This is a genomic window from Butyrivibrio sp. INlla16 (assembly GCF_900104155.1).
In the GTDB taxonomy this organism is placed as follows: domain Bacteria; phylum Bacillota; class Clostridia; order Lachnospirales; family Lachnospiraceae; genus Butyrivibrio.
In genome coordinates, this window is record NZ_FMYB01000004.1 from 56708 (window position 1) to 166644 (window position 109937).

Genomic DNA, 109937 nt, shown 5'->3' on the forward strand with positions numbered 1-109937 from the left:
TAGTCCACACAAAATATATTTTTTGTCCCTCATTAAGCATATGAAATCTTCTTACCTTTCCTCTCTACTGAAACAGTCTTATTCCGTCCGAGCCAAAACGATTTCCATAAATCCTCGACTTGAGAAGACTCCTTCAATCCCGTTTTGCACCACAACGCAAAATGCTCGCAGTTATTTAAAGCAAGATTATACTTAGTTTCACCAATTCTTGATTTTGCTCTCTCAACCGTTTCCTTTGCTGAATAAAGATGATATCCCTTCAAATTCCTCATTGCAGCTTTCAGTCCCGGAATAAGATTCACTGTTTCATATGCATTCCTATTATCAATATCATTGAGATTTACACATTCATGTACAGGATCCGAACCGTCCTCAGGGAAATGTATAATTTCATAACACGTATCTGTCTTAAGAAACTCTGAAAAATCTGCCTTATGTATATTACAAGCTCCAGCTATTCCATCTTTTTCTTCTTGTGCAAAGTGTATAACTTTACCGTACCCTATATAAACAGCATAGTGTGAATAAATACCGCCATACCTCTGAACTGCTAATATATCGCCTTTTTTGCATCCCTTCCATGGTTTAATTAGTTTATCGAAAAAATCATTCATTTCATCGCAAGCCCCCCAAGCCATCCTGATTCCCTTTTCATTCAATATTCGTGCATGCCCAGTGATGCTGTGCTTCTGAAGTTTCCAACCTTTTTCACTTCTGGAAGTATCCCAAAAGATTTCTTTGTCCATAACTTTTAATGGTATATTTGCTAACATCTCCATACTGACTTCCTCAAAAATAAACTACCAACATCTATGTTTTTGATGATTCAAGTATAAAAAAATCAGTGGACACAAAGTGTCCACTGATTGCAAAAAAACATTACTCTTCAAACGCCTAATATAAAGCTGCTAAAAATTCATCTATACCATATTCAGAATGATAGGACTCACCAGTTTCATGATCCCAAAAGACAACCTTTTCCTTTGATAAATCATAACAGAAATAATTACCAAACGAATCTATTCCAAAAGGTAATAAATCCTTATCTGTAACCACCTCTAGAGCTGTAAATACTGTATCTACATCCTTATCATCTTTATTAAAAGATAGAATTGCCCCAACAACTCGCTCGTCACTTCCCATCATTACTTTATAATTATTTGGAGTTGCTGCATTGCCTTCAATTATTATTTTTTTCAAATCTTCCGGAATCTTTATTTTTCTCTCTTTTTCAATCTCTGAAAAGACTTTTTTATCTTTAAGATCAATTTTATATTTCCATTCTATGCTCATGTGTTTACTCCTTCTTATCGGCATTCTCCGCCGCCACCCCAAATGGATCTTCCGCCTGTATGTCTGCACCTTGCGTGAACATCAGCATCAACCAGTTGCATTTTACCTGGTACTTCATTATGATGCCATGTTAAGCCAGATATCCTAGGATTTCCATTTTTAATCTGTTCAAGCTGCCTTGGCGTAAACTTACTTGCCAATGATGGGTCTCTTTCTATTCTAGCTTGTAAACTTTTCGTACACAACTCAAATTGTGTGGTATCCGATGCCTTATAGAACATGGGAGGAATCCTCACTTCAGCAACCGGTTGAAATTTAGGAAATACCCCTTCTACCAATTCTCCGTTAGCTTTAAATGTATGGCTTTTATATTCAACATTTGTTCCTGGAACCGTCTGACCTTTCAGATTTTCATTAATTGTAGCTATATGCCGTGGCGGCTGTTTGACATCTTTATTGGCATTTTCAAAAGCCTTAGTTTTGCTAGATATTTCTTTAGCTGACACATTTTTAGAAATCTCGGAAACTTCTTTTATCATTAATACACCTCCCCTCTCAAATATTTATTCCACGTTTCTAAATACTCCTGAGGTCTGCCGTATCTCTCAATCTGTTCACGTAATACACATTCTAAGACTTGATTCTGTTCATTTTCATCCAACAGTTCAATCATCGAATCGTTTGCACTGACAAAAACCGCTTTCCATTCATCTATGCTGTCCACACCTTCAGCTTCCTTTTCCATCTGCTCTGTGCAAATAATGTCATATATTACGGAACTGATTTCAGACTTTTCAGCCTTTCCATTTCTACTTAATGCAGATATTGCTTCAATCTTAGTTTTGGACTTAAGCGGAGACATTATCACTTCATTTATAGCCTGACTTAGATTTAGATCCATCCTTTCTCCAGCAGTTTTTGCCAATAACCGCCTAATAAGTTTTATCCTTAAGGAATCCGAGTTATTAAAATTCTCCTGCTTATACACAAAATAATTATCATTCTCCGTATAATCCACCTTGCATAATACAGGCTCTAACCAATCATTTTGGTAAATAGCAGCAACACCTGTCGGCATTTTCGCCAACTCATTGATCTGATTCTCATTAAGATTAGCAGCTTTTCCAACAAGATTTCTGTCCTCTGCATCAGGTAGACGCATAATTATTTTCGTATTAGTATTTCTTATCACACTCATATCAAGAAGACCTGGAGATTGATCCGCGATAATAAATCCTTCACCATATGTTCTAACCTCAGCGATTGCATTGGCCAACATTTCGACAGATTTTCCCAATAAATTAGATGATTCGCTATTCTGCTCAGTTGAAGTACGTTTCAATAGGTTATGAGCTTCCTCTAAGACAGTAACATGTTTTAAATCAGAATTCATATCTCCACTAGATAAGCGATATTCCTGAAGTCGCATTATAATTATTCCCATGATCATCGACTTTGTCTCAATCGAACCAACTCTACTTAAATCTACTATGACATCGGAATCAAAAAGAACATCATCACCTATCTCGTCATTTGTAAATAATTCTCCATATATACCATTAGTTAATGATTTTATCCTGGTAGCTAAGGAACCAACATAATTATCCTTTACCTCTTGCGAGAATGCAGATTCCCCTATAACATTATTTAACTCTTCCAATACATCAATAAAACTTGGGAAAAGCTTATCTGAAACTGTGTTTTTTGAGCTTGACAGATTCCATCCAGCTTTAATATACGCCCGCTCTACAGAATCCTTTAATACAGCAGGCATAGCAGCGTACATAGGCCAGCATACATTGAATAACTCTACCAAACGATCAATGTGCTCTAAAACATGAATACCTTCTGGAAACCTGAAAGGGTTTATTCTCAAAAGATCAGACTTGTTGGGATTAGTTCCATATACATGCACTCCCAAATCTGCTAAAGCGTGTTTATATTCTCCCTTTGCAGGTTCAACAACTAAAAAGCTTACTTTTTTATTCCTAAGCTCTCTAAGCATCTGATATATGGTATTTGACTTACCTGCGCCAGTAGACCCCGTAATAAAAGTATGCATTGTAAGGCTCTTCAAGTTTAATCTCACCTCTGTACCTTGTTCTGAACCCATATGCATCAAGCTACCTATTTTCAAATCCTGCGATATTGATGCTGAAGGCAGATTTCTGCCAAAAGAAGCCATTTCAAAAACAGGTAGACCATTTATTGATTTCTTAGGGAACGCCAAGTTCACAGCTAGTTCATAAGAATTTTCTAATGATGCCGGACTTAATAAAACGCTGGAATTAATTGGATTAACAAAAAGAGGATGTGTAAGCTTTGATAAATACTTCTTAATCTCCAACCCATTTTTATCCTTACAACTCCAATTGTTAATATACGACGCCTGGAGTGCTGATGTATCTCCTTTCATCAACGCACTAAATCCACTAGCCACTAATGCATTTGTACTTGGATCCGATGAAACAACATATGTTGCGCAATTGAAAGCACCATATGCCTCACAGCGATGAAGCCTTTCTACATTTTTATCAATCCTATCCAACAATTCTTTTACGATTTTGTTCTCATTGGTAATCTGAATTGTCCGCCCATGAGATTGTGCTTCGGCTTCACTCGTAGTTGAACTAGCATTTGTTGTTGTGGATGTATTTTTTGTCTTTGCTTTAGATACCCCTTCTGCTGTGTTTCCCATTTCAGTAGAAGTTTCAGACTCATTCTTATTTGTAGTAACTAGCCCAGACCCAAGTTTTCCACCAGCCCATGCGCCTACAGCTATTAACGGTGCTGCAGCACCGCCTGTAGCCACTGTGGCCAATATGCCTATTCCAGTTCCTATGGCAGTACCAACAATTCTGCTCTTATCTACAGTTTTTCCAGATCCCTTAGTTGAACTTTCCGACCATCCACTTGTTTTCGTATAATTCTGAGTCAGAGCTGTACTCTCACCTATGGTTTCACTTATGCCATCTGTTTGCGCCTGAGTAACTGTTATGGTTTCATTTTCATTAAAGCTCAACGTAGTTTGAGCAAAAGGCGCAATCTGAGAATATAAGCTTTCATATCCCATTTTAGTCTGATCCAAATCTCTCTCATTTACAGGATCAGCAATTATTGTGATTCGGTATTCTTTGCCAGCAAGTGAATCAACCAAGTGCTCAATGCCTTGAACATATTTTTGATATGAGCTCTCTTTCTCTTTTCTAATAGATGCTATCCCAGAAATAGCAGTAATATAGTCAAACGAAGTCATAGAATTTAGGACTTTGTTTTTCTCTTTCCCTTTAATGTTTTGTATCGTTAGTCCAGGGAAATTACCTTCAAGCACGCCCTTAATAGTTTCTCCTTGAGACTCAATTGTATATTTTTCCTGAGAAATATCTTTGCTTACCACTCCGAGATAGTATTCTGTAATATTTTTCTTTCCGACAATCAGCGTAACAACAGTTGCACCGATGGAATATGCTGCATTCAACACAGTAACCATCTTATCAATATTGTTCTCATTTTTGTCAGACACCATCTTAGTGAATTTAAATATCCTAACCCAATCAGCTATATTAATCTCTGCTAATTCAGCTGGTATCTCAGCAACTTCATATTCGCCAAGTTTGTAAAGATAATCCTTAGTTATTACATCTTTCGCCAAATCCAGCGAAGACATCATTTTATTAGTATCCAATACCTCTTGAACATTAGAGTTCATCAAAAACCTCCTTTCGAAAGCTTATTCAGTAACTCCCGATTATCATTCATGAAAGCATTAACAAATCTCTGTTTGTTTTGCTTAGCTACGCGGTTGCATTTTTTAAAATCTGTGCACATTTCTAATGTACATATCCTTTTGTGCAATTCACAAAAGCAATGCTCTTTTAGCGCCGCATTCCTTTTCTTCTTGTACTGCTTATATCGCAAGGCAGAACCTTCTTTGCAATGCTCCTTCAAAGTACAATTAGAACAGTGTTTCTTCTTCCAATCACGAACAGTAGGATCAGTGCATTTATACTGACTCTTTATATCCTTATTACTAAACTTTAGAACATCCAAATAACCAACAGCACTATCATAACCACTGCCACCGCGCATATTATTATCAATGCTGTATTGCTCCTTTGCGGGTGGCTTGACAAGTTTGGGTCATCACCGAGTCGTACATCCGAACTTGAATCCTGCGGAACAAATTTCTTTATTTCATCTTTTTTCGCGTTCAATGCCTTTCCAATAGCTTTTACATCCTCAATACGTTCATCACAAAAATTCTTCTTAAGTTCATATACTGAATCCGCTAAATCATCATCAGTAAACTCAGTCTTTATTTTTGAAATAAGATCGGGTCCAGTCAGATGATTATCTTTTATTGCTATCCCTTTACTCTCTATATAGCGTAAAGACTCCTCAAATTCTCCACTTGAAAAATCACTACTTGTATAAACCAGATTTCCTAATGCATCCCTTAATGAATCAACATCATTATTTTGTATTCCTTCCTCTATAACTTTGAGCATCTTTTTCCCCCTTTCTTAAAATGACAAAAGCGTCCTGATCTCTTCTTCTTTATGAGATACCCATTCCGATAATTGTTCATTATTTTCCACTCGTTTCTCGATGGCCTTAGACTCTGCAGTTGAATCTTCTAATTCTTGAAGTATCCGCTCAATCTCAGCATCCAAATTGTCAACGTTTTCAATAAATGTTTTCTTATAGTCGGCCATCTGTTTATCAGCTTGATTAAACATTTCTTTTATATTACCCTTTATGCTCTTAGAAAAAGTGCCCATAATCTGTGCAACAACCTCAGAAACATTTACATCCACTCCATCTTTAACTCGTGCGGTATATTCTTCCTTTTTGGGAACCCAAAACTTAAACTTACCCCAAAATCCACTTCTTTCCGGGTTGTCTCTATACCTTACTTCATTCCTATATCTGTTGGTCTCATTGTCAATGATGATCTGGTCAACATTGTCCATTTTTATTTGCTTAAAAGACTGGATTTTACTAAACTCAAAACCATCGATTTTAACATCTTCCAATATAGATCTGACATGAGCAGAATAATCCTCCAACATTTCACTGCCCTTTTTGAAAAGATTAACATCTATCTCTCGATTAAGTTTTCCTTCGCATTCTTTTTGATAAGAATTAAGTGTTTCCTCCCATGCTTGAATCTTACCGGTTGCCTCTGTCTTATCTACCTTCTCCTGATTATCATATTCTTTAGACATTTTCCTCAGTTCTCTCTCAACACGTTTTTGTTCATTATCAGAAGCATTAGAATCCAACTCAAAAGCACCTATACGATTTTTAAATTGCTCAGAAATTTTCTTTCCTTCCTCATGTTTCTTCTTTGCATTGCTTATCTGTTTTCTAACCACCTCCAATTGGTCTTTATCTTTAGCAATACTCTTTTCAAACCCAGATTTCATGTCTAATTCATCTAGCACACCTACAATATCCTTTATCGCATCATTAATCTTCATCGGATACGCATACTTATCAATATATTCACATATCGTTTCCTCTACTGCTGGAACACCAGTATGTATCAACGCTTCCAGATCCCAGTCATCTTCACTTTTATGATAATCAGAAACTTTCAGGCGCAGCTTTTCTTTTACTGTAGGCGTTAACGATGCATACTCCTCAAAATGTAGTAAATCGCTCTCAACGAAATCGTCTATTTGTTGTAATTCCTGCAATTCTTTTCTAGATAGTTTTTCGCCTTTTCTAGATTTTCTGATTAAAAGAGCAAGCCGTGCGGATGTTGGAATTATAGTTGGATCAACAATATCAAATTCCCTAAGATAATCCCTAACATCGTTTATCAAACGGTCTAAAGTTTCCCCTTTTTCCTCATCCAATGCGTCACACTTATTGATGACAAAAATAAAGCGGTCTCTAGACTGTTTTCCCGCCAACTTCATTTCACTAGAAATATCATTAAGTAGTTGCTTATCATCCTTTATACCAATCTGTGTAGCATTCATAACATAAAGCACAACAGCATTTGTTCTCTTGATTATGGAGCGCGTTAATCGTTCATGATTAGTATCTCTTGAATTATTAGGGCCAGGAGTATCCCTTAAACAGAGCTTTATTTTATCGCTGGGTATTCCCGGAACGCTGCCTTCTATATCAATAAAAGTCACCTTAGGATCAGAATTGTATTCCTTCAATATGTCCAAATCCACTTGCGCTTTTGGATATACAACAGTTTGGTTATCCGATGCATAACATTCGGCTTCAAAACTATCCATTTCATCATTATCAATAATTCTGGCTATTGTAGCTGTGCAAGCCTTATTCTCAGATGGCAAAAGCTCCGTATGTAAAAGTGAATTAATAAGAGTGGACTTTCCACTGCTCATTGTTGCTATAACACTCACCTCAAATAGCCCATTTTTCACTTCTTCATAAGCATCAAATACATCTTTGCCCTGGGCAGTCTTAACTTCGAATTCAGGAAGCTTCTTTGCCTTAATCTCATCAAATATTGAATCCAGATGTGCTATAACATCAGAATCATTCTGCGTTTCCTCGAATGACATTTTGAATTCCGCTTTGCCTTTAAATAAATCAACAGCATAACGAAGGTCATCATAATCTATCTTTCTTCCTCTAAAAGAGAGGTCTATCTGATCATCATCGCAACAATCAACGATTTCCTCAATAAGCCCCTTCCAATTTGGCGATTCACCAAGAAGGATTTGAAGACGATTATCAGACTTAGAACCAATCTTGCTATTATCACCTAATACTTTTCCATTCTTTTTAAAAATGCACTCAACTGTATATGGGTTATACTCAATATAAAACTCTGTCATGATGTACCTCCTCATCCTTTTATTCTGATTGTATTCTTTAGTCTCTTACCACCCATTATTTGTGCTTTTTGTATACAATCCTCCAAAATACTTATTCCTGTATTCTCGAGTGCTTGATTTAAATCTCCTATTCTATAGGTTTTCCCCTTTACTTCTATGGTTTCGAACTGCATTTTTAAATCAGGGGTAATAGCATATTTCTTCATACTATAGTCATTTGGAACATATAAACTATAAAATGCTTCAAATAAATTGCATTCACTGCGAGTCATTTTTGTGCCTGCCAAGGCTTTCTTAAATACCATAGCAGCCATGGCAGATACTGGAATGATTGTTGAACCTTCAAACCCATTTTCTGTCAAATACCTGTTTGCAGTTTTAACATAATCTTCAACACTCTCGTATTCCTCATCTATTTCGTCCATTTTGTTTAAGGCAAAAATTACAGACAAGTTAGGTTTAGCAGTTTTTAGTTTTTTTATCTCCCCGATAAGGTACTTATCATCATTGATCCCCAGCTGAGTTGCATTTAGTACGTACAGTATTAGTCCTCCGTTAATTTTATCCATTAAGCCCCATAACGCTTGCTCATGTTCAGAGTTCTGGGAGTTGTTTGGTCCAGGAGTATCTATAACGAGTAATGCTCTATCAGTATTTAGTACCCCTTTGATATGAGATCTTATAAAAATGCTTTTTACATTTGTGTCCTCATTAGCCTTTTCCAAAACCTGGTCAATATCCTTACTTGTAACACTTGTTTGGCCTGCCTTATTAGTAATAAAAACACTTTCTTTAGTAGGTCTATCATCATCCAATATTGATACTGGTAAAGAAGTACACGCAGCATTTCTATTTGGAAGAATGTCTTTACCTAGAAGAGCATTAATTAAGGTGCTTTTACCGCTGGACATAGTTGCAACTACAACCATTGGAAATATCCTATTCACATCAAATTCTAAGTTTTCAGGAAAAAAATCTTTGGAAACTAATGAACCACTGCCTTGCATAAATCACCTCCAAGAATCAATTAATCATTTCAATAGCATCCCCTTGACTTCTTAACCACATTTCAATGCCATCGCCAAACACTTCTGCCTGAACCTCATATTCTCCATTTTTTTCACTTAGTACAGTTGCTGTTGGCAATCTATCTAAAACCGCATCTATATCAAGTCCACAATACTTAAACCTAACTCTTTTTAGTCTTCCTCCAAACATAAATTGGATTCTCTTTCTAAATTCTCCTTCTTCAAATCTGCTACTATACGGAAGGTGAAATCTCTCATCCAAAACTTTCAAATTTGTGATTCTATCAATTCTGTAGATAGTTGGATATGAATCATTAATAACGTCAAAATCCAACCTAGTCTCATCCTCATCAATAAAAGCAGTTAAATAAAAATAGTACTCTGAAAATAGTATCCCTAAAGGCTGAATTCTCCTTTTCACAGTCTTTTTTTCTTTTAACCTTTTATACGTTATCTCCATAACCATGCAATTTTTTATTGCTTGGCCAATTTCCCACATATTGTTGATAATATGTTTATTGTGTCTGGGCGGAACATAGTGATATTTCTCATTACCAATCAAATCATTAACCATCTTTTGATTCTTTTTGGGCACACAACAATCCAAAAGCTTATCCAAGATAATATTCATGTCATCTTTCCGAAAAGCACGACTATCTAAAAGGATCTTGCATATAGCCAGAACCTCATCATTTGTAAATTTCATCTTATTAGTCTGCTCAAGCCTAAAGCCTTTTTGCTTTGCATCATAAACAAGATCATTCTCCACGCCTGTTTCAATTGTACTTTCCTCGATGAAGCTGCGGATATCCGCAAGATCACGCTGGATAGACCGAGCATCAACTCCATATTTTTCTGCCATTTCAGCCTTATTAATGACTTTGCCATTAACAAGTTCAGTATAGATGCTCAAAATTCGTCTCTCTTTACCAGTATCAGCTTTACTCATTGGTTACCTCTCTGTTTCAACCAGGTTAACTGTACCAAAATCAATAGACGTAATATGTCTGTATCAACGTGTTTATGAAATATTTAGAATTCAGCTTTTTCAGGCTATATCTGAAAAAGCGCCTATGTCTATTCTATCATTTACTAATTATCCGCTTGTAAAATATCTGTAAACTTCTAATAAACATTTTGTCTATCAAGACAAAATCCGTCTATAAAAAAGAGACGCTATGATTTCAAATAGCGTCCCTCAAAAATTACATATAAAAAACATCTCCTCTGGCTTTGAACGGCAACCTACATCCCTGAGGAAGAATAAACGCATGGTCTCTCTTAATATCAAGATGTTCCTCGATCTCTCCATCAGTGATTATAAGTATTGGTCCATCCTTTGGAAAATCCTTAGCATTCTGAAGAAGTGAAACACCTGGCTGAAGCCTTGTACCACCCCTCCCGACAACCTTTACTCTTCCAGCAATCTCATCTGGTGTCATAAATCCCGCATCATAGGCATTAGCATCACAGAACACAACTCTTGCAGCCATTACATCTCTGGAAGAAGCATAGCTAGCTATTGCTCCAAGTGCTTTCCCAATTTCAGAAGGGCTCATGGATCCTGAAGTATCTATCACAACTCCAAATGTACGAGACTTGAGATCTGACTCAAGAACAGTATATCTAGGCCTGGGAATGTCTGGTGTGCTGCTCTGCCTCCTACTTGGATGAGCATAGCTTCTATGCTTCTCAAGTGGTCTGATATGTGCATTGAACCACTCAGCCAGTTTTACATCCCACGGAATGGGCGGCACAGCCAGCGCTCGTATTTCTTCAGCAAGCCCCGCAGGAATAAAGCCTCTTCCTCTCCTCATTTCCTCATATTCAAGCCCTTGAGAAAGAGCATTCCTATAAAACTCATCCAAAGATACTCCTCTTGATGCAGATGCTCTCATTCTACCAAGAATATCGCCTTTACCATTTCCTCTAAAAGTATTCTGCTTCAGATATGTCCTCATATCTCCAACAATAAGATCATAAACTTCCTCTGCAGACTTATTCTTAAGACTAACGTCATACAGAACATCTGCAGGCATAACTCCCACTTTCATCTCATATAACCAGCCGTTAATTACATAGTCTGTTGCAATATTCCATAAATAGTGGTCACGACCCTCACACCTCTGGTGATGCATAAGTGCCGCATGAAGGAATTCATGTGCGAGAACAAACTTCCACTCTTCCTCTGACAAATGAGCAGATGGGTTAATATATATTTCTCCTTCCCACGCATCCACTGCAGCAACTCTTATATCATTTTCATGACAGATACTTATATCCTCAACGATTTTAAATGATGCTGCCAAGGCTCCCAGCAGAGGGAAACAATTAACAAACCATTCTGCAGCTCTTTTGCCTACACTGTAACCTGTATTATCATCTTCAAGCCCTGATGCTCTAAACACTGCTCCTCTCACAGCACATGCAATAGTCACCGCAAAATCTGCCGTATATTCATTTCTGGTCTGACGGCCCCATCTATCAATTTTGTATTCAATTGGCTTTTCAAGCCCTACCATATCCATTGAATCAGATGACGCCACTCCGTACAAATGGTTATCTTCATCCCATCCTTCTCTAATCAGATAATCATATATTTTTAATTCATCAGTCATAATGCTCTGTGGAATCATTCCAACCGGTGATGGCCCTATAGGATCTCCAAACTTCACATCATGTAGAAACTTATCTACATAGATGTCGCAGGCAATATTCCAAAGCTTAGGATTGAATGATGCTTTCTTTACTTTATTTCCCTCAAAGTCTTCTTCATAATAGCCAGGCACCTTTTCAAGGTCATAATGCCCGAAGCAATTATGGAGCAGACAGTGAGCTATAGCATAAGCCCACTGTCTAGGACTCAGAGCACACTCTTTATTTATCAAAACTTCACCATTTGAATATGAGCATGCTGCTGTCTTTTTTCCTAACTTCTCTCTCCCACAAATCCCAACCTGACGATAAGCAAACAAACCAAAAATCTTACTGCTTGTTACGATATCGTATCCAGCTCGGAGTTGCTTTTCATTTTGACTTATCTTTTTCTCAAGCTGTTTTGCCATTATCCTTTTTCTCCTGTGCTACAAGCCTTGGGAGATCTCTTACTATTTCAATCATGAACCAGTCAGGAAGCACCTTGCCGTCTTCATCAGAAACAACCATCTGTGCAAGTTCATAGTTTATCTTTGCAAGATCCTTTATAAGAGCCTTTGCTCTGTGTGCAAGATACTGTGTTTCCTTGTCAAGCGCGGTCTTCTGATCAGGAAAATCATGGAGGAGCTGTGCCCTGAAAGACTGAGCAAGAAAATAAAGTACATCCCTGTCCTCAGGCTTTTCAGGCCATCTTGCTTCACCCTTGATAATATCTGAAAGAAGGTATCTATTGCTCATCTGCTTAATGAAAGCAGCAAACATTCCGGCATGTGATGCTGAAATGCTGCCATATGCAAGCATTCTGACTGTTGAGTCTGAAATCTCCTTTTCGCCTGCACCAAATTCTTTAAGTGCATCGCTCAGCATATGCCATGATCTTGGTGTTGAAAATGGTTCCTCTGTCTTTGGAGGCTCTGAGAAAAGATGATCCGGTCTCTGATTAATATAGTCAGTAACCCAAGGATGGATTCCATTCTCATAAGCCCACGAAAGCCAGTTCTTTACATCAGGCTTAAGCTGAACATGAAACATTCTGTTAATAAGCGCACTGGACATTGTCTTAACTATTGCAGAGTCCTGTGTTCGGTTTCCAGCTCCGATAACAATGCTGCCCTCAGGAAGGTGATATTCTCCAATCCTTCTCTCGTAGATAAGGCTGTAAAATGCTTTCTGTACTTCCTGTGAGCATGCATTGAGCTCATCAAGAAAGAGTACATATGGCTCCTTCCTTGCAATCATTTTAGGTGGAAGGAATTCAGATGTGTCGCCTTTTATCTGAGGAATGCCGATTATGTCCTCAGGCGCTAGTTGGCTACCAAGAAGTGATATACATTCAAGTCCCACTTCCACGGCAAACTCTTCTACAAGAGCAGACTTTCCGATTCCAGGTGCGCCCCATATAAAAACTGGGCGGCTTGGTGCTATGTTAAGCAATATGTCCAGTAATTCTGATTGATTAACTGTTACTGGTAAATTCATAAAGTATCTTTCTCCTCTTTTTCTTTTGCGAAGGTTAGGTTAAACTCTTCACCTTCATAAATACGTATAGGATTTCCACGCACTATCTGTGCATGTTTGCTCCAGGCATCGTTTTTCTGCCTGTCCTTACTTGTTACATTCATTTCTTTAAGCACTGTAGAGAGCTTTTTCAGAGCATCCTGTTTATTTGCGAACTGAGAACGTTCTCTTGTAGACGAAACAGTGATTCCTGTAGGCAGATGTATGATTCTTACGCCTGTCTCTACTTTATTTACATTCTGTCCACCAGGACCACCACTATGGAACTTCTCTATTCTTATCACATCAGTAGTGAGTTTTTCGCTGATTTCTTCTACTTCAGGGATTATACTCACGTCAACAAACCAGTTTTTTCGTTTATGTCCCGGCCTGTACTTGCTCTTACATGTCCACTGCATTGTCCCTTCAAACTCTGAAAGATCCCGCTCTGATGAAAATATTATTGATGAAAACGCTCCTTCTACCTCTCCTTTCACTGACGTTATCATCTCGATATCAGAAAATTCTCTTTCCAATGCCTTATATATTCCTCCGACTGCGGCCCTGCATTCAACGGGTCCCATTCCGGAGCTTATCTGTAGTATCATTCTTCTTTTTCCTCTTCTTTTTAGCTATACTCTCGTTAATCTTTTTGATTTGTCCTCTTGTCTTTGTAGTATCATGCTCGTTTAGTTCAAGCTTTTTCTTTTTAGGAAATACCTTGGGCGCCTCAGGCTTTCTGGCTGCCTCATACAGTTCCTTCTGTCTGTGAAGTGACGGATCATAAAACATAAATCCATAGCAGTATGCAGCTTTATAGCTGTGAAATAAGCGTGTTGAAAGCTCATATGTCAGAAAGATATCATAAGGTGGATATTCTCCACATTTTATGAATTCCAACTCCAGATTTCTATCTGCAAGCTTTCTGAGATTCTCATAACCAGAAAGAAAAGCAAATTTATCCATTGCCACAATCCATGTGTCAAACTGGTCTTTTTCGTATCCTACGCAAGTCTTTTCGCGCTTATCCATTACTTTGTAATAATTATCCTTGTATTCCTGTGCAAATAAATCGATTCTATCCCTGTCATAATAAAACTCGTATGATTCCGGTGGCATCTTGCTGATCATCTGTCTGTATTTTTTCCAATCCGCAGTATGCAAACCTGACTTATTGCAGGTAAATACCACATCATGTCTATAATCCCAGAACTTCTCATAGAGCTTCTCGTTCTTTTTGATTGGAAAATAAACTATTTTCATCTCATCAAAAGTCAGTATGGCACAGGTATACATGAGTGCATATAAAGCTCTCCTGTCTCCAATAAGCTCATTACCCCAATCAAGTCCAATAGTGTTCCATTGCAAAACATCTATATCCCGTGGGACAAGTATGGTATGCTCTGCTTTTCCCAAGCGGCAATGATACTTATCAAACTTTATTTTCAAGCATTGCCTCCTTTGTAGTTATAAACAGGCTTAAGGATTCTACTAATCTCTACGGTATCCTTTACTGCTTCCTTGATGTAGTCCACTCCCCTGTAGGCAAAAGGTGCCTCATCCAATGTATCCTTACTAATGCAACTAGAGTAAATTCCCTTCATTGAAGCCTTAAACTCAGATACTGTATGAGTATTAACAGTCTCATCTCTTGATGTAATTCTTCCGGATCCATGAGGTGCTGAATTGTTCCATTCTGCATTTCCTTTACCTCTTCCAAGAATTACACCATCTCTCATGTTGATAGGGATGATCACATCTTCGTTTTCCTTGGCAGAGATAGCTCCTTTTCTTAGAATTGGAACAATCTCGCTAAAATCAACATAGTTATGAATGCAAGTGATTACTTCCTTCTCCTTCCATTTCATACTCTTTATGATTTCTGAAGCAATAACCTTGCGGTTTAGCTCAGCGTACTCCTGAACTACAGAAAGATCATTGAGATAATCCTCCATAAGCTGATCTGAAAGATATGTCATTTCGTATGGCACATCTGTAATCCCTTGTTCTTTAAGCACCTTCTGACCAGCAGCCATGTAGTATTCAGCAACTTCTTTTCCAAGATGTCTGCTACCGGTGTGGATAATCATGTATGTTTCCTTGCTATCATCCTGATCAAGCTCGATAAAGTGGTTACCACCGCCAAGTGTACCAATGCTTAAAAGAGCCTTATCACTGCGGATGTGCTTATAGCAACAGAGCCTACTAAGATCAATATCCGCATCCCTATGCACTGTGTTTCTCACCTTGAAGCCAACAGGAACGTTATCTCTTATAACTGTGTCGAGCTTCTGGTAATCGTTGCGGATCTTGCCAACTTTCACTGCCAGCATCCCACATCCAATGTCGATGCCCACAAGTGAAGGAAGGATTCTCTCTCCGATAGTCATGGTAAGTCCAATAGGTCCTACCTTTCCGGGATGTACATCAGGCATTACTCGGATCACAGAGCCCTCGGATGCCTTGTTATCGCAAATCATCTGCACCTGAGCAAGGGCATACTGGTCTACATCTGAACCTTCCAGTTCTTGGTCGCACATAATATGTGCTTCTGTAAATATTCCTTTTATTGGTATCAAAATAAAACCTCCGTAGAAGTGCCATGTGCATTTTGAGCGCACAAAAAACACCTCTTGAATCTTCAGAGGCTTACATCTGTCCTACCATTCCTTTAATCAATGAAAATCTGATTGAATAATCAGTAAAATAGACGGCGGACAATCATGCCTCTGTCATATGTAAAGTTAATAGTTGCAAAAGTCGTCATGTGTTTCATGATCGTCCTCCTTTCTGCTCCTCATGAGCAAGTTGAATTTCTTTGTTACATTTAGCAGTATATCACATTGATTGGACAAATCTAGTCTAGCCTATAAATCTTTTTTATTTTTTTGCAAAATCCTCATAGAATGTCCTTCAAATCCTGTACAAAAACGTCTTTCTTTCGGATTTCCACATACAAAGCAGTTACAGCCTCTTTGTCCAAAAGCTCAGAATACTCATTCAAATTTATAGCCTCTGCAATGCGCCTAAAATCTTGATTCGAATAAGTCTTATCCTTATTTAGTGGCCTTTTTCCAACTACATCATATACATTAGTTACCATCCTGCCGAAATGCTTACTTGCAACCACTTCACGCGGCAGCATCAGTATTTCACCAGCAACTACCCTTCTTATAATCCTAGCAGCACATTCTCGCTTTATCACCGAAACATTGTTATTTCTTTCATAAATCTTTTCTATGAATGATCTTAGGTATATTTCTTTGGCATCATCTTCATCTTTAGCAAAAACATCAAAAACACTGTCCACTTCTGAACCAAGATTATCCCCATCAAAATAAATCTCATCATCATTAATACGGTGTTCGATAACATCAGTAAAGCATACGACATAATTCCTCAGCATTTCACCTGCCCTCTACATAACTAGGAATATATTACGTCATGTCTTGTCCCCAAAATGGATAAGTTCTACAACTGCTACATCATATAGATGAGCTTCAATATAAACATCCACAAATAATTCTGGCGTCAAAACATCCCACACAGCATCGCAATCTACATTTTTGATAATTGCCTCTGTCCTAGACGCTTCTGTATCCACCATATCCGTTTCATCAACGCTATAATACTCACCATCAACAACCGTCTCTATGTCATAAGAAAAGTCTTTAAGAACAGAATTATTATCTAGGCATTTCATTTTTCCATTTTTATATATGCTAGATACAATCTCTCTAATGCATGCCTTTTTCAAGTCTGACGGTGAAGAAAAATAGAATTGTTTTGCTTTCGCAGATAGAAACGCTTCAACAGCCTCTTTTCTGCTCTCGGCCCTTATCTTATACATATTTGAATCGCGATCTCCGGCATACTCGTATGATTCTTCACCTGCAAAGCCGTTAAGATATGCATACCAGCATACAGCATATACTTTTCTTGAGTCATTATTATCATGATAATTCCTCATAGCCTCTTTAAATATATGCTCCACAGAATTGGTCTTGTGACTATCCATTAAATAACCTCTCATGCTGACAGGGACATTATTTCATCAATAATCTTCAATTCTTCAGCTTCTTTTGCAGAAAAATATGTATCTCTCTTTTTCTCTCGTATGTTTAAAAGGTCATCCTTAGTCAAACCAGTACGTTCAACTACAAAGCTCTCTATCATTTCATTAAGATGGTCAGTCTGCTCCCTGTCATCAACCAAATCCTGATACTTTCCTGAGCGCCAGCAGTAGATCTGATGATACATTAAAGTCGCATGCGGACTCATATATCGCTTATGCCCAGATAAAAATATGATAAATGCAGCACTCATAGCATATCCTGTACAATATGTATGGACCGGTGTCTTTGAGCCCATGATGGTGTCTACCAAAAGCCACATATCATAGACGCTGCCGCCAAAGGAATTGAAATATACCTTTATAGGTTTTCTCTTAAAATCCTTTTCCTTATCATCTTTTTCATCATCTTCATGGTTTATCATGGAGATATCATAGGCAATATCAGCGCAATTTCTTGCATTTATCTCACCAAATAGATAGAAGATTCTATCATCCCTTGATGAAAAAATAGCTCTTTTAGCCACCTTATCATCTGTGTTATCACCATCCCAATCACAATAGTCTAACCCTTTATTTGTCTGCATTCTTTTCCCTTTCTGAATCAAGTTCACTAATATTCATCACTGTTACCTTTTTTATTATGTACTTGGGCAACCAAAACTTAAGCACTCCAGGAAATCCCTTTCTTGCCGGATTTATTGTTTTCAATTCCATTTTTTCAATTATCTTATCCATAACATTGCCTCCATTAATTACAGTTTTTCAGCAACCCTGCGCATTTCCTCACGCCATTCCTCAACTTTTCTACCGCCTGTAAACCATTCACAATCATATTCTGGATCTAATATTCTGAGCCATTCAGTATTTACGGCCTTGATTAGCTCCTTTGAACCATGTTCCTTTATGTACATCATGCATTCCCTTACCCAAATTATTGCTGCTTCCTTGATCAAAAATGGGGTTCGTACTATTATTTCTTCTTTTTCCTTTTCAATAACCTCAACCTCCATTAAAGATTTCTTTTTCCAATTTCTCACTTCAGTACATATATAGGCGTCATCTATCTGGCTAATCAAATGGCACTCCAAATCTTCTTCACATTTATCTACGGTGCATTTCACGGTCAAAACATACAGAATAGTATGATCAGTATTGTAAAAAATATCAGTTCCTTCCATATTTGATTTCTCCTTGTGAATACATAGTACAGAACAAGCAAGACACAATCCGTCCAGTCAATAAAAAAGACGTGACATTTTCATCACGCCCTTTAGCATCATTTTTTTTATATGTATTCTGGAATGTGATAAAGCCACTCCGACGCTGTATCTTCTATATAATCATCTTCTTCCATATAGTCTTTACCATCAAACAAATAAGTATTATCCAGCTTTCCTAATGAATCCAATAATGATGTACAAAGCGCTGTAGCGTCATCTTCCGGATAACGCCACAATATATGCCCCGCATGTCTTAAAAAATACTTTGCTAATACTGGATCTTTTCCTATCCCATCGCCATAATAAAAGCATTTTCCAAGCCTCAATGCATTATCCGCCTCGTAATATCTTTCCATTCCGCCGGTAGTAAATGCTCTACGATAGAAATATATCGCCCATTTTTTATTCTGTTCTACAAATATTCCATCATAATACATATTTCCTAACCTGTACCATGCAAGAGTTTTTTGACTACCATAGATTACGGTATTTACATAAGCCGAATACATGTCTTCACAAGATATGTTCTTTCCCTCATCGCTTGGGCGAGCGTTTTCTACTACATCTATAGCATCCATAATCTCATCATCGATCATTCTAAGCACCTCATACGAAGAAGGACCTGGATCCGCTTTATAACACCCAAGTGCTATTGATAACAAGTAATAATCTCTGGCTTTGTCATTTTTCCTCTCACATCCAATTCCTTCAAAATAGCACTTTCCCAAGTATTTTATACTGCCCACATGACCAACCTTTTCAAGTTCTTTAAACATTTCAAAAGCTTTTGTTCTCTGCCCTGAGACATCAGAATCAAAACGTTTAACTGCTCGTAGAAAGTAGTCATCATACGTACTCTTTAGCTTCACAAGCCTCACCTCATTACTTTTTATTTACTGCAAAATCATAGTATTTATCCATTATCTCTATAAGATCAGGCTTAAGTCTTTTCTTCCCTTCAAGAAGCACTTCCTCTGGTATACCATAGAACGCCTCTGCCATTCCTCCAGCAATACATGCTAAGGTATCTGTATCTCCACCTAGAGACACAGCGTTTCTTATACAATCCTCGTAATCAGCTGATTCCAAAAATGAGATTATCGCTTCAGGTACGCTTCCTTGGCAGGTTGCATTGAATTCATAATCCGGTCTAATATCATTACAGCTTCGTGATAGGTCATATCGGAATTCTTTTTCAATATAATCTCTGATTTCCTGCTTGGTAGCATTATTGCGAGCCATCCATATTACAGAAACCGTAGCCTCTGCTCCTTTAATACCCTCTGGATGATTATGTGTAACCAATGCAGACCACTTTGCTACATCTCTAGTCCTTTCCATAGAGTCAAACATCCATCCTACTGGAGAAACACGCATAGCTGAGCCATTACCGAAACTACCATATGGTTGTGGATTCTTACTTAAAAGCCATCTGTAGAATAATCCTCCATAGCCGGCATCAATGTACTCAAGGCCCCATTTCTGCATTGATTCAACAAATGCTTTTTCATAAATGGTCTCATCTGATTCTTTTCCGCATTTCAATAATGCTTCAGCAATTGCTACGGTCATAACAGTATCATCTGTAAAACTAGCGTACTTGCTAAATAGTTCAAAGTTCTTATTTCGTTCCCAATGTGCAAATTCATATGGAGATCCAATGATATCTCCTAATATTGCTCCGTACATAATTGCCTCCCAAATTATCACTCTCCGTCATGCCTACAAATATCGTAGTATTCGCAAGTAAGACAGCACTGCTTACAGCCTCTTTTATTTGATAATAGACAGTTGTTAATCCAAAACAGTAATCGTTTCATATCTCTTTCCTTTTCCTTTCAATCCACGCTTACAGTATCAGCCCCCCAACTGTTTATACACATATAATAAAAAACGAGGTGGACATAACTAGTCCGCCCCGCAAAAGAATCAAAAACTTATAATAAATCTGCCATATTATCAAGCATTTCAATTATATCTTCCTCTTCCTCAGTTATCTCCGGAGCATCCCACTCCATAACAAAAGCAGCATAAGAAGCAAATGCATGGAACATCTTTGGATCCTGGACAATAACATCCAAAAACGCTTTTGCTCGGTTGGCAGCTTTCTTGTTCATTTCTTTCATATCTTCCTGTGAAATCCCATACTTAACATGGGCATCTTCGATTATTTCTCTAAAAAGATAATTTGCCAGAGCCTTAGGCCATACCTTTGTAATATCGGGCTCTTTAGCTGCCACCATTTTCAATAACACGAGATCAGAATTATCGTTATTTTTCATCTCTAAACCTCCAGGTATTATGATAATTCCATGCTATCATTTTAAAGTTGCGTTTAGTGCAACTTTTGAAAAATTATTGTATTTTTTATGCGACCATTGTCTCCTGCCTTCTATGGCTAAGTTCAAAGAGTTCAAATGCCAGTTCTTCTGCAGCTTTGAAGTCTTTTATCTTCTGGCCTCTAACCTGCCATAATCTGTATTTATCACAGTATATCCCCCAGCTATCATATCTTCCCTTCACAAGAGTAATGTATGTTCCCTTATATTTCTTGCTGTATGAGTCCTTTAACGGATTATACTTCCAGGGCTTTTTAAGAAAATTCTTCTTCCGAAGAAGTTTGTTTTTCAATGCATTCTCCGCTTTTCTTGGGTTCTCATAATCCCCAGACATCCTCTCTGCGCATACACAACCTACTCTCAGTTCCCTGAAATAATTATCATGCTTCATGATATGAACATATCGGATTCTCTCATTTCCGCACATTTCACACTGCTCATATTCAATTTCATCGCTGGATGAAGTTTCATCCCCAACATCTATTACTCCCTCACATTTCCAGCCTTTGTGCGGTACTCCCTTTACATCCCATAAGTTCATCACCATCTCCCCCTCTCTATCATGATGCAAGTATGTTGCTGAGCTTGTCTGTAATATCCTCAATCGCAACCCCCACTGCAACCGCGCCAAAAGTCACAAGGAATGCCGCAAAAGAGAATGCAACTCCCATAAACACTGCATCCCACATTTTCATACTAATGTACATCACGATTATTCCCAGCATCAGCAAGTAAAACAGACCAAGAATCAAACAGCCGATTTTGGACAGAACACCTACCCAACTCTTGATAAAGCACATGATCAAAAATACCGGAAACAATGCAATTTTCACTAAAAGCTTTAAGATAAACATAATCAACCCTCCATCAATTCTTGATTTTCAGTTACACCGAAGCCATATTTCATGCCATGATTGACCTCCGCTGTTATCTGAGCAACGTGTGTTGTGGACACGTTATACAGCATTGTCAGCATATATGCCCTTGGATTCTTTGGCACTTCGGTAAGGCTTTTCCAGCTTGCCACAACGTCCTCGAGAAGCATATTATCAAGCTTCATAAGCCTCCCCTTTACCGAGTTGGTTTCCCTTTCTTCACTTCCAACCCATATCTTTGGGCGGTTTGAAGTGAGAACGTCAACCAAAAGGTCCTCTATGCCCCTTATTATCCCTTCATCGTCAGGGAATCTCTCACACAGTACATCAGTCCCAATATCCTCTCTGACATAAGCTCTTGTTGCCTTTTCTTCATCCTCTGATTCCATCCCATCCATCTGCGAAGCCATACTGTTACTGGGATAGATACGGATAAGATTATTATTATAATTATTTTTATTAATATTATTTTTATTACGTCCCAATTCCTGGTACTCTGGAGAACCAAGACCAGTGACTTCCAAGTCCCGATTCTGACCTCGGCGGTTCAATTCCTGGTATTCAGAAACATCCTCTTTTTTGCTTGAATCACAAATTGTGAACTTCTGGGCTTTTTCCAATTTTTGGTTTTCAGACTCATTTGCATCCACGTTATGTTCTGCTTCAACTATTCTCATGACATAAATACGTGATGGCTTTCCCTGTCCCATCTTCACACGCTCTATCAAACCAATCCCTTTTTCAGAATCCAGTTCGTCAAAAAGCTTATATACTGTATTCTTACTTAAGCCCGTTGCCTCATGAACATCTTCCCAATCGTAGAAAACATAGGTTTTTCCTTCCTTATCAACCATATTGTTGATCGCAGAAAGCTTCATTCTGTCCAATAGCAGCGCATACAAATATCTTGCATTGACCGATACCTTGTTAAGCACAGGATCACTGTGAAAACATTTGGGAAGTGCCATGTAGCTATTTGATATCGGTTCCCTCCCGTTAAAATACTCGAATTTCATTTTATTCTTTCTCCCCCTTCCCTATTCCAGAGATGCAATTTTTGCACCTCTGGAACAACTTTCATCATCCTTGTAAATAAAGTTCTTCACGTAGTACAGATTTGGTTTTCCCTGACCTCTTATACAGATATCAATAATTCCGATATCTTCCAATTGCTTCAGTGCTGTGCTGATTGTTCTTGTTGAAAGTCCTATATCTTTATGCATCTGTTCAAGCGGATATACCACGTAAAGCCTACCTTCTTCATCCCGCCAGCCATTTCTATTTGCCAGCCTTATCCTTTGTAGCAGGATTCCATATACAACCTTTGCTTCTATAGACAGTGGTTCAAACGCATCGTCAATAAACATAAGCAGTGGAATTTCTACCATTGCATACTGGAATGCCTGTCGTCCGTAATGATAATCAAGTTTCATCTGCCATTTCCTCCTGTTCTTCCTTCCACTTTGCAAGAAGCTCAAGGATAACCTTTTCACGCTCCCTTGAAGGCATATGGGAAGGGAAATACTTATTTAATTTTCTTTCTGACAATGAGACCTTTCCGTTTGTTTTAGGCTCAGGCAACGCACTGTTCAAAACCTGTATAACTGGGTACTGTTGCATATTTTCAAGATTCTTCTGCGCCTTAAGTGCTTCTATCTGTTCTGGTCTGAGAATGCCATTTTCTTTTCGGTATTCATAAATCCATTGCTGGACTTCCTTATCAAAGAAAGAAATATCATAGCCCATTCCTATTGAAATAACTTTTTCATCAACCATCTGCATAAGTTCAGGAATCAGATCTGTGAGCTTTACATATTTTCTGACCTGCCTATCTCTAAGACCAAATTCTTCACCAACAGCATCACCAGTCAACTTTCGGCACTCAGTACCAGAAGTATCTTCGAGGTCAGTTCTTCTTCCCTGTCGCTTAACAACATCCATCTTCATTTTCAGTGAGTATGCTCTCTCACTAGGCAAAATCTCTTCTCTTTGTACATTGGAATCAACCATAACTATTACCGATTCATCATCTGTCATTTCCTTTACAATTGCCGGCACAACCTCAAGCCCCGCTAATTTAGCGGCATGCATCCTTCTGTGACCTGAAACCATTTCATAACCGCCCTGGTTGTCTGGTCTTACAAGAACCGGAGACAAAATACCATTAGTCTTGATGCTCTCTACAAGTTCCGCCATCTTATCATCATCAACCACCTTAAAAGGGTGATCTTTAAATGGATGTATCTTATCAATCCTTATTTCTTCTGTACCATCTTTAATTGAAGGAGCTCCAAGAAGCTCATCTACTGATTCAAAATGTATCTTTTCTCTTTTAGCAGCCATATCTGATTACCCCCTTCATGAATTATCTGCGACAAAATCTGTAAGTTCACTGTAGGCACTTGCCACCTTGCCTTTTGGATCATATTCATATATGCTTTTACTCATAGCAGATGTTTCACTTGCTCTGATTGATAGCGGAATCTCTGTAGGAAGGACTCGAAGGCTTTTGCCATATACTTCATTAACCTCTGCAATAATTTCCTTAGCATAGTTGGTTCTCTTATCAACCATAGTTAATAGAATTCCTTCAATCTCAAGCTTTGAATTAAGTCTGCGCTTTACTGTATAGATGGTCTTAAGCAGTGCCTGAAGACCCTTTACAGGAAGAAATGCTGCGGCACAGGGTATGAGGCAAGTGTCAGCGCAAGCAAGTGCATTTACGGTCATAACACCCAGAGATGGCATGCAATCAATGATGATGTATGAATACTGGTCCTTTATCTTTTCCACATAATCCCTAAGTACCAGTTCTCTACTCATTACGTTTACAAGTGATACCTCTGCAGCGGATAATCCGATATTTGAAGGAAGAAGATCTACGTTCTCGCTGTGGTGCATGATAGCGAAACATTCCGGAATATCTTCCTCATTAACAATCTTCTCGATAACATCAACGATAGTGAGTTCAAGGCTGTCCGGATCCTTATATCCCATGCAGATAGAAAGACTCCCTTGTGGATCGTTATCAATTAAAAGTACCTTATGCCCCTTGTTAGCAAGTCCTATTCCAAGATTCATTGCAGTTGTGGTTTTAGCTACCCCACCTTTCTGATTAGCGATTGCGATTACTTTGCACATACTTTTTTCCTCCCATCTTTTCCATTTTTTCTTAAGTAGTCCTCAAAGATTGCCCTGTTTATGAGAACCTTTTTATGAAGTTTGTAAAAGGCACCGGACCTGTCTGCCACACGAGTAACTGCCCTGTAGCTCATCTTGTAGTAATCAATGGCCATGTTGTAAGTGATAAAACTTCTCTGGGCAAACAGAATATCTTCATCATCAATCTGATCAGAGAACATCCATATTGTTCCGAACATATTCAGCCCTCTCTTTCTTCCAAAACTTTTTTCTCCCGATTACCATTTGTTTGATACATTCCTGCAGGCTGGTGGAATCTCTCAAGATACTCATCAAAGATGTCTCTGTTGATCAGAACGGTTCCTTCTCTCCTGTAAATCGCTCCTGCCTGGTCTGCCATCTCAAGGATTTTCTTATGCTCAAGGCTGTAAACAATTTCTGCATCCCTATATCTGAGCCACTTTTTCCTCAAGGTACGCATCACTACTTTTTCCTGGACTATAACTTCCCGGTTAAATGGACTGTTTTTCTCATTCTCATTTTCAAGTTCGCCAACGTAATCACGGTTATCATCAAAATACGGTCTGTCTTCTTTTTTCTTTTCATGTATGATGTCCTCCTTATTTTTATGTGCTGAAGAACCATCCATGAATTAGCCAACAAAAAAGAGCTACTTCTTAGAATTTTGTTTTCTAAAAAGTAACTCTTATAACCTTTTGTAAAGTTATCGAAAAAAAGTTTTCTGTTTTTAACGGTGCGCCTCTGAGCGCATCTACAAACCTCTAAATTCATCTCCCGTTTGTCAGGAGTTTGTCAAAACATATCTTTGCGTCTCTAAAACCCGCATAAATACTGGTTTTACTGCTTCATGGACTTAAGTGTCGGGAAGAGCAAAACTTCTCTTATGTTAGCACTGTTCGTGAGAAGCATACACAATCTGTCGATACCATAACCGATACCACCGGTGGGCGGCATACCGATCTCAAGTGCGTTAAGGAAGTCCTCATCTGTGTGCTCTGCTTCTTCGTCGCCTGCTGCCGCATTGGCATCCTGAGCTGCGAAGCGCTCTCTCTGGTCGATAGGATCGTTAAGCTCTGAGTATGCGTTGCACATCTCCCATGTGTTGATGAAGAGCTCGAAACGCTCAACCTTCTCAGGATCACTAGGCTTCTTCTTTGTAAGAGGTGAAATTGCGATAGGATGATCCATGATAAATGTAGGCTGGATCAGCTTCTCCTCGCAGAACTCCTCGAAGAAGAGGTTGATGATGTCGCCCTTGGTGTGGCGATCCTCAAACTCAACGTGGTGCTCCTTAGCGATAGCCTTAGCTTCCTCATCTGTCTTAACAGCATCGAAGTCAACGCCTGCATACTTCTTGATGGCGTCGTTCATTGTAAGACGCTCGAAAGGCTTGCCAAGATCGATGATGTTGTCACCGTAAGGAATCTGAGTTGTGCCGCAAACCTTCTCAGCGAGGTAGCGGAACATGCTCTCTGTGAGCTCCATCATTCCTTCATAATCTGTATATGCCTGGTACAGCTCCATAAGTGTGAACTCAGGATTGTGTCTTGTATCTGTACCTTCGTTTCTGAAAACTCGTCCAATCTCGAATACTCTCTCAAGACCACCAACGATAAGTCTCTTTAAGTAGAGCTCAAGTGAGATACGAAGCTTTCTCTCCTCATCAAGTGCATTGTAATGTGTGAGGAAAGGTCTTGCTGCAGCACCTCCTGCGTTCTCAACAAGCATGGGTGTCTCAACTTCCATGAAGTCTCTTGCTGCAAGGAAGTTACGGATCTCCTGGATGATCTGAGATCTCTTGATGAAAGTATCCCTAACCTCTTCGTTCATGATGAGGTCAACATAACGCTGTCTGTAACGAATCTCTGTATCCGTAAGTCCGTGGAACTTCTCCGGAAGAGGCTGAAGTGACTTGGATAAAAGTGTCAGTTCCTTTACATGAACAGAAATCTCACCTGTCTTTGTTCTGAACGCAAATCCCTTAACGCCGATGATATCACCGATATCCATCTTCTTGAATGCAGCGTAGCTCTCTTCTCCAAGATCATTTCTTGAAACATAAAGCTGCATGCGTCCTGACTTATCCTGAAGGTTAGCAAAAGATGCCTTACCCATTACACGCTTGCTCATCATACGACCTGCAAGAGATACAACCTTCTCTGCAGGAATCTCTGAAAGCTCAGGAGTGATCTGCTTGCCCTCTGCGTCTGTCTCGGGAACAACCTCTAATGTCTCAAAGTTATCTCTGATCTCCTGTGCGTGATGTGTCTGATCATACTTTACAATCTGAAAAGGATCCTTGCCCTCTGCCTGAAGGTTTGCAAGCTTCTCACGTCGAACCTTCTTGAGCTGGTTAATGTCTTCTGTCTTCTGCTGATTCTTTTGCTGATTCTGATTCTCTGCCACTTTTTCTCCTCTTTCCTATAAAAAAGTAATGGGGGTAAAAAAATCACCCCCGCTCTTAAGTATCTGTTATTTCTTATTTACGAACGATCTCAAGAACCTTGTACTTGAAGTCACCCATCTGTGTCTCAACGGTAACTTCCTCGCCAACCTTAGCTCCGATAAGAGCCTTACCTACAGGTGATTCGTTACTGATCTTGCCCTTAAGGCTGTTAGCCTCTGATGAACCAACGATGCTGTACTGCACCTCTTCACCTGCCTCGATGTCAAGAAGCTTTACCTTGGCACCAACGCTGACCTTACCGAGATCAACATCCTCATCAACTACAACTTCTGCATTCTTGAGGATCTTCTCAAGCTCCTCGATACGAGCCTCGATGTCACGCTGCTCATCCTTGGCTGCATCGTACTCAGCGTTCTCTGAAAGATCTCCCTGCTCACGAGCTTCCTTGATTCTCTCAGCAACCTCTGCTCTCTTTACAACCTTGAGATCATGGAGCTCATCCTCGTAAGCCTTGAGTCCTTCATAGGTTAATAAGTTCTTCTTTTCTTCCATTTTATATATCCTTTCTATAAAAATAGAATTTTGCACGCATGTCCTGCACTGCAAATAAATTGTGTCAATGTTATATGTGTTTACAATCCATAGAATTATATATGAATAATGGTATAAAGTCAAAATTTTATTATTTTCTTATTGCTCTATGTATTATAACTCAATCCTTTATTCCGAAAACCACGGCGCAAGCGGCTTTGAGAGAATCCATGTCCTCCATGGTATTTATGAGTGCCCTGAATTTTGCAGAACCCGGAAGTCCGGTGGTATACCAGGATACATGCTTTCTCATCTCTCTTATTCCGATGTACTCACCTTTGTACTTGAGCTGAAGATCCGCATGCCTTATTACCATCTCATACATCTGCTGCATTGTTGGGCGTTCCGATATCTCTCCTTTTTCCAGATAAGCTATCACCTCTCTGAAAATCCAGGGATTCCCCTCGGCAGCTCTTGCTATCATAACGCCGTCGCAGCCGGTTTCCTGCATAAGGGCCTTCGCACTGGCGCCGTCTTTGACATCTCCGTTTCCTATTACAGGAATTCTGACTGCCTCCTTGACCTTTCTGATTATGGACCAGTCGGCTTCCCCGCTGTAATACTGCTCCCTGGTTCTGCCGTGAACTGCTATCGCCGCGGCGCCACCCTGTTCTGCTGCCTGTGCGCACTCCACAGCATTTACACTTGATTCATTGAAGCCCTTCCTTATTTTCACAGTGACCGGTCTGTCTGTCTCAGCTACCATCGCTCTCACGATTTTTTCTATAAGCTCAGGATTTTTCATAAGGGCTGAACCCTCTCCGTTTCCCACGACCTTGGGCACCGGACAACCCATGTTCACATCCAGGATGTCATAGGGCTTATCTGCTATCATCCTGGTAGCCTCAGCCATAACCTCCGGTTCACTTCCGAAAAGCTGCAGCGATACAGGCCTCTCCTCCGGATGAATCTCCATCATGTTATTGGTGTTGCGGTTGCGGTAGGTAATCGCCTTGGCGCTCACCATCTCCATACACACAAGTCCCGCTCCGTTTTCATGGCAGAGCAGACGAAATGGCAGGTCGGATACACCTGCCATAGGTCCGAGTATTATATTATTTTTCAGCTCCACATCTCCTATTCTCAAGGGATGCAGATAATCGTTATATCTTATTCCTTCACTATTAAAACCACTCGAAGGCCTGTACATTTCTTATTTCCTTCCAATCACTGCGGAATTTCTACTATTAACAATTGACCACAGTTTACTCTTCTTCACTTAATATATCACTCATGTCTTCATGCAGAATCATCGCTCTGTAGTACATCTGCAGTGCCTCGAAAAGATCCTGCCTCTGTCTTCTGACCTCGCCGATAAGGAGTCCCGCACTTACCTCATCATAAGTGATATCCTCCTCACTTCTCGTGGTCTCCATGGTGATCATTCCGTCATCCTCGAATTCTATTGTGAAAATTCCACCGGCTTCCTGTGTAAACAAGACGCTTATGATGTGGAGTTCCTTCTGGATGCTCTCGGGGATCTTTTTGAAAAGCGGATTAAAATAATACTTCATCTCGTAAGCATTTGCACCGCAAAGGATGATCCTTCCTCCCGCGGATACGCTTCCAAGTGATCCGTCCTCGGTCACAACCTGGATGTCGGAAACCTCTTCACCTGTTTCGGCATTTGTAATTTTTCCTGTTTCCTTATTTATGATAAGGCGTCTGCCCTTTGCTTTATCGGCATTTAAAGTATCGGAATGAAGTTTCTCCTCATCACCGGGGCGTGCCTCGTCGTTGTATATGTTTCTTGTTTCTTTTTTGTTATCCATATTTCCCTCATCCGTCTGCTTTGCAGACACCTTCCACCTGTGGGGAGAAGGCTATTCTTATTCTCCGCCCTCAAACTCCTCGAGTTTCGGCTTTACTCTCTTATTCTTTTCATAGATGATGCGAAGTCCCTGGATCAGAAGGTTCGGATCATAAATGTCGATCTCGTCACATTCCTCGGAAATAAGTCGTCCAAGTCCACCTGTTGCGACAACCTTGACGTTTTCCAGTTTTGACTCGCGCTTCATCTCATTAATAATATACTTGGCCTGTCCTATCTGTCCGTAAACAAGTCCTGCCTGCATGGAACTGATAGTCTCCTGCGCAAGGATGCTGTCAGGCTTCTTGATCTCAATCTCGGGAAGCTTAGCTGTATCCTGCCAAAGCGCCTTGGCCGAAATTCTTATTCCGGGACTGACTACACCTGCTATAAAATCGCCATTTTCCGTTATCAGCACGTAAGTGGTGGCTGTTCCGAAATCCACAACAATTGCAGGTCCGCCATACATCTCATACGCAGCAACCGCGCCTACCACCAGATCGGGTCCTATCTCTGCCGGATTTTTTGTAAGTATTTTAATGCCTGTCTTGATTCCGGGACCTACGATGTAAGGCTGTTTTCCCAGATATTTGATCATGGCATTCACCAGCGCATGCATCACATTAGGAACTACGCTGGAAACAATTACTCCGCTGATCTCTTCTTTATTAATTCCGTTGTTTCGAAGCATCGCTATGATGTTGTTACCGTACTCATCCGAAGTATGCGCCGTCTGGGACATCATTCGAAAAGATCCAACGATTTTCTTTCCTTTTAAAACACCGAATGCAATATTTGTATTTCCTACATCAACCGCTAAAAGCATCTGCACCTCCTCAGCACCAGCTGCCAATACTTTATACTTCTATAGTTTCTTGCACAGTGGAATTTATACATATCCATAAAGGCCACGAACACTGACTTCGCCGGCATTTATTGTTTCTCTTCTTCCATCTGCCAGACTTATCAAAAGAGAGCCGTCATCGGTAATTCCTTCTGCCACAGCTTCATACTCACCCTTTGGATCAAGTATCTTTACTTCCTTGCCAATATTTATAAGCCGTTTTTCGTAGTTATCCTTAAGCGCCGAGAGATTCTGACTTTCCACATACTTCTCATAGTTGCTCTCAAAGCACTTCATGCAGCAGGCAACAAGCTCCGCTCTGTCCGTCTCTTTTCCTGTCTCTGAAAAAATCGAGCCGGCGGTATCCCTTATCTCCTCCGGGAAAAGCTCTATTGGCTGATTAACATTTATACCCACACCTATTACAACAAAGTAGTCCTTCTGGTCCGGCATCTGATGAAGCTCCGTAAGGATACCGCAGATCTTCCTCTTATTAAGTACGATATCATTGGGCCACTTTATAAAGGAGCGTTTCGCATCCTCGCTAATTCCGCCATCTCGGATAAGCTTATCAACCGCTTCCGAAATTGAAAGCGCCATCACCAGTGTAAGTCCTGCCGCCTTATCCATCGGAATCCCAGGTCTTATCATAAGGCTCATGAAAATGTTGTAGCCCTCGGGACTGACCCAGCTTCTGCCGCGGCTCCCTCGCCCGGCATCCTGTCTGTCTGCCACCGCAAGGAATCCAGACTCTCGTCCTTCCATCCCTGCAGCCTTGGCCACATTATTTGTGGAATCAATCACAGGGAAAAATTCGACATCCCTTGCTATCCACTCTGTATTTAAGGAACCACAAATTCGTTCCAAATTCATATATTAACTCTCGATTCTGCCTGTTATATTGTAGCGTACATTACCGCCTTGATTGTGTGCATGCGGTTCTCGGCTTCCTCAAAAACTATGGACTGTGAGGATTCGAAAACTTCATCCGTTACTTCCATCTCATCAAGGCCGAAGCGCTCCTTAATCTTTTTGCCGATGCCTGTACCAAGATCATGGAAAGCAGGAAGACAATGCATGAATACTGCCTGCTCGCCCGCATTTTTCATAATGGCACTTGTAACAGCATAGTCCTTAAGATCGTTTATTCTCTCTTCCCAGATTTCATCAGGCTCACCCATTGATACCCAGACATCTGTGGCGATGACGCCAGCACCCTTGGTTGCCTCCATAGGATCCTCAATCTGCTCTATAACCGCGCCGGTCTTAGCTGCAATCTCTTTACAGGTCTTAACAAGTTCTTCATTCTGCCAGTATTTCTTAGGCGCACAGGTTGTAAAGCGCATACCCATCTTTGCACATGCAACCATGAGAGAATTGCCTGTGTTATATCTCGCATCTCCGAGGTATACCATGTGAATTCCTTTGAGTTTTCCGAAATGTTCGCGGATCGTCAAAAGATCTGCCAGCATCTGAGTCGGATGGAATTCATTTGTAAGTCCGTTCCAAACCGGTACCTTGGAATACTTTGCAAGTTCTTCTACGATTGTCTGCTCGAAGCCGCGATACTCTATTCCATCATACATACTCGCAAGAACACGCGCTGTATCAGCGATGCTTTCCTTCTTGCCGATCTGTGAGCCTGTGGGATCAAGGTAGGTCGTTCCCATACCAAGGTCATGAGCTGCAACCTCAAAAGAACATCTGGTACGTGTGCTGGTCTTCTCAAAGATAAGAGCAACGTTTTTTCCACGATATTCATCATGGAGCTCGCCGTTTTTCTTCTTGCGCTTAAGGTCAGCTGCAAGATCGAGAAGATACTCTATCTCTTCGGGTTCAAAGTCAAGTAACTTTAGAAAATCTCTTCCGTGTAAATTCACTGCCATGGTATGTACTCCTCCTGCTATATATTTTCTTTTCCTTTTTCATAGGAAAAGCCCAACTGCAGAATCAATCTACAATCAGGCTTTATTTTATCATAAAAACATATTATTGAGTACTGATTACCAGAATACGTGAGCTCCGATAATCTGTCCGTCGTGTCCGCCCGCACGTCTGAAGTGAAGTGCAGTACCACAGGTAGTCTCACCTGCAAGTGCCGCCTGCGCAGCCTGTACACAGCTGTCAGGAATATTTCCTGCGTAAACTCTGTCTACAGTTCCGTTAAGAGCCGGTGTAAACTGACCGGAAGCATATATAACTCCGGAAATTGTGCTAGCATATGCGTTGCTCTTTACACGGTTCATAACAACTGCGCCTACAGCAACCTTACCCTCATAAGATTGGTTCCCCGCTTCACAGTATATAAGCGCTGCCAGAAGTCTTGCTTCATCTGCCCCCGCAGAAACAGCACCGGTATTCTGTGTAAGCTTCGCCTTCGCTTTCTTGGCCTCCTCTTCGGCCTTCCGCTTGGCTTCCTCTTCTTCCCTCTTCTGAATAGCGGCCATGGTCTCACCTTCGTCGATTCTGAAATCAGTATCAACATATTCGGCCTGCACATAGCCTGTCTCATCGTTGTAGTCAACGGCAATCCAACCATTGCCAAGATCTTCTACCATATCCACAAAACTGTTATTTGTAATAACACCAAGTACTTCGGCATTTTCATCTGCCTCTGCGCGGATACGAAGTGCATCGCAGTTACTTGTTACAAGCTGTACCCCAACTTCCTCTGCAAGTTCCTCTGCTTCTTCGTCAAATAGAAGATATTCGTCATTAGCCCAGCCAACAAGATCTCCTGACTGAAGCTTAGTCCATCCATCCTTTTGCTCGATAATCTTACCGCCGCAATCCTTATAAAGAACTCCGACCTTCTCAGAACCATCATCAGGTGAAATGCGAATGTTCATTACCTGATTAACATTTGCCATAACAAGTTTAGAGGAATCCTCTTCTTCCTGTTCCTCTTCCTCTTCGTCCTCAGCATCTTCTGCCGCTTTATCATTTATATCCTCAGCGACATCATGAGCTTTAGCTCTCTCCTCATCGGAAACCTCAGCTACTTCAGTAGGATTGAGTAAGTTACCAACACCCACATCGTTGCTGTTCAGTATATTTGTAGTCCTTGCCTGTACGGTCTTGCAGTTGGAAGTTCCCAGCATGATGATCATCATTGTGACAGCCAGGATTCCACGCATTAACGCGCCTGCTTTTTTCATGTTATTTTTGCTTCCTTTTTAAAATTATTACAAATTGTTAAAACAAAATACTCCACGATTGTAACAAATGAGTGTTATTTTGTCAAATTTTTACACAAATTGTCTAAAAAAAGACTCCCCTAATAATCGGGGAGTCTATGCGGATTCTTCATGTTAATAAATATTTCATATTTTATCGAGCACTTAATTATCCGAATTTCGTATTCAATTTACAATTCTTTGCTGCGCTCAGTAGCTGCCTGGACTGCGTTCATGACAATTCCGCGAAAGCCCATTTCTTCCATAACTTTCACTGCCTCTATGGTTGTACCGGCAGGTGAACACACCATGTCCTTGAGCTCACCCGGATGCTTTCCAGTCTCCAGTACCATCTTCGCACTTCCAAGTACAGCCTGTGCAGCAAATTCATAGGCTTGCTTCCTCGGCATACCTCCAAGTACAGCTGCATCGGCCATTGCCTCAATGAAGAGGAAAACATATGCAGGAGATGAGCCGCTTACACCGGTCACAACATCCATAAGGTTCTCTGTTACTACGTTTGCGGTACCGCAGCTTCTCAAAAGGTCCAAAGCAAGGTTTAAATCGCTCTCGCTGCACAAATTGTTGGGACATACTGCGGCGCATCCCTCGCCTACAAGCGCGGGAGTGTTGGGCATAACTCTTATTGTCTTAACGGGCTTTTCGAATTCCTTTGCAATCCATTCAAGACTTTTGCCCGCAGCTATACTGATAATAAGCTTGTTTTCATCGATCTCATCCATGATGTCCGCAATGGCAACCTTTAAAAACTGCGGCTTAACGGCAAGGAGGATTACATCCGCTTCTCTTGCGACATCAGCATTGTTGTCCTTAGTCTGTATTCCGAATTTTCTGGCAGCACTGTCCCTTGCAGCCTCCATGGGATCTGATCCGATTATATCCTGAGGATCGAATATTCCCTTAGAGATTATTCCACCCATGAGTGCCTTTGCCATGTTTCCAAGTCCGATAAAACCTAATACCATAACTGCTCCTCCTAGTTCTTTTCTGTAAAATAGTTCTTATATTATTTTGTAAAAATCCTACTGTCTTCTCTGCCTTGCCGCTTCGAAAGTCAGAATCGCTGCGGAGGTTGCCGCATTCATCGATTCCACCTTACCCAGCATGGGGATCAGAACATACTCCGATGCCGCATCTGCAGCTTCCTTTGTCAGTCCGTTACCTTCATTTCCTATCAAAAAAGCGGACGCTTCCTTGTAGCTTATCTCATCATAGTTCTTTGTACCCTTTAAATGAGCCGCATAACTTGTAACGTTGTACTTTTCCCTAAGTTCCTTCACTATCTCGGGAACAGAATCCACATATATAAAGGGTACTCTCAGGATGGCACCCATCGTGGATCTGACAACCTTCGGATTATAGACATCCGCCATATCACTGCTCATTATTATTCCGGTAACTCCTGCTCCCTCACCGGTCCTGAACATGTTGCCAAGGTTCCCGGGATCCTGTATGTTCTCCAGAATAAGAAGTAGCGGTGTCTCTCCCATGAGATCCTTAATCTCCCATCTTTTTTCCTTAACAACCGCGAGCACACCCTGAGGAGTCTGCGTGTCAGCCATCTTCCTCATGACATCATCCGAAACCTCTTCAAAGCTCACTCCGTCATCCTGCTGAATATTCCTGATGAGCGTCTTATCGTCAGGCGAAAGATTTTCCAGAAAATGCTTAGTTACGTATACCTCTCTCATAGCTTCAAGCGGAACTTCCCTGAGCATTCGGATTCCTTCTATTAAGAATACGCCGTCTTTGCGACGCGCTTTTGATTTTTTGCTGTATTCTGCTATCTGTTTAACGCGGGTGTTGTTTGTACTTGTAAACATGGGACCTCATCCGGCGCTTCGCGCCACCTTCTCCAGAGGAGAAGGCACTAATATTTTTGCCACCTTCCATTCAGGGGAAGGCACTGGTTTTTAATAAAAAGCCTTCCCGGGTTGGGAAGGCTTTTATTTCTTCAAAGCCTGTATGGCTTTAAGTTTCTATTATAATATCTTACTGATCTCGAACTGATACTCAGGAATGGACTTCTTCATTGCAAGAGCCTCGTCGATATCGTAATCAACGAACTGTCCGTTTCTGTACGCAACTACGCGGTTTGTCTTACCTGCTGTAAGAATGTCTGCTGCGTAGCATCCCATCATGGAAGCATATACACGGTCTTTACAGGTCGGGCTACCACCACGCTGCATGTAACCGAGGATAGAAGCTCTGGTCTCAAGACCTGTAGCAGCCTCGATACGACGTGCCATTGATGCTGAGTGTCCGATACCCTCTGCATTGATGATGATGTGGTGTGTCTTACCCTTCTTACGGTTATCAATGATGTTATCAATGATTCTCTGCTCATTGTAATCGTATTTCTCAGGAAGTAGGATGTCATCAGCGCCGTTAGCGATTGCGCACCAAAGTGCGATATAACCTGCATGACGTCCCATAACCTCAACGATACTTACTCGCTCGTGAGATGAGGATGTATCTCTGATCTTGTCGATAGCATCCATTGCTGTGTTAATAGCTGTATCAAAACCGATAGTATAATCGGTACATGCAATATCAAGGTCGATTGTGCCGGGAAGTCCGATTGTGTTGATTCCCTGAGCTGAAAGCTTCTGTGCACCTCTGTAGGATCCGTCACCACCGATTACAACCATTCCGTCGATGCCATGCTTTCTGCAGATCTCAGCACCTTTCTTCTGGCCTTCCTCAGTTGTGAACTCCATACATCTTGCAGTTCCAAGGATTGTACCGCCTCGCTGAATGATATCAGCTACGCTTCTACGATCCATATCAAAAATTTCTTCATTAAGAAGTCCCATGTAGCCCTTCTTAACACCCTTAACCTTAAGTCCGTTTGCAAGAGCCTTACGAACAACCGCACGAATAGCGGCATTCATTCCGGGCGCATCACCACCGCTTGTAAGAACTCCGATAGTTTTAATTTCTTTTGCCATATCAGGTTGTACCTCGTTATTGATAAATCTTTGTCACTTTTACGATTTATATATTAGCGCAATTTTCGGCAATCTGCAATTGCGTTCCCCCATAAATTTAGCAATTTTTCATAATTTTTTGTTAGGGGGTCTGCCGCCGGGGTGTGGTTGAGAAATGGATGTTTACGGCTACGGACCTTCCCTTAAAAATATTATGATATCCTTACACAACTCTTATGTTATCGGATCCGAACTGTGAGGTGAGGATGGCGAGGGTGTCCTCGTCTGCCTTTACTTTGAGCGAAGCAGATAGTTTCTTTATCTGTTTGGTGTCTTTCAGGTAGACTGCTACCTGGTCTTTGGCGCCGGGACCTTTGACAGTGGAAAGGAGGGTGTCTTCGAGGAGTTTCGCTTTGGTCTCGTAATCCTCCTTATTGGCAAACTGAATCCAGAGGGTGCGGGGCACTTCGTCGAAGAGCTGGATTTTGGATGCTATGAGTTTTGCATTCTTTTCTTCTTCAGCGCTGACGCGTCCCTGGATGAATACCTTGGCGTCTTCATTTAGCCTTCCCTGGTTGCCCTCGTAGGTCTTGGGGAAAACGATTACTTCTATACTTCCCACGAGATCCTCTATTGTAAGAAAGGCCATAAGCTGATCTGTCTTGGTGTACTTCGTGGTCTTTGCTGAAATGATTCCTCCGATGGTTACGGTGGAGTTGTCTCTTACAACGTTTTCGCCTGTCTCCTCATCAAAATAGAAATCCGTCGTCTTTGCAGTGATATGCTTTTTCCAAAATCCCTCGTATTCCTCAAGCGGGTGTCCGGAGACATAGACATCAAGGACTTCCTTCTCAAATTCGAGAAGCATATCTTTGGGGTATTCACCTATATCCGGCAGTTTTATCTCAAACTGTTCCTTCACCTCCTGAGGTGCGAGGTCGAAGAGCGACATCTGTCCTGCGAAGGTGTTCTTGCTCTTGTTGTGAAGCTGATCAAGAAGCGGTCCGAAGACACACATCATCTGTTTTCTTGTTCCGCCAAGGCTATCAAGTGCACCGGCCTTGATGAAGTTTTCGACAGCTCTCTTGTTTATATCTCCGTAAGGCTCCATCCTTGTAAGGAAGTCGTTAATGCTTTTGAATTTTCCTCCGGCTTCTCTCTCCCTGACAACAGACTCGATAACAGGACGGCCCACTCCCTTTATGGAGGTAAGCGCATATCTTATTGCCTTTCCGCGAAGTCTGGGATCCTTATTCTCATCATCATCCGATGTTTTGGCAACCGAGAATCCCGAATAGCCTTCGTTTATATCAGGCGGCAGAACCTCAATCCCCATACTTCTGCAGGCCATAATATAATAGGAAACCTTAGCCTGAACATCTATAACAGAAGTCATAAGCGCAGCCATAAACTCTACCGGATAGTAGTATTTCAGCCATGCTGTCTCAAGCGCAACCACTGCGTAGCAGGCGGCATGGGATTTATTGAACGCATACTTTGCAAAATCCATCATTGAATCATAGATTTCATTTGCAACATCCTCTCCGATTCCCTTGGATACACAGCCGGGAACATTTTCTTCCGCATTGCCGTGGACAAAGTTTTCCCTTTCAACCTCCATGACGTGCTGCTTCTTTTTACTCATGGCACGGCGTACAAGATCAGCTCGTCCGAGCGTATAACCACCAAGCTGCTGAACTATCTGCATAACCTGCTCCTGATACACAATACATCCGTAGGTCGGAGACAAAATAGGCTCAAGGAGCGGTGTCGAATACGTGATATTCTGGACGTCCGTTTTTCCGGCTATATACTTAGGTATAAAGTCCATCGGTCCCGGACGGTAAAGAGAAATACCCGCAATAATATCCTCGAAGGAATGTGGTTTAAGTTCCTTCATGAACGATGTCATTCCTGCACTTTCAAGCTGGAAAACGCCTTCGGTTTTTCCAAGTCCGAGTGCTCCGAGTGCATTCTGATCATCATAATCGATTTTCTCTATATCAATAAAATCAGGATCGCCCTCTTTTGCTCCTATCGATTCATTAGCAAAAGCGACCGCATCCTTTATTACGGTGAGGGTCCTAAGACCCAAAAAGTCCATCTTCAGAAGTCCCAGTTCCTCACTCGTAGGCGCATCAAACTGGGTTGTTATATTTCCTTCCGCAGATCTTGAAAGAGGAATGAGATCCTCTGCGGGGCTCTGACAGATTACAACTCCGGCGGCGTGAATGGAAGTATGCCTCGGCAATCCCTCCAGTTTCATACACATATCAATCAGGTGATGTACCTGTGAATCCGTTTCATACATATTTTTAAGCTCGGGATTTATTGAAAGAGCCTTCTTCAAATCCATCGCTTCATTTGGAATGGTCGGGATCATCTTAGCAAGGTTATCGCCAAAGCTGTAGGGAAGATCCAGCACTCTGGCAACATCCCTTATTACACCCTTGGCCTGAAGCGTTCCGAAAGTAATTATCTGTATGACTCTGTCTGCGCCATATTTTCTTGTGACGTAGTCAATAACCTCCTGCCTGCGCTCATACTCGAAATCCACGTCTATATCGGGCATGGATACACGTTCCGGATTAAGGAAACGCTCAAACAGCAGATCATACTTAATAGGATCAATGTTTGTAATATGGATACAGTAAGAAACTACAGATCCCGCCGCCGAACCTCTTCCGGGGCCTACCGCTATCCCACTCTCTCTGCAAAAGTTGATGTAATCCCATACTATAAGGAAGTAATCGACATATCCCATCTTCTGGATTACAGAAAGCTCATAGTCAAGCTGTTTCTTGATGGTTCCGTCATCGTCCGGATATCTCTCTTTTAATCCGTCATCGCAGAGCTTATTTAAATATGTCCAGGAATTATATCCTTCAGGCACATCAAAATGCGGGAGTTTTGTCACGCCGAACTCAATCTCCACGTTACATCTGTCCGCAATCTTCTGGGTATTCTCAATTGCTTCCTGTGCATATGGGAAAAGAAAACGCATTTCGTCTTCGCTTTTCACATAGTACTGTCCGCCCTCGTAGCGCATACGGTCCTCATCCGTGACCTTCTTACCGGTCTGGATGCACAGCAGAAGATCATGAGCCTCAGCGTCCTCCGCGTTGGTATAGTGGCAGTCGTTTGTCACAACCATGGGAATATCAAGTTCTTTGGACAGGGTTAAAATAGCGGAATTCACTGTGTGCTGCTCCGGAATTCCGTGATCCTGCATCTCCAGGAAGAAATTGCCATGCCCGAATATCTCGTCGTACCTAAGAGCTGCTGCCCTTGCTTCCTCGAGGTCACCTCTTGTTATAGCCTTCGGCACCTCACCTGCCAGACATGCGGAAAGGCAGATTATTCCCTCGTGAAACTCTCTTAAAAGTTCAAGATCAACTCTCGGCTTATAGTAATATCCTTCAGTAAAGCCTCGGCTTACGATGTGGGAAAGATTCTCATATCCCTTATTATTCTCTGCAAGAAGAACCAGATGATAGTATCTGTTCTCATTAACTCCCATCTCTTTCTCAAAACGGGAGCCGGGTGCAACATATACCTCGCATCCGATTATTGGCTTGATTCCCTCTTGCTTAGCCAGCTTATAAAATTCTATAACGCCATACATGACTCCGTGATCCGTTATGGCTCCCGCAGTCATTCCGAGCTCTTTTATTCTTTTTACATAATCGGCAACCTTGTTGGATCCATCCAACAGAGAATAGCCTGTATGTACGTGTAAGTGTGCAAATGACATGTATATTACCTCATCCGGCACTTCGTGCCACCTTCTCCTTAGGAGAAGGCTTATTTACGCAATCCCTACCTGCATATAAAAATACTTTGCGTAGATTCCATCCTTTTCAAGGAGCTGTCTGTGGTTGCCCCTCTCCTGAATACCTTCGGAATCCAGAACGATAATCTCGTCTGCATTTCTAATAGTAGAAAGTCTGTGGGCAATTGTGATTGTGGTTCTGCCCGCTGCGAGTCTGTCGAGACTCTCCTGTATATAGCGCTCGGATTCATTGTCCAGAGCACTGGTAGCTTCATCAAGGATCAGTATCGGAGGATTCTTAAGAAATACTCTTGCAATAGCAATTCGCTGTTTCTGTCCTCCGGAAAGTCTTGCTCCGCGCTCGCCAACCATAGTGTCATATCCGTTGGGAAGAGCGGATATGAACTCATCAAGGTCAGCCTTTTTCGCTGCATCCATTATATCATCAAGGCTGGCTCCCTCCCGCCCGTAGGCGATGTTCTCACGAATGGTTCCGTTAAAAAGATACACCTCTTGCTGTACGATACCAATGACACCTCTTAAAGATTTTTGCGTAAGACTTCTTACATCCTTGCCATCAATTTTCACAGCACCCTTGGTAACATCGTAGAATCTCGGAAGCAGGCTGCAAAGCGTGGATTTTCCTCCGCCGGAGGGACCGACTATGGCAACCTTTTTTCCCGCATCAATATGAAGATTTATGTGGTCAAGAACTCTCTCCTCGTCATCATCGTAAGCAAAGGATACATCCTCATAATCCACATCTCCCTTGCAGTCTGTCAGCACTTCCGCATCGGGAGCATCCTCTATCTCCGGAATCACATCCATTACATCGCGGAATCTCTGGAATCCCGCAGCGCCCTTCTGAAGCTGCTCAGTGAACTCGATAAGTATCATGACCGGTCCTATGAACACATTTATGTACAGCGCATAAACTGCCAGATCCTCTACAGATAAAGTACCCTTTGCAATGAAGAGTCCGCCGAAAACAATTACCGCGATATACATAAGTCCTTCAAAGAAATTGTTTCCTGCAAAGAACATTGCCATCGTCTTATAATTTGCCTTTTTTGATTCAAGAAAGGCCTCATTACTCTTTTCAAACTTCGCTTTCTCTATATCTTCTCCGGTGAAGGATTTCACCACGCGAATTCCGCCGAGAGTGTCCTGGAGAGAAGAATTTATGCCGGCAATCTTTTTCCTGTTATCAAAAAAAGTCCTTCGCATAATTCCGTTCTGCACATATGAAAAAATCGCCATACACGCTACGATTGCAACCAGGATCAGCGTCATCGGAACGTTCATTGTCATAAGAATAATAAACGATCCCAAGAGCTTCACTGTAGAAATGAAGATATTTTCAGGCCCATGGTGGGCAAGCTCCGATATATCAAAAAGGTCGGACACAAGCTTACTCATCATCTCGCCGGTGTTGTTCTTATCATAGTAGGAAAAGGAGAATCTCTCGAACTGCTCGAAGAGATCACTTCTCATCCCCGATTCCATACGGGCTCCCATCATGTGTCCCTGATAAGTTACATAGTGCTTACACAGAAATCTCACGATGTACATGATAAGCAGTACTACAGCCAGCTTTATCACTCCTGCAACTATCTTTTCAGGAGCCTCAAGAAAAAGCGTCTGCCGAAGAACCCTCAGTAGCTGCGGAAAGACAAGATCAATCAGCGACAGAATCGATGCCGCCACTAAATCCAGCAAAAATACTCCGATATATGGTTTGTAATATGGGATAAATTTTTTCAGTATGTCCATATATGTCTCCTATCGAAAAACATCACCTATTCAATATACCATATAAAACACCCTCTATGCTGATTATCTCAGAATAGAGGGTGCCGTAAATATACTTATGTAATTAAAACAAATTTAGCAGGATTGGCTTATGCGTTAACTGCCTTCTTAAGCTCCTCAGCCTTGTCTGTCTTCTCCCAAGGAAGGTTAAGATCGTTGCGGCCAAAGTGTCCGTAAGCAGCTGTCTGCTTGTAGATAGGACGACGAAGGTCGAGCATCTTGATGATTCCTGCGGGACGAAGGTCGAATACCTTACGAACAGCCTCTGTAAGCTTCTCATCGGAAACCTTACCTGTGCCGAATGTATCAACAAGAATTGATGTGGGCTGTGCAACACCGATAGCATATGAAAGCTGGATCTCCGCCTTGTCAGCAAGACCTGCAGCTACGATGTTCTTTGCAACATAACGAGCTGCGTAAGCACCTGAACGGTCAACCTTTGTGCAGTCCTTACCGGAGAAAGCGCCGCCGCCGTGACGAGCAGCTCCGCCGTAAGTATCAACGATGATCTTACGTCCTGTAAGACCTGCATCACCCTGAGGTCCGCCGATTACGAAACGACCTGTGGGATTGATGTAAATCTTAGTGTTCTCATCAACCATAGCTGAATCTACAACTGCATCAATAACGTACTTTCTGATGTCAGCGTGGATCTGCTCCTGTGTAACCTTCTCGTCATGCTGAGTTGAAACAACGATAGCCTCAAGTCTTACAGGTTTGCCGTTCTCATCGTACTCAACAGAAACCTGGCTCTTACCGTCTGCTCTAAGATAAGCAAGAGTTCCGTTCTTACGAACCTCTGTAAGCTTCTTTGTAAGCTTGTGAGCAAGTGAGATAGCGTAGGGCATAAGCTCCTCAGTCTCGTTTGTAGCATAACCGAACATCATACCCTGATCGCCGGCACCGATTGCCTCGATCTCCTCGTCAGTCATCTTGTTTTCTCTGGCCTCGATAGCCTTGTCAACACCCATAGCGATATCAGCTGACTGCTGGTCAAGAGCTACCATAACAGCACATGTGTTACCATCAAAGCCCTTCTCTGAGCTGTCATAACCGATCTCAACGATTGTCTCTCTTGCGATCTTAGCGTAATCAACAACAGCCTTTGTTGTGATCTCACCTGTGATAAGTGCGAAACCTGTGCAGGCTGCTGTCTCACAAGCAACACGGCTCATGGGATCCTGTGCAAGGCAAGCATCAAGGATAGCATCGGAGATGTTATCACAAATTTTGTCGGGATGTCCCTCAGTAACTGACTCAGAAGTAAAAATAAACTTTTCTGCCATTTAAAATTCCTTTCTGCGCTCACAGCGCTCAAACAAAACAATGGACTTTTGCTTAAAAAGCAAAATTAAATCCGCTTAGCGAAGCCAAGCGGACCTGATATCAGATAATCAAATCCTCTTATTGCTCGCAGATCCTGCCGGTATAACTAACTGTAAATCCGGCACTCGATCACTTACTCACTACGCTCAGGTTGGCACCTTCCGGATGTCCGGGGTTGCCGTGGCTTCACAGATCCTATGTATCTCCACCACTCTGAATAAGAGAAATGTCACAATATGGAATTGTCATATCTTTAAGATACACTACTATATTAATTTGTTTCTTGCAAGATATTTTTATAAATTACTGAAAAATCGGCTCATAAATATATGAAAAAACAGTATTGAGGAAGTTATAAATGCGAACAAATAAGACACTTGACGTATATTATCACGGACATCATGTGGGAACACTTGCGGAAACTCCCGACAAGAGAATTGCCTTTCAATATAGTAGCGAGTGGCAAAGAAATGGCTTTGCCATTAGCCCCTTTTCATTACCTCTACGGAATGATGTCTTTGTGCCTAACGGAAGGGCTATGGACCGTTTTGGTGGTTTGTTCGGCGTTTTTGCTGACAGCCTGCCGGATAGCTGGGGTGAGCTGTTATTAGACCGACATCTTGAGACACTTGGAATAAAGCGTGGAGAAATATCAACTCTTGAACGTTTAGCATATGTAGGCCAAAGCGGAATGGGCGCTCTTGAATATTTACCATCTAAGGAATCCGACTTTGATTTGAAAAATATTGGCCTTGACTATGATATGATTGCGAAAGAATGCGCAAATATCCTATCATCAAAGCATACTGAGCAATTGGATATACTCTATAAAATGGGTGGATCAAGTGGTGGAACACGTCCCAAAATACTTCTTTCCGAAGGTAATCGGGAATGGATTGTGAAATTCCCAGCCAAAACCGATCCCGAAGTTAGTGGAAAACGCGAATATGACTATTCCATATGCGCTAAAAACTGCGGCATTTCCATGACTGAAGCAGAACTTATTCCATCTTCTATCTGTGACGGTTACTTTAAAACCGAACGATTTGACAGAAAAAGCGGAGAAAAAATATTCACCATAACCTTCGCAGCACTTTTAGAGGCAGATTTTCGATCTCCCTCATATGATTATGAGGCTTTTTTCAAATTAGTAAGAGTGCTTACAAAAGATGCCACCTATGACAAAGAACAGTTGTATAAAATAATGTGTTTCAACGTATTGGCTCATAACAGAGATGATCATACTAAGAACTTTTCATTTCTTTATACAGATATGAATGGTTGGAAACTGGCACCGGCATACGATCTCACCTATAGTGATACCTACTGGGGCGAACATACAACTTCTGTGAATGGTAAAGGAAAAAACATATCCGACAACGACTTAATTACACTCGGAATTGGCGCAGGATTATCTGAAAAAATGTGTAGCCAACATCTGAAAGATATAAGAAATCATGTCAAAAAACGGACATAAAAAGACAAATTTCGGTAAGACAATCTCCTATCCCTTTGTGCTAAACTTTATATGTAACAGTATGTAATCAGATTAATCTTTTAGATTCACAATATATTGAATTTAGCATTAAGGATATAGAAATGGCACAAAAAACTACAACAAGAAACATGACAAGCGGTTCTATACTGATGCAGATTATTGCATTCTCACTGCCGCTTATGTTCGGAAATATTTTTCAGATGTTATATAACACCGTAGATTCCATAGTGGTGGGGAATTTCGTAGGAAAAGAGGCCCTTGCGGCAGTGGGCTCCACCACCATGATTGTAAATATGCTGGTGTTCTTTTTTAACGGATTTTCAATCGGAGCAGGCGTTCTGATCTCCAGATATTTTGGAGGAAAGGATTTAAAAGGTCTCCACCTTGCTATCGAAACCACCATTGCAACTACACTCATCTTCTGCGTTCTCTTTACAATAATTGGAAGTATCGGCGTTACACCTATGCTTAAATTTATGGCCACTCCTGAAGATGTTATGCCGGATGCTACTACATACCTCAGGATATATTTTCTTGGTTTTTCCGGTCTTCTAATTTACAACATGGGTAGTGGTATCTTAAGGGCTGTAGGCGATACCACCAGACCTCTTATGTTCCTCATTCTTACAAGCCTTATGAACATAGTTCTTGACCTTGTTTTCGTAATTGGTCTCCACGCAGGAATTGCAGGTGTAGCCTATGCGACCATCATCTCTCAGATGATATCAGCTATTCTGACACTTATGCTTCTGACAAGGACCAATGACATTTATAAGCTTATATGGAAAGACTTAACACTCGATGCAGGAATCCTTAAAGGCATATTCATGGTTGGTCTCCCCGCAGGAATACAGTCAGTCATCACAGCTTTTTCAAATGTATTCGTTCAATCCTATATTAATCACTTCGGTTCAAGCTGCATGGCAGGCTGGAGCAGCTATAACAAGCTAGATACCTTCATAATGCTGCCCATGTCCAGCGTTGCCATGGCAGCCACTACCTTTGTCAGTCAGAATATCGGCGCAGGAAAAGAGGATCGTGCAGAAAAAGGCACAAGATCCGCTATTCTCTTATCCACAGGTATCACCTTTGTGATAGCTTTTCTTCTGTTTGTCTTTGCAAGACCGGCCATAAGGCTGTTTTCAGCGGATGAATCTGTAATTGAATTCGGAGCTCTTTTCATTCAGACAAACGTTTTCTTCCTGATTGCCAACTGTGTAAACCACACACTGGCTGCAGCTCTTAGAGGGCGCGGCGATTCAAGAGGCCCCATGGTCATCATGATCGCAACCTTCGTAGTAATAAGACAGATTTATCTTTTTGTACTCACTCACTTCATAGTAAACGACCCGAAATGGGTTGGATTTGGTTATCCTGTGGGCTGGATGTGCTGCTGCGTAATAGAGCTTATCTACTACAACATAAAATGGAAAGGAAAAGCACAAACCAGTGCCAGGCCTATCGTATTAGATTACAGCGTAGATTCCAAAGAGCACAAAAAGGCATGATTTTTTGAAAAAGAACACACAAAATGACATTGTTGCCAAATGAGAGATTTGATAATATTGCTCGATGGAGGTAAAAGATATGTTTAAAAAATTTGATAATGAAATGAAAAGACGCCTTGCCATGACTTTGGGTGGCGTACTTATAGCAGGCTTTTCAGTAGGAATGTTCCAGTTTTCACTTATGGGAATGGATCCCTTTCAGGTATTTGCCCACGGAATCTGGACACAGTTGCAGCACATTTTGACAGGCGGAGCACCTAGATTTTTCACAGACTATACCAATAATCCCGTGATAGGATATGGCATCGTCTACATGGTAATCAACATGGTACTTCTTGTATTCGATTTCTTCCTTGATAAGAAAAAGATCGGAATCGCCACCTTCATCAACCTGTTCCTGCTGGGACATGTAGTTGACTGGTCACATGCCTTTTGGACAAAGCTGATTCCCAATCCTTCATTTATAGTAAAAATGCTCTTCCTTATCGTAGCGATTGTAATCATGTGCTTTGCGTCAGCTCTGTATTTTACCAGCGATCTTGGGGTATCAACCTATGATGCCATAGCACTGTCACTTTCAGAACAAAAGGGCTGGGATTTTAGAATTCTCAGAATTGCAGGAGACCTCATCTGTACAGGCCTTGGTTTTGCGATGGGTGTTCTTCCAGGAATAGGAACAATAATCACCGCATTTTTCATGGGACCTCTCATCGAGTTTTTCAATGTTCATGTAGCAAGACCCTTAAGATACGGAAAAAATAAATAAAAATGCACATAATAAATGCCACCGCAGCTTACACCATGGTGGCATTTTTAAACATTAACGTATTTATTACTTTTTAATCTTCATTGTAAGTCCGATTCTCTGCTTCTTTACATCAACCTCGATAACCTGGACATCTACGATATCTCCAACGCTTACTGCATCGAGAGGATGCTTAATGTAGCGGTCAGTGATCTGAGAGATGTGAACAAGTCCGTCCTGGTGAACTCCTATATCCACGAAAGCTCCGAAGTCTACGATGTTTCTGACTGTACCCTTCAGGATCATTCCGGGCTTTAAGTCCTTCATATCCATGACATCGCTTCTAAGAATAGGTGCAGGCATGCTCTCTCTGGGATCGCGTGAAGGCTTCTCAAGCTCTGAGAGGATGTCTGTCAGAGTGATCTCACCTACGCCGAGCTCCTCTGCAAGCTTCTTCTTATCACCTACTTTCTTGAGAAGGCTTCCTGAAGCTGCAGCATTGCCGCCCTTCTGACCTGATGTTTCCTTTGCTGCAGGTTCCGGATCCTGGCTGAGACTTACCCCACCAAGAGCTGCTGCCAGCGCAGCACCCATAGCTGTATTTGTATTCTTAACAACAAACTGCTTTTCCTTCTTCTGCTTCGGCTTAGCCTGAGCCTTAGCTTCTGCCTTCTTAGCTTCAGCTTTAGCCTTAGCGCTCTTCTTCTGAGCTTCCCTTACATCCTCCATGGTGAGGCCGAGCTTATCCATAAGCTTCTCTGCTGCCTCATAGGACTCCGGATGCACGCTTGTGTCATCAAGGGCATTCTTACCGTCGTGAATACGCAAAAATCCTGCGCACTGCTCATAAGCCTTGGGTCCGAGCTTCGGAACCTTCAGAAGTTCGTCTCTGCTCTCGAATTTTCCGTTAGCCTCACGATAATCAACGATATTCTTGGCAATAACCTTGCTGATACCTGAAATATATGTAAGGAGCGGCGCTGATGCAGTGTTAAGATCAACACCTACCTTATTAACACAGTCCTCAACCACGCCTGAAAGGGCTTCACCAAGCTTCTTCTGGTTCATATCGTGCTGATACTGGCCGACGCCGATGCTCTGGGGATCGATTTTTACAAGCTCTGCAAGAGGGTCCTGAAGACGTCTAGCGATGGAAGCCGCACTTCTCTGTCCTACATCAAACTGAGGGAACTCCTCTGTTGCAAGCTTACTTGCCGAATAAACCGAGGCGCCTGCCTCGTTTACGATTACATACTGAACGGGTTTATCAAGTTCCTTAATAAGCTCGACGATAACCTGCTCTGATTCTCTGGAAGCAGTACCATTACCAACTGAAATAAGGTCAACGTCATACTTCTTGATGAGCTTTTTAAGTTCTGCCTTTGCTTCCTCAACCTTATTCTGAGGCGCTGTGGGATAGATAACCTTTGTATCGAGCACTTTTCCTGTAGCATCTACTATTGCAAGCTTACAGCCTGTTCTGAAAGCGGGATCCCATCCGAGAACCGTTTTTCCTGCGATAGGAGGCTGCATAAGAAGCTGTTCAAGGTTCTTGCCAAATACGCCGATGGCGCTGTCCTCTGCTTTTTCCGTGAGCTCATTTCTGATATCGCGCTCAATAGCGGGAGCGATAAGTCTGTCATAGGAATCCTTACAAACGGCCTGAAGTACGGGAGTTGTCTCGGGATTTTCCTTTGTTATTGTCTTCTTTTCAAGGAAACGAAGGATCTGCTCCTCAGGAGCTGTGATCTTAACTGTGAGGAACTTCTCTGCCTCACCTCGGTTAAGTGCGAGCACTCTGTGTCCGAGGATCTTATTAACCGGCTCCTCGAAGTTGTAATACATCTCGTAGACGCTCTCTGCCTTCTCGTCCTTGGCATTGGAGGTTACGAAGCCCTGATTCCAGGTCTCCTCACGGATATAGGTACGATAATCGGCATTATCGGAAATCTCCTCGGCAATGATATCCATAGCACCCTGGATTGCTTCCTGTATATTCTTAACTTCTTTTTCGGCATTTACATAAGGAGTTGCCTCCTCAACAAGGCTCTTAGTAGTCTCCTGAACCCTGATAATGTCTGCAAGACCGTCAAGTCCCTTCTCCTTAGCCACAGAGGCTCTGGTCTTTCTCTTCGGTCTGTATGGTCTGTATAAGTCTTCAACGGCTACCATGGTCTCAGCAGCAATAATCTTAGCTTTAAGCTCATCAGTAAGCTTACCCTGCTCCTCAATGCTTGAAATAACCTGCTCTTTTTTCTCCTCGAGACCTCTTAAATATGTAAGTCTCTCACCAAGGGTACGCAGCTGTTCATCGTTAAGTGAACCTGTTACTTCCTTACGGTATCTGGAGATAAAAGGAATGGTATTGCCCTCGTCAATCAGCTTTACCGCTGCTTCCACCTGCCATTTCTGTACATTAAGTTCTTCTGTTATTTTCTGTAAAATGTCCATTTTTGCCTGTTTTACTCCTTGTACGATAATAAAATGCTTCCTCAAAACAAAGGTCACTCGTTTATTTTACTATGTCAAAGCGAACTTTTCCAATCGAATTTCACCTGCAGGACCTGGCAGTCCACACGCAGTAATTTTACCAATTTTTAATACACTTCTCGGGCTTTTTGCGGTACAATTAAGTTGAAGTATTGTCATCTTTTGGTGACAAAGGAGGAGTTCACAGATTCCTTTTCTGCATACGAATCTGTGAAAATTAAGAAATGACTGAGAGTTATGAGTATAATCAGACCCACAACCCTCTTAATCCAAGGGTTTCATTTGCTACTGTGGCATCCATACTGGGTCTGATCTCAATCGCGCTTATACTAAGCGTGTATTTCTCCATAATACTTGGAGGAATTGCAATTACAATGGCTTTCCTGTCCAGAGAACAGAACGGGAAGCTCTACCCGCAGGCCAAAAGGGGAATTATTTTTGGTCTTATCGGGCTCATCGGGGGATACGCACTTATGGTTACCTCCTTCGTGACGGTATTTACCGATCCCGAAGCACACAGGATGGTTAATCAGTACTCGCAGGCTATCAGCGGCGAGAGCTTTGACGACATGGTCAAGGAAATCACTGATAATCTCGGCATCAGTATCGACCTTCCTGTAGAAAGTCAGTAGAGGGTGTGCTTATGAGCGGAATAAGTGGTATCGGATTTAACAGTTCTTATGCATCAGGATTTTTCGGCCCTGCTTTTAACAGCAGCACCGGGACAGCTTCAGAAGCTGCTGCGGGAGCCCTTCAGGGCGAAACGAAAGTCACACTTAATCCCGGCGAATCCGTCGAGAAGAAGCCCGGTATGCGTTCTTCGCCGGCTGAATGTGAGACTTGTAAGAACCGCAAGTATATTGACGGTTCCGATGAAAATGTTTCCTTTAAGAGTGCTGCACATATTTCACCTGAAGCAGCACCTTCCAGAGTGCGCGGTCACGAGCAGGAGCACGTAGCCAACGCGTATAAAAAGGCCGCCCAGGGCGACGGCAAAGTACTTCAGGCTTCTGTCAAAATTCAGACAGCAGTCTGCCCCGAGTGTGGACGAACCTATGTATCAGGTGGACTTACCACAACTCAGATAATGTATAAAAATGAGGATAATCCCTATCAGAAAAACCGCAAATCAGCCGATGCAGCCAGTGGTCTTATCGGTTCGAGCTTTGATGCGGCAGTATAGGGTCAAATGACAAATGAGACAGACAAAAAACACTAAAACATTGAAAGCCATTGCAAGAGAAAGGCTTCTTGGTAAATACGGAACGACAATAGCTGCAGTTGTACTCTACAGGTTCATAGCCTTCTTAATGATAAATATCATTACCGCAGCAATTATTCCAACTAATCTAATCACATACTTTGCCTACTTCGGGTCTACCATACTGGTGAACCTTTTTCTCGGTGTGTTCGACTCCGGACTGGCTTATCTTTTTATGAACGTCGTCTATGCGCAATCGGTTTCCATGTCGGATTTATTCCACGGATTTAAAAATCATCCTGACAAGGCGATTCTTCTTCATGTTCCGATTGCTGTAGCGAATACACTCACCATCATTCCGCTGCAGGTTCTGATGGCGATGCTGGTTAAAAACAATAACAGCGCAGTTTCTATCGATCCCAGATACATAATGTTTGCACTGCTTATATCTGTGGTGATGACAATCGCCAATATTTATATTCGTCTCATGTTTTCGCAGTCTTATTATATCCTTCAGGATTTCCCGGAAAAGAGAACCTCGGATATCTTAAAAGCCAGCATGAGGCTTATGAAAGGAAGTAAATTCAGACTCCTTTTACTATATCTGAGTTTCATCCCTCTCGCACTCATCGGAGTACTTGCATGTTTCATCCCGCTACTATGGGTCGGAGTTTACAACTCGGCATCAATTGCCGCTTTCTATCAGGATCTGATAGCTTCCAAGAACCAAAATACCGACGTCTGAACACGAACTTAATGCGCCATCCATTTTTAATAATCGGATGGCCTTAATATTTTTTTAGGGGAAAAGTTATGAAAATGGATCTGCTCAATGCAATTAAGGCAATAGATAAAACTCATGAGGATGACGTGCTCCACAGGCTTACCACTGTTTGGGGAGACAATCTGGACAAGGATCATGTCCTCACGGAATATCCCCGTCCGCAGTTCAAGAGAAACAGTTATATCAATCTTAACGGACTCTGGGAGTATGCTTTCTCAAAGAGTAATGTACACCCAAAAGAGATGGACGGACAGATTCTCGTTCCCTTTTCTCCCGAATCAATCCTTTCGGGAGTAGAGAGACAATTGCAGCCTGATGAATATCTTTGGTATAAAAAGGAACTTTCAGGAATTACTCTTCCCGAAGAAAAATCCAGAGTTCTTCTTCATTTTGGTGCAATCGACCAAAGAGCTATCGCATTTATAAACGGAACTCCCGTCGGCGCCCACAATGGAGGATATCTTCCTTTCACCGTTGATATCACAGATGCTCTGAATTCATCGGAGTCCGGACTTGCAGGAACACTGACTGTCTGCGTCCAGGATGACAGCGACACCTCTTATCACAGCAGAGGTAAGCAGACTTTAAAGCGCGGAGGTATGTATTACACTGCGCAGAGCGGAATCTGGCAACCGGTTTGGATGGAGATTGTTCCGGAAACTCACATCACCTCCTACAGAATCGTTCCCGACAGAGACCTCGACATGATCTACATAACCATGCATACAAACGGCGAGTGCCCTGTCTCTTTAAAAATATATGACTCAGAGGGGCAGATCCTTATCGCAGAAAATGAGGGCGACACTGTTCACAGAAGTGATAAGACTAGGGACCGCTTTGAGCCCGAGGATTTTTACGGTTCAATTACCCATTCCTCCGACGAGCTCAGCACCTACTCACCCGACATCGAAGGAAAAGGCGCTTCGACTTATGTTTATTCCTGTAAAATTGCGATGCCAAAGCCTCACCTTTGGAGTCCCGAGGATCCCTATCTCTATCAGATTCAGTTAACTGCAGGAAGCGATACCGCCTGGAGTTATTTCGGAATGCGCTCCTTTACAAGGCAGCTTGATGCTGAAGGACATCCCCTCTTTTTCCTGAATGGAGAGCCCTATTTCCTTAACGGCGTCCTCGATCAGGGTTACTGGCCCGACGGATTATATACTGCGCCGAGCGATGAAGCACTCATTTTTGATATAGAAGAGATGAAATCCCTTGGCTTCAACATGCTAAGGAAACATATAAAAGTTGAAGCAGCAAGGTGGTACTATCACTGCGACAGGCTCGGAATGATCGTCTGGCAGGACATGGTAAGCGGAGGTTCTTCCTATGCAAAGCCCGTAGTGAGCTATCTTCCCACTCTGTTCCCCGGCGTGTTCGGACACATGCCTGACGGTCCCACAAACTATCACATGTTTTCAAGAGGCTCCGCAGAGGGCCGAAAGGAATGGACTGAGGAGATGGAGGAAACAATCCAGCATCTGATCAACGTTCCGAGTATCTCAGTCTGGGTTCTCTTCAACGAGGGCTGGGGACAGTTCAATGCTTCCGCCGCTACTATCCAGGCAAGGCAGTTTGCCGACAACAGACTTATCGATCAGGCAAGCGGCTGGTTCGATGAAAACGGCGGTGATTTCAGAAGTGTACATAATTACTTCAGACCTCTTGATGTCATAGCAGACAAAAAACACCGCGCCTTTGTCATCTCCGAATACGGCGGTTACACCTGCTATGTAGAGGGACACAGCAGCGTAGACAGAATCTATGGCTACAAAAGGTTCGATACCGTGGCCGATTTCAAAGCTGCCTTTAACACTCTTATGAATGAAACCATAGAGAATCTTAAGAAGAAAGGCCTTGCCGGTGCGGTTTACACGCAGCTCTCCGACGTTGAGGAAGAAGTAAATGGCATCATGACCTACGACAGAAGACACAACAAACTGAAGATGTGAAAATACTTGAAAAATGCATAATTACCAAGTATCTCGCAGTCTATTTTTATGATACAATCTATAAAACAGATTTTTACGGAGGAGCAACGCTATGGAAAACAAGAAGGCAGTGGTATCACTGGGACACGAAGCTCTTGGCTATACCACCATGGAGCAGAAGGAAGCCGTTCAGGTTACTGCGAAAGCACTCGCAGATCTCGCCTGTGCAGGATATCAGTTAACCATCACACACAGTAACGGACCTCAGGTCAGCATGATTCACAAAGCAATGACCGAGCTGCGCCGAATCTATATCGACTATACTCCCGCTCCCATGAGCGTCTGCAGCGCAATGAGCCAGGGTTATGTCGGCTACGATCTTCAGAATTCGCTTAAGAGTGAGCTCACAAGCCGCGGTGTTTCAACCCCTGTAAGCACAATCCTCACACAGGTTACGGTTGATCCCTACGATGAAGCCTTCTATTCTCCGACCAAGGTTATCGGAAGATATATGTCAAAAGAGGACGCCGATAACGAAGTTAAAAAAGGGAACTTCGTTCAGGAAGTTCCGGGAAAAGGTTATCTTCGTATAGTTGCTGCTCCCAAGCCGATAGATATTGTTGAGATCGATGCCATCCGCACACTCTCTGATGCCGGTCAGATCGTTATCGCCTGCGGCGGCGGCGGAATCCCGGTTATCGAACAGGGTCATGTATTAAAGGGTGCCTCAGCTGTTATTGAGAAGGATGCCATCGCCGGAAAACTGGCTTCAGACCTTAATGCGGACAGACTTATCATCCTGACCTCCGTTCCCTATGTATACACCGATTTCGGTAAGGACACTCAGGCTCCCATCGAGCGCATGAATGTCTCCGCAGCCGAACAGTACATCAGAGAAGGTCAGTTCGGGGCTACCGATATGCTTCCCAAGATTGAAGCAGCAATAGAATTCCTTAAAAACAATCCTTCAGGCAGCGTCCTTATCACCTCTCTCGCAGAGGTTTCCGACGCCCTCAAGGGTAAAGCCGGCACCTTCATCACAGCCTAACGATGAGCCCCAGCGTATGCTATGGTGTCTTTCAATCTCGTTGCAAAATACGCATAATCGATTGAAATCCACCATAGCATACACTGGGGCTTTTATCTTTCCCTTATCAGTTCTCTGCCGACTTCATCCCAATCCCCTTAAGAACTTCCGTAGTTCTGAGTTCAATCACCGGGCCGCCCTTACCCTTGATGTAATCGCCGGTAATGGTAACGCTTCCGATATTATCATCCTTCGGAATCTCATACATGATATCCAGCATGAATTCCTCAATAATGGCGCGAAGAGCTCTGGCACCTGTATCCTTTTCCATCGCCTTCTCGGCTATGGCTTCCAAAGCTTCATCGTCAAATTCCAGATTAACCTCATCAAGCGCAAGGAGCTTCTGATACTGTTTCAAGATAGCGTTCTTGGGCTCTTTTAATATCTGAACAAGCATCTCCTTGGAGAGGCCCTTAAGTGTGCATACTATAGGGAGACGTCCGAGGAATTCGGGAATCATTCCGAATTTCTTTAGATCATCAACGGTTACCTTAGTGATAAGGTCGGGATCCTTGTCCCATTTGTCCTTGAGGTCGGCATCAAAACCGATGGAGGTCTGCTTATTCAGCCTCTGCTTTATTATATCCTCCATATCCGGGAAGGCTCCGCCGCATATAAACAAAATGTTTCTGGTGTTAACGGTCGCCATTGGAACCATCGCATTTTTGCTGCTTGCACCCACAGGTACCTCAACATCGGCACCCTCAAGGAGCTTGAGCATTCCCTGCTGAACCGATTCACCGCTTACATCTCTCGATGTCGTATTCTTTTTCTTTGCAATTTTATCAATCTCATCTATGAAAATGATACCCTGCTGAGCTTTGTCTATATCATTTCCTGCTGCCGCAAGAAGCTTACTTACAACGCTTTCGATATCATCACCGATATATCCCGCCTCAGTGAGAGAGGTAGCATCAGTGATAGCCAACGGCACATCAAGAAGTCTTGCAAGAGTCTTAACAAGATAAGTTTTTCCGCTTCCGGTAGGGCCGATCATAAGAATATTGGACTTCTCAATCTCAATATCATCCATGGTGCCGGTCTTAACTCTCTTATAGTGGTTGTAAACCGCAACGGATATAATTTTCTTTGCCTGCTCCTGACCTATAACATAATCGTCAAGCTTAGCCTTGATCTTGTGAGGTGCAGGAATATTTTCTATATTGAACTCAGGCTTAACCCTGGTATCTTCCTCTTTTTTCTTTTTGATCTTCTGAGAATTGGGGATTCCGGCGCCTCCGGTAAAATTGGATAAATCCATAAAGTTCAAGCCGGGCATACCGCTATGCTTGTTGAGCTCATCCATAAGTGCCGGGTTGTTTAAAAGATTCTGGTAATCAAACTGGCTGATCGTATCCATCGTCTTGTGCATACAGTCATCGCACACACTTATTCCGTTGGGAAGATGGAACATTTTTCCGGCCTTGCTCTCAGGTCTTCTGCACACAAAGCAAACATCCTCATATTCGCTCTCATTGTCCTTTGACTGCGAGGATGTATTACCTTCTTTAGGAGTCTCTTCCACTGTCGTATCTTTTCTCTCTACCGGAGTGTCATCAACAGAGGAATCCATAACCTCCCTGAAGTCCATATCATCATTATCAAATTTATCTGCCATTATAGTTTGTCTCCTCTAAATTCCTCACGAAAATTTATAACTATTATAATATCCCCGCAAATCTATGTCATTAAAAACAGAACCCCGCTCAATATATATTTAAGAAAAACTGCCCCTGAGCATCATCGCTCAAAGGCAGTTTGTTCCTAACCTTTTCCTTTTTGTTATCTTTGCCGAGTACTATTTATTTTATATGAATAAGCTTAGTTACCAAAGTCAAAACCGAATCCGAAAGGATTTGAGAAGGGATCGATTCCCTGTTGTCCTTCCTGTCCTTCTTCCTGCTTCGCATCGGGCTGCTGCTCGCCATCATACTTCTGTCCTTGTGTATCATCACTGTCGGACTGAACAGTCTGCTTGGATCCCAGAGTAACCTGAAGCTCCTGTTCCTGATATCCACCTGATGCCTGTCTCTGAACAGTGATTGTTACTACCTCTCCTGCCTCATAATATGCCAGTCTGTTCTGGAGATCATCCATAGAAGAAATCTCTTTTCCATCAAACTTTGTGATGATATCTTTTTCCTGAACACCTGCTGCCTTAGCGCCGCCATCCTCAGAAACAGCTGCTACATAAACACCGAGAGGAAGTCCGTACATCTCTGATACATCAGAAGTAACGCTGACTCCTGAGATTCCAAGATAGCCTCTGTTCTCCTCGTCAACCTTGGCGCGTGTCTTCTCTGTCATAAGCTGCTCAATGATAGGCTTAGCAATGGAAATCGGAATAGCATATCCCATACCTTCAACGGTTGAACCGCCAATCTTGTTGGAGTTGATACCGATAACTTCACCGTTGATATTTAAAAGTGCACCGCCGGAGTTACCGGGGTTGATCTCTGCATTGGTCTGTATAAATGTACCCTGCTTTTCATCATCAAGGTCAATTACACGGTTGATAGCGCTTACTACACCTGTAGTAACTGACTGGCCATATCCGAGCGCATTGCCGATTGCTATTGCGGGCTCACCAAGTGTAAGTGAATCGGAATCACCAAGGGCTGCTATAGCGATAGCGTTTCTGGTATCTGCTGCAAGGTCTGAAAGCTGTACTGCGATTACTGCAAGATCCATATCAGAATCTGTTCCCTTAACCTCAGCTGCTGACTTACTGTCATCTGCAAACTGAACCTCAAGAGAGTCAGCACCCTCAATAACATGGTAGTTGGTCGCAATTAAAAGCTCTGTATCATTTGTTCCTACTATGAATCCTGAACCGGAAGCTGTCTGTTCCTGACTGTACTTCTGTCCGAAGTAGTTATAGGACTGTGTGAAGTTGTTGTTGATGGAAACCATGGCAGGCATTGCCTTGGCAACAACCTCTGTTACATCTGTAACAACTGTTCTTGAACTTTCTACTGTCTCTGTCTGTGCAATTCCTGCATTGTCTCCACTTCCCAGAACAGAATCTGTGCTGCCGGTCTCTTCTTTAGCTGCTGCTACATCCGGCTCGGCAACAGTCTCGCTGTTGTCCTTTTCTATACTCTTTTCCTCTGCCTTAGCCTGATCGTCTTTCTCTGTGGCAGCAGGAATCTGTGAAATTCTGGTCATGCTATAGTAGCCTGCACCGAGTCCCAGACAAAGAACAAGTGCGATAGCTATCGCAGCTGCAACTTTCTTTCCTGTCCCTGATTTCTTAGGACCGTTTCCTCCATTCATACCGGGCTGATAAGAATACTGGTAATTACCATAGGTTCCCTGGTTGTTGTAATTGTAGTTACCGTAGGTATTGTTGTTCTGGCCGTAACCTGAACCGTTGTTTCCGGAGCCTGTGTAGTTACCGTACGTATTGTTTCGGTTGTATGTCCCCTGACCGTAGGTATTGTTACCACCCTGTCCATAGGTGTTCTGATTCTGTCCGTAAGAGTTATTGCCCTGACTATAGGTGTTTTCGCTCTGTGCGTTGTTAGTTTCAGCTTCCCTTCCAAACCCCGCTTCCTGATTGTTTTGTTGCTCGTTATTTTCATTATCAAACATCGTTCATTACCTCTTTTCTTTGATAAATTTGATAAATAAGTTCTCTCATTTGTTTTTTACAAGATTCAGTATAGTTTCAGTTTGTGACGAAATTGTGATAAAAGTATCAAAAAAATATTTCCCACACCTAAATCCAAACTAAATGTTTGTTTCAAGTGTGGGAAATATAATAATCAATAATAGAAGTCGTCCTCTTCGATCACCTGAATCTCCATGTAATCAAACGGAATCTCTTCAATAAATGCATCCTTTGTAAATCTGCATTTGTTATGTAATTGAAAATCGTGAACAGTGGACTTTAGCCATATCGGCTTACTAAGATCCATGTCATAACAGGCTTTCTCGAGAGCATTCATAACCTTGTGAGTTCTGGTGTCCATCGAATTGTCTTCTATGACGGTATCTTTTAAAAGGTGGTTGTCCTCTATAAGTCTTACCCAAAGCCTAAACATGTGTCCTTATTTAATCCTCGTAGCCGTTAGGATTCTGACTCTGCCATCTCCAGGAATCTTCGCACATCTCGCGGATACCGTTCTGCGCCTCCCATCCAAGCTCCTTCTTAGCCTTGTCAGCATTTGAGTAGCATGTAGCGATGTCTCCTGCACGTCTGGGCTGAATCTCGTAAGGGATCTTAACTCCGTTAGCTTCCTCGAAGTTCTTTACGATATCAAGAACACTGTAACCAACGCCTGTACCGAGATTATAGATTGAAAGTCCGCTGCCGGGCTCAAGTTTCTTAAGAGCCTTAACATGTCCTACTGCAAGATCAACTACATGGATGTAATCGCGGACACCTGTTCCGTCGGGTGTATCATAGTCGTTACCGAATACATTGAGCTTAGGAAGTCTTCCTACAGCAACCTGTGTAATGTAAGGCATGAGGTTGTTCGGTATACCGTTGGGGTTCTCACCCATAGTACCGCTCTTGTGAGCACCGATAGGATTGAAGTATCTAAGAAGAACCACATTCCATTCCTTATCAGCAAACTGAATGTCTGAAAGAACCTGCTCAAGCATTGACTTTGTCCATCCGTAAGGATTGGTGCACTGTCCCTTAGGACACTCTTCAGTAATCGGAATAAATGCGGGATTGCCGTAAACAGTTGCTGAAGATGAGAAGATGATGTTCTTGCAGCCATGCTTTCTCATTACATCAACAAGAGTAAGTGTTCCTGTGATGTTGTTATCATAGTACTCCCAAGGCTTCTGAACTGATTCACCTACTGCCTTAAGTCCTGCGAAGTGAATAACGCTGTCGATCTTTTCCTTAGTGAAAATCTCCTCAAGGCCTTCTCTGTCGCGGATGTCTGCCTTATAAAAAGGAACCTTTTTGCCTGTGATGGCTTCAACGCGCGCAAGAACCTTCTCGCTTGCATTGGCAAGGTTATCCATAACAACTACGTCATATCCTGCGTTCTGAAGCTCTACTACTGTGTGGCTTCCGATATATCCGGCACCACCTGTAACTAATATTGCCATACTCTATCCTCCCTATTTCCCCTCATCCGTCAGCTCGCTGACGGATGAGGGTATTTATTATAATTCAATATTGTTCTTCTTGCACAACTCTCTTGCTGACTCAACAGAATCCTTACCTGTCTTGTTCTTGATAGGTGCGAATTCTTTCTCACGAACAACCTCGTAAGGTACACAGCTGTCAAGCTCGTGGATCATATCAAGAACCAGCTGCTCGAACTTGCATCCGTTGGGTGTCTCGGGCTTAACAAGCTCGCCGTTATCATTTATGAAAGGAATCTTCTTCTCAACAACGTGAAGAGGAAGTTCATTCTTTGCGATTCTCTCAAGCGCAGGTACATTGAAGAGGTAGTTAAGGATAACACCGTAGTTGTATGCGGGATCTCCTGCCTCATCCTTGGCATCCATCATCTCCTGTGTGAGCTCATAGTACTCAACGATTGAAGGCTTGCCATCCTCAAGACACATAACACCAACGCCCTCATCGGGAGCATTTTTCTTAACAACCTTAGCACCAACCTCTGCCTTCTGTGCGATTGTAGCACCTACGAAACAGGGATCTGCGATTCTCTGAAGTACGTTGTCAACTGCGAAGATGTTAACCCACTCGATACCTTCAGCGTGAAGTGTCTTATCAAGACCTGCTTTAATCATAGAAGAAAACCATCCTGCATTACCGTTGGGTGATGTGGAGATACGTCCCTTTTCTTCCATATAAACCTTACCTTCGTAATCTGAAGCGGGAGCCATGTCCTGCTTGAAGAAGGTAACCTTGTCAGCCTTATATCCGAAGAAATTCTTCTCTGTAAGGAAGTTAACTGTCTTCTCGTGATTCTTCTCACTTGTCATAATGAAAAGATGGATCCATGAACCTGTTGCATTAACAACATCAAGAAGGTTCTCTATAATTCTCTGGAAAATGAATACTTCCTTTGTAAGACCGATGTTGTACATTCCCTTAGGATCATCGGAGCCGAGTCTTGTACCCATACCGCCGGCAAGAAGACATGCAGCAACCTTACCCTGCTGAATTGCCTCTGTACCGATCTTATTAAACTCATCTTTTCTCTTCTCAATCTCTGAAAGCTGCATGCATGCAAGAGGCTCGAATTTTCCTCTCTCTGAACCATGACCTAAATTCTTTGCATTTTTCAGAACTTCGAAATCAGTCTCATCAATCTGCTGAAGAAGAGCTGCCTTCTCAGCATCTGAAAGCTCATCATAATACTTGAGGACATGCATCTGTCCGTTTGCTTCAAGTTTTTTCTTAGCTTCTTCAAATGTCATAATACATTCTCCTTTACTACAAAATAAGCGCTTCTATAATAATATCTCACACCATGAATAAAAACAATCCAAAAAACGCTCTCACTATTCCATTTTTCCCTATAACATGCGAAAATATATAGGGTTTATAGCCACTTAAGGTCAAATATACATAGAAAGGACAAAAACCATGAAAATAGTAGCAGCAGAAATTGACAGCGTGGGAAATGATCTTGATTACACCGAGTTTTCAAAAATCGGTGACGTTACATATTATAAGAACAAAGTGACAGCAGACAATGCCGCAGAGCGCCTTGCTGGAGTTGAGGTCCTTTGCATCAACAAGTCAAAGATAACCACAGAAATTCTTGATAAAGCTCCGGATTTAAAGCTCATCTGCGAGTTTGCAACAGGCTTCGACAACGTCGATATCAAAGCCTGCGCAGAGCGCGGTGTGAAGGTCGCTAACGTTGCGGGATATTCTACTATGTCCGTTGCTCAGCACACCTTCGCACTTCTCTTTTATCTGATGGAGAGCCTCAAGGATTACGATGAGTTTGTGAAAAGCGGCGAATATGCGGCTCAGGAATACTTTTGCAAGCTTGACATCCCGTATCATGAAATCGACAGTATGACCTGGGGTATCATCGGAATGGGTAATATCGGAAGAAAAGTTGCCCAGATAGCAACTGCCTTCGGAGCAAAGGTTATCTTCTACTCCGCATCAGGAAGAACCGAGCACAAGGATGAGGACAAAGCTTACGAGATGGTAAGTTTTGACGAGCTATTAGAGCGAAGCGACATTCTCTCTCTCCACTGCCCTCTCACAGACAGCACAAGAAATCTTATCGATGCAGCTGCATTTAAGAAGATGAAGAAAACCGCATATCTCATCAATGTCGCAAGAGGTCCAGTAGTTAACGAGGATGATCTTGCAAATGCAATTGAGCAGGGTGAGATCGCAGGCGCCGGCCTCGACGTTCTTACTGTGGAGCCCATGAAAAAAGACAGCCCGCTTCTTAGAATTAAGGACAGCCAGAAGCTCTTTGTTACACCTCACATGGCCTGGGCCAGCGTTGAAGCCAGAATCCGCTGCGTCGATGAAGTCGCTAAGAACATAGCCGCTTTTGAAAAGGGCGAAAAAAGAAATATCGTTAACTGATTAGATAATAAAATGGCATATACCATTTTCAGGAAGGGACAGAACTATGAGAACTAGTCTTACCAATAATGTGATTATCGCTGAGATTGAGACAGCCGGTGCTGAGTTAAAAAGTATCAAAAAAGGTGGTAAGGAATATATGTGGTGCGCAGATCCCGCATTTTGGAATCGCACCTCACCAGTACTCTTTCCTTTTGTAGGTGCTGTTGCAGACGGCAAATACAGGGTTGGCGGCCACGAATATCCCATGGGCCAGCACGGCTTTGCAAGAGATATGGAATTTGAGCTTGAGGAAAAAGCTGATGACTGTGCAGTTTTCTCCCTTACTTCAAATGAAACAACACTTTCAAAATATCCCTTTGATTTTAAGCTGACCATCTCCTACAAGCTTGATGGTGACAGTATTATTGTGGGATGGAAGGTAGAAAACACAGGAAAAGGCGATATGCCTTTTGCGATCGGAGCTCATCCGGCATTTAACTGCGAGCTCAGCTCTGAAGGCACATTGAAAGGAAATTCAGTAGTATTAAAAACAGATAAGGATGTCCTCACTGTGAGAAAGTTCCATGATCCTCTCGCTGCAAACGAGACCTATGAACTTACTCTGAAGAGCGACAAATCCTTCGAAGTTGATGAGCACACCTTCGACGGCGGCGCAATCATTCTGGAAAATAGCCAGGTTAGCGGTGCCAGCATCAAAAATGCAGAAGGCGATGTTTTCGTTGAGATGGCCTTCGATGCTCCGCTTCTTGGAATCTGGTCTCCCGTCGGTAAAAATGCTCCGTTCATCTGCCTCGAGCCCTGGTATGGAAGAGCTGACGCAGAGGGATTTTCAGGTGAATTAAAAGACCGCGACTTTGAGCAGCTCCTTAATCCGGGCGACGCTTTTGACACAGAGTACCGCGTTTCTTTTAAATAATCGTTGTATCTGAGTTTTGAAGATAATTGTGATATCAGATTACGATATCTGACCTCCGGATATAATATCGTGATCCGCGAGCACGCGGCTCAAAGCTTCCTCATCCGCTACTATACTCACATTATTGTGAAGCTGTAAGATGGATGCGGGAACCGCCGGTGTTATCGGACCAAACAATGACTCATAAAGGGCATCCGCTTTTCTCTCTCCTGAGGCGATGAGCAGGATGCTTTTTGCTTGCATTATATTCTTTATTCCCATGGAATATGCATATCTGGGGACGTCTCTCTCCGATATAAAAAACCTGGCATTTGCCTTGATTGTATTCTCGGTAAGAGCCACGCAGTGAGTAGTTTTGTCAAATGAGATTCCGGGTTCGTTAAACCCAATATGGCCATTACTTCCTATTCCAAGTAGCTGTAAATCAATTCCACCGCATTCATTTATGACGTTGTCATATCGATTGCACTCTTTTTCGGAATCCTCTTCGCGGCCATTAGGAATATTGGTGTTTTCCTGTTTGATATTAATATGATCAAACAGATTGGTGTGCATAAAGTGATAATAACTCTGCTCATCCTCAGGGCTGAGTCCCTTGTATTCATCGAGGTTTATCGTCTTCACCTCCGAAAAATCAAGGTCACCCTTTTTATACCAATCGATGAGTTGTTTATAAGTCCCGATGGGAGATGAACCGGTTGCAAGGCCAAGAACCGCATCCGGCTTCATGATTACCTGCGCAGAGATAATATTCGCAGCTTTTCTACTCAGGTCATTATAATCTTTTGCTCTGTAGATTCTCATGCATAACCCCCTCATTATTTGGCATTAGCATTTTCATTTCTGCTTCCATTATAAATCTGTTTTCACGCATAAAAAAGCCGCAGATGCGTACCTTATGGTAAACATCTGCGGCCTATTATTTTTCCTAAATAATCACTTAGTAATTAAGCGAAAGGGTTCTCTGTAGGATAAGGAAGTGATGCAGGCTGGTTGTAGCCGATTACTTCTGCTCCAACATACTTGAATACCTCGAAGAGTGCCTTTCCGAAGTGACCGAATGCTACTGCACCGTGATGAGGGAAGTTGTGCTGGATAAGAATGTGTCTGTAGAATCTTCCCATCTCCGGAATAGCGAATACACCGATACCACCGAAGGATCTTGTAGGAACATTGAGAACCTCACCCTGTGCAACGTATGCCTTAAGGTGGTTATCAGATGTGCTCTGAAGTCTGTAGAATGTGATGTTGCCGGGAGCGATATCACCTTCAAGTGTTCCCTGTGTAACTTCCTCAGGAAGGTTTCTAGCCATGATTCTCTGGAACTTCATCTCGCAGCTAGCAAGCTTGCTTGTGCAAGTATTTCCACAGTGGAAGCCCATGAATGTATCTGTGTGCTTGTAGTCGAACTTGCCCTTGATGGACTCTTCGTACATATCAGCAGGTACAGAGTTGTTGATATCAAGAAGTGTTACAGCGTCATCAGAGATGCATGTTCCGATGAACTCTGAGATTGCACCGTAGATATCTACTTCGCAGGATACCGGAATTCCGCGGCCTGTAAGTCTTGAGTTTACATAGCAGGGAACGAATCCGAACTGAGTCTGGAATGCAGGCCAGCACTTACCGGCGATACATACAAACTTCTTGCCGCCTCTGTGCTCCTCGATCCAGTCAAGAAGTGTAAGCTCATACTGAGCAAGCTTAGCAAGGATTTCAGGCTTCTTGTTGCCTGCGCCAAGATCCTTCTCCATGTCTGCAACAACTTCAGGAATTCTCTTGTCATCAGCGTGCTTGTTGAAGCTCTCGAAAAGATCAAGCTCTGAGTTCTCTTCGATCTCTGCACCCATGTTGTAGATCTGCTGAATAGGTGCGTTACAAGCAAGGAAGTTCATCGGACGAGGACCAAAGCTGATAACCTTGAGCTCTGAAAGTCCGTAAAGTGCTCTTGCGATCGGAACGAACTCGTTGATCATCTTAGCGCACTCATCTGCTGTTCCAACAGGATATTCAGGAATATATGCCTTTACATTGCGAAGGTGAAGGTTGTAGCTTGCGTTAAGCATTCCGCAGTAAGCATCTCCTCTGCCGTCGATAAGGTCATTCTGTGACTCCTCTGCTGCTGCGCAGAACATTACAGGACCACCGAACTTCTCAGCAAGAAGTGTCTCGGAAATCTCGGGACCGAAATTACCAAGATATACGCAAAGTGCGTTACAGCCTGCCTTCTTAACATCCTCAAGAGCCTCAAGTGTCTGAGTCTCGCTCTCGATGATGCAAACAGGGCACTCATAAATGTCGTCTTTGTTGTAAAGCTTTGTGTAGCTCTCTACAAGAGCCTTTCTACGATTGATTGCAAGTGATGCCGGGAAACAGTCACGGCTTACTGCAACTATACCAATTTTAGCCTGGGGAATGTTATTCATCCTTAAATCCTCCTACCCTTAAAATAATTGTTTTTGTTAAAATGTGTGTACGTTCACACACTCCTAAATCATAAGTTTTGGTGCCTTTTTTGTCAACGGGGCATATTTCACAGAAATAAAGACAAAAATCTGTTAACTATTCCTCCTGCCTTCCCCCTCTGGGGGAAGGTGGCGCGTAGCGCCGGATGAGGGTCTACAAATTCTGTTCAATATGTATACTCAGCTCCGTATAATTCACCTTCTTAGGCACTGTGCCATACGCCAGATAATTAAACAGAATCTCCAGCGAGAGTTTACCCTGCTTCTCGGGCTCCTGACAGATCGTCGCGGTTATCATTCCCTTGTGGAACATCTCATACTGCACCGCTACAAGGTCATTCGTGATAATCCTTATTTTTCTCTGCGGATCCTCTGCTGCGATAAGCCTGCAGATATCGTAATCCCTCGGGTTGATGACATAAACCACGTTGGTCTCGGGATACTTAATAAGCATCTCTCTGACTGCCCGCTTGTTCTCCTCTCGGTCAAGGGATATGCTCCACTTTCCGAGAAGCTCCATATCGGGATAGCGCGAGTTCATCTCATTTGAGAAGCCTCTGATACGCTCAGTTGCACTCTCCTTGATGCTGTCGTACTCCGTAAAGAAGCATACCTTTGCATCCTCTCCTCCGGCCATTGCAGAAAGTCCTGCCGCAAGCCTTCCGGAAGCGATATAGTCACAGCCCACATAGGCCAGATGCTCTACGCCGTCAAGTCTGCTGTTGTAGAAAACCAGTGGTATGTCACGCTTTTTCTGTTCTTCAATTATCAGATCATTTACGGGAGAAGTGGTGCCTGTTATGCAAACACCATCATACTCTCCGATTGTTTTCTTAAGCGATTTTAACAGGCTCGCCTCTTCCTTCGCGCTGTCAGGATACTCGACTATATCCGTTGTTGCAGCATAGGCTTCCAGGGATTTTGCCTTTTTCTCGGCACTCTCCCTCACCGGAATAAAAAACGGGCTGTACTGTGTCTTGGGAATCATAAAAAGAAACTTTAGCTTCTTTTTCCTGACTGCAAGTCCCTGTGCCACACGGTTGGGTTCGTAGTGGAGTTCCTCGCACGCTTTCTCAACGCGTTCTCTGGTCTCCTGCTTGACGTAGCCTCTGTTGTGAAGCACGCGGTCGACAGTACCGATTGAGACACCGGCCTGCTTCGCTATTTCAGTTATCGTTGCCATTTTCCCCTCAGATGAGTCCTGCGATATCGATGTTCTCTCCTGTTATGCCTTCGTATGCACCGTCAGCGATCTCAGAAGCATCCTTGTGTGCAAGAAGCCACTTATTTGTAGCGAAAAGTGTTCTGTCATCAAGGTTCTTGCCTGCTGTTTCGGTAGTTCCTACGTTTGTTCCCTTTGGAAGTGCGATGAGAACCTTGAAGCCCTTGGAAGCATCTGCGTGGCAGGGTGCATAGTGAAGAGTTGAAGCATAAACCTCAACAAGCACACCCTTAGGGCACTTGAATGCTACAACCTTTGAAGAATCAAGCATGCCGTCCTCGATGTCACTGAGCTTAGCAAGAAGAAGGATGAAATCCTCTGTTCCAAGGTTGAACTCGCTGTCTCTGTGGTACTCCATGCAGTTCATCTTTGTGTTGTGTCCGTTGCAGTAACCAAACTGGAAGGGCATGCCGCCGAAAAGGCTTGTGCCAAGATCCTTGGTATCTGCTGTAGCCATGAGCTTAGGCTCCTCAGCCACATAAACAACACCCTCCGGACAAGGTGTGTCATTCTCAAGTGTCTTAAGAATTTCAGCTACGCTGTATCCCTCAACAACTCTGCCGTACTCTTTGAACTCTCTGTCTGTTACGTTTTTGATTACCATTTTTCTCCTACCTTTCTTTATTGTTATTGTGCTTTGTTTTTCTCATAACCAACTAACGAATTACGTTTTCCGTTAACGTACACACATTATAGGTGAAAAGATGGTGTTGTTCAATTATCAGATTTATACAAAAATTCATTGCTCTTTTTTCGCTATTTCCCTAGAAAAAAAGCAGGATGCGTTTTTGCACCCTGCTTAATAACCTTTATCCTTATGCCGGCAAATTTTTATTCAAGCCCCAACTCTTTCTGCAGATACTCTGCAGCTTCTTTTATAACATCCTCTGAAAATGCAGGTTTAAGATCAAGGGCGGATATAGCATCAAAGTAATCCATGCTCCCTCCGATCCGGCCAAGCTTCATAAATATATCCGTTCCTTTTCTCTTATCCTTCTCAAACTCATTGGCAATATAGATCGCAGATAAATCGCTTATGGAATATGAGATCAGGTATCTTGGAAGGCCTATAGCCTCTACATTTCTATAGAGTCCCGCTCCCTTATCAAGAAGCTTTGGATGCATTTGGACTACGCCGGGTCTATAGAGTCTTGTGAGCTCATTGAATTTATCTATGCGCTCCTGCACACTTGCTTCCGGACATCTATATAAAAATGTTTCAAATTCATGAAATAAACAATACCCTGCAATTTCATCAAGAACTGACGTCAGATGACCTTTTCTGTACTTATCAGCATCCTCACCGAAAAACTTCTCTGCGTAATAATGAGATATAAATTCCATGGACTTGGATGGTATCTCCACCAAATCCTGCACAGGATCCTGAAGCTCCTGGGGCTCCAGCGAATCCATTGACAGCATGGTCTGCATAGCATGACCGCTTTCATGTATCAGATCATTAACACTTTCGGCATCATCAAGAAAGTTTCCGTAAATAAAAGGAACTCTCATTTCGGGTATCCCTACAGTGAACGCCAGCCCTGTTATCCTGGTATCCGTCGACTTAATATCAACATAGCCGTTCTCATTCATTTTTCTGAAAGTATCGCCAAGTACAGAATCCATATCATCATACATTTCCTGTACCTTTTCTCTTATGAACTTCTCATCTCCAAGCGGTTTTGCATTTCCGTCAGCAAAGAATATGTCACTGTCATAGGACGTAAACTCTGAAAGTCCCAGCTCTTTTTGTAATTTCTTATTACTCTTTTCCAAAACAGGAAGTATATATTTCTTTACATTGTCGCAAAACTCTTGGAGCTCATCCTCTCCATAAGAAAATCTTCCTCGCGAAATATTCTCATAATCAAGATAATTCTTAAATCCATTAGCCTTTGCAAGCTTATCCCTTACTTCAACTAACTCTCCTATGAGCTCACCGAATCTCTCACCATTCTCAGCAAAAGCTTTTTCCACGGAATAGCGGGCATTATGTCTAACCTCTGTGTCGGGGGATTTTTTCTTGTATCCTATTTGAGATGCGGAAACCATCTCCCCGTTATATTCATACTTAAGTTCAGACAGACATTTGTGGAGCTCAGTCACAAGCTCGTTTTCTCTGATCAGGAATTCCTCGCCCGCTTCATACAACTTTTTTTCATTTAACTGTTTCTTTATCAGAAAGGCTCCGTATTTTTCTTCAAAGGCCTCGCGATATGCACTGTTTTCGACAACTTCGTAAATTCTCTGTTCACCTGCTACAGCCATTTTTCCGAAAACATATGCCTTCTCTGCATTATTCTCCTCATCAGTCCCGTCAAGATAACTTCTGATGTTAAGAATCAGAGCCATGGTGGCACTATGAGCAACTACCTTCTGATATTCTTTGTATACCTCGTCGAATTCTTCAAAGCTCTCCCCGTTTTTTGCTGCTGTGACTGCCTGACCGATTTTAGCCTCCAACAAATCAAAATCCGGTCTCTCATACTGAATCTCATCAAACCTTTTCATCCCCAAAATCTCCTTCGTTTTTGTCCCCTCTTTTATCAAAAATAAGCTTCTTATCAGTCAGCTTATTTGATTTCCCTCGTAATATTCTTAATCCATCCCTTGCTCATATAATGATGGATTGCAAACGGCATCTTGGCAAATTCATCCGTACACATAAGAATATAAACCGTAAGCGGCGGAAGCTTCAACACAAATGCGCTGATCAGTCCAAGCGGAACCGCAAACGCCCACATACAGGTGATGTCCAGTACCATTCCGTACTTGGAATCGCCGCCGCACCTGAAGAGCGACGCTATGAGCACGGTATTTATAATCTGTCCCATCTGATAGACCACGTTTATGTACAGCATTATTCTCAGATAATGCGCTGCGGTAGCGGATATCTTCACAAGTCCCGGCACAAATGGACTTATTGCAAAAAGCACGGCTCCCGAAACAATGCCCGATAATATGGTAACTCTCAAAATTGAAGAGGCATCTTTTTCCGCGTCCTTCAGACGATTTTCTCCAATCTCTTTTCCTAGCATAATTGATGCCGCACCGGATATTCCAAAGCCCACTACGGTAACCAGATCTCTAGCCACGGAGACCACGGAGTTTGCAGCCACGATGTCGGAACCGAGATGTCCCATGATGATGGAGTTCATGTTAAAAGCAAGTCCCCACATCGCATCATTTATAAATGCAGGAAGTGAATACTTTCCGAAATCCACGATAAGAGCCCTGGGTATTCTGAACATGTTAAACACATTCTTCGGAAGCTCTTTTTGCCTGAAGAAATCAATGATACAGACAGTCAGTCCGATTCCCCAGGATATCGAAGTTGCAAGCGCTGCTCCAGCTATGCCCATCTGCGGAAACGGTCCTATTCCGAAAATCAAAAGCGCATTAAGAATAACGTTTATAATCAGCGTCGATGCTGAGAGGATTGTGGAAAAAAGTACCCTCTCACAGCTTTTCAAAATAGTAAGAAACGGTTGGGCGATTCCGAGGAATATGTAGGAAGCCGCGGCATATCTAAGATAAATTGCTCCGGCATCAATCAGTTCAGGCACATTCGTCCACACCCTGATGACGTGATATGGGAAGAAAAATGCCAGAATAGCCACATTCACAGTCACGACAAGCGAGATAATAAGGCCTATTCCGAGTATCTTGGAGATGACCTTCATATCCCTTTTTCCCCAGTACTGGGCTGCCAAAATTGTCAGCGCAGAATTGAGTCCAAAAAACAGGACATTTAATAAGAACATCACCTGCCCCGCAAGGCTAGATGCCGATATAGAAGTCTGGTCAACTCTTCCAAGCATGACAACATCTGCCATACTCACCGCTGACGCTATTAAGTTTTGCATTACGATCGGGATTACAAGTCTGAAAAGTTCGCGATAGAATCCCTGTCTTGCTGAGATTATCTTTTTCATAGTAAAAAGTGTCTGTATTCCTGTTTATTTCAGTCGTCTTTCATAATTCTGTTATGCAATTTTAGTTGCACTTAATTTTATCGTATATAAAAACTCAAATCCATTATTTACATTTCTAAATTTATATGATATTGTATTGAACGTTTCAAGGATATTCATCCAAGTATTCCATTTTGGTTTTGATGATTTGTTTGAAAGATTTTGCTTATGAAGGGATCCATTTTTATACTTATTTGCTGTTGTTGTAGCATTTTCATATAAAAGCTTACGAGAATACTATCTACTTAGGTCTAAAGTGAAATTTTCTGCAGGGCAGCTAGTTTTACAGAAAGGATCACAATGACTGATTATTTTTATTTGAGAAAAGAGCAACTTGAAAAGCTGCTTAGTAAGTATGAATTAGAAGTAAATAAACTTCCCGACGGGACGCTTGCCATATACAACAATGGAACGCGATGCTATCACCACACTAAAACCGAGGAAGGAAAAAGCACACGTTCCTATATCCCAAAAGAAAACTATGATTTAGTTCGAAAACTTGCAAGAAAAACACTATTACTCGACAACATCCGCGATGCCAAAAACGAACTAGCTGCAATCAAAGCATATCTTAAGGTGCGTAAGAAATGCAGATATAACAATATTCTTTCTAAGGATTCACCATATTTACAATTTCTTTCACCTCAATTTGCCTGGCTGGATGATGATGGCTATGAATCAAATCCCAATCATCCCGAAGCACTTATTATAAAAGCCCCTAAGGGGCAATTTGTCCGCTCAAAGTCAGAAGCCATTATAGCTTATGCTTTATTTGAGAATCATCTTTCTTATCAATATGAGGCAAAGCAGATAATTGACAATATTATTGTATATCCTGACTTTTCTATCAGACATCCTGGTAATGGAAAGACTTATATATGGGAGCATTTTGGACTTGCAGATCAAACAACCTACCAGAATAGCATGACTTCTAAGATCAGGAATTACATAAACGCTGGATATGTGCCAGGTGATAATCTTATCTTAACCTTTGAAACCAAGGATTGCCCTCTTGATATAAGCTATGTTCACACACTGATCCAATATCACTTTGGGCCTTTTGAAAACAGAATTTAGAACGAGCTTTCTTTGTATGCTGGATGGATTTTATTTTCTGTATTTTAATTTCTGCATTTTGATTTTTGTATTTTTCTCTTTGGAACTGCCTATTTTCGCAATATGCTTGATTTATCAGTTTTGTTACCCTTTTTCGGTGTTTTTTGCCCTTTTTAGGCTTAAACTTTTCACAAATAAGTGTTTTTTGAGCATTTGTTACTCTTTATAGCCGCATATAAGAGTAACAAACTTATTGTAATTGTCGATTTGCGAATTTTCCCAGAGCAAAATCACGATTTCGCACCTAAAAAGAGTAACAAACCTATTTTTTCTTTGGATTTGCGAAGTCTCGAACAGGTGAAGGATCGATGAATCACCGGAAATATAACAACACAAAGCCCAAGCCCAGAAGCTTAGCATCTACATGTCCACAGAAAAAAGCGCCGCAGCAAGCCCCCTCGGCAAACCACAGCGCCTCTTATAATGTTTCTTATCTCTGCCGAATTATCTCCACATGAATAACCAGTTCTGTCATGAAATAGGAAACAATTCCACAAACAAATTACTGTGCGGAACCAATTCGCACGAGTGCACGGTAAAGCTTGGCTTCAGCGCGTACTCTTGCTTCCTTGGTGAGCTGCGCATCCTTCAGCGCCTCCTCTGCCCTGGCTTTAGCTGAACGCGCGCGTTCCACATCTATCTCGTCGCTCCACTCCCAGGTGGTTGGCAGCACACGAACTTCTCCATCCATAACGGAAAGCATTCCGCCGATGCAGGCTGCTCTGCGCTCCTGTCCATTACCAAGGGTTACGTGAGCTGTACCCATACCTATGCCTGTGCAGTAATTGGTGTGTCTTGCTAAAATCTCCACATCACCGTCTACCGTGCGTAGCATGATCTTCTCAACTTCGCCCTCATATTCCAATCCATCCAGGGATACGACCTGTAAATGATAAGTAGCCATAAATTAACCTCATCCGTTCTTCTTAGCTTTTTCGAACACTTCATCAATTGTTCCGACAAGCAGGAACGCTGACTCCGGAAGATCATCACACTCACCGTTAAGAATCATCTTAAATCCGCGGATGGTCTCCTTGAGCGGAACGTATTTGCCCGGAAGTCCTGTGAACTGCTCAGCAACTGAGAAGCTCTGTGACAGGAAGTTCTGAACCTTACGTGCTCTGAATACTGTCTGCTTATCCTCATCAGACAACTCATCCATACCCATGATTGCGATAATATCCTGAAGTTCGCGGTATCTCTGGAGAACCTGCTGAACACCCTTTGCTACCTCGTAGTGCTCTTTACCAACTACGTCGGGAGAAAGGATACGGCTTGTGGAATCCAGAGGATCTACTGCCGGATAAATACCCTTCGATGCAATATCACGGGACAATACGGTGGTAGCATCCAGGTGCGTGAATGTTGTTGCAGGTGCAGGGTCAGTCAAGTCATCGGCAGGCACGTATACGGCCTGAACTGATGTGATTGAACCCTTCTTTGTGGAAGTGATTCGCTCCTGCAAAGCACCCATTTCTGTTGCCAGTGTAGGCTGATAACCAACGGCTGAAGGCATACGACCAAGCAGCGCTGAAACCTCTGAACCGGCCTGCGTGAAACGGAAGATATTATCGATGAAAAGAAGCACGTCCTGATTCTTAACATCACGATAATACTCAGCCATTGTAAGTCCGGAAAGGGCAACTCTCATACGAGCTCCCGGAGGCTCATTCATCTGTCCGTAAACCAGTGCAGTCTTGTTAATAACTCCACTTTCCTTCATTTCTCCGTAAAGGTCGTTACCCTCACGGGTACGCTCGCCGACACCGGTAAATACTGAAATACCACCATGTGCCTTTGCTACGTTATTGATAAGCTCCATGATGAGGACAGTTTTACCAACTCCCGCACCACCGAACAAACCGATCTTACCACCCTTAGCATAAGGGCAGATAAGGTCAACGACTTTAATACCTGTCTCAAAAATCTCAGTTGCAGGAACCTGATCTTCGAACGACGGAGCAGGCCTGTGAATAGGCCATCTCTCCTGCGTTGTGGGAGCAGGCTGATTATCAACCGGCTCACCGAGAAGATTGAAAATTCGTCCGAGGCACTCGTCACCTACCGGAACTGAGATGGGAGCAGCTGTATCAACCGCATCGATTCCACGAACAAGTCCATCCGTGGAACTCATGGCAATACAACGAACTACATCATCACCAATCTGCTGTGCAACCTCTGCAACAAGAGTTGCATCACCATTCTGAATCTCAATGGCACTATGCAGATCCGGCAGCTCACCCTCGCCAAAACGAATGTCAAGGACAGGTCCTGTTACCTGTATAACCTTTCCAACATGTTTTTCACTCATTGTGAGTTTTCTCCTTTATGGTTCTTCTGCACCGGCAACAATCTCAGTAATTTCCTGAGTGATGCTTGCCTGTCGTGCTCTGTTATAGTACAAACTCAGTGTTTCTATCATTTCTTCTGCGTTGTCGGTAGCTGCTTCCATCGCAGTTCTTCTCGCTGCAAGCTCACTCGCAACGGAGATGTTGATACTCGAATAAAGCACTCCCGCCAAATACTCCGGAACAACTGTATTGAATACAGTCTCACTGTCCGGCTCGTACAGAATCAGCGATTTCGACTTTTTGGCTTTTCCCTCTTCCGCCTTCAAATCAGACAGCGGCAGGATGGGGCTTGCCTTGGGAACCTGTGACATCATTGATATAAAATCGGTGTAGCACAGGAAAATATGTCCGAATTTTCCTTCTTTATAGGCCTCACAAAGGATCTTCGCTAAAGAGAAACACTCTGAAATGGTTACCTTGGCAACCTCCGCAAATTCCTCGGTGAAAATCGGAACATTTCTGTGTTTGAAGTACTCAACTGATTTCTTACCTATCGGGAGCACTTCAATGTCACGTCCCTTTGTCTCGCTCTCCATGAACTTAAACAGGTTGGAGTTGTATCCTCCCGCAAGTCCTCTGTCACCGGCGATTACAACGTATAGCCACTTATCACTCGTTCCCACCTTGGTGTAGGGAGATTGAAAATCGTGGTTTCCGTTTGCGATGTCCTGAAGTGTTGCAAGCAGTGTCCCCAAATAGGGTTTGGAGTTATCTGCTTTCTCCTTCGCTTTTCGCAGCTTACTTGCCGCAACCAGCTGCATCGCTTTTGTAATCTGCATGGTGCTCTGTACGCTTTTTATCCGGAGTTTCACAGCTTTCATATTAGCAGCCATGTATATTTCCTCCAAAAAGTGTTATCAATGGACAACTTCAGCTATCTCAGCCTTTCTTACTTAAGAAGCTCTCTGTATAAGCCTTGAGCACGTTCTTCATCTTCTCTTCGGTCTCAGCCTCGAGTTTTCCTGTCTCGCGGATAGTCTTCATGACTTCGCTTCCGTCAGGATTACTGTCGAGGTAATCGAAAAGTCCTGCCTCGTACTCGGCAATATCAGTAACAGCAACCTCTGTAAGCACGTTATTGATAACCGCATACAGAATGGCAACCTGCTTTTCAACGGCTACAGGTGAGCTCTTGTCCTGTTTAAGAACTTCCACGATTCTTTCACCCTGTGCAAGACGTGACTTGGTATCTTCGTCAAGGTCAGAACCGAACTGAGCAAAGCTCTGCAGCTCTCTGTACTGTGAATAGATCAGCTTCAGGGTACCGGCAACCTTCTTCATAGCCTTGATCTGAGCATTACCACCTACTCGGGATACGGAGATACCGGGGTTAACCGCAGGCATGATACCTGAGTGGAAAAGCTCGGTCTCCAGGAATATCTGACCATCTGTGATGGAGATAACGTTTGTAGGAATGTATGCCGATACGTCACCGGCCTGGGTCTCGATGATAGGAAGTGCGGTAAGTGAACCGCCGCCGTTTTCATCGGAAAGTTTAGCTGCTCTCTCAAGAAGTCTTGAATGCAGATAGAATACGTCACCAGGATATGCCTCACGTCCCGGAGGTCTTCTGATCAAAAGTGAAAGAGCACGATAAGCAACCGCATGCTTTGAAAGGTCATCATAGATAACCAGCACGTGCTTACCCTTGTTCATAAAGTACTCACCCATTGTGCAGCCTGTGTAAGGTGCGATGTACTGCAGAGGGCTGGGCTCTGAAGCCGTAGCTGCAACGACGATGGAATACTCCATAGCGCCTGCATTCTGCAATTCAGCAACAAGTGAAGTAACTGTTGATCTCTTCTGACCGATTGCAACATAGATACAGATAACATCTTTACCCTTCTGGTTGATGATTGTATCGATCGCAATTGTGGTCTTACCTGTCTGACGGTCACCGATAATAAGCTCACGCTGTCCGCGTCCGATCGGGATCATGGAGTCGATAGCCTTGATGCCGGTCTGCAAAGGCTCTTTAACGGGCTGTCTCTCGATGATGCCCGGTGCCTTGATCTCAACAGGTCTGTAATCATTTGATTCGATAGGGCCTGCGCCGTCAATCGGCTGACCGATCGCGTTAACAACACGGCCTATCATTGCATCGCCTACCGGAACGGAAACAACGCGTCCAGTACGCTTAACGGTCTGTCCTTCGCTGATACCAACATCTTCTCCGAACAGAACCGCGGATACTACTGTCTCTTCGAGGTTCTGAGCCATTCCGAATGTGCCGTTCTCAAATTCGAGAAGTTCTCCCGACATACAGTTCAAAAGTCCTGAAACTCTTGAAATACCGTCGCCGACGGTAAGAACTGTTCCGGTCTCATTCTGAATGATCGCATTTTGATAGTTCTTGATCTGGCTTCGAATCACCTCGGATATTTTTTCTGGTTTTAATTCCATTCTAAAAGCCTCCGTGGGTTTTATTCCTTACATGACTGTCTCGTCAACCTTTTTGCGGAGTTCATCAAGTCTGCCCTGTACTGTTCCGTCATAGAGCTTGCCTTCAATCTCCACCCGGATTCCTCCGAGAACAGCTTCATCGGTTTTTTCAGTTAGCAGAATCTTCTTTCCGCTGACAGATTCAAGCTTTGATTTAAGTGCACTAAGCTGCGATTCGTTAAGCTTAATCGCACTGGTCACGGTTGCCTCCGCAATGCCGTGATCCTTGTTGTAGCTCTCTTTAAATCTTCTCGTACATGCTGAAAACTGTCTCAGTAATCCTCTTTCAATAAGGATCTTGATAAAGTTAAGCAGATACGGCTGGAGCTGTCCGTCAAATGCTTCATCTACCAGTTTCAGTCTCTCTTTTCTCGGAACCGATGGCTCTGATAAAAGAGTAATATAATCGGGATTCTCCTTGAAAATCTCTTTGACCGATTCCATCTGACTTAAGATATCATCCGTAAGGTTTTCCGAAAGCGCCAGATCATACAGACTCTGTCCGTATAAATCTCCAGCCTTGGTCATGACGCCTCCCCTACATTGTTAATGAATTCGTCAATAAGTTTCTTATGATCGTTCTCGTTGATTTCCTTCTCAACGACTTTTCCTGCAATATCCATTGCAAGTCCGCCGATGGTGTCCTTAGCCTCGTTAATGGCTTTCTTCTTTGACTGTTCGATATCAGCCTCTGCTCTCTCCATGAGACCCTTGGCCTGCTGCTCAGCTTCCTTAACGATGTTGTCAGCCTTGCCCTGTGCTTCCTTCTGCGCCTTTGCAACAATGTCTGCTGCCTCGGCCTGTGCGGAAGATAAGCTTGTCTCATATTCCTTCTTCATGGATTCAGCTTTTTCCTTGGCTTCACGAGCTCCCTTTATTTCGTTCTCGGTGAGCTGTCTTCTCTTTTCAATTACCTCTTTGATAGGCTTGAAAAGGAATTTCTTGATGAGCCACATCTGAATGAAGAGGTTGCAGATCTGAGCTATGAACGTCCACGGAACGAGTGTTACTAAGTCCTGTGTGCCCATTCGTTTACCTCCATAATTTCTACTGCGGGGCTTAAACTACTCTGAAATGATTAGTTCAGGTAGCCCATGAATGTGCCGGGTGCAACGAAGATAAGCAGTAGACCTGTAACGAAACCATAGATACCGGTTGTCTCTGCGATCGCACAACCAAGAAGCATGGTACTTGTTACGTCACCCTTACACTCGGGCTGGCGTCCGATTGCCTCAAGAGCCTTTGAAACGGCATTTCCTTCACCAATACCGGGTCCGATACCGGCGATCAGTGCACATCCTGCACCGATACCGCATCCTGCAAGTGCAATACCTTTTGCTAAAATCTGAAAATCACTCATGTTGAAATCCTCCTAAGATTTTTATTATGATTTTTCTTATTTAATTTTCCCCTCATCCGGCACTTCGTGCCACCTTCTCCCCCAGGAGAAGGCATATAGATGAATTAACCCTCTGCTGCGTTTGCGATATACATAATCGTCAGCATTGAGAAAATAAACGCCTGCATACATCCTGTAAACCAGTCAAAATATACGCCCAGGATTGCCGGGAGACCGACGCTCAGGATCGGAATTTGGGAAAGTACATCACCCACAGCGCCCGGTATGAGTCCGAATAATGCGGAAGACGCAATGGCAAGTGCTGCATAGATCAGTCCGTCAATAACAATACCGGAGAGTATGTTACCGAAGTGACGGCAAGCCATACTGACAGGTGTTGCCAACTCGGATAGAATATTGAACGGTGTCATAACAGCTATGGGAGTTGTAAATCCTTTCAGATACCCAAGGAAACCTCCTGCTTTAATCTTGCATGCAGTGATGATAACAAATACGACAATTGCCCATGCCGCTTCTGTCGAAAGATCGGCTGTCGGACTTCGAAGTCCCACAAGGCATATAAGGTTCGACACTATACTCGTGGCGAATATCGCGGATACCAGCGGAATCAGCCAGTCAAACTTCGTGCCACCGGTATTACTTCGAACCAGATTGTGTGCCGCTTCAACGATCATCTCTGCAACCGCCTGGCGCTTTGAAATATTCTCGACCTGAAGGTTTCTCGTCAGGAAGATACACAGCAGCGTTATGATTGCCATTACTATCCAGCTGACAACCAGAGTCTCGGTAATATTGAAATCGCCCAGAATCGGTATGCCGGTGTGGATGGAGTAATATATCTTACTGCCGGCTACTTCAAAGTTCATACTTTATTTTCACCTTCCTTTCCTCGCAGTTAGAATCCCGCGAATTTTTATTAAAATACTGGGAATAAAAAGAGGTATCACACCGGTCACAAGATTGATCGCCGGTACGAAGATAGACAGAATCACCCATAAGAGCTGCATCATCGTGCGATACCGAAGGCTCACTGCCATGGTGCTTCTGGCTCTGTCTGTCTCCTCCTCACTCATCCCCGTGATCTTCTGCACTGTGAGTCCCATCCAAAAGAAGTTACCCACTGCAACGATAGTTCCACCTATCGCACCTAAGAAGACCTTATAATCAAAAGGTACCGTATAGCCAAAAGGCGCATCACTTGGTACCACTTGATGCAAAATAAAAAACAATATTATAACGATAAGGCTGGCCACCGCTGTCCCCACAGCAATAAAAGTGGTCTCCTTTTTGACTGCGTCCTGAATTACCATAAAACTTTTCTCTCCAATCCCCTCATCCGTCAGCTTCGCTGACACCTTCCCCCTAGGGGAAGGCTGTTTAAATATGTTTGTTAAAACTCACTTCGTTGTCCGGGCGTTTTTTCTTTTCGTTCTTCTTATCGACTTCCAGATACACCTTGTAGGCTGTCATGGCTGATCCGCCAAGTCCGAAAAAGAAGCCGATAATATAGACCCAGCCGCCGACTCCGAGCTTCGTAGTCAGCAGATAGCACACAAAAATACAGATGAGGAGCGGTGTTACAAGTGATAACCCAAGCTGCCCCACCATTGCAAACTGCGTCATAAGTTTTGAAAAATCTGTCGTTTTCTTTATCATTTAAGCCTTTTTCCGAGAATTCGTGATAATTCTAAAAAAGTCCGAAATACCGCAACATATATTTCAATAATACAGTTATTTTTCAGAAAAAACAATTGTTAGTAATCGATTTTACAAACATTTTACAAAAAGCCAAGAATGCTTTTATAAGCAATTCCCGGCTTTTTAAGCTGATTATAAAATCAGTACAATATTTTTATTTCTTGGAAATCTTTTTTGCTGCTTTATGAACTATATCGTAGGCAGCATATCGCTCTACCATCTCATAAATTACAATATCCGGATCGTAGCATTCAACCCACGATTCAAACTTCTTTCCGACATCATTCCAGACCACAAGCGTCTCTCCGAAGCTCTCGGCAAAATCCTCTTTCAAATAATTAACAATAAAGCTGTTTCCGACTATCATCACCTTACAGTCATTACCCGCCTTATCATTTACAAAGTGATAGGTCTTAATGCCCTCAAACTCCGAATGCTCTTCGTCATAATTCTCATCCATTACAGCATTTGTGACCTTTCTTTCAAAGTTCTCGGAAACATTTTCCCTTCTGACTCCGCCGTAGAAGCTCATTCCCTGGTCGGTCATATTTATATCAAAATCCGACTCCGCAAGGACACTGAACTTATCCTCCCGGTTTTCGTTTAGCTTTTCCATGACCTTGGTATATCCGATAAAAGCTCCCCTCTGGGTCCAATGCACGGGATCTCCGTATTTGCTGTAAACCTCGTAGTTACTCTTCTCAGCAATAAAATCATCCTTAAGAGGAATCACCGGTACATCCGTCCTCGTCTCAAGGGTTTCAATAAACTGATCAGTCCTAGAATAATCTCCGTACTGATTAACACTTGTCGGGAAGTACTCAGGATAGATGGTCTGCTTATCCCAGCACTGCATATAATAAAACTCGCAGTCCCTGCCCTTAAGATAATCCGATATAGTCTGGAAATCGGAAGCGATTCTATCCTTTTCCTCGTCAGTGAACAGATTGAAATGCTGATAGGTTTCCACCATATCATTTTCAATTATGTTGAACTCCCCATCCGGGCCGAGTCTGTATCTCTTGCCATTTTCCATTCTCCCGAATACGTGGTACTGCATCAGCGCATTCATAGAGATTATCTGATCTCTGAAACCGAGCCTGTCGTTAAGGTAGTTCTCTATATCTGTGGGAAGCTCCTTATTAAAACTGCCATCTTTTCTAAGCTGCGGAAAACCTGCAAGCGTTCTGTTTTCCTGCTCAGAGATGGCATCCTCATCCCTGTTAATAAAAATCAGAGGAAGAAGGAGCATCACCGCAAATCCGATTATGTATATTTTCTCTAAAAGCTTACTTTTCATAATCACCCTTAATCAAAATTGGAAGTAGATGAACGGATTATAGGTTCCGGACATAACCCTCATAATTGCAAGAAGGAACATTCCGTATACCGCTACCAGCTTTATAACGCCGTACGCTGTGCCTGGCATCTTTGCATCGCAGAGCTGTTTCAGGCGTGTAAAACCTCCGATTATATCAAATACAGCAATGGCCATTACAACCAGAACCCAGTTATTTACATACCAGGAGATTTTAAATCCGGGGATTCCGGACAATCCGATTCCAAACATTGTGCCAATATACTTCATGGCCAGCGCAAAGTTATCCGCTCTAAAGAGCACCCATCCTGTGTTGATAACAAAAAGCGCATATATATGCCTCAAAATATTTTTTCCTGTCGCATTCTTTTCATCCGCAGAGGCACTCTTTCCGTGGCCTCTAAGGAGTCTCTCCACAACAATAAAGAACCCGTTCCAGGCGCCCCAGATTACAAAGTGCCAGGATGCACCATGCCAAAGACCTGTCAGCATGAATACGATGATGAGGTTCCTGTATAGGTGCTTCCTGTTTCCGCCAAGGGGAATATAAACGTAGTCCCTGAACCAGGAGGACAGCGATATATGCCATCTTCTCCAGAACTCGGTAATGTTCTTGGATATGTATGGTCTGTTGAAGTTCTCGCAAAAATGGAATCCGAGCATCCTTCCTATACCGATTGCCATGTCACTGTAGCCTGAGAAATCATAAAAAATCTGCAGCGAATACGCGATACTTCCAAGCCAGGCAATCGCCACTGTGTTATTGGATATTCCCGCATCCCATATGGTATCAACCACCTCAGCCATCGTATTTGCAATTATGGCTTTCTTAGAAAGGCCGATTACAAACCTCGTAATACCTGCAGAAAAGTCCGCCATTCCGGGATTCCTGTTATCAATCTCATTTTCTATATCGATGTATCTGACAATCGGTCCGGCAACAAGCTGCGGGAACAGAACAATATAAAGGGCAACCTTGAGCGGGTTCTTCTGAACCCTGACATCACCCTTGAAAACATCGATCACATAACTCATTCCCTGGAAGGTAAAGAAGGAAATACCGATAGGCAGAATGATTCCCCTAAGAGGAATTGATATCCCAAAGGCATCATTTAATGTCTGAATGGAAAAATCCAGATATTTGTAGTAAAAGAGAAGCAGCAAGTTGCAAACAACTGCCAAAAACAGAACCGCCTTCTTTTTATGTTCAAACAGACTCATAAAAAGAGCGGACAGATAATTGATTATGATACTTGCCACAATGATCCATAAATACTGAGGCTGCGACCACCCAAAGAACACCAGACTCATGATAAGGAGCCATGCATTCCTATAGGTCTGGCTTCTTATGATATAGCAGCCGATAAGCGTCAGCGGCAAAAAACAAAACAAAAAAACTGTAGAACTAAAGACCATAAAAGCTCCATCTCTTGAAAAGAGGTCCCGACAACGCGGAACCTCCTACATTTTTTATTCCTCTACAACCGTTTTGATGTGAAGCTCTTCGAGCTGCTTCTCGGTAACCTCTCCGGGAGCACCCATCATGATATCCTGGGCGTTCTTGTTCATCGGGAAAGGTATAACCTCTCTGATTGTAGGCTCACCTGAAAGGAGCATGATCATACGGTCTACACCGGGAGCAATTCCTGCATGCGGCGGTGCACCATAGCAGAATGCATTGTACATTGCAGGGAACTTAGCTTTAACATCCTCTTCGCCAAGGCGTACAAGCTCAAATGCCTTGATCATGATCTCGGGATCATGGTTACGAACAGCTCCTGATGAAAGCTCGATACCGTTACATACAAGGTCATACTGATCAGCCATAATATCAAGCGGATCCATCTCACCGCGCTCAGCCTTAAGAAGTGTCTCCATACCGCCTGTGGGCATTGAGAAAGGATTGTGGCAGAACTCAAGCTCGCCTGACTCCTCACCGATCTCATACATCGGGAAGTCAACAATCCAGCAGAAGGAATACTGCTCCTTATCCATATGTCCGGGAACAGCAGCGCCGAAGGTCTTAACAACCACACCTGCTGTCTTCTGTGCCTGAAGAAGTTTGCCTGAGCTGAGAACTACGAGGTCACCTGCCTTAAGACCAAGTGTTGAAATAACTGCATCCTTGTTCTCCTGAACGAACTTGGCGATACCGCCAACAACTTCGTTATTCTCATCTATTCTGAACCAGTAAGGCTTAACACCTGCCTGAACCTCAACGTCAGCGATGGTCTTATCGATGAACTTGCGGCTCTCCTTGAAATCAGAGATAACAACTGCCTTAATTCTTACATCCGTATCGCTTCCATCTTCAGCCTTGGTAGCAAAAGGACCAAATCCGCAATCCTTAAGAACCTCTGTAGCATCCTGAACAGTAAGATCGATACGAAGGTCGGGCTTATCTGAGCCATACTTCTCCATAGCTTCACGGTAAGGAATTCTTGCAAACGGAGCACCTGATGCTCTGTCATATGTGCCATATTTAGCAAAGATCGGAGGAAGAACATCCTCACAGATCTCAAATACATCTTCCTGAGATGCGAAAGCCATCTCCATATCAAGCTGATAGAACTCACCGGGACATCTGTCACCTCTTGCATCCTCATCACGGAAACAGGGTGCAATCTGGAAATAGCGATCGATTCCGGAGGTCATAAGAAGCTGCTTGAACTGCTGAGGAGCCTGGGGAAGCGCATAGAACTTTCCGGGATGCTTTCTCGCAGGAACAAGGTAATCTCTTGCACCTTCGGGAGATGACACTGTAAGAATAGGTGTTGTGATCTCCATGAAGTCATGCTCGATCATAGATGCTCTAAGAGCAGCTATAACATTACTTCTAAGGATAATATTCTTTTTAACCTCAGGATTTCTAAGATCAAGATAACGATATTTAAGACGAGTTGTCTCATCTGCCTCGCGGCTTCTGTTTATCTCAAAAGGAAGCTCGTTGTATCTGCAGCGTCCGAGAACCTCTATCTTCTCGGGAACGACCTCGATATCACCTGTCTCCTGCTTGGGGTTCTTGGAGCTTCTCTCCCTAACTGTACCCTCAACGGAAATAGTTGACTCCTTATTGATTGCCTTAACAACCTTCATCATGTCCTCGGTCTCAACGACAATCTGTGTTGTTCCATAAAAATCTCTCAATACCACAAAGCCAAGCTCAGCTCCGACTTCACGAAAATTCTCAAGCCAGCCTACAAGCTTAACTTTATTTCCCACGTTCTCGGCTCTAAGTTCGCCGCATGTATGTGTACGTGACTGCATTTCTAATACTCCTTAACTAAACTACGCATTTGGCGCGAAAATATACCAGAAACCATTTTAGCACAAATAGCTCACCTATGTTATTAATTTTTCAGCTCATCCCGTCTGTTTCATAGGCAAGCATATAGCCTTCATGGCCGCCTCTTGCATCCCACGCCGCATAGATTCTGTCTATAGGAGTATGACCGTTTTCTTCACTTATGTCAGTAAGTATCAATATTACCTGGTTTTTGCCGTTCGGCGCTATAACATCATTACTTCGGAGGTTATCGGTAAGTACGTCGATAAGGATCTGCATTACTTCCTCGGCGACTTCTCCGCCGTCCTCTCTTGTAACAATAAACTGCACGATCCAGACATTCACAATGGTTCTCTTCGCCATTCTGGAAAAGAGTCTGTAGACCATCTGCAATTTATCGAGATCTACAAGATATGCACCTTTCTGACTTCCGCGCTCCTCGAGAAGCATCTTTATTCCGGCAACGCCGTTCGCTTTGAGTTCGCTTTGATCGTTGCCATTCATGCCGCTGCTTCTGAACATATCATATCCGTGTTTTCCGTTTTGCTTTACATTATAAAGCGCTTTATCGGCTTTTCTGAAAAGCTCCGAATAATCCGTTCCCTCTTCAGGGGCACAGACAGCTCCGATGGAAACACCCAGCGGTATTCCCATCTCCTTACCCATGATATCTTCTCCGGATTTCAGTATCTGTTCGTTCAGATATTTTTCTTTCTCTGAAACCGCCAGCTCATCATTGGCTCCTTTTATAAAGGTCACAAATTCATCTCCGCCGATTCTGCCCACAAAATCATCATCACGAATGCAGGACCTGATTAGTTCCGCAAATTTAATCAGAACCTTATCACCTGTCTCATGTCCGAATACATCATTAACAAGCTTGAAATTATCAAGGTCAATTACCATCAGGATACCATCAGTATTCTTGCACATTTCTTCCAGTGCCAGCTGAGTATATCCCTTATTCCAGAAGCCTGTCATCGGGTCTATCTTCGCTTCCTTTTGCCATCTCTCGAGGCTGTTAATACCGAGGCCGATTCTTCCTATCATCCAACCGATGAAGATTACAAAGAGGGTGCATACCGTAAAGAGATATGCTTTGAAATAAGCCCTTTCAAAAATCTGGGATTCCTTCATAACATGGAAGCTTTCCTGTCGTATTACATTTTTTCCTGCAGAGTCATATACCTCCACATTTAATTTGTAATCTCCATAAGGAAGGTTCATGTAGCTAAGAGGACCTATCTCCCTTTGAGTGCATATTATGCCTTCGTCTCCGCTCCCCTCAAGTACTATGTGTACAATAGGATTGGATAGAGTAAAATTCAAAACGGCAACATCAAAGGTTACCCTGCCTGAGGTAGCGGGAATTAAATAATTTCCGTTTTCGTCAGGTTGAATTATTTCATTGTCCGCTGTAAGCTTTCCAACCTTTATAGCATAGTTCTTTTCCTCAAAAGTCTCACCGTTAATGCCTATTCTTCGTACACCGTCAGTACAGCATAGATACAAATTCCCATCGTAAACAGCGTTGTGGGAATTGGCCGTAAGAGTTGAATAAAGTCCCTTACTCTTATTAAAAAGCGTATAGCCCATGTCCTCGACATTATTTATCAGATCTTCTCTTTCCACTATATAGATTCCGGCACTGGAGGTTATCCACACCCTTCCGTCGTCGGTAAACTGTACATCATAATTGTTTTTGTACGGGAAATTCGTAAGTCTGGTTACCTTCTGATCCTTGTAATAATAGAGCGCATTACTGGTAACATAGATATATTCCCCATCTCCGCAGGGAACGATCTTCAAAATAACAAGGGATTCCATACCATCATCCTTGGCATAGCGATATATAATCTTTCCCTCGGAAATAATCATTATACCCCCGCCGTCTGTTCCGACAAGCAGATCTCCGTTTGCAATTTCAACCATAGTAAGAACCTGAGTTGTCAGCCCATCCTCTTCACCCATGGTTCTTTTTACAACACCTTTTCTTATAAAATTAAGTCCCGTACTGGTAGCTGCTACAATTGTGCCATCCTCAAGTTCCGTGACACATCTGAATTTACCGCCTAAGGTTCCCCTGTTTCTCTCATTATAGGTCTCTATTCCGCCGTCAGTTTTTAATTCTATAAGTCCGTGTTTCCCATAGGTGCATGCCCATATATTGCCCTGTGAATCCTCCATGAGGTCACGTATTCTTACATTCTTGAAGTAGTTTGGATGATCAATAGGAACTGCGTAATAAGTCTTTAAATCTATGGTAACAAGCCCGCTGTTGGTTCCCACATACAAAAGGCCGTCCTTCACAAGGACGCAGTTTACTACATCCTTATCAACGTTCGCCCTGGCAAAAATGTCCATGAAAGGATTCCAGGAATATCGAAGTATTCCCTGCTTATTGGATACAAACCACACGTTCCCCTGATAATCCACAGTTATATCCGTAATAGAGCTGGAAAAATCGGCAACGGACATACTCGTACTTATTCCCTCTTTGGTCATAAAACCGTTGCCCTTCTCGCAGCAGTAAAAGTACCCATTATTTTCCTCGGAATAATATATCTTGTTAAAATATTCAGCGTCATCCACCGAATACCTTCTGCCCTCTATTACCTGCTTATTTACTACGGTAACACACACAACAAAATCAGAGGTTGTGCCTACAAGAAACTCATTATTGTCTCCGGTTCCTACTGCGGAAAAAGATGCCATATCTTCTTTCAGCTTCATCTTGCTTATGAGCTGATTCCCCTCTGTAAAGAAAAGCTCGCCGCCATTTGTAACACCTCCCACTATGCCATGATCGTTACATACCATAGAGCGCACACCGTTTATCTCCTCATCCGGATATTCCTTGATCCTTCCGTCTGCCCCCACTATACAGAGTCTTGTTGCTGTTGCAACAAACATATTTCCGTAAGGATCCTCACAGAAATGCCTTATGGAATTTGAAGACAGTCCCTCAAAAACCGTATAGAAAAGGATCTCCCCATTATTGGGGTTATACTTTGCCATTCCGCTGTCATTGGTACCGATCCAGAGACATCCCTTTGTATCCACGTACAAAGTCATGACGTTACTAATTCTCTCATCAAGTATAACTTCCTCGAATTTATTTCCGTCACATCTGAACAGCCCGGCATAGGTTCCCGCCCAGACATACCCATCTGGTGTCTGTGCTATCGCATTTATCTCCATCGTAGCCAGTCCGTCATCGGTATCATAGATAACAGCTGCATATTCTGACTTTATGTCAAAAGCTTTTACCTGTATGGAAAACACAAGAGAAGCAAGCGGTATCAGGGCCAAAAGAAGCATACTTCCGGAAACAGTCTTTTTCCTTCTGTCCGTAATACTCATATGAATGCGCACAAACAGTGTTGCGATAAGAACACTTAATACCTTATCAGGAACATTTACAAATGCATCTCCAAGAAATGACCATACTACCGGAACATTTACGTCCCTGGATATCATGTCTATCAGTCCGTCGCCCCAGATATTTCCCGTCCTTCCCTCATAAAAATGAAGACTTAGGGGCGTCGAAATACACACCGACAAAAGTCCGCAGAACATGGCTGTTGCCAGCACTCTGAATAAGGAATAGTTTCTTGATTTTGAAAAGATGATACCTGCTGCTATTCCTATAGCAATAGATACCAAAGCATACGCAAGATTTATCGGATTTTCAAATGCGGTAATAATATTCAGACTTGCACCACAAATAGCTCCGCCTACAGGACCGAGCTCAATCGCCGCAATAATAGTTCCGATAGCATCCAGCCAGAAGGGCAGCTGAAGTGCGGAAGCAAATTCTCTTCCTATTAAGTTGATGAGAATGCAGACAAGCATAAGCACATAAGTCTGCCATCTCTTTAGCTTTTCCATTATGTCCCCTTCACAAGCCTTTTTGTGCAAGTATACTGGTCGCAATTTTACAAATTAATTCTATCACTGAGCCTTATTTGCACTCAATTAAGCATATGAAAAGAGACAATTAAGAAATTATAAAATATCCTTCTTCTTGGTGCCAACGCTCTCAACAACGGAATCCCCGATGAAAATTTTATAGGTCTTCCCTAAACTTTTCCCATGCATCCTCATGAGTTACAAAGTATCTGGGACACTCCTTACCGGTAACATCGTAATGTCTGATAACATGATTTTTCTTTAGTCCGAATTCCTTCATGAGCCATCTAGTAAGCTTTAAAAGTGATTCATAGGAAGCGTCCGTGAACTTTCCGGTATCGTCGGGATGACTCACCTCAATGGAGATGGTATCATGGTTTCTGTCGTTACTTGCTGCAGATCTCTCATTCAAGGGAAGACACATAATGATCTCACCTTCCATTCCCACAACAAAATGAGAGCAGACATCGGAATCCTCGTGATTGAAAAAATCCCTGTTCTGCTGCGCTGTTGTTCCCGGATTACCAACATAGTGGATTACAATATCATTTATTCCATCCAGTAAAAGACCGTTTCTCGAGGGATTACCCTCATCTATCAGCTGAACATCAATCCATTCCGGAATCTCTACCATTTCCGCATACTTCACATAATCAATCGGTTTGAAAGTTTTGTATACTATGAAACCGAGTATTACTACTACGATTAATTCGATCAGCAAAATAACTGTACGCGCTTTTTGCTTTTTTCTTCCGGGCCTTCTTCTTTTGCTCATCTTTTAATACTCCCCTTTTTTCATACCTTACCGCTACATGAGATTATACTACAATCCCTGCAGTACTTTAATTAATTGCGAAAAAAGGGCCTGACGCTCAAGTCGTCAGACCCTTTATAAGGACTAGCTATGATTGATTATTCTTCAAGTGCTTCTATTGAATCAGCTGCTGCGGATAATGTCTTTCCGTTTTCATCAATAGTAAGCTTATAGTACTTACCTGATCCTACATATCCTGAAGGTGCAGCACTCTCATACAGATAGTAGTATCCGTATGGCAGATCGGAAATGTTCAGACCTCCTGCTGCGCCTGATGACAGGTTCTTTCTGTAATAAGATCTGTCAGGTCTGATGATATCAAAGGTTGCTCCCTCAAGAGGTGATCCATCGGTGGATTCCTTCTTAAGGATTATTCTCTCGTGCTTCTTTGATATATTCATGATGCCATACTCCTTAACATCAAGAGTATCGTCCACGTGGGTAGCATCCTTCATTCTTTGGATCCTGAACTCTTCATCAACCGCCAATGTTATACCAGCATCAGTAGCTGCTTCACTTCCTACCACAATCCTGTAAATGCACGGCTTTGCATCGTCGTCTCCTGCTGCCGGCCCATCTCCGAGATCCACGTACTTAGTGCAGTCAAATGTGTAATTATCAGGAGCCTTGACTTCCTTCATATAGTAGGTGCCTGCAGGAATTTCGAATTTTACCTCACCCTCATCATCCTGAGTAGCGTATGCCTTCTGCTCCTTCACCTCATTTGATCCGGTTCCGGTAGTGATTGTTACCTTCTCAATCTTATCATCATCCTCATCAAAGGTTGTTCCTTCATCGGCATCTGTCACCACTGCATTAAGTGCATCATCATATGTCTTATAGAGTGCAAACCTTGCTTCGGAAGAATCCCCTTCGTTCTTCAGTGCCTTTCCGTAACCATCAATCTTCTTGAAGGTTACTTCTGCGCCATTTGAGTTGATGATATAAATACTGAACTCCTTGACACCGTTTACAACTTCCTCTTCGATCTTTACATTTGCAGTATTATTGGATGTAATTGTTCCGTCGTCTTTTCCGGATATGGTGATAATAATATCATCCTCCAGCAGCATGAATCCTGGCTCTACCCATGTCTCCGTAAGTGTATATTCTCCAACATACATCTCGGGATTCACTGCATTCGGACGCGGATAGAATACACCTGTGGTCTGATCAGGATAAAGCAGCGTTCCCAGAGTACTGGTATCCTTCGCCAGTGTGAAGAAGGCCTCAACACCGGGATCCTTATTGCCATCCACCTTGTAGAATGTCACCACAAACGACTTAAGAGTATTGGTGAACGTAACTGTAGTGTCATCCTGCTTCGTAACGTCAAAAGTGAACGAATTCTCTACCTCGTCGAAAGTTCCAACAAGAGCAGCTGTAGATGAAGATATTTCTACCTCCGTCTCATAATCATCCAGCTTCGTCTCTGTTATTACAAGTTTTGAACCTACAGGAACTTTTCTTATGTATGAATAGGATCCACTTGTAACACTGAAATCATCCAGTCTGTAATCGTCATCGTTAAGTGTGTAATATGCTGTGAAGTTGAAATTCGTTACAGGAGGATTAGCGCTGTCGGTTATCAGCTCTTTCTCAACCTTGACATCGATAGTCTGCCTCTCGTTGGTATAGATTACAGTACCACCGGCATCGGAGTCATGCCATTCTATCATTCTGTCTGTAGGTATGATAGAGCCTTGTGTAAGTTCTGCTGCAACCTCAGCTGTTGTGTCATAGTAATCGCCTGTGTAATCAGTCTCAACAACTTCAAAATTAAGCTCTCCGTCGTTATAGTTTACTTCGACATTACCATTATATTCCCATTCAAGAGTTTGTGCTGATCCAACCTGTAAACCGGCAGAATTATACTTTGTTATTGTGGATTTCACATATGGATGTGTTCCAAATACTACCCAGCTAGTACTACCAATATACTTCTCTGAAAAGATCTTTATATACTCTCCGTGCTTCAGCGAAACAGTTGTATATTGTTCCGGAATATTAATCGTCCCGCCTCCGATATTGGTTCGTCTGCAGCTTCCGTCAAATGATACCCTGAATATAAAGCTCTTATTCTGATCTCCCGGACTTGGTACATTTTTGTATACATATACTGTCTGTGCTTCGGCACGTGCTTCCCATACGGCATACAGTTCCTTGATTATCTCGGTTTCAAAGAAGGCATTCAGATCAGTGATCTCATAATCATTTGCAGCTGTGAACTCTGCTGTTTGCGCATCAGGTGTGCGCGCCCAACCCATAAACTGATATCCAAGTCTGGTATTAGTGGTCGGGAGTATCGTACTCACATCGGTTAATGAGAGATATACTTCATGTGTGTCATCATCACCGTAATTGTCATGAAGAACTATGGTCCTGTCATGCTGCTTGGATGTAAAGGTTACTGTTATTCCGGTAGGATCCACTATAGGAGTCTCCGTAAATGAGAAGTCCTCACCGTTTTCAACAAATCCCATAGACGGATTAACAGCTGCATCGCTTTCCCACAGCAGCATTGTTCCATAACCGAGTTCATCCGTTCCGGTTATGTTAATATTCTTTCCTGCACCGTAAGGTATCGCAAGTTTTAGAGTTTCGCCCTCTCTTACCGTGATATGATTGATATCCGTAATCGGAGTACGATCATATATTCCATTCTTGACATTTATAACCTGAAGCGCTGAAATGTCAGGCGAACTAAGACCAAATGTCACATCCCCAACATTTGTATCATTTACAAAGTTAAGGTAAACCAATGGCTCCCAAACCGCATATATGGTTTTTGCATCCGTTCTCTGAACTGCAATCACAGCATCAGCAGGATAGCTTGCTATAAAGTCACCTTCATCGCTGCTATCGTCGAATCCCAGCAGGAAATATCCGTTTTCATGCGCGAAGTAATTTTTAGAATCTGTCAGAGCATTACCTGCAGCATCCTCCTGAAGATCAGTCGCATACTTATGAAGGTCTATCTCCGCGCTTGACTGAATATTGCCAAATTCTACAAGCTCAGTGTCACCGGTAGGAGTGGTTACTGTAGCAGAAACCGTTCCTATTCCGTTCCATGTACTTGTAAGATCTGTATTGGTATCAAGCTCTGTAGTACCACCATCTAGAGTTATGAATCCGGTATTAGCATCAAGGGTAAGATTTGCTACATTAGGCCTTCTATAAGAAGCGTCTCTCTCCTCGTAATAAGCCTGCATATAGATTTTTCCGGCACTATCTGCATAATCAGCCCTGATTGTAAACTTGTCACCGGGATCATAGAAAACATTACTCTCAATCGGTGTATATTCAATGGCACCACCCGGACCTACCGTTTTATTGACCAGTCTCCAGCCTCTAAAAATATACTCGTCAGTCTGACTTCCATTGGCAGTAATTCCCGTAGGTTGCTGAAGAATTTCTGTTTCGGCACCATCCGCATAGTTTGAATCCGTTATTTCCGGATCTCTCCACAGAACAAGATTACCATTGATAATCACACTGGATCCGCCACTCTGAATTGTAAATTGTGGATCATACTCTACAGTATATCCACCATCAAGTCTCCAGGCTGCAACTAATTTATAAGGTCCACTTACAGGCTTCGAGAAATCATTGGGCATGCTTTCGCCCTCTTTATACCATCCAAGGAATTTATAATTTTCTCCCGGATACTTTTCCCTATATTTCTGAGTAGAAACATATAAGTTTTCCCATGCATCCCTTCCTAAAACATTTACATCTGGTGTATAGCCGGCATCTCTATTTGCCACAGTCCATTCATCATAGAACTGATAGTACGAATCTATTTCTGCTTCCGTAACATATATCGCATTTCTCAAGTCACTGGGAAGTCCGCTACCATCATTACCATTATATTGAGTGTTGATATAACGATATATCGTACCCGTGTAAGTTGCAGCTGCTGCATCACTTATAGGAACATAATTTCGTTCAACAGTATATTCGCTGATCAGTGTCCCATAAGTCGCATTTATATAGGTTGCCTGACTTCTATTGTATCCTGAATTATCAGCTCTGAACGGATGAATATTCGCATAGCCCTGATACCAACCATTGTATACACCGTGATCAATATGGTCAATCTCTCCGCCATTTGGATCAACCATTATCCTATACTTCAAGGGCGACCACTTAGCATATATTATCTTATTAGCTGCCGGCATAGTCTGTGTAAAGTCAAACGGTGTTGTCCCTGTTTTATCCTCATACCAGCCATCAAACTTATAGTTATTCGGTACATTCGGCGCAAAGTAATCACTTCCGGTACTGGAAAATCTACTAAACGACTCTTCATAAAGAACAGAATAATACTTGTTTGTACTTGGTGCGGTAGGGAATGAAAGACCTACATCGTTCGGATAGTTTACATCCATCGTAAGTGTGTATGAATTTCTGGTATGGTAAACATAGAACGGTAACGTTAAATTATTTACCCTTTGCTCAGGTGTAACAGTGTGTGTACCTCCTCCTGATACAAACCCCTCACCATTTGTTGAGTATGCTGTAACCGTAAATCCATCAAACTTATTATTAAAGTTAAAATTGGTTGGTGACTGTGTACTGTGTGCAATTACAACATCGGTCTGGCTATAAGTTTTATCCAGCTGTTGTCGGTAATGACGGATTTCATTTGATCCTGAACTGCCATTAAGGTAAAGATTATACGGATTAGCCGTCTGGGTGAAAGCATTCAGCATAGTCTGAGTAGTTCCACCACCACCACTTTGCTCATTCCAAGAATATGCAGCTACATCATCCCAGCTATATCCGTTTTGAGCAAACGTCTGCCCATACAATCCTGTCCACTGCAAACTCGAAGTAGAAGATCTTGTATAACGCTTACCTTCATAATTATGTGTGCCCTGACCATCGGTATATGTCCAGTTGTAATACGTAGTACTTGTACTTGCTAATTCTGCATATCCGCCATTCTGGTCAAGACCGTACTGAGTTCCCGTAGTCGCCGTAGTGGGTGTATATCTATAATTTGCATAGTTGCCTCCGCGTCTGGTATATCGGGTTCCGTCATACGGATTATTGGCAGGGCTACCATCACTTCTATTGTATCTCTGATAATTATTACCCACAGTATTAAGAGTAACATATGTTTCGGTCGGTGTGTAAAGTCTATATCCCCCCGAATTGGAAGCAGTGTAAACATACATGAAATACCATTGTGTCTCTGTATAACTACTGCCTCTGGTTAATTGATAATAATTCCCATCTACATATCCATAGAGTTCACCTGTAGTATTATTAGTCTCTGTATAACTGTAATTTGTTGTTTCGCTTGGATGATTTACAAAGTTAATAACCATCAGGTCACGGTCATAATAGACATTGATAACCGTAGTTCCATCACTGGCAAGCTTGTCCGTACTCATAGCACATCTTGCATAATGGAATCCTGTGTAGCTGCCACCGCTGTATGCCTTATATGCTGCCAGATCCAGCTGATCCAGTGTACTTGATGATATACCGGCAACATTGGTAAAGGAGTCGCCGTAATCGTATGTCTTTTGGGCTGCTGTCGCAGTTTTACTGTCAGTTATTTTCTGCTTCCATATAATAACTGTATATGTGGTATCCGGGTATTCCTGCCACCGAGCATACAAAGTAAGAGCGTCAAGCTCCTTGTACAGGTAGAGCTTTCCTCCCTCAATTTTATAAATTACGGTTGTTCCATCCGCAGCATATCCTGTCTGATCAATGAGCGATCCGTCAGGATTAGATATTTGTATCGCACCACTGCCAATATTTGTGATATCACCATTAGCGTCAAGCGTGGCATTTGCATACCAGCCCATGAAATTATAACCACTTCTTACTGCTTCGGTACTATCCGGTAAAGAAGAAATATAATAGCTGTTTTCCGAATCGGTGGTAAGGATATACTGTGAAGGTATGTATTTTGCATTATTACTGCTTTTACCGGTATTAAAATTAATCCATCTTGCTTCAGCAAAGACAGGATACAGATCCAAACTCTTATTTGTAAAATCGGTTTTATTAAAAGTCACATAATATCCGGAGGTACTTCCGGGGCTGTCAATTTCCTCTCCGGTAGTAGCATCAACCGAATAGTAGCAAGTCTTAGTTGTATAACCCGGATTAATAGTCTCCCATCCGGCGAAAACCTTTCTGGTCGGATCAGTACTTGTAGCCTGTACATCACCGATACGAATGGTTACACTTTCATCACTACCAAGAACAACAAACCTGCGGACAAGCAGGCTGTCTCTAAGAGTTGTATCTTCCTTTGCACCTATATGGAAGTTTACAAAATAGTAATCCTCATAAATTGGCACAAGATATACATGGCAGCATCCATCATCTTCGAGGATTCCGGTACCTGACACCCCATTTATGGTCCATGTTACATTATCTCCAACAAGGCCGTTTGTAGGAGGTGTGATTGTAATTGGCTTTTCAAATACTACCTGATCCGGATCATCACTCCAGGAATATGTAATCTGTCCTGCATTCTCGGAATCAAAGTTAACAATGTACCAACCGAAGAAATACTTCTCCTCTACAACTGTTCCGGAACCATCAACAATCTGCTTATTCGGAGGATTCTTAATGGGTTCAAGTGTTTCTCCGTTCTTTATTATCTCTGTTGTCTGGTTGGTTCCAACTTTATTCTCAAATACATAAGGAGCAGCAGAGAACAGCCCACTTCCGAGATCGGTATTATCCTGATCTATAAAGTGGAACTCAACTCTGGGTGTCTTAACTTCATCTTCACCGGTATGTCCGATTACCACGTATACAGAAAAGCTTCCTGAATTGAATGTCAAGGTCTCTTCATGGACTTCACAGTCTACAACTTCCGTCTCATCTCCGAAATGAACAACAGACATCTCTCTGTCTTCATTCACGTCATCCTGCATAAGCTGTACAGACACCGAAACATCCTTAGAGGGCTGGTAGTGCTCTTCAGTCTCAGGATCAAGGAAATAGATATCAAAAGCATGTGCAAACCAGATATCCTCGTCAGAGGAATCGAGTTCACCTACACACTCTTCCATATAGTTCTGATACTCCTCGGAGCCTTCAGCTATCTCTTCTACAACAAGCTCTGCACCTGCAGGAATTCCGGAAGCATTATCATAGTCAACTGTTATTTCATATACATTTCCATCTGATGCCTTAACCTGCTTCTGTAAAAGCGGCTGAACCAGTATATAAACCGAGAATCCTTCTGTCTCAAAACCTACTGTGTCAGCAGCTTCATTCGTGGCAGGATTTTCCTCTGTCTGCTCTTCCTCTAAAGTTTCGTTAGTTACGGAGGCCTCAATTACCTGAGGCTCATCCTCATCCATGTGAACCGCGGATATCACATCATCAACAAACAGCTCATTATTGGGATAAAGCTTTTCTGCCTTAATCTCGACATATACGGGTGCCTGGGGCTGAATCTCCTTGCCATCCTTCATTATGCTGATGTCGATAGCCTTAAAGCTTGCAACCTCTTCGGGCGACAATTCCACGGCCTCTGCTGCATCAGAAGTAAGCTGATCATAGTCATAGTCTTCGCTATCCTGAACTATATCAACAATCTGAACCTCTGCTCCCTTTGGAATTTTAGCATCGGCGCCAAAATGAATGGTTATGCCGTGCTCTTCATCTTCAAGTGAATATTCTCCGTAAGTCTCTTCCTCTTCTTCCTCTTCTTTCTCCTTTTCTTCTTTTTCCTCTTCTTCCTCAGTCTCTTTTGTATCCTCTACAGGTTCTTCCGTAACTCCCTCAGTATTTTCCGTATTTTCTGTATTTTCAATATTTTCAGTGTTTTCTGTGTTTTCTGTCTCTTCAGTATTCTCAGCCGGGACTTCTTCTGCCGGAGCCTGCTCCTCTTCAGGTGCAACATTTTCACTGCTTTCTGCACCTTCATTTTGCTCAGGAGCCTGTTCTTCTTCATAGACCGGCTCTTCTGAAGGTTGTTCTTCTGCCTCTGAGTAACTGCTTTCCTCCGCTTCCGGATAGGATTCCTGCTCTGCTGCATTCTCCTCAGGCTGTTCCTCAGCAGCAGGTTCTTCCTGATACTCTTCCTGAGCCGGTTCCTCGTAATATTCAGGCTCTTCGGGTTCCTGAACGGGTTCTTCGACATATTCAGGCTCATTAGCAGCCTCAGGTTCAATATACGGAACGTCCTCAGGGCTTCCCAGTACCTCTTCCGAAACTCCCATTATGGGTTCATCTATGATAGATTCATCTGCTATCGGCTCTGTTATTACTGCTTCTGCCAATGTTCTGACATACCAGGGACTATTCAGATCACTTGCTCTTGCAGTGATTGCATCATAAGGAGACGGTATCTCACCGCCATTATTTGTCTTATTAAATGCTCCCAGGTTATTACTTACACTATTTTGGATATTGGTCTCAGGTCTTGGCCAGTCACCGTGATGTTCGTATACAAAGAACAGCGGATCACCTGTATCATCATACGCAGCATCCCCGTTTGCCAGTTCATAAACAAATTTCATGGCAAAATCACTCGGAAGACCATCATCATATTTCTGAGTATGCTCTTTTCTTGCAGCATACTGAGTCTGTGAAACCATCACACTATTATTGTAGGTATAAGCTGATGTGTCAGGAATATCATCTGCTTCCTTTACACTATCAAGTGCCTTGATTCCATCAGGATTTTCATCAGTTCCGCCTATTCCCAGAACGTATTCATCATCAACCCTGTTGATGATCTCGAAGTAGTAATCTCCGGAGGAAGTAATCGAGCCGCTTCCGATAAATCCGCCTGCAGCAACGCCCGCAGAATCTCCTTCAAATACTACCATTCCGGTTGCATAGCAATTAGTGGCACTTCCACCTGAAGAATTGCCAATAAAGCCACCTCTTGTCGATCCCTTTGCAGAGCAGGTCGAATAGCTGTTAGTTATGGTGTCACCGCCTGATAATCCGATAAAGCCGCCTGCGTCACCGCTTGCAAGCACATTTATTCTTCCGGGAGTTGCATGATCCTCCGCATTGCCGTACTTACCGCCATCTGAAGTATGTCCTCCTGCGTAGCAGCAGTCTATGGTAGTTCCGCTCGAATTACCGATAAATCCTCCGGCTGACGTACCACCCTCAACATACATCGCAGTACCGCATCCGGTTACGCTTCCGCCTTCGGTTTTGCCTATAAAACCGCCGGCGTTTCCGGTGCCGTTTATAATAATGTTGTTGTCATATGCCGCTTCGTTATATACGAGCACGTTTCGAACTTCGCTACCATTCATTGCTCCTGCGAATCCGCCCGCATCTGCGGTTGAGCTCACTTCAATATTTTTGACAACGCATGCATCAACAAGGCCGCCTTCAAGGGATCCTATCAGTCCGCCTGTGCTTCCTGCACCTGTAAGAATTCTGGTATCAGCTCCAGGCTCTGCGCCTTCTACAGTTCTGTTATATGCAAATACATTTTTGACAGTTGCTCCTGTAAGCTTTCCTGCAAGCATGCCTGTTGCACTGTCTGCAGCAGTATTTGTGATTGCAAAATCCCTTATAACCAGATTTGCAATAACAGCATTTGATTGGTCGCCAAAAAGGCCTGCATTTTTATCTGTACCGACTATTGGATACGTTGTGTCAGCTGTATCTACATGTAAGCCTTCTATTACGTGATATTTATTGTCTGTGGGAGTATCTTTACCATTATCGGTTTCGACTGCCCTGTCCGGATCAACGCTGTCAGCTGAAGTAATAATTAAAGCCTGGAGCTCTGTGTCTGTAGGCAGCGATGTCCCCGTAAATCTCTCACCTGTAAATGAAATAAGTTCGTCATTGGAAATCGGGGTGAAGTTTCTGACCGCTCCATTAAACAGATTCGCGGTCTCATCCCAGTCAATATCTTCCTCCAAAACAGCAGCAATACCTGAGTTACCGCCGGATGCACCGTCAGCAGCCGCAGCTGTAACTTCTGAATATTCATAATCAAGATTCTGGAGATGCCTGGGATAAATAATCTCTGCGGCGCTGCAGGAACCTATCTCATCAAAATCAGCAAACAGACTGTTCTCAATATTGGAAACAGCACTTGCACTTCTTGTCTGCTCTGATATGCCCTCAGCTGAATCAGAATCCCATACCTTGAAAGACAGGCTTATATCATTTCCGGGACTGATTGTACCAACAGAATTACTTGTGGCAGTTGCTGATGCAAGCAGATCTTTAAAATGATAATCCTTATCAAGTGAATCTAATTTTATATATCCGATGAGACCATAGGTCTCGTTTGATGCTGTGACATCCCCAAACCACGCTGAATCAAGTTCTCCGCTATGGGTGGTATAACGCTGTCCGGCGCCTACTGCACTGCCTGTCATATCAAGGTAGTTATTGTCCGGTCCGCCCTGATAATTCTGCCAGACTATATCCTGTGCAGAAAGATCGAGCTCCGCATACTGCCCGGAGGACTCCGGTCCTCTTACAGTGAGCTTAAAGGAAAGATTTGTCAGTTTGTCTTTCGTTTCTTTGTCGACTGTAATCTTTACTATACCAAGGAGATCTCGTCCGTTGACAATCCATGCGCCTGCCTGAAGACCGCCATCTACTTTTGCGCCCAGGACATTTGCATTTCCCTCGGCATAATAACCAACATAACCCTTGTAGTCCCTGATTCTGTCCTGCGCGGATCCGCGAACGGATGCTCCCTCACCCTGAGCTGTGAGTCCTGCCAGAGAAGTTCCGGCCTTCCCAAAATTGTCACATATTATGACAGAATATACGTCAAGACTAAGGGGATCATACTCAATGATTAAACCGCTGCCGCCAAGCATTGTCGAAAGACTTTTGTCCTCAAACACTATATTGCCAGCATCATCTGAAGTAACATAGGCAAGGTCTTTACCGCCATACGAAAATGTATTACCGTTGTAAAGCTCATCTACAACCGATACGGTTACAGTTTTGCCGTTTTGCTGGATTTCTGCCTCGGTTTTTTCCGAAGTTACAAAGAGCTCCATCATTCTGCTTTGCGCAGCATAATAGACAGCCTGCGCCCTTTTATCACTGTGAGACTGTCTAACATTCAATATTATTGTTCTGCCCGCAATAACTCCTACTGCCAATAAAATCAGCAGTATACCGACAGCTATTAATAATTCTGCGATACTGAACCCCGATGTGGCTCTGTTTCTGCCTTTTTTGGTACTATTCATAATATTTACTTTTTTCACCCCTCTGAAAATCTATTTATTGCTAAAGAAAAGCCGTAAGTCTAGTTATCTTTTACCTCTCCGGGTACTTCGATATCATAATTACCTTTAGCCAATTCTTTACCTTTTTTATCGGCTATTTTAATGCTTAAGTTAAATCTCCAATATGGATCCGTATCCGTTGGCCCCGTTCCTTCCTTTTGAAATGTTATATCTAACTTAAGCTCCTCTGCATAATCATGCGGACCCGAACCTTCCATACCCACTATCGGATAATACTTTCTGTCAGGTTCCTTTATGCTTTGCAGATACAGCGTATCCCCATCCACAATCTTGCATCGCCCGCCAATAAGGCCGCTTCCGTCCAAAAATGTAATTCCGTTTGTATCATCTATTTCACTTGCTGTCGTGATCTCAGATCTGACAAAATCCGTAAGCGTGGACATTATCATCTGTGCATGAGCGATATTGGTATAACTTTTATAGTGTGCCGATGCAAGTCTCATCGACTCTGCAATCAGCTGCGACGCAAGGAGCAGTATCAAAACCGCAAACAGCATCTCCGCCAGCGAAAAACCTTTGCTGCCGCTTTTCTTTACCTTTTTATGAATTTGTCCGATCAGTCCTTTTATAGCTCTCATCCTGCAAACTACTAACTAATTTATTGTGAAACTGTCAACACTAACTCCGTTGTCATATCCCGTACTTGAACCGGAATCTTCGTAATACACAGATTCTTCCCTGGCGGCCAGATCTGCGCGTGTTGCTGCTGCTATCGCACCGGGCAGCATCATCAGTGCCAAAGCCGCAATTAAGAGTGCCACCAGTGTCTCCGCCAGTGATTCTCCTTTATTATTCAGCTTTTTTCTGATAGTACCCTGCATGTGATCTTTACCTTTATGAATCCAGTTTCTTTCCGGTTACGTACATTCCGGTCTTGGACCAGGAGATATACTTCACATCTTTTGTTGTATAGCTTCCCGTATCGGTTTTTGTACCATATACATCTTCCTTCACAAGTTCCGATGATCCGGGAATCGTAAGTGTCAGGGGATAATCCACATCTCCGCCATCTATCCAGACATCCACGCTAATCGTATAGCTCGGATACATGGTTATTCTTCCCTTGAGCGTTCCATGCAATTTATCATTAACTCCGTCACTTACAAAGGTTATATCCTTGCTTGTCTTAGCGCCGCTACCCGCTACCGATTCTGCCATAGTTTTTACAGTCTCTCCGAGCTCATCCTTGAATCCCTTTATTATTGGTTCGCCCGTTGCCGGCGTAAGCGAAGCACTAACTCCCTCTTCATATCTGTAAGTGGCATCACTCTCTATGCACTCGCGAATCAGATCCATAGCCTTGGTTGTTGCCGCATACGCGATCTCTTCTTTCTTCTCCTCAACAGTCCTTCTCGCATTTAAAAATGCTGAATTTACGATTGCGAGCGAAATAAAAGAACAGATTATGAATACAACGAGTGCCACCACAATGGAAGCTCCTCGGTCATTATTCTTTTTTCTAAGTAATTCCAATAATTTCATTCTTTAAGCGAATCCTCAGGAAGCTCCTTGTCGGGAGTTCCGTCATGCATGGTTTCATAAAATGTTCCGGTAAGCCTTACTGTCACTTCATCGTCATTTAAATTTGTTCCAAGCTGCCTTGGTGTTACCACCATGTCATTTATTAGGCATCTGTTTTCAGATCCCTCAAGCTTCTCTATTATTTTCTCTGCAGCAGCAAAGCTGTTTACAGTAAAACTCATCTCCCACTCTCTTCTTATCAGGTCACCTTCTCTCGTAAGATTTGTAAATCTCACTGTATAATCCTGTGTCCTGTCAAGAGTGTCATGGAGGAAATCAAGTTCCTGCTTTCCTGCGTTGTAACTTGGCAGATAGCTCAGCTTAGAATTCTTATTTGCCTCGATATCCTCTGTCATGGCCTGCATACTGTCAATCTTGTTCTTTGTTGCAGCAAGCTCCGTAGTAAGTGCGTTTTGTTCCTGCTTGGAAGAAGTAATCGCATTCTCAATCGGAGTCAGGACAAACAGATAATAAGATGCTGCAATAATCACAAGAAACAACAATACCAGAAGTATCTTTTCAGTTTTCGTAAAAGCTCTATTCAGTATATTCACTTTTTTATTCCTCTTCAGAAGACTCTGTTACCAAATGCACTTTTATTTCAGCATCTACCCCTGACTCAATTTCTTCCGTCCTATCATCATCTTCGATGGTTTGGGCAGATACAACCGAACAGCTTTCAACTATTTCCTGATCATTGATCTCCATCGTCAGCTTGCTGACAGCCTCCAGGCTCTTTGCTTTTAAGTTAATTGTCATTACACCCTTCACAAGATCCATATAGGTGACCTTCATATTCTGGTGTCCTATAAGATCGACAAGCTGTGCCGCATCAACTCTGCTTATTCTGCTTCGCTCTTCAGCGTTCATCGTATCCCAGGTGTAATGGTAATACTCATTTTGCAGATCTCCCGCACCATCAATAAGGGAACTTATACCGGATACCTGCTCCTGCAAGGCAGCTGCCCTGCTCCTTTCTATCAGAAGAAGGTTTATCTTATCCAGCAATGTAAACTTAAAGACTACCGCCAGAACAAGTATTGCCGCTGCTATTACTCCAAGTATTGCCCAAATGTTTTTCTTTTTCTTTGTACCCGCAGCCGCCAAGTTGCTATTGGTCTCTACTCCCAAAGCATCGCTTAAAAGTATTCCGACCGAGCTGTAGGTTACATTTATTGTTTTATCCTTGCTGTACTTAGGATACAGCTCATCCATAGTCTGAACGTTTTTATCGATACGCTTTTTGAGCATCTCTACCAGCGGCTCCGTCAGAGCACCGGTACCACATATAACCGCCTCGCCAAGCCTCGATGTCATATCCGACATTTCATAGAAATTCAGTCCCTTCATGATCTCTATGGAAATATCTTTATATGCATTTACTGCGGCATCCATCTGGTTACAATCGTTATAATTCTGCCTAAGATAAGTAAGAGCCAGGTGGGAATCGACATTCATATCATCAGCAAGTGCCTGAATTATTGCATTCTCCCCGATGTCAATCGTATGGGAGAGCTTAAATTCGCCGTTTTTAAATATCATCATTCTTATGACGCGGCGTCCAATATCCAAAAAGCACCTTTCCTTTGTGACCTCTTCCTCGTCACCCAGGGCACCCAGCATTGCTTCATATACCGAGGTCTCGGGAAGCGCCTTTACAAGCCTGAGTCCCGCCATTTTAAGTGTTTCTCTAAGGCTATTAAGAAGCTCTAAAGGAACTGCATATGCAAGAAGATCCACTTTCAGATTATCTTCATTATCCGGATTTTTTCTTTTTACATAATCGAATACGTACTGGTTCAGCTCTCCCTTGATAAAGTCCTTAAACTCATAGGGAATGTTATAGCGCAGCTGTTCATCATCGATGCTTGGCATGGAAATCTTACGAACAAAAATATCGTTGTCCGCAATTACATACGCAGCATTTTTGCACTTAATTCCTTTATCCTTCATCTGCTCCTTAAGGAATTCGGCAAAAAGGTTCTGTGAAAGGATTTTATTATCCTCAACAATATTTGAGGGTATCTCTTCCCAGAAAGATTTGCGTATTATATCGCCTTTCATCAAGGTCATTGCCAGTATTCCATGTGAAACACTTATTCCTAATATGCCCTGATTGTTTGCCATCAGTTCTCCCCTCTCATAACAGCTTAAAGTACCAGGATGTTATGGTATCTCCAATGATTAGTACTATATATGCCGCCATTGCTATCGAAGGTCCAAAGGGAAACTCCTTTGATGCCTCCGGAACAATTGCTTTTCTTAAAAATGCAAATATAAGTCCCAAAATGCAGGACAAAATTATTAGTTCATAGGAGCCTGCAAGGCCAAGATATAATCCAAGTAGCGCAAAGAGCTTAATATCTCCGCCTCCAAGACTGTCCTTTTTAAGGATCCTGTCCATCACAAGGCTTATGATCAGTGTCGATGCCCCTAAGATGAAACCTGCAAGAAGCCTGAACACAATGTACTTAATACTGCATATGCCAAGTATAAGCTCAAGTATTGAAAAGCCTATCCAGCTAATAAGTGCCGTCACAATAAGCATATCCGGAATCTCGAATGACTCCAGATCCACCATGGCGATTGAAAACAGACAACCGACAAGGATCCATTCTTTGCAAAATAAAATCCAATCTGGACCTGTGTGCAAAAACAGTATTGCGGACAAGATCATAAACGTAAGCTCCGTAAGCGGATACCTTATCGATATCTTCTTTCCGCAATATCTGCATTTTCCTCCGCTTATTACAAAGCTAAGAACCGGTATCAGATCAAGTGCGTAAAGCTCATGCCCGCAATTCATGCAGTGGCTTCTTCCTTTTACAAAATCCTCTTTTCTTACAATTCTCATGGACATGCAATTCAAAAAGGATCCAAAAAACAATCCAAATACAGATATGCATACCAAGTAATATATATGCTCTGCCAAATCACATCCCCTGATACATCGTAAACATTGCCATATAAATTGCTATTACTATAAATCCGGCTACAACAGCTATGAAGATAAGCAGCGCAGGTTCAAGCATCGCTATTGCTTTTGCAACTGCCTGTTCCAGTTCGCTGTCATAGTATTTTGCAACTACGTCCATGGTGTGTTTCATCTCACCGGTCTCTTCTCCGACACCCACCATGTCTGTTAGGATATCCGGCATAACTCCGCTATCACGCATGGAATCAACTACCGTCCGTCCTTCCTCTATTTTTCCTACCATGTTGGCTATCTCTTGCTTGTATACTTCATTGGTCATAACTCTTGAAGTAATACTTACGGACTTGGTTACAGGAAGACCTGAGCCTATCATTGTAGCCATTGTATTTGCAAAAAGACTTGCCGCATTAAGCTCTGCTATATTCCCAAGAACAGGAAGTTTTAGCTGTATCTCCGACATCTTCCTTGCACCGGAGGGAGTCCTTTTAAATAACAAAACGCCAATTATTATCACGGCAATAACTATTACTATCACCAAAATATACTTGCTGAAAAAGTTGGATATTCCGATAAGTGCCCTTGTTATCAACGGAAGCTCAGTATCAAGTTCCTCAAATATCGCAGTAAATGTCGGCACTACTTTTACCATAAGAATCATTACAACCACTACAGCTACGCAAAGCACAAATAAGGGATATGCCATAGCACTTCTGACCTTTGCTCCCATCTTCGTCTGCTTGTCGAAGTGTTTGTATATAGAGTCAAAGGATCCGGCAAGGTCACCTGCCTCTTCACCGGCCCTGAGTGTTTCACAAAAGGTAGCCGGAAGCATATCTCCACCATGCTCATTAAAGGCTGCAGACAGCGCTCTTCCTGCTTCAACGTCTTCAAAGACTTTAGTAAGCATGTTTTTAAGAGACTTATTTGTAGTTTTATCCCTTATGAGCTTTACAGTCCTCGATATCGGTATTCCTGCCGAAAGAATGGTTGCAAACTGGCTGCACATCATAGTAAAGGCTTTGGGATCCAGCTTCTTTCCGCCGATATCAGCTCCCAGAAATTCCGGCAGTTCGATACTTTTATCATGTATCTCTTTTATGGAGACTATGACATCGTACTGCTGCCTAATCTTTGCCGTAGCTTCAAGCTGATCAATTGCTTCAAGCATCCCATCAATTTTCTCACCTGAGGACGTAAGCGCCGTGTATTTATAGCTGTTCATGTTTCCCCTCTAACACTAATTCATGTTTCTGGTAACAAAATCTTTGTTTACAGCATAATGCAATGCATTTTCCCTTGTTATAAGCCCTTTTCTTACGAGCATTATGATTGACTGATCCATGGTCTGACCTCCAAGCTCGGCGCTCGTAGCAACCGCATTTGCTATCTGAGGAGTATTGCCTGTTCTTATAAGATTTCTGATGGCATCGGTTACTATCATGTACTCGGAAGCAAGGGCTCTTCCACCGCCCTTTTTCTGAATAAGCTGCTGCGTAAGAACAGCCTGCAGTACCATTGACAGCTGAAGCCTTATCTGCTGCTGCGCAGCCTCCGGGAATACCTGCACCATACGGTCTATGGAATCGGCAGCACTTCCTGTATGAAGCGTTCCGAACACAAGATGGCCTGTCTCTGCAGCTGTTATAGCTGTTTCTATCGTATCCCTGTCACGCATCTCACCTATGAGGATTACGTTGGGATCCTCTCGAAGGGATGCTCTAAGGCCCATTGCAAAACTCTGTGTATCTTTACCGACTTCTCTTTGATTTATCGCACACAGATCGGGCTTATACATGTACTCCACCGGGTCTTCCAGCGTGACAATATGTCTTCTGTAATGATGGTTGATATTATCCAGTATTGCAGCAAGTGTCGTTGACTTACCGGAACCTGTTTCACCGGTTACAAGTACTATTCCCTTATGGAGCTTGGGAAGATCCAGAACTGCCAGTGGAAGTCCCAGCGTTGAAAGCTCAGGAATATGTTCCGAAAGGATTCTGAGTGCAAGAGAAGGTACTCCCTGCTGCTTAAAAAGATGTATTCTGCATCTGTTATCTGCGAAGGTATCAGCAGCATCAAGCTCACCTGTTGTCATCAGTTCCTCGAAGGCTTCTTCCGATCCTGCAAGCCTTTTTGCCAGACTCAGACATTCTTCCTTAGTGACCGGCATATCTGCCATATTTTCGAGGTCTCCGCCTACTCTGTATTTCGGAGGAAGGCCGCAAATAACATGTATATCGGATGCTCCGTCAGCTTTTGCCTTTGTTACCAGTTCTTCAATCGTCATCATAGGCATGTACCTCAATCATTTTCATTAACTACACGCATTACTTCGTAGGTGGTTGTCACTCCGTCAATAACCAGTCTGGCTCCGGCTTCCCTCAGAGATACGAAACCTGTACCCTCCTTTTTTAGCGCCTTTTCAATCTCGCCTCTTCCGGCTTTTGAATAGATGAGTTCTCTTACTTCCGGAGTTATCATCATGATCTCGAAAACGCCGATTCGTCCTGAGTAACCTGTATTGAAGCAGTGCTGGCAACCCCTTCCGAATTTAAACTTGGTGCCGGGCTCGATTTTCACGCCAAGCTTCTCTATCTCTTCCTGTTGAGGGTCGTATTCCTCTGCACAATACGGACAAACACGCCTTACCAGTCTCTGCGAAATAACGCCTCTTAAGGTTGCTGAGATCAGATAGGGCTCTATGCCGATATCCTCAAGTCTGTCAATTGCGCCAATCGCATCATTGGTATGAATTGTACTCATAACGAAACGTCCGGTGAGCGCTGCCCTCAAGGCTATCTCCGCTGTCTCTCCGTCACGTATCTCACCTACGGATACTATATCCGGATCCTGACGAAGGATTGCTCTAAGACCGTTTGCAAAGCTCATATTTGTCTTCGCATTAACCTGTACCTGGTTTAATCCTTCAAGGTTATACTCGATAGGATCCTCCAGTGTTACCAGATTGACATCTCTGGTATTCAGCTCGTTTAACATCGCGTACATGGTCGTAGTTTTACCTGATCCTGTAGGTCCTACGAGAAGTAATACACCATTTCTGTAATGGATGAGCTTTTCGTATTTTTCCGTATCTTCCGGGCTCAGTCCCAGCATTTCTCTATCAATTTCAGTGTTGGATTTATCAAGAAGACGGCAAACTATCTTTTCACCCCACGCAATCGGAAGCGTGGATACACGCATATCAATGCTTTTGCCAAGAACGCTGACTGCGAATCTGCCATCCTGAGGAATTCTTTTTTCTGCGACGTCCATTCCGGACATGGTTTTAATACGGGCGATAACCGATACGGTTACGTCCTTCGGCACTTTGAGAATATCCCTTAGTATGCCATCAATACGCATACGGACATCCATATGTTGTTCTCTGGGTTCTAAGTGAATATCTGACGCGCGCTCAGCTACAGCACGCTCAATGATCGAATTGACCAGACGGATGACAGGCGCACCTTCCCCATCACCACTGATTGCATTAGATGTTATTACGAAATCAAAATTGGAGAGTGATGTTTCTGTCTCCTTATCCTGGATTCCAAGCTCTTTCTTATAATCGGCAATCGCCTGCTTGGCGTTCTCATTGCCGTACAGGGTATTGATCGCTCTCTCAACCGCTTCATTGGTCGCAATAAGCGGCACAATCTTAAGATTGGTTGCTTTTCGCACGTCATCAAGAGCATAGTAATTCAAGGGGTCATCCATTGCTACAAAGAGTGTGTCCCCCTGTCTTTGGACCGGAACAAGGTGGTTCTGCTTAGCTGTGTTTCTAAGCACAAGCTTCGCCATCTCCTGCGGAATGTTTACTGTTCCCAGGTCTATATAGTCTACTTCGAGCTGAACCGCAAGTGTCTTTGCGATATTGTCCGGAGTAACTATTTTGTTGTTCATTAATACTTCACCGAGCTTCTCGTGTGTCTGCTTCTGGATATCCAAAGCATACTGAAGCTCTTTTTCAGTAATCAGACCTCGCTCAATAAGCAGGTCACCTATTCTCTTCTTTGGCATATCCCCCTCCTGGTATAACCAAATCAAAAAGTGTTAAGGCGCAACCCATTTAGAAGAGATACTATGATCTTTTCCAAATTTTATTTGAAGATATTTCCCCAGGTTTTCTTTAGAATTACCATAGGGTTCAATCGTCAGCTTAGCTTGTGCAGGTTCTATGAACTTTTTCGTATCAATATCAAATATCGCCACAGTGTCCGTAAGAGAATCATCCTGAAGATAATTGATCAGCGCTTCTCTCTCCGCAGAGACAACTATTGTATCATCCATATTCCTCTTGGTTTCTTCAGCCTTAATGCGAACGATCCTAATAGCAATTATCGTGATAAGCACCAGTGCAATAAGTGCAAAAAGTGCTACTGTACGCGCTATTCCTTTGCTATCTTTGATCCTATTCATAAGCATCGTCCTGTGTATGATACAAAGCGACAAATTGAATATATTCCGTATATATTATATCACTTTTTCATTAACTATAAAAATATATCTTGTATAAAGCAAATCTTTATTATTTATGATTTATTTCAAACCAGGCAGGCTCAATCTTATCAAACATATTTGCATACTGAATATGCTGATATTTCTTAATAAGCGGGTTATCCATAACCTCCGCAACACCTCCCGAGTTCAGAAGTTGAATAGATTATAAATCATCCGCAAGCCCTTGTGGCATGCGGTATTTTTTTGTCAATATTTTGTATTTTATGTATAGTGTAATCTAATGGAATATGCTATAATATGTTAAGAAAGGCGGTTTTTATGAACATTCTTTTATTTGGCATATCAAATATAGGCAAAAGCTCTACTGGCAAAGTGCTTGCCAACAACCTTGGATTTGATTTCTATGATCTTGATGACGAAGTAAAAAAAGCATTTGGAATTACTCTTGAGGAATTTGTCAACACAGGCATACTTAAAGAGCGCGACTATAAAAGAAGC

General features: G+C 42.7%; 93 protein-coding genes and 1 riboswitch. Of the genes, 12 read left to right on the forward strand and 81 right to left on the reverse strand.

Annotation, left to right across the window (positions count from 1 at the left end):
* Positions 1-32: 32 nt before the first annotated feature.
* From BLR42_RS03095 to metK, 43 genes are all read right to left on the reverse strand, one after another.
* Positions 33-779: a lecithin retinol acyltransferase family protein gene (locus tag BLR42_RS03095; protein WP_139165097.1), complete on the reverse strand. Its 747-nt coding sequence runs from the start codon at positions 777-779 to the stop codon at positions 33-35.
* 115 nt (positions 780-894) lie between these two features.
* Positions 895-1293: an SMI1/KNR4 family protein gene (locus tag BLR42_RS03100; RefSeq protein WP_170832620.1), complete on the reverse strand. Its 399-nt coding sequence runs from the start codon at positions 1291-1293 to the stop codon at positions 895-897.
* Between the two features lie 14 nt (positions 1294-1307).
* Positions 1308-1832, reverse strand: coding sequence for an HNH endonuclease (locus tag BLR42_RS03105; RefSeq protein ID WP_091866582.1), 525 nt, complete (start codon positions 1830-1832; stop codon positions 1308-1310).
* On the reverse strand, positions 1832-5002 hold the full coding sequence (locus BLR42_RS03110) for an ATP-binding protein (protein ID WP_091866584.1): 3171 nt from the start codon (positions 5000-5002) through the stop codon (positions 1832-1834). Before BLR42_RS03110 ends, BLR42_RS03105 begins: the two co-directional genes overlap by 1 nt.
* Before the next feature lie 328 nt (positions 5003-5330).
* Positions 5331-5801 (reverse strand): hypothetical protein, encoded by a 471-nt coding sequence (locus BLR42_RS03120; RefSeq protein WP_091866588.1) that lies wholly within the window; start codon positions 5799-5801, stop codon positions 5331-5333.
* A gap of 15 nt (positions 5802-5816) precedes the next feature.
* The gene (locus BLR42_RS03125) at positions 5817-8120 is read right to left on the reverse strand and encodes a dynamin family protein (protein ID WP_170832621.1); all 2304 of its coding nucleotides are present in this window, start codon (positions 8118-8120) and stop codon (positions 5817-5819) included.
* 11 nt (positions 8121-8131) lie between these two features.
* Complete coding sequence (locus tag BLR42_RS03130) at positions 8132-9127, reverse strand: dynamin family protein (protein ID WP_091866592.1); 996 nt, start codon at positions 9125-9127, stop codon at positions 8132-8134.
* Between the two features lie 16 nt (positions 9128-9143).
* Complete coding sequence (locus BLR42_RS03135) at positions 9144-10097, reverse strand: helix-turn-helix transcriptional regulator (protein ID WP_091866594.1); 954 nt, start codon at positions 10095-10097, stop codon at positions 9144-9146.
* 256 nt (positions 10098-10353) lie between these two features.
* Positions 10354-12213 (reverse strand): vWA domain-containing protein, encoded by a 1860-nt coding sequence (locus tag BLR42_RS03140; protein ID WP_091866596.1) that lies wholly within the window; start codon positions 12211-12213, stop codon positions 10354-10356.
* On the reverse strand, positions 12197-13282 hold the full coding sequence (locus tag BLR42_RS03145; protein WP_022762229.1) for an AAA family ATPase: 1086 nt from the start codon (positions 13280-13282) through the stop codon (positions 12197-12199). The genes BLR42_RS03140 and BLR42_RS03145 overlap by 17 nt, the downstream gene beginning before the upstream one ends.
* Positions 13279-13908 carry a peptide chain release factor H gene (gene prfH / locus BLR42_RS03150; RefSeq protein WP_091866598.1) on the reverse strand — a complete coding sequence of 210 codons (630 nt, stop codon included), beginning with the start codon at positions 13906-13908 and terminating at the stop codon, positions 13279-13281. Before prfH ends, BLR42_RS03145 begins: the two co-directional genes overlap by 4 nt.
* Positions 13871-14749, reverse strand: a complete 879-nt coding sequence (locus BLR42_RS03155) for a hypothetical protein (RefSeq protein WP_022762231.1) — start codon at positions 14747-14749, stop codon at positions 13871-13873. Before BLR42_RS03155 ends, prfH begins: the two co-directional genes overlap by 38 nt.
* Positions 14746-15840 carry an RtcB family protein gene (locus BLR42_RS03160; protein WP_091866710.1) on the reverse strand — a complete coding sequence of 365 codons (1095 nt, stop codon included), beginning with the start codon at positions 15838-15840 and terminating at the stop codon, positions 14746-14748. Before BLR42_RS03160 ends, BLR42_RS03155 begins: the two co-directional genes overlap by 4 nt.
* A 359-nt stretch (positions 15841-16199) precedes the next feature.
* Positions 16200-16706, reverse strand: a complete 507-nt coding sequence (locus BLR42_RS03165; RefSeq protein ID WP_091866600.1) for a hypothetical protein — start codon at positions 16704-16706, stop codon at positions 16200-16202.
* 36 nt (positions 16707-16742) lie between these two features.
* Positions 16743-17318 (reverse strand): hypothetical protein, encoded by a 576-nt coding sequence (locus BLR42_RS03170; RefSeq protein ID WP_091866602.1) that lies wholly within the window; start codon positions 17316-17318, stop codon positions 16743-16745.
* 11 nt (positions 17319-17329) lie between these two features.
* Positions 17330-17959 carry a ClpP family protease gene (locus BLR42_RS03175; RefSeq protein WP_091866604.1) on the reverse strand — a complete coding sequence of 210 codons (630 nt, stop codon included), beginning with the start codon at positions 17957-17959 and terminating at the stop codon, positions 17330-17332.
* A complete protein-coding gene (locus BLR42_RS22610) occupies positions 17946-18110 on the reverse strand; it encodes a hypothetical protein (protein WP_170832623.1) in 165 nt (54 codons plus the stop codon). The genes BLR42_RS03175 and BLR42_RS22610 overlap by 14 nt, the downstream gene beginning before the upstream one ends.
* 17 nt (positions 18111-18127) lie before the next feature.
* Positions 18128-18553 carry a hypothetical protein gene (locus BLR42_RS03180; protein WP_091866606.1) on the reverse strand — a complete coding sequence of 142 codons (426 nt, stop codon included), beginning with the start codon at positions 18551-18553 and terminating at the stop codon, positions 18128-18130.
* A gap of 107 nt (positions 18554-18660) precedes the next feature.
* Entirely contained in the window at positions 18661-19464 is an 804-nt protein-coding gene (locus BLR42_RS03185) for a tetratricopeptide repeat protein (protein ID WP_091866608.1), read from the reverse strand.
* Positions 19465-19477: 13 nt separating this feature from the next.
* The gene (locus tag BLR42_RS03190; RefSeq protein ID WP_091866609.1) at positions 19478-20284 is read right to left on the reverse strand and encodes an ADP-ribosylglycohydrolase family protein; all 807 of its coding nucleotides are present in this window, start codon (positions 20282-20284) and stop codon (positions 19478-19480) included.
* Positions 20285-20532: 248 nt separating this feature from the next.
* Positions 20533-20877: a hypothetical protein gene (locus BLR42_RS03195; protein ID WP_091866611.1), complete on the reverse strand. Its 345-nt coding sequence runs from the start codon at positions 20875-20877 to the stop codon at positions 20533-20535.
* An 85-nt stretch (positions 20878-20962) separates the two neighbouring features.
* Positions 20963-21475, reverse strand: coding sequence for a hypothetical protein (locus BLR42_RS03200; protein WP_091866613.1), 513 nt, complete (start codon positions 21473-21475; stop codon positions 20963-20965).
* A 19-nt stretch (positions 21476-21494) separates the two neighbouring features.
* Positions 21495-21788, reverse strand: coding sequence for a hypothetical protein (locus BLR42_RS03205; protein WP_091866616.1), 294 nt, complete (start codon positions 21786-21788; stop codon positions 21495-21497).
* 2 nt (positions 21789-21790) lie between these two features.
* Positions 21791-22825, reverse strand: a complete 1035-nt coding sequence (locus BLR42_RS03210) for a replication initiator protein A (protein WP_091866618.1) — start codon at positions 22823-22825, stop codon at positions 21791-21793.
* 21 nt (positions 22826-22846) lie between these two features.
* Complete coding sequence (locus BLR42_RS03215; protein WP_022766303.1) at positions 22847-23242, reverse strand: replication initiator protein A; 396 nt, start codon at positions 23240-23242, stop codon at positions 22847-22849.
* Positions 23232-24152, reverse strand: a complete 921-nt coding sequence (locus BLR42_RS03220) for a ParB/RepB/Spo0J family partition protein (protein ID WP_091866620.1) — start codon at positions 24150-24152, stop codon at positions 23232-23234. Before BLR42_RS03220 ends, BLR42_RS03215 begins: the two co-directional genes overlap by 11 nt.
* A gap of 15 nt (positions 24153-24167) precedes the next feature.
* Positions 24168-24950, reverse strand: coding sequence for a ParA family protein (locus BLR42_RS03225; protein ID WP_026495857.1), 783 nt, complete (start codon positions 24948-24950; stop codon positions 24168-24170).
* On the reverse strand, positions 24938-25189 hold the full coding sequence (locus tag BLR42_RS03230) for a DUF6462 family protein (RefSeq protein ID WP_022762244.1): 252 nt from the start codon (positions 25187-25189) through the stop codon (positions 24938-24940). Before BLR42_RS03230 ends, BLR42_RS03225 begins: the two co-directional genes overlap by 13 nt.
* A gap of 2 nt (positions 25190-25191) precedes the next feature.
* Positions 25192-25599: a DUF6462 family protein gene (locus BLR42_RS23890; RefSeq protein ID WP_330387262.1), complete on the reverse strand. Its 408-nt coding sequence runs from the start codon at positions 25597-25599 to the stop codon at positions 25192-25194.
* A gap of 209 nt (positions 25600-25808) precedes the next feature.
* On the reverse strand, positions 25809-27377 hold the full coding sequence (gene lysS / locus BLR42_RS03240; protein WP_091866622.1) for a lysine--tRNA ligase: 1569 nt from the start codon (positions 27375-27377) through the stop codon (positions 25809-25811).
* Between the two features lie 73 nt (positions 27378-27450).
* A complete protein-coding gene (greA, locus tag BLR42_RS03245) occupies positions 27451-27930 on the reverse strand; it encodes a transcription elongation factor GreA (protein WP_026499091.1) in 480 nt (159 codons plus the stop codon).
* A 160-nt stretch (positions 27931-28090) separates the two neighbouring features.
* On the reverse strand, positions 28091-29119 hold the full coding sequence (gene dusB, locus BLR42_RS03250) for a tRNA dihydrouridine synthase DusB (protein ID WP_091820272.1): 1029 nt from the start codon (positions 29117-29119) through the stop codon (positions 28091-28093).
* A gap of 55 nt (positions 29120-29174) precedes the next feature.
* Entirely contained in the window at positions 29175-29741 is a 567-nt protein-coding gene (locus BLR42_RS23465; protein ID WP_242879166.1) for a DUF6145 family protein, read from the reverse strand.
* A 57-nt stretch (positions 29742-29798) separates the two neighbouring features.
* A complete protein-coding gene (locus BLR42_RS03260; RefSeq protein ID WP_022762250.1) occupies positions 29799-30605 on the reverse strand; it encodes a type III pantothenate kinase in 807 nt (268 codons plus the stop codon).
* 63 nt (positions 30606-30668) lie between these two features.
* A complete protein-coding gene (locus BLR42_RS03265; RefSeq protein WP_091866623.1) occupies positions 30669-31496 on the reverse strand; it encodes a biotin--[acetyl-CoA-carboxylase] ligase in 828 nt (275 codons plus the stop codon).
* Between the two features lie 23 nt (positions 31497-31519).
* Positions 31520-32503: an ornithine carbamoyltransferase gene (gene argF, locus BLR42_RS03270; protein ID WP_091866714.1), complete on the reverse strand. Its 984-nt coding sequence runs from the start codon at positions 32501-32503 to the stop codon at positions 31520-31522.
* Between the two features lie 123 nt (positions 32504-32626).
* Positions 32627-33781 (reverse strand): cell wall hydrolase, encoded by a 1155-nt coding sequence (locus BLR42_RS03275; RefSeq protein WP_242879167.1) that lies wholly within the window; start codon positions 33779-33781, stop codon positions 32627-32629.
* 209 nt (positions 33782-33990) lie between these two features.
* Positions 33991-34785, reverse strand: coding sequence for a pyrroline-5-carboxylate reductase (gene proC / locus BLR42_RS03280; protein ID WP_091866625.1), 795 nt, complete (start codon positions 34783-34785; stop codon positions 33991-33993).
* Positions 34786-34842: 57 nt separating this feature from the next.
* The gene (locus tag BLR42_RS03285) at positions 34843-35643 is read right to left on the reverse strand and encodes a TrmH family RNA methyltransferase (protein WP_091866627.1); all 801 of its coding nucleotides are present in this window, start codon (positions 35641-35643) and stop codon (positions 34843-34845) included.
* Positions 35644-35802: 159 nt separating this feature from the next.
* Positions 35803-36771, reverse strand: a complete 969-nt coding sequence (gene pfkA, locus BLR42_RS03290; protein ID WP_022762256.1) for a 6-phosphofructokinase — start codon at positions 36769-36771, stop codon at positions 35803-35805.
* A gap of 202 nt (positions 36772-36973) precedes the next feature.
* Positions 36974-40504 (reverse strand): DNA polymerase III subunit alpha, encoded by a 3531-nt coding sequence (locus tag BLR42_RS03295; protein WP_091866629.1) that lies wholly within the window; start codon positions 40502-40504, stop codon positions 36974-36976.
* A 54-nt stretch (positions 40505-40558) separates the two neighbouring features.
* Entirely contained in the window at positions 40559-42295 is a 1737-nt protein-coding gene (locus BLR42_RS03300) for an ABC transporter ATP-binding protein (RefSeq protein WP_091866631.1), read from the reverse strand.
* A gap of 128 nt (positions 42296-42423) precedes the next feature.
* Positions 42424-43620 carry a methionine adenosyltransferase gene (gene metK / locus BLR42_RS03305; protein ID WP_091866633.1) on the reverse strand — a complete coding sequence of 399 codons (1197 nt, stop codon included), beginning with the start codon at positions 43618-43620 and terminating at the stop codon, positions 42424-42426.
* A gap of 170 nt (positions 43621-43790) precedes the next feature.
* Positions 43791-43884, reverse strand: a riboswitch (SAM riboswitch).
* 134 nt (positions 43885-44018) lie between these two features.
* Here metK and BLR42_RS03310 point away from each other — a divergent pair.
* The 3 genes from BLR42_RS03310 (at position 44019) to BLR42_RS03320 (ending at position 47432) form a co-directional block, all read left to right on the forward strand.
* The gene (locus BLR42_RS03310; RefSeq protein WP_091866635.1) at positions 44019-45137 is read left to right on the forward strand and encodes a type II toxin-antitoxin system HipA family toxin; all 1119 of its coding nucleotides are present in this window, start codon (positions 44019-44021) and stop codon (positions 45135-45137) included.
* A gap of 122 nt (positions 45138-45259) precedes the next feature.
* Positions 45260-46666 carry an MATE family efflux transporter gene (locus BLR42_RS03315; protein ID WP_091866637.1) on the forward strand — a complete coding sequence of 469 codons (1407 nt, stop codon included), beginning with the start codon at positions 45260-45262 and terminating at the stop codon, positions 46664-46666.
* A 79-nt stretch (positions 46667-46745) separates the two neighbouring features.
* On the forward strand, positions 46746-47432 hold the full coding sequence (locus BLR42_RS03320; RefSeq protein ID WP_091866640.1) for a YczE/YyaS/YitT family protein: 687 nt from the start codon (positions 46746-46748) through the stop codon (positions 47430-47432).
* Positions 47433-47498: 66 nt separating this feature from the next.
* Here the strand turns inward: BLR42_RS03320 and BLR42_RS03325 are convergent, their stop codons facing one another.
* Positions 47499-49862 carry a Tex family protein gene (locus BLR42_RS03325; protein ID WP_091866643.1) on the reverse strand — a complete coding sequence of 788 codons (2364 nt, stop codon included), beginning with the start codon at positions 49860-49862 and terminating at the stop codon, positions 47499-47501.
* Between the two features lie 263 nt (positions 49863-50125).
* Here BLR42_RS03325 and BLR42_RS03330 point away from each other — a divergent pair, with 263 nt between their 5' ends.
* The 5 genes from BLR42_RS03330 (at position 50126) to arcC (ending at position 54865) form a co-directional block, all read left to right on the forward strand.
* Entirely contained in the window at positions 50126-50533 is a 408-nt protein-coding gene (locus BLR42_RS03330) for a hypothetical protein (RefSeq protein ID WP_022763371.1), read from the forward strand.
* An 11-nt stretch (positions 50534-50544) separates the two neighbouring features.
* Entirely contained in the window at positions 50545-51084 is a 540-nt protein-coding gene (locus BLR42_RS03335; RefSeq protein WP_091866645.1) for a hypothetical protein, read from the forward strand.
* 13 nt (positions 51085-51097) lie between these two features.
* Positions 51098-51847 (forward strand): DUF975 family protein, encoded by a 750-nt coding sequence (locus BLR42_RS03340; protein ID WP_091866647.1) that lies wholly within the window; start codon positions 51098-51100, stop codon positions 51845-51847.
* Positions 51848-51915: 68 nt separating this feature from the next.
* Complete coding sequence (locus tag BLR42_RS03345) at positions 51916-53838, forward strand: glycoside hydrolase family 2 protein (protein ID WP_242879168.1); 1923 nt, start codon at positions 51916-51918, stop codon at positions 53836-53838.
* 91 nt (positions 53839-53929) lie between these two features.
* A complete protein-coding gene (gene arcC / locus BLR42_RS03350; RefSeq protein ID WP_022763367.1) occupies positions 53930-54865 on the forward strand; it encodes a carbamate kinase in 936 nt (311 codons plus the stop codon).
* Positions 54866-54971: 106 nt separating this feature from the next.
* Here the strand turns inward: arcC and clpX are convergent, their stop codons facing one another.
* The 5 genes from clpX to BLR42_RS03375 all read right to left on the reverse strand — a co-directional run bounded on the left by clpX (position 54972) and on the right by BLR42_RS03375 (position 61261).
* Positions 54972-56522 carry an ATP-dependent Clp protease ATP-binding subunit ClpX gene (gene clpX, locus BLR42_RS03355; RefSeq protein WP_091866649.1) on the reverse strand — a complete coding sequence of 517 codons (1551 nt, stop codon included), beginning with the start codon at positions 56520-56522 and terminating at the stop codon, positions 54972-54974.
* Positions 56523-56725: 203 nt separating this feature from the next.
* Positions 56726-58498, reverse strand: coding sequence for a S1C family serine protease (locus BLR42_RS03360; protein ID WP_091866651.1), 1773 nt, complete (start codon positions 58496-58498; stop codon positions 56726-56728).
* A gap of 173 nt (positions 58499-58671) precedes the next feature.
* Positions 58672-58950 carry a hypothetical protein gene (locus tag BLR42_RS03365; RefSeq protein WP_091820258.1) on the reverse strand — a complete coding sequence of 93 codons (279 nt, stop codon included), beginning with the start codon at positions 58948-58950 and terminating at the stop codon, positions 58672-58674.
* Between the two features lie 10 nt (positions 58951-58960).
* A complete protein-coding gene (gene galE, locus BLR42_RS03370) occupies positions 58961-59977 on the reverse strand; it encodes a UDP-glucose 4-epimerase GalE (protein WP_022763363.1) in 1017 nt (338 codons plus the stop codon).
* Positions 59978-60034: 57 nt separating this feature from the next.
* Positions 60035-61261 carry a UTP--glucose-1-phosphate uridylyltransferase gene (locus tag BLR42_RS03375; protein ID WP_026498544.1) on the reverse strand — a complete coding sequence of 409 codons (1227 nt, stop codon included), beginning with the start codon at positions 61259-61261 and terminating at the stop codon, positions 60035-60037.
* A 169-nt stretch (positions 61262-61430) separates the two neighbouring features.
* On the opposite strand from BLR42_RS03375, the gene BLR42_RS03380 reads away from it, so the two are divergent.
* Together BLR42_RS03380 and BLR42_RS03385 are read left to right on the forward strand one after the other, a co-directional pair.
* Positions 61431-62402 carry a D-2-hydroxyacid dehydrogenase gene (locus BLR42_RS03380; RefSeq protein ID WP_091866653.1) on the forward strand — a complete coding sequence of 324 codons (972 nt, stop codon included), beginning with the start codon at positions 61431-61433 and terminating at the stop codon, positions 62400-62402.
* 46 nt (positions 62403-62448) lie between these two features.
* Complete coding sequence (locus BLR42_RS03385; RefSeq protein ID WP_091866655.1) at positions 62449-63321, forward strand: aldose 1-epimerase family protein; 873 nt, start codon at positions 62449-62451, stop codon at positions 63319-63321.
* A gap of 39 nt (positions 63322-63360) precedes the next feature.
* Here BLR42_RS03385 and nagB read toward each other — a convergent pair whose 3' ends face one another.
* The 6 genes from nagB to BLR42_RS03415 all read right to left on the reverse strand — a co-directional run bounded on the left by nagB (position 63361) and on the right by BLR42_RS03415 (position 70943).
* Positions 63361-64125, reverse strand: a complete 765-nt coding sequence (nagB, locus tag BLR42_RS03390) for a glucosamine-6-phosphate deaminase (protein ID WP_091866657.1) — start codon at positions 64123-64125, stop codon at positions 63361-63363.
* A gap of 143 nt (positions 64126-64268) precedes the next feature.
* Positions 64269-65747: an L-fucose/L-arabinose isomerase family protein gene (locus tag BLR42_RS03395; protein ID WP_022761149.1), complete on the reverse strand. Its 1479-nt coding sequence runs from the start codon at positions 65745-65747 to the stop codon at positions 64269-64271.
* Positions 65748-65940: 193 nt separating this feature from the next.
* Positions 65941-66969, reverse strand: coding sequence for a LacI family DNA-binding transcriptional regulator (locus BLR42_RS03400; protein ID WP_022761148.1), 1029 nt, complete (start codon positions 66967-66969; stop codon positions 65941-65943).
* A gap of 7 nt (positions 66970-66976) precedes the next feature.
* Positions 66977-67612: a DUF4867 family protein gene (locus BLR42_RS03405; protein ID WP_091866660.1), complete on the reverse strand. Its 636-nt coding sequence runs from the start codon at positions 67610-67612 to the stop codon at positions 66977-66979.
* 227 nt (positions 67613-67839) lie between these two features.
* Positions 67840-69519: a M3 family metallopeptidase gene (locus tag BLR42_RS03410; protein ID WP_091866662.1), complete on the reverse strand. Its 1680-nt coding sequence runs from the start codon at positions 69517-69519 to the stop codon at positions 67840-67842.
* Positions 69520-69581: 62 nt separating this feature from the next.
* Positions 69582-70943 carry an MATE family efflux transporter gene (locus tag BLR42_RS03415; protein WP_091866664.1) on the reverse strand — a complete coding sequence of 454 codons (1362 nt, stop codon included), beginning with the start codon at positions 70941-70943 and terminating at the stop codon, positions 69582-69584.
* Between the two features lie 339 nt (positions 70944-71282).
* On the opposite strand from BLR42_RS03415, the gene BLR42_RS03420 reads away from it, so the two are divergent.
* The gene (locus tag BLR42_RS03420; RefSeq protein WP_091866666.1) at positions 71283-72059 is read left to right on the forward strand and encodes a hypothetical protein; all 777 of its coding nucleotides are present in this window, start codon (positions 71283-71285) and stop codon (positions 72057-72059) included.
* Positions 72060-72600: 541 nt separating this feature from the next.
* On the opposite strand, the gene atpC is transcribed toward BLR42_RS03420, so the two are convergent.
* From atpC to BLR42_RS03550, 26 genes are all read right to left on the reverse strand, one after another.
* Positions 72601-73002 carry an ATP synthase F1 subunit epsilon gene (gene atpC, locus BLR42_RS03425; protein ID WP_022761142.1) on the reverse strand — a complete coding sequence of 134 codons (402 nt, stop codon included), beginning with the start codon at positions 73000-73002 and terminating at the stop codon, positions 72601-72603.
* Between the two features lie 9 nt (positions 73003-73011).
* On the reverse strand, positions 73012-74409 hold the full coding sequence (atpD, locus tag BLR42_RS03430; RefSeq protein WP_022761141.1) for a F0F1 ATP synthase subunit beta: 1398 nt from the start codon (positions 74407-74409) through the stop codon (positions 73012-73014).
* A 15-nt stretch (positions 74410-74424) separates the two neighbouring features.
* Positions 74425-75282 (reverse strand): ATP synthase F1 subunit gamma, encoded by an 858-nt coding sequence (atpG, locus tag BLR42_RS03435; RefSeq protein WP_091866668.1) that lies wholly within the window; start codon positions 75280-75282, stop codon positions 74425-74427.
* 46 nt (positions 75283-75328) lie between these two features.
* Entirely contained in the window at positions 75329-76852 is a 1524-nt protein-coding gene (atpA, locus tag BLR42_RS03440) for a F0F1 ATP synthase subunit alpha (RefSeq protein WP_022761139.1), read from the reverse strand.
* A 27-nt stretch (positions 76853-76879) separates the two neighbouring features.
* Positions 76880-77419 carry an ATP synthase F1 subunit delta gene (gene atpH / locus BLR42_RS03445; RefSeq protein ID WP_022761138.1) on the reverse strand — a complete coding sequence of 180 codons (540 nt, stop codon included), beginning with the start codon at positions 77417-77419 and terminating at the stop codon, positions 76880-76882.
* Positions 77416-77919 carry a F0F1 ATP synthase subunit B gene (gene atpF, locus BLR42_RS03450; RefSeq protein ID WP_091866670.1) on the reverse strand — a complete coding sequence of 168 codons (504 nt, stop codon included), beginning with the start codon at positions 77917-77919 and terminating at the stop codon, positions 77416-77418. The genes atpH and atpF overlap by 4 nt, the downstream gene beginning before the upstream one ends.
* A gap of 50 nt (positions 77920-77969) precedes the next feature.
* A complete protein-coding gene (atpE, locus tag BLR42_RS03455) occupies positions 77970-78251 on the reverse strand; it encodes an ATP synthase F0 subunit C (RefSeq protein ID WP_022761136.1) in 282 nt (93 codons plus the stop codon).
* A gap of 104 nt (positions 78252-78355) precedes the next feature.
* Complete coding sequence (locus BLR42_RS03460) at positions 78356-79117, reverse strand: F0F1 ATP synthase subunit A (protein WP_022761135.1); 762 nt, start codon at positions 79115-79117, stop codon at positions 78356-78358.
* A 9-nt stretch (positions 79118-79126) separates the two neighbouring features.
* The gene (locus BLR42_RS03465) at positions 79127-79606 is read right to left on the reverse strand and encodes an ATP synthase subunit I (RefSeq protein ID WP_242879169.1); all 480 of its coding nucleotides are present in this window, start codon (positions 79604-79606) and stop codon (positions 79127-79129) included.
* Between the two features lie 22 nt (positions 79607-79628).
* Positions 79629-79907, reverse strand: coding sequence for an AtpZ/AtpI family protein (locus BLR42_RS03470; protein WP_022761133.1), 279 nt, complete (start codon positions 79905-79907; stop codon positions 79629-79631).
* A 196-nt stretch (positions 79908-80103) separates the two neighbouring features.
* Positions 80104-81249 (reverse strand): alginate O-acetyltransferase AlgX-related protein, encoded by a 1146-nt coding sequence (locus BLR42_RS03475; RefSeq protein ID WP_091866673.1) that lies wholly within the window; start codon positions 81247-81249, stop codon positions 80104-80106.
* 12 nt (positions 81250-81261) lie between these two features.
* The gene (locus tag BLR42_RS03480; RefSeq protein ID WP_091866674.1) at positions 81262-82683 is read right to left on the reverse strand and encodes an MBOAT family O-acyltransferase; all 1422 of its coding nucleotides are present in this window, start codon (positions 82681-82683) and stop codon (positions 81262-81264) included.
* Positions 82684-82737: 54 nt separating this feature from the next.
* The gene (gene aspS / locus BLR42_RS03485) at positions 82738-84534 is read right to left on the reverse strand and encodes an aspartate--tRNA ligase (protein WP_091866676.1); all 1797 of its coding nucleotides are present in this window, start codon (positions 84532-84534) and stop codon (positions 82738-82740) included.
* A 91-nt stretch (positions 84535-84625) separates the two neighbouring features.
* On the reverse strand, positions 84626-88444 hold the full coding sequence (locus tag BLR42_RS03490) for a ligand-binding sensor domain-containing diguanylate cyclase (protein ID WP_091866678.1): 3819 nt from the start codon (positions 88442-88444) through the stop codon (positions 84626-84628).
* 178 nt (positions 88445-88622) lie between these two features.
* Positions 88623-89240 (reverse strand): peptidoglycan recognition protein family protein, encoded by a 618-nt coding sequence (locus BLR42_RS03495; RefSeq protein ID WP_091866680.1) that lies wholly within the window; start codon positions 89238-89240, stop codon positions 88623-88625.
* 137 nt (positions 89241-89377) lie between these two features.
* Positions 89378-100462: a SpaA isopeptide-forming pilin-related protein gene (locus BLR42_RS03500; protein WP_091866682.1), complete on the reverse strand. Its 11085-nt coding sequence runs from the start codon at positions 100460-100462 to the stop codon at positions 89378-89380.
* A gap of 59 nt (positions 100463-100521) precedes the next feature.
* Positions 100522-101100, reverse strand: coding sequence for a hypothetical protein (locus BLR42_RS03505; RefSeq protein WP_091866684.1), 579 nt, complete (start codon positions 101098-101100; stop codon positions 100522-100524).
* Positions 101101-101115: 15 nt separating this feature from the next.
* A complete protein-coding gene (locus BLR42_RS03510; protein ID WP_091866686.1) occupies positions 101116-101343 on the reverse strand; it encodes a hypothetical protein in 228 nt (75 codons plus the stop codon).
* Between the two features lie 13 nt (positions 101344-101356).
* The gene (locus tag BLR42_RS03515) at positions 101357-102004 is read right to left on the reverse strand and encodes a hypothetical protein (RefSeq protein ID WP_091866688.1); all 648 of its coding nucleotides are present in this window, start codon (positions 102002-102004) and stop codon (positions 101357-101359) included.
* Positions 102001-102597, reverse strand: a complete 597-nt coding sequence (locus BLR42_RS03520; RefSeq protein WP_091866690.1) for a hypothetical protein — start codon at positions 102595-102597, stop codon at positions 102001-102003. Before BLR42_RS03520 ends, BLR42_RS03515 begins: the two co-directional genes overlap by 4 nt.
* 4 nt (positions 102598-102601) lie before the next feature.
* A complete protein-coding gene (pilM, locus tag BLR42_RS03525; protein ID WP_091866692.1) occupies positions 102602-104170 on the reverse strand; it encodes a pilus assembly protein PilM in 1569 nt (522 codons plus the stop codon).
* A 13-nt stretch (positions 104171-104183) separates the two neighbouring features.
* Entirely contained in the window at positions 104184-104975 is a 792-nt protein-coding gene (locus BLR42_RS03530; RefSeq protein WP_091866694.1) for a prepilin peptidase, read from the reverse strand.
* 1 nt (position 104976) lies between these two features.
* Entirely contained in the window at positions 104977-106200 is a 1224-nt protein-coding gene (locus BLR42_RS03535; protein ID WP_091866696.1) for a type II secretion system F family protein, read from the reverse strand.
* 15 nt (positions 106201-106215) lie between these two features.
* On the reverse strand, positions 106216-107268 hold the full coding sequence (locus BLR42_RS03540) for a type IV pilus twitching motility protein PilT (protein WP_242879170.1): 1053 nt from the start codon (positions 107266-107268) through the stop codon (positions 106216-106218).
* An 11-nt stretch (positions 107269-107279) separates the two neighbouring features.
* Complete coding sequence (locus tag BLR42_RS03545; RefSeq protein WP_091866698.1) at positions 107280-108998, reverse strand: GspE/PulE family protein; 1719 nt, start codon at positions 108996-108998, stop codon at positions 107280-107282.
* Between the two features lie 33 nt (positions 108999-109031).
* Positions 109032-109397: a hypothetical protein gene (locus BLR42_RS03550; RefSeq protein ID WP_091866700.1), complete on the reverse strand. Its 366-nt coding sequence runs from the start codon at positions 109395-109397 to the stop codon at positions 109032-109034.
* Between the two features lie 360 nt (positions 109398-109757).
* Between BLR42_RS03550 and BLR42_RS03555 the strand changes: the two genes are divergently transcribed.
* Positions 109758-109937, forward strand: a 180-nt coding sequence (locus BLR42_RS03555) for a shikimate kinase (protein WP_278289124.1), incomplete at its 3' end; no start/stop codon positions are given.

Bases quoted from the DNA above. Each gene is read 5' to 3' on its own strand.
- BLR42_RS03095 (WP_139165097.1), bottom strand. From the start codon at position 779: ATGGAGATGTTAGCAAATATACCATTAAAAGTTATGGACAAAGAAATC.
- BLR42_RS03100 (WP_170832620.1), bottom strand. From the start codon at position 1,293: ATGAGCATAGAATGGAAATATAAAATTGATCTTAAAGATAAAAAAGTC.
- BLR42_RS03105 (WP_091866582.1), bottom strand. From the start codon at position 1,832: ATGATAAAAGAAGTTTCCGAGATTTCTAAAAATGTGTCAGCTAAAGAA.
- BLR42_RS03110 (WP_091866584.1), bottom strand. From the start codon at position 5,002: ATGAACTCTAATGTTCAAGAGGTATTGGATACTAATAAAATGATGTCT.
- BLR42_RS03120 (WP_091866588.1), bottom strand. From the start codon at position 5,801: ATGCTCAAAGTTATAGAGGAAGGAATACAAAATAATGATGTTGATTCA.
- BLR42_RS03125 (WP_170832621.1), bottom strand. From the start codon at position 8,120: ATGACAGAGTTTTATATTGAGTATAACCCATATACAGTTGAGTGCATT.
- BLR42_RS03130 (WP_091866592.1), bottom strand. From the start codon at position 9,127: ATGCAAGGCAGTGGTTCATTAGTTTCCAAAGATTTTTTTCCTGAAAAC.
- BLR42_RS03135 (WP_091866594.1), bottom strand. From the start codon at position 10,097: ATGAGTAAAGCTGATACTGGTAAAGAGAGACGAATTTTGAGCATCTAT.
- BLR42_RS03140 (WP_091866596.1), bottom strand. From the start codon at position 12,213: ATGGCAAAACAGCTTGAGAAAAAGATAAGTCAAAATGAAAAGCAACTC.
- BLR42_RS03145 (WP_022762229.1), bottom strand. From the start codon at position 13,282: ATGAATTTACCAGTAACAGTTAATCAATCAGAATTACTGGACATATTG.
- prfH (WP_091866598.1), bottom strand. From the start codon at position 13,908: ATGATACTACAGATAAGCTCCGGAATGGGACCCGTTGAATGCAGGGCC.
- BLR42_RS03160 (WP_091866710.1), bottom strand. From the start codon at position 15,840: ATGTGCGACCAAGAACTGGAAGGTTCAGATGTAGACCAGTATGCCCTT.
- BLR42_RS03165 (WP_091866600.1), bottom strand. From the start codon at position 16,706: ATGCTGAGGAATTATGTCGTATGCTTTACTGATGTTATCGAACACCGT.
- BLR42_RS03170 (WP_091866602.1), bottom strand. From the start codon at position 17,318: ATGGATAGTCACAAGACCAATTCTGTGGAGCATATATTTAAAGAGGCT.
- BLR42_RS03175 (WP_091866604.1), bottom strand. From the start codon at position 17,959: ATGCAGACAAATAAAGGGTTAGACTATTGTGATTGGGATGGTGATAAC.
- BLR42_RS22610 (WP_170832623.1), bottom strand. From the start codon at position 18,110: ATGGATAAGATAATTGAAAAAATGGAATTGAAAACAATAAATCCGGCA.
- BLR42_RS03180 (WP_091866606.1), bottom strand. From the start codon at position 18,553: ATGGAAGGAACTGATATTTTTTACAATACTGATCATACTATTCTGTAT.
- BLR42_RS03190 (WP_091866609.1), bottom strand. From the start codon at position 20,284: ATGTACGGAGCAATATTAGGAGATATCATTGGATCTCCATATGAATTT.
- BLR42_RS03195 (WP_091866611.1), bottom strand. From the start codon at position 20,877: ATGAAAAATAACGATAATTCTGATCTCGTGTTATTGAAAATGGTGGCA.
- BLR42_RS03200 (WP_091866613.1), bottom strand. From the start codon at position 21,475: ATGAACTTATGGGATGTAAAGGGAGTACCGCACAAAGGCTGGAAATGT.
- BLR42_RS03205 (WP_091866616.1), bottom strand. From the start codon at position 21,788: ATGTTTATCTTAAAGCTTTTAGTGAAAATTGCATTGTTTCCGGTATTT.
- BLR42_RS03210 (WP_091866618.1), bottom strand. From the start codon at position 22,825: ATGAAATTCGAGTATTTTAACGGGAGGGAACCGATATCAAATAGCTAC.
- BLR42_RS03215 (WP_022766303.1), bottom strand. From the start codon at position 23,242: ATGAAACTTGATTATCATTACGGACGACAGGCATTCCAGTATGCAATG.
- BLR42_RS03220 (WP_091866620.1), bottom strand. From the start codon at position 24,152: ATGGCTGCTAAAAGAGAAAAGATACATTTTGAATCAGTAGATGAGCTT.
- BLR42_RS03225 (WP_026495857.1), bottom strand. From the start codon at position 24,950: ATGTGCAAAGTAATCGCAATCGCTAATCAGAAAGGTGGGGTAGCTAAA.
- BLR42_RS03230 (WP_022762244.1), bottom strand. From the start codon at position 25,189: ATGTTCGGAACAATATGGATGTTCTCTGATCAGATTGATGATGAAGAT.
- BLR42_RS23890 (WP_330387262.1), bottom strand. From the start codon at position 25,599: ATGGATGGTTCTTCAGCACATAAAAATAAGGAGGACATCATACATGAA.
- greA (WP_026499091.1), bottom strand. From the start codon at position 27,930: ATGGAAGAAAAGAAGAACTTATTAACCTATGAAGGACTCAAGGCTTAC.
- dusB (WP_091820272.1), bottom strand. From the start codon at position 29,119: ATGTACAGGCCTTCGAGTGGTTTTAATAGTGAAGGAATAAGATATAAC.
- BLR42_RS23465 (WP_242879166.1), bottom strand. From the start codon at position 29,741: ATGGATAACAAAAAAGAAACAAGAAACATATACAACGACGAGGCACGC.
- BLR42_RS03260 (WP_022762250.1), bottom strand. From the start codon at position 30,605: ATGCTTTTAGCGGTTGATGTAGGAAATACAAATATTGCATTCGGTGTT.
- BLR42_RS03265 (WP_091866623.1), bottom strand. From the start codon at position 31,496: ATGAATTTGGAACGAATTTGTGGTTCCTTAAATACAGAGTGGATAGCA.
- BLR42_RS03275 (WP_242879167.1), bottom strand. From the start codon at position 33,781: ATGAAAAAAGCAGGCGCGTTAATGCGTGGAATCCTGGCTGTCACAATG.
- proC (WP_091866625.1), bottom strand. From the start codon at position 34,785: ATGGTATTAGGTTTTATCGGACTTGGAAACATGGCAAAGGCACTCATG.
- BLR42_RS03285 (WP_091866627.1), bottom strand. From the start codon at position 35,643: ATGTTTACAAGTACAAACAACACCCGCGTTAAACAGATAGCAGAATAC.
- pfkA (WP_022762256.1), bottom strand. From the start codon at position 36,771: ATGGCAAAAGAAATTAAAACTATCGGAGTTCTTACAAGCGGTGGTGAT.
- BLR42_RS03295 (WP_091866629.1), bottom strand. From the start codon at position 40,504: ATGTCATTTGCACACTTACACGTACATACAGGCTATTCTCTGTTGGAT.
- BLR42_RS03300 (WP_091866631.1), bottom strand. From the start codon at position 42,295: ATGGACATACTGAAAAAATTTATCCCATATTACAAACCATATATCGGA.
- metK (WP_091866633.1), bottom strand. From the start codon at position 43,620: ATGGCAGAAAAGTTTATTTTTACTTCTGAGTCAGTTACTGAGGGACAT.
- BLR42_RS03310 (WP_091866635.1), top strand. From the start codon at position 44,019: ATGCGAACAAATAAGACACTTGACGTATATTATCACGGACATCATGTG.
- BLR42_RS03315 (WP_091866637.1), top strand. From the start codon at position 45,260: ATGGCACAAAAAACTACAACAAGAAACATGACAAGCGGTTCTATACTG.
- BLR42_RS03320 (WP_091866640.1), top strand. From the start codon at position 46,746: ATGTTTAAAAAATTTGATAATGAAATGAAAAGACGCCTTGCCATGACT.
- BLR42_RS03325 (WP_091866643.1), bottom strand. From the start codon at position 49,862: ATGGACATTTTACAGAAAATAACAGAAGAACTTAATGTACAGAAATGG.
- BLR42_RS03330 (WP_022763371.1), top strand. From the start codon at position 50,126: ATGACTGAGAGTTATGAGTATAATCAGACCCACAACCCTCTTAATCCA.
- BLR42_RS03335 (WP_091866645.1), top strand. From the start codon at position 50,545: ATGAGCGGAATAAGTGGTATCGGATTTAACAGTTCTTATGCATCAGGA.
- BLR42_RS03340 (WP_091866647.1), top strand. From the start codon at position 51,098: ATGAGACAGACAAAAAACACTAAAACATTGAAAGCCATTGCAAGAGAA.
- BLR42_RS03345 (WP_242879168.1), top strand. From the start codon at position 51,916: ATGAAAATGGATCTGCTCAATGCAATTAAGGCAATAGATAAAACTCAT.
- arcC (WP_022763367.1), top strand. From the start codon at position 53,930: ATGGAAAACAAGAAGGCAGTGGTATCACTGGGACACGAAGCTCTTGGC.
- clpX (WP_091866649.1), bottom strand. From the start codon at position 56,522: ATGGCAGATAAATTTGATAATGATGATATGGACTTCAGGGAGGTTATG.
- BLR42_RS03360 (WP_091866651.1), bottom strand. From the start codon at position 58,498: ATGTTTGATAATGAAAATAACGAGCAACAAAACAATCAGGAAGCGGGG.
- BLR42_RS03365 (WP_091820258.1), bottom strand. From the start codon at position 58,950: ATGTTTAGGCTTTGGGTAAGACTTATAGAGGACAACCACCTTTTAAAA.
- galE (WP_022763363.1), bottom strand. From the start codon at position 59,977: ATGGCAATATTAGTTACAGGTGGTGCCGGATATATCGGAAGCCACACA.
- BLR42_RS03375 (WP_026498544.1), bottom strand. From the start codon at position 61,261: ATGACATTTGAAGAAGCTAAGAAAAAACTTGAAGCAAACGGACAGATG.
- BLR42_RS03380 (WP_091866653.1), top strand. From the start codon at position 61,431: ATGAAAATAGTAGCAGCAGAAATTGACAGCGTGGGAAATGATCTTGAT.
- BLR42_RS03385 (WP_091866655.1), top strand. From the start codon at position 62,449: ATGAGAACTAGTCTTACCAATAATGTGATTATCGCTGAGATTGAGACA.
- nagB (WP_091866657.1), bottom strand. From the start codon at position 64,125: ATGAGAATCTACAGAGCAAAAGATTATAATGACCTGAGTAGAAAAGCT.
- BLR42_RS03395 (WP_022761149.1), bottom strand. From the start codon at position 65,747: ATGAATAACATTCCCCAGGCTAAAATTGGTATAGTTGCAGTAAGCCGT.
- BLR42_RS03400 (WP_022761148.1), bottom strand. From the start codon at position 66,969: ATGGCAACGATAACTGAAATAGCGAAGCAGGCCGGTGTCTCAATCGGT.
- BLR42_RS03405 (WP_091866660.1), bottom strand. From the start codon at position 67,612: ATGGTAATCAAAAACGTAACAGACAGAGAGTTCAAAGAGTACGGCAGA.
- BLR42_RS03410 (WP_091866662.1), bottom strand. From the start codon at position 69,519: ATGAAAAGGTTTGATGAGATTCAGTATGAGAGACCGGATTTTGATTTG.
- BLR42_RS03415 (WP_091866664.1), bottom strand. From the start codon at position 70,943: ATGAAAAAGATAATCTCAGCAAGACAGGGATTCTATCGCGAACTTTTC.
- BLR42_RS03420 (WP_091866666.1), top strand. From the start codon at position 71,283: ATGACTGATTATTTTTATTTGAGAAAAGAGCAACTTGAAAAGCTGCTT.
- atpC (WP_022761142.1), bottom strand. From the start codon at position 73,002: ATGGCTACTTATCATTTACAGGTCGTATCCCTGGATGGATTGGAATAT.
- atpD (WP_022761141.1), bottom strand. From the start codon at position 74,409: ATGAGTGAAAAACATGTTGGAAAGGTTATACAGGTAACAGGACCTGTC.
- atpG (WP_091866668.1), bottom strand. From the start codon at position 75,282: ATGGCTGCTAATATGAAAGCTGTGAAACTCCGGATAAAAAGCGTACAG.
- atpA (WP_022761139.1), bottom strand. From the start codon at position 76,852: ATGGAATTAAAACCAGAAAAAATATCCGAGGTGATTCGAAGCCAGATC.
- atpH (WP_022761138.1), bottom strand. From the start codon at position 77,419: ATGACCAAGGCTGGAGATTTATACGGACAGAGTCTGTATGATCTGGCG.
- atpF (WP_091866670.1), bottom strand. From the start codon at position 77,919: ATGGGCACACAGGACTTAGTAACACTCGTTCCGTGGACGTTCATAGCT.
- atpE (WP_022761136.1), bottom strand. From the start codon at position 78,251: ATGAGTGATTTTCAGATTTTAGCAAAAGGTATTGCACTTGCAGGATGC.
- BLR42_RS03460 (WP_022761135.1), bottom strand. From the start codon at position 79,117: ATGAACTTTGAAGTAGCCGGCAGTAAGATATATTACTCCATCCACACC.
- BLR42_RS03470 (WP_022761133.1), bottom strand. From the start codon at position 79,907: ATGATAAAGAAAACGACAGATTTTTCAAAACTTATGACGCAGTTTGCA.
- BLR42_RS03475 (WP_091866673.1), bottom strand. From the start codon at position 81,249: ATGAAAAGTAAGCTTTTAGAGAAAATATACATAATCGGATTTGCGGTG.
- BLR42_RS03480 (WP_091866674.1), bottom strand. From the start codon at position 82,683: ATGGTCTTTAGTTCTACAGTTTTTTTGTTTTGTTTTTTGCCGCTGACG.
- aspS (WP_091866676.1), bottom strand. From the start codon at position 84,534: ATGCAGTCACGTACACATACATGCGGCGAACTTAGAGCCGAGAACGTG.
- BLR42_RS03490 (WP_091866678.1), bottom strand. From the start codon at position 88,444: ATGGAAAAGCTAAAGAGATGGCAGACTTATGTGCTTATGCTTGTCTGC.
- BLR42_RS03495 (WP_091866680.1), bottom strand. From the start codon at position 89,240: ATGAGCAAAAGAAGAAGGCCCGGAAGAAAAAAGCAAAAAGCGCGTACA.
- BLR42_RS03500 (WP_091866682.1), bottom strand. From the start codon at position 100,462: ATGAATAGTACCAAAAAAGGCAGAAACAGAGCCACATCGGGGTTCAGT.
- BLR42_RS03505 (WP_091866684.1), bottom strand. From the start codon at position 101,100: ATGAGAGCTATAAAAGGACTGATCGGACAAATTCATAAAAAGGTAAAG.
- BLR42_RS03510 (WP_091866686.1), bottom strand. From the start codon at position 101,343: ATGCAGGGTACTATCAGAAAAAAGCTGAATAATAAAGGAGAATCACTG.
- BLR42_RS03515 (WP_091866688.1), bottom strand. From the start codon at position 102,004: ATGAAATTATTGGAATTACTTAGAAAAAAGAATAATGACCGAGGAGCT.
- pilM (WP_091866692.1), bottom strand. From the start codon at position 104,170: ATGGCAAACAATCAGGGCATATTAGGAATAAGTGTTTCACATGGAATA.
- BLR42_RS03535 (WP_091866696.1), bottom strand. From the start codon at position 106,200: ATGAACAGCTATAAATACACGGCGCTTACGTCCTCAGGTGAGAAAATT.
- BLR42_RS03540 (WP_242879170.1), bottom strand. From the start codon at position 107,268: ATGATGACGATTGAAGAACTGGTAACAAAGGCAAAAGCTGACGGAGCA.
- BLR42_RS03545 (WP_091866698.1), bottom strand. From the start codon at position 108,998: ATGCCAAAGAAGAGAATAGGTGACCTGCTTATTGAGCGAGGTCTGATT.
- BLR42_RS03550 (WP_091866700.1), bottom strand. From the start codon at position 109,397: ATGAATAGGATCAAAGATAGCAAAGGAATAGCGCGTACAGTAGCACTT.